The organism is Exiguobacterium sp. RM11, assembly GCF_059821525.1.
Genome location: NZ_CM187558.1, coordinates 1,009,507 through 1,124,849 on the forward strand (window position 1 = coordinate 1,009,507; position 115,343 = coordinate 1,124,849).

The following is a 115,343-nucleotide window of genomic DNA, read 5'->3' on the forward strand; positions in this document are numbered from 1 at the left end:
ACCGTGAACGGACCGGGATTGAAGAAGCGGTCGTTTGCGGAAAAGCGACGATTGATGGACTACCACTCGTCGTTTGCGTGATGGATGCTCGATTCCGAATGGGGTCGATGGGTGCTTACGTAGGGGAAGCGATTGCCTCTGCTGTTCGCCAAGCGACGTCACGTCGTCTTCCGGTCGTCTTATTCACAGCGTCAGGTGGCGCACGCATGCAAGAAGGGATGGTCAGCTTGATGCAGATGGCGAACACGTCCATCGCTTTAAAAGAACATGATGAAGCGGGCCTTCTCTACATCGCCTATTTGACACATCCGACGACAGGTGGGGTTTCAGCAAGTTTTGCGATGCTTGGCGACTTAAACGTCGCAGAGCCCGGTGCGCTTATTGGATTTGCGGGAAGACGAATCATCGAACAGACGATTCGGGAAAAACTTCCAGAAAACTTCCAGACGGCAGAGTTCTTACTCGAGTCTGGACAATTGGACGCGGTCATCCATCGTGAACAGATGCGTTCGTTCTTGAAGAAAATGATCGGATTACACGATGGGGGTGTTCGACATGTTTGACCCAATCAAAGAAGTGACCGAACAGTTAAACAAATTGCGTGAGACAGCCGAAACGAAAGGGATTGACCTATCACGTGAGATTCGTCACCTGGAGTTGAAGCTCGACCGATTAGAAAAAGATATTTATGGGAATATGAAACCGTGGGACCGCGTACAATTAGCGCGAAACCCGAAACGCCCGACAACACTCGATTACATCCATCACATGTTCCCTGATTTCATGGAACTCCATGGCGATCGTCACGGGTATGATGATGCGGCAATCGTATCGGGACTTGCGACATTCGAAGGTGTTCCGGTAACCATCATCGGGCATCAGCGTGGTCGGAATACGAAAGAAAACATGAAGCGGAATTTTGGGATGCCACACCCTGAGGGATACCGAAAAGCACTACGTTTCATGAAGCAAGCCGAGAAGTTCAACCGTCCGATTTTGACATTCATTGACACGAAAGGGGCTTATCCAGGGAAAGCCGCTGAAGAGAGAGGTCAAAGTGAGGCGATTGCTCGAAACTTGTTTGAAATGGCGACGTTGAAAGTACCGATCGTTTCCGTCGTTATCGGAGAAGGCGGTTCTGGTGGTGCGCTTGGGATTGGTGTTTGCGACCGATTGTTGATGCTTGAGAATAGTACGTACTCGGTCATCTCGCCAGAAGGTGCAGCGGCACTTTTGTGGAAAGATGCCAAACAAGCAGAGCGTGCAGCAGAAACGATGAAAATTACAGCACAAGATTTGTTCAACCTAGGGATCGTGGATGAAGTTGTAGGTGAAGTGTATGGAGGCGCGCATGTCGATGTGTCATTACAGTCATCACTCTTGAAACCTGTATTATTACAGCACATGAACGAGTTGCTCGATCTGTCGACTTCTCAGCTTATTCAAGGACGTGCGACCAAATATCATCAAATTGGCACAATTAGTGAGTGAAAACGGTAACAATGGCTTTGAATATAGAGTTATTCATTCATCAAGTGACTGCTTTGTAACATACCCTATGCATTTTTTTCACATACTTGTGTTGTAAAACAAAGGTCAGACATGGTATTTTATTTTCAGATTTCGTTAAAACACATAAGAGGTGAGTGACGTGAATTTAAAACGTATTGCGGTATTAACGAGCGGAGGAGACGCTCCTGGAATGAACGCTGCTGTCCGTGCCGTGACCCGAAAAGCGATTTTCGAAGGTCTTGAAGTGTACGGTGTGTATAACGGCTACCAAGGATTAATCGAAGGTGATTTAGTCGAATTAAACCTTGGATCAGTCGGCGACATCATTCAACGTGGAGGTACGTTCCTTCGCTCTGCACGCTGTCCTGAATTCAGAACTGAAGAAGGACGTGCAAAAGCAGTAGAACAGTTGAAGAAGTTCAATATCGATGCCCTCGTGGTCATCGGTGGAGACGGCTCTTATCGCGGAGCTCAAAAATTGACGGAACTCGGATTCCCAACAATCGGCCTTCCTGGTACGATTGATAACGACATTCCGGGAACGGATGCGACAATCGGTTTCGATACAGCGCTCAACACAGCGCTTGACGCAATCGACAAAATTCGCGACACAGCTTCATCTCATGAACGTACGTATGTGATTGAAGTAATGGGTCGCGATGCTGGTGATATCGCACTTTATTCTGGTCTCGCTGGTGGCGCGGAGTCGATTCTTGTCCCAGAACGTCCAGAAGAGTTGAATGCAATCGTGGAACGGATCAATCACGGGATTGCCCGCGGTAAGAAGCACTCGATCGTCATCGTTGCTGAAGGTGCCGGAAGTGCTGAAGAAATCGGCAAGTTGATTGCTGAGAAAACGAACTCAGAGACACGTGTTACGATTCTCGGACACATTCAACGTGGTGGTTCCCCAACTGCTGCAGACCGTGTACTTGCAAGTCGTATGGGTGCATACGCTGTTGAGATTCTTCTTGAAGGGAAAGCGGGCCGCGTCGTCGGGATTCGCAATAACCAGATGATGGATCTTGATATCGATGAGGCGCTCGACCACAACAAGCACACAATCGATATGCAATTGATTGACCTCGTCAACCAATTGTCAATCTAAACGATTTTAGAAGTTGCAGAGACGGGATCAGGTCTATGGCCCCCCGTTTTCTGTATGTAAGTTGCACTATATCCCCTAGGAGGTTTTTATATTATGCGTAGAACGAAAATTGTATGTACGATTGGACCGGCTTCTGAGAAGCGTCTTCCTGAAATGATTGAAGCTGGAATGAACGTTGCCCGTCTCAACTTCTCACACGGTGACTATGAAGAGCACGGCGCTCGTATCCGTGACATCCGTGAAGCGGCGAAAGCAGCTGGGAAAGTGGTCACAGTCCTTCTTGACACGAAAGGTCCAGAAATCCGTACACATACGTTTGAAGATGGAAAAGCTCTTCTTGAAAAAGGGAAAGAAGTCACAATCGTTTCAAGTGAAGAAATCGTCGGAACGAAAGATCGTTTCTCTGTAACGTATGAAGGTCTTTACGATGATGTAGAAGTCGGTTCACACATCATGCTCGACGACGGTCTCATCGGACTCCGTGTCGTTGAAAAACTTCCGAACCGCGACCTCCGTTGTGTAATCGAAAACGAAGGAATCATCAAGACGAAGAAAGGTGTTAACTTGCCAAACGTCAAGGTAAACCTTCCTGCCCTCACAGACAAAGATATCTCGGACATCGAGTTCGGTATCTCACAAGACATCGACGTCATCGCAGCATCGTTCGTACGTCGTGCGTCTGACGTGGTAGAAATTCGTCAACTTCTTGAAAAACACAACGCGTCACACATCAAGATTTACCCGAAAATCGAGAACCAAGAAGGTGTGGATAACATCGAAGAAATCTTGGCAATCTCTGACGGCTTGATGGTTGCTCGTGGTGACCTCGGTATCGAGATCCCGACAGAAGAAGTAACACCTGTTCAAAAAGAACTCATCAAGAAGTGTAACGACCTCGGTAAGCCGGTCATCACTGCAACGCAAATGCTCGACTCGATGCAACGTAACCCACGTCCGACACGTGCGGAAGCATCTGACGTAGCAAACGCGATCTTGGATGGAACAGATGCAGTCATGCTTTCTGGTGAAACAGCTGCAGGGGACTACCCAATCGAGTCAGTTCAAATGCAAGCTGCAATCGCAGAGCGCACTGAGCGCATGCTCGACTACAAAAACTTGTTGAAAGATCGTCAGAAGCGCAGTGAGCATACGGTAACGGATGCGATCTCACAAGCGGTTGCTCACACAGCAATCAACTTGAACGCCAAAGCGATCTTGACGCCAACACAATCAGGATACACGGCTGCTCGTACGGCGAAATACCGTCCAGAAGCGAACATCATCGCAGTCACTGAATCAGAGCGCGTTGCTCGTCAATTGAACCTCGTTTGGGGCGTATACCCGATCGTTGCTGAGACGATGCCAAACAACACGGATGAAATGTTGGTTCAAGCATCAGAAGCAGCACGTCACGCTGGATTCGTCACTGACGGTGACCTCGTTGTCATCTCAGCTGGTATTCCTGCAGCGACAGCTGGTACGACGAACATGATGAAAGTTCACATCGTCGGTCATGCTCTCGCAGACGGACGTGGAATCGGTGAGCGCGGTGTCGTTGGAGAAGTCGTTGTCGCAAAAAATGCGGAAGAAGCAAACGCGAAAGCAAAAGACGGCATGATTCTCGTCGCGCCATTCACAGATAAAGAAATGATGCCTGCCATCGAAAAAGCGGCTGGAATTATCACGGAAGACGGCGGATTGACGAGCCACGCTGGTATCGTTGGACCATCACTCCGTAAGCCAGTCATCGTAGGTGTGGATACTGCCACAACTTCACTTCGTGACGGTCAGATGATTTCAATCGACCCACTCACAGGTAAAATCTATAACGCATAATTGAACGACAATCGAACCGGCCTTCTACAAAGGTCGGTTCTTTTTCCGTTCGAAGAAAGGAATACGTATGAGTGCATATTTATTTTTAATTCTATTGGTGCTAATTGGTGTCATTGCACAAAACCAGTCAATTATTATCGCGAGCAGTGCGTTACTCATCATCAAAGCATTAGGGTTTGGTGATCAATTATTTCCGACACTTGCATCGAAAGGAATCAATTGGGGTGTGACGATTATTACCATTGCCGTACTCGTCCCGATTGCAACCGGAGATATCGGTTTTAAAGAATTGTGGAATAGTATTCGTGGTCCAGTTGGAATCGTTGCATTTGGTTCAGGAATATTTGTAGCCTTAGCAGCGGCGCAAGGCGTGCAATTGATGCGCGTCGACCCGGTCGTCACGACGGCCCTTCTCGCAGGCACGATTCTAGCGGTCGGATTCATGAAAGGCGTACCTGTTGGACCGTTGATTGGAGCTGGAATTGCAGCCTTGATTCTAGGTGGATATCAAGTCATTGAAAAATGGTTTTGATATTTTCTGACAACTGAAGCCGCTTACATTTCTTTTTTGCAATAAATTGTTTATACTATATAAAGGACAGGGTAAACGGAGACTGGGTGAAAGCAGGGGAGAAGCCCGTCCCGTATCCTTATTCCCTATACAAAGACTGTTTTTACGGTCGACCACTTTCAAACAAGACTGAGGGGGAGTTATGAATGTCAACGACAAAAGGGTTAGAAGGTATTGTGGCAGCAGCCTCAAAAGTCAGCTCAATTATTGACGGTCAATTGACTTATGGAGGATATACCATTGATGATTTAGCGGACCATGCCACATTTGAAGAAGTTGTATTTTTATTGTGGAATGATCGCTTACCAAATGCAGAAGAACTAAAGTCACTTTCGGAGGCACTCGTGAAAGAAGCGACGTTGCCAGAAGAAGTGATTGATACGTTAGCTCGTGCACCGAAATCAGCCAATGCAATGGCGACGATTCGTACGGCGCTCTCACAACTTGCTCTATATGATGAAGAATCTGAAGACATGAGTGACGAGGCAAACATGCGTAAAGCGATTCGTCTTCAAGCTCAAGTCGCTACAATCGTGACGGCATTCGCACGTCTACGTAAAGGCGAGCAACCTGTCGCTCCAAAAGAAGGTCTATCCTATGCAGCAAACTTCTTATACATGTTGAATGGAGAAGAACCAAGTGAAGTTGCAGAGAAGACAATCGACAAAGCACTTATCCTTCATGCAGACCATGAACTGAACGCTTCGACGTTCACGGCACGTGTCTGTGTGGCGACGCTTTCTGATATGTATTCTGGTGTGACGGCGGCGATGGGAGCACTCAAAGGGCCGCTTCACGGTGGTGCAAACGAAGCGGTTATGAAAATGCTTCATGAAATTGACTCGGTCGACCGTGTTGAAGAATATGTACGTGGTAAATTCGAGCGCAAAGAAAAAATTATGGGCTTCGGTCACCGTGTCTACAAGGACGGCGACCCGCGTGCGAAGCACTTGAAAGAAATGAGCCGCCAGTTGACTGCTCAAATCGGCGAGCCGAAGTGGTATGAGATGTCTGAAAAAATCGATCATCTCGTTGAAACAGAAAAAGGATTGAAACCAAACGTCGACTTCTACTCGGCATCAACGTATTATGCGCTCGGTCTTGAAGAAGACTTATTCACGCCAATCTTCGCCGTATCACGGATGTCAGGTTGGATCGCGCACATTCTCGAGCAATATGCGGATAACCGCTTGATTCGTCCACGTGCGGAATATGTCGGTGAAACAAGCCGTAAATATGTTCCTGTGAACGAACGTTAATTCGAGACACATTTTAGACAAAAGTTTGGTAAACTAACAAGTGACGTAGGTCGGCGTACGCGTCGACCTACAGTAATGTACTTAGGGGGATTCATTATGTTGACACAAGGACAAAAAATTACAGTTGAAAACGGTGTATTGAACGTACCAAACGTTCCGACAGTACCATTCATTATCGGTGACGGAACAGGTCCTGATATTTGGAACGCGGCTGTTCGTGTATTCGATGCTGCAGTTGAAAAAGCATACGGCGGCGACAAGAAAATCGAATGGATGGAAGTATACGCTGGGGAGAAAGCTTATAACGAAAAAGGTGAGTGGCTCCCAACAGAAACACTCGATCAAATTCGCGAGTACTTGATTGCAATCAAAGGACCACTTACGACACCGGTCGGTGGTGGAATTCGTTCATTGAACGTTGCCCTTCGTCAAGAGCTCGACTTATACACGTGCCTTCGTCCAGTTCGTTACTTCACAGGTGTTCCTTCACCAGTAAAACGTCCTGAAGATACAGACATGGTCATCTTCCGTGAAAATACAGAAGATATCTACGCAGGAATCGAGTACGCGTCAGGAAGCGACGAAGTGAAAAAACTCATTAAATTCTTGCAAGATGAAATGAACGTGAATAAGATCCGTTTCCCAGAGACATCAGGAATCGGCATCAAGCCTGTTTCTTCTGAAGGGACAGAACGTCTCGTCCGTGCTGCGATTGAATATGCGATTGCGAACGATCGTAAATCTGTCACGCTCGTACACAAAGGGAACATCATGAAGTTCACAGAAGGCGCATTCAAAAACTGGGGTTATGCACTCGCTGAAGCTGAATACGGTGACAAAGTGTTCACATGGGCACAGTATGACCGCATTAAAGAAGAGTCTGGCGAAGCAGCTGCGAACGAAGCTCAGTCGAAAGCAGAAGCTGAAGGAAAAATTATCGTTAAAGATTCGATCGCTGATATCTTCCTCCAACAAATCTTGACACGCCCACGTGAGTTCGATGTCGTCGCGACAATGAACTTGAACGGTGACTACATCTCAGACGCACTTGCTGCGCAAGTAGGTGGAATTGGGATTGCACCTGGTGCAAACATCAACTACATCACAGGACATGCAATCTTCGAAGCGACACACGGTACAGCTCCGAAATACGCGGGTCTCGATAAAGTAAACCCATCTTCAGTCATCCTTTCAGGTGAGATGATGCTCCGCCACATGAACTGGAACGAAGCGGCTGACCTCATCATCAACTCAATGGAGAAAACAATCGCTTCGAAAGTTGTCACATATGACTTCGCACGTCTCATGGACGGCGCGACAGAAGTGAAGTGTTCTGAATTTGCGGATGAATTGATCAAAAACATGTAATTCAAACGAATAAGTCGCCAATTGAGGGGGAGAGCTCATGATTCGTCGTAACAAAATTTCTGTAATTGGAAGTGGCTTCACCGGTGCAACCACTGCACTATACCTGGCTCAACGTGAGCTAGGGGATGTCGTCCTACTCGATATGGAAGAAAAAGTTGGACCGACGAAAGGGAAAGCGCTCGACATGCAAGAAACGGCTCCGATTCAAGGGTTTGACGCTTGGGTCACAGGAACATCGGATTACGCCGATACGGCTGATTCGGACATCGTCGTGATCACGGCGGGCATCGCGCGTAAGCCAGGGATGAGTCGAGACGATCTCGTTGCAACCAATGCAAACGTCATGCGATCTGTCGTCAAAGAGATTGCTCGCTATTCTCCGGAAGCGATTTTAATCGTCTTGACCAACCCGGTGGATGCGATGACCTATGCGGCATTTAAAGAATCAGGGTTCCCAAAAGAACGCGTCATCGGACAATCTGGTGTGCTGGATACGGCTCGTTTCCGGACGTTTGTCGCTCAAGAACTGAACGTTTCTGTCAAAGATGTATCCGGGTTTGTTCTTGGAGGACATGGTGACGATATGGTGCCTCTCGTGCGTTACTCGTACGCCGGGGGAATCCCGCTTGAAAAACTCATACCACATGAGCGGATTGAGCAAATCGTCGAACGGACACGTAAAGGTGGCGGTGAAATTGTTCAACTGCTAGGTGACGGCTCGGCGTATTATGCGCCAGCTGCCGCAATCGTAGAGATGGTCGAGGCGATTTTAAAAGATCAGCGTCGCATCTTACCTGCTATTGCTTATCTAGAAGGCGAGTACGGATTTAGCGATTTGTATCTTGGCGTCCCGACGATTCTTGGGAAACATGGCATCGAGCAAGTACTTGAGCTCGACTTGACGGATGAGGAGAAAGCAGCACTTTCACGTTCTGCCGACTCGGTCCGCTCCGTATTAGGCGTCTTATAAGTCAAAAGTGCTTCCTGCAATTTTGTGGGAAGCACTTTTTTGCGGTTTCCATCATGTGGGGCATGCTACACTAAAAGTGGATTTGTTTTGTTTTTGTAAAGATTTGCTTTGAGGTTGGTCGTTGCAAGCTTTGATTTGTAAAATAGAGAGTGACATTTGATGGATTAAGAGGAGGAAGTAGTGTGGCTGATAAAGTAATTGTTGTCGACGACGAAGTATCGATTGCGACGTTATTAAAATTCAATTTAGAACAAGCTGGTTTCGAGGTGGAAACCGCACATGATGGAAAGACAGGATTGGAACTGGCTGAAAAGAAAGATGCCGTCTTAATCGTGCTCGATTTAATGCTTCCGGAAATGGACGGACTTGAAGTGTGTAAGCGACTCCGTCAACAAAAAGTCAACACACCGATTTTGATGCTCACGGCGAAAGATGATGAGTTTGATAAAGTTCTCGGACTCGAGCTCGGTGCAGATGACTATTTGACGAAACCGTTCAGTCCGCGCGAAGTCGTGGCACGTGTCAAAGCGATTCTAAGACGCTCGGCGCCACAAGAAACCGCGGTAGAGGAGGATGTCATTCAAATCGGTGACGTAAAAATTGTCGCGTCGAACTACGAAGTGTTCAAACAAGGCGAACGTCTCGAATTGACTCCGAAAGAATTTGAACTGTTAGCATACTTGGCTAAAAATAAAGGACGTGTGCTGACACGAGACCAATTGCTATCCGCTATTTGGAATTACGATTTCGTCGGTGACACGCGAATCGTCGATGTTCATATCAGTCATCTCCGTGAAAAAATCGAACCGGTCACGAAGAAGCCGACATATATTAAAACGATTCGTGGACTCGGTTATAAAATGGAGGAGCCGACTTCGGAATGAAGACGTATCGCTCTAGATTCATGACCACGCTCATTCTTCTCGTCACAGGCGTGCTTTTGACGCTTGGCATCGTGCTTGGCCAACTGTTCAAAGATTTTTATTTGGATTCTGAACGTGACCGCTTGAAAGAGGATGCTCAGCTCGCCGCTTTGTACCTTGAAGGAGGAGAGCTAGACGAAATTCGAGGATATGTCGGTCAAATCGATGACGGGAGTAGCTTTGACATACTGCTTCTCAATAGCAGGAATGAAGTCATCGCCGGGACGCCGTTTCGTGTCGGGTCAATCGATTATAAGATTGAACCGAGTCTGGTGCCTGAAGACGGAACGTTTGGTGAAGCAGACGAAGATGAACTGATTCAGTTCACAAAACCGATTGAACTTGCGACAGGGGAGACGGTCTATTTAACGTTCATCCGTTACGTGTCAGACCTTGAAGGTGTGTATGATCGAATTTGGTTAACGATTGCGCTCGCGCTGTTCTTTTCATTTTTCATCATCTTATTCGTCCTTCAGCATCTGACGAACCAATTCATACGACCAATCGATGAAGCGACCATCGTCTTACGGGAACTCGCCGATGGTAATTATCGGGCTCGCGTTTACGAACTGCGAAATGACGAGGAAACCGGAAGTCTCGCTGGATCAATCAACGTCCTCGCCCGAAATTTGGAGTCAATTTCACTCGGAGAATCGGTTCAGCGAGCACGACTCGAATCACTCATCGAATATATGGGGGCAGGGCTCCTTCTCGTGGACGAGCGAGGCATCGTCACATTAGTCAACCGTTCGTATCGCGAGATGTTCCAATACGATGATTTGTCGATTGGACAATTTTATCATGGAATGTTACCGAGTCCTGATGTCGAGACTCTGATCGAAGACGTCTATTTGACGGAAGAAGTTCATCGTCGTCAGTTATCGATCCGGACCGGTTTCAATCAGAAGACATATATGGTGTCTGCCGCACCGATTTTCAGTGATACGGGAATGCTTCGTGGAACGACACTACTATTCAACGACATCACGGAGCTGAAGCGACTCGAGAAGATGCGGAAAGACTTTGTCGCGAACGTCAGTCATGAACTCAAGACCCCGCTCACCTCGATTCGTGGATTTAGTGAGACATTACTCGACGGGGCGAAAGAAGTGCCTGAACTCCGCGACCAGTTCTTAGACATCATTCAAAAAGAGGCGACGCGGATGCAGATGCTTGTTGAAGATTTGCTTGAGCTGTCGAGATTAGAACGTGATGATTTCCAGATGGAACTGGTATCCGTCGACTTGAACCAGCTCGTCGATGAGGTATGTCTCTTGCTCAGTCAGAAAGCGGACAAAAAGTCGATTCATCTAGAGGCGAAGCATCATGGGACGGCCGTCTTACAGGCCGATTTGAATCGGATGAAGCAAGTCATCATGAACCTCGTCGCAAACGCCATCAACTATTCTCCGGAAGGAAGTCGTGTCGAAATTTCTGTCGAGGCGAATGAGGATGCCTACAAGTTACGCGTCAAGGACAATGGAATCGGGATTGCTGAAAAAGAAGTCAGTCGAATCTTTGAGCGCTTCTATCGTGTCGACAAAGCAAGAAGCCGAAATTCAGGTGGCACGGGTCTAGGTCTTGCTATCGTGAAACACATCATCGATCTCCATCATGCTACAATCGATGTCGATAGCGTCGAGGGCAAAGGGACGACGTTCACCATCACGTTCCCAACAGTTTGAAATCCTTTACCTCACGTGTGATCAATCATTTTACAAAACCTTGCCATTCCATTCATATTTGCTTTACAAAACCTTGCTATTCTTATGAATGAGACCTCTTCATCATCTCGTGACTCGATCGGTGCTCATCTCCACACGGTCGAGAATTTGGCCCTTTTCTATTCGTAGAAAAGGGTCTTTTTTTTCGAACGCATGTACCCGTATGGTATGATAAATGAAGAGAAGAATGGAGGTCGATTGAATGAATAAACTACTAGTCCTAGATGGGAACTCCTTAACATATCGTGCGTTTTTTGCACTGCCTCCGATGTCGGACGCGTCAGGTCGAAATACGAACGCGGTGTACGGCTTTACGATGATGTTGTTGAAATTGATGGAAGATGAGCAACCGACGCACTTCGCCGTTGCGTTCGATGCGTCGAAGAAGACGTTCCGTCACGATACGTTTGCTGACTATAAAGGAGGGCGTCAAAAGACTCCTGGGGAATTACGCGAACAGTTCCCGCTCGTGCGAGACGTCTGTCGTGCGTTTGGTATCGCTGTCTTAGAACTTGATCAATATGAGGCGGATGATATCATCGGCACGCTCTCCAAGGATACATCATATGATCAAGTGACGATTGTGACGGGAGATAAAGATTTACTCCAACTGATCGATGATCGCGTGACCGTCTACTTGACGAAGCGAGGCATCACAGATGTCGAGACAATGGACCAAACGGCGTTCCAGGAACGTTATGAGGGACTACAACCGATTCAGATGATCGACTTAAAAGGGTTGATGGGGGATAAATCGGATAACATTCCAGGTATCCCGGGTGTCGGGGAAAAGACGGCGCTCAAGTTGATTTCAACATATGGAACCGTCGAGTCCCTTTACGAACATACGGATGAACTAAAGGGGAAACAGAAAGAAAAAGTGGAAGCCAACGAGCGAGAGGCGAAGATGTCAAAACAGTTGGCGACGATTTATACGGACGTGCCACTTAATGTGACCGTTGATGATCTCGTTTTTAAACCTTATGACGCTTCGGTCGTGAAGCCTTTGTTCATGGAACTTCAATTCAAGTCGTTGATCGGTAAATTAGCGGACAGCTTTACAGAAGAAACGGTCGAAAAAGAAGTACGGCCAACAATCGACCTTTCTGAACAAGATTTGTCTCGAGCTGTCCTATTCCTTGAGCAACTACACGATGACTATTTCGAAGAAGACATCGTTGGGGTTGCAATCGCATCAGACCGTGGCGTGACCGTCGGTGACGTGACACTGTTACAAGATGCACGAGTCAAGGAATGGATTGAAGACGAATCGAAGACGACGATTTGTCTCGATGCTAAACAAACAATCATTCAGTTGAAACGTCATCAGTTATTCCTTCGTGGTTACGAAGACTTACTCGTTTCTGGATATTTGTTGAATTTATCTGGTGGAACGTCACTCAGCTCGATTGCTTCTCATTTCACATACCCTCTTGAAGAAGATGAAGCAGTTTATGGGAAAGGCGCAAAAATAAAAGTCCCTGATGAGGAAGTATTCCATTCCCATCTTGCGGAGAAAGCACATGCGATTTTGACGTTGTTCGAACGTGTCGCTTCAGAGTTGAAAGACAGCGAACAGACGGAATTATATGAGGCGCTTGAAAAACCGCTCGTCTCGGTGTTAGCCGAGATGGAATGGGCAGGCATTCATGTAAACGTGGAAACACTTCAACACATGGAGACAGATCTTCGTGAGCGCCTGTCTGCGCTTGAAGTAACGATTCATGAATTGGCCGGCGAACCGTTCAACATCAACTCGCCGAAACAGCTAGGGGTCGTCCTATTTGAGAAACTAGCGCTTCCCCCTGTGAAAAAGACAAAGACGGGTTACTCGACTGCGGCGGATGTCCTTGAGAAGTTGGCGCCGCTTCATCCGATCATCGAGAAAATCATGCATTATCGTGAACTCGGGAAACTACAGTCGACCTATGTAGAAGGATTGCAGAAAGTTGTGAAGGAAGATGGCAAGATTCACACCCGTTACACGCAGACGTTAACGCAAACGGGACGACTCTCGTCAGTCAACCCGAACTTACAAAACATTCCGATCCGATTAGAGGAAGGACGTCGAATTCGTAAGGCGTTCACCGCAAGTGAGCCGGGCTGGGTACTCTATGCGGTCGATTACTCACAGATCGAACTTCGAATCATGGCGCATATGTCACAAGATGAGAAAATGATGGCGGCCTTTTTGCATGATGAGGATATCCACACGTCGACGGCGGCGAACGTGTTCAAAGTCGCAAATGAGGAAGTCACTTCACTCATGCGTCGTCAGGCGAAAGCCGTCAACTTCGGAATCATCTATGGAATCAGTGATTATGGGCTCTCGCAAAACCTAGGTATCACACGAAAAGAAGCACAAACGTTTATCGATACGTACTTTGAACAATTCCCGGGAGTGAAGACGTTCATGGATGCTGCGATTGAACGGGCTCGTGAACATGGGTTCGTCGAGACGATGTTAAAACGACGTCGTAATATCCCGGACATTCACTCTCGTAATTTCAACTTGCGTGGATTCGCTGAACGTACGGCCATCAACACACCGATTCAAGGAACGGCAGCCGACATCATCAAAAAAGCGATGATTGACGTCGACCACGCGCTTCAATCGTCGCAACTTCAATCCAAGTTATTGTTACAAGTACATGATGAATTGATTTTTGAAGGTCCGGCTGAAGAGATGGAAGCATTAGAAAAATTGGTGACGGAAGCGATGGAACATACGGTGACACTCGATGTTCCGTTACGTGCGGATGGAGCCGTTGGAACGACGTGGTTCGATACGAAATAAGAAGATAGAAAGGAAATCAGTATGCCAGAATTACCAGAAGTCGAAACGGTTTGTCGCAGATTACGACCTGCCGTTTCCGGAAAGACGATTCAGTCTGTCGATGTGCTTGACCCTAAAATCATTCGGGGACTCGAGCCAGAAGAATGGGTCCATCATTTGGTCGGAGAGACCATTACAGATGTGGAACGTCGAGGGAAATTTATTTTATTTAAATTAACGAATGGATATCTCGTCTCCCATCTTCGGATGGAAGGGAAGTTCTTCCCATATGAGACAATCACAGCACCGGCTAAACATACGCATGTCGTCATCAACTTCACGGACCAATCGACCCTACATTATAATGATGTGCGGAAGTTTGGAACGATGGAGTTGCGGACGAATGAGGCGGTTCATACGACACCACCACTGTCACTGCTCGCATATGAACCGTTTGACGAGCGTGTGACAACTGATGCATTGCATAAGCGACTAGAGCGGATGAAGACACGCGCTATCAAGACGGCGCTTCTCGATCAGTCCATCTTCGTTGGATTAGGGAATATTTATGTAGATGAAACATTGTTTCGTGCTGGTGTGCATCCGACACGACCAGCTGCTAGTTTGACGCACGAAGAAGTGGAGCGTGTACGCATTGAAGCGGTAGCCGTGCTAAATGAGGCCATTGAACGTGGAGGAAGTACGATTCGGAGTTATACGAATCCAGACGGAGCCGCGGGAACGTTCCAAGAACGACTTTATGTATACGGACAAGCCGGTGAACCATGTCGCCGTTGCGGACAAGAAATTGAAAAGATGAAACTAGTCGGTCGTGGCACGCATTATTGTCCACGCTGTCAACAACGTTAAGGAGTGGGCGTTATGTTGAAAATTGGATTGACGGGTGGGATTGCAACCGGGAAGTCCACGGTGTCTCGACTTTTTCGGAAAAAGGGGATTCCGATCATCGATGCCGATTTGATTGCGAGGACGGTCGTCGAACCTGGAGGGAAGGCGATTGAGGGCGTCAAAGCGGCATTTCCAAAATGTTTTGACGGCGATGTCTTAAACCGTCCCGCGCTAGGGCGTGAAATCTTTCATGATGAGACGAAACGACAACACCTCAATCAACTGATGCATCCAGCGATTCGTGAAGAGATGAAGGAACAGATGCGTGATTATGAAGCATCCGGCGAGTCTGTCGTTATTTTTGATATTCCTCTCCTATTTGAGGGGACAATGCTCGACCTCGTCGATTATTCTGTCGTCGTCTATTGTCGCGAAGAGATTCAACTGATGCGTCTCATGGAGCGGAATGGATTGACGAAAGAAGAGGCACTCGCTCGCATTCATTCTCAAATCCCGATTGAAGAGAAAAAGCATCAGGCCGATTTTCTCGTCAATAACAACGGTTCACTCGGTGACTTACCACCGCAAATTGACCGTTTGGTCGAACAATTTAAGACGATTGAAAAAGAAGGCGAATGATGATTCGCCTTCTTTTCGTTTGGTTAGTTTAATGGATCGGATTCGGGTGATCCTTTCTTCCACGTATCATAAATGGCACGTCCATCACTTGGGTGACCGTTCGAATAATAGATGGGATACAGTGAAAAGAAAATATAGTAAAACGAAAAGTAGGCGAACTGATACGTATACAACGTCGGTTCAATCTCTCGTCTCAAAATAAACGCATTGACAATTAAGATACTCGCCAGATTAAAAATGGCTCCACCGCCATATACAAACGTGCGGGTGACCTTGTTGCTCCATTTTAAATCTGTAAACTGGCACCACGCATCATAAAAATAGACGCGGTTCACTTGAAGACGTCCTACTTTAAATAGTTTTTTTCCTGTGCCGATTTGCATGTCGAGCGAGCCTCCAAACAACTTTGCGAAAAAGAAGTGTCCGAACTCATGAATCAACGTCACAATCGGTAAGATGATGAAAAACGAAATGAAGAACTTATCGATATCTCCCCAATCAAACATGGTGACGCCTCCTTTCTGTTGTGCTTCACGACAAGAAATTTCCCTCATTTTCAAAAAATAAACAGAGAAAAATGAAAAAAATGTGACGAATCATAGTGAAAACGCTTACAGCTATCCGTTATAATGAAACCGTAATGTAGAAAAAGGGGGATTTAGCATGGGGACAAAAGTTGCGATTAACGGATTCGGTCGAATCGGGAGAATGGTATTCCGAAAATTGATGCTTGAGGGACGTCATGAAGTCGTGGCAATCAATGCGAGTTATCCAGCGGAAACGCTCGCACATCTCATCAAACATGATTCCATTCACGGTCCATTCGGATTGACGGTTCGAGCGCAAGGGGATGCGCTTGAAGTCGATGGAAAGCGAATCGAACTCATTTCAGAACGTGATCCATCACGTTTACCGTGGGCAGACCTTGGCATCGACATCGTGGTTGAGGCGACAGGGAAGTTTAACTCGGATATCGGGGCGAAACTTCATCTAGATGCAGGCGCAAAAAAAGTAATTTTAACTGCGCCAGGGAAAGGGGATTTACGCACGATTGTGATGGGGGTCAACGATCGAGACTATCGCCCGGAAGAAGACCATATCATTTCAAATGCATCGTGTACGACAAACTGTCTAGGACCGGTCGTGAAGGTGTTACACTCGACATTCGGTATTGAAACTGGTTTAGTGACGACTGTTCATGCGTACACAAACGACCAAAATAACATTGATAACCCGCATAAGGACTTACGCCGGGCGCGTGCTTGTGGCAGTTCAATTATTCCGACTTCAACAGGAGCGGCTAAAGCGATCGGGCTTGTCATGCCAGAGCTTCAAGGAAAATTAAACGGAATGGCACTCCGCGTCCCGACACCGAACGTATCACTCGTCGACTTAGTTGTTGAACTTCATCGTGACGTAACGGTTGATGAAGTGAATGAAGCGTTTGAACGTGCGGCGTTTGGAGAGATGACGGGCGTGTTAGGTGTCTCCCATGAACCGCTCGTATCGATTGACTTCAATGGAGACGACCGTTCGTCGATTATCGATATGGATTCGACGATGGTACTTGGCGGAAATCATGTAAAAGTACTCGCATGGTACGATAATGAATGGGGTTATTCGTGCCGTGTCGTCGACTTGTTAGACATGGTGGCGAGTTACCTTCAAATCGGGCAACAAGAAACACACGCCTAAAAAAATATTACGGTCTAAAAAATATTTTTGATTTTTTTAAACAAATCTCTTGTAACGACGTCCCAAACACGTTACACTCAGTTTCGTGAACTTCAATTGGTCTGACAAACGCAACTTAAAGGGTTAGGACCTCTTAGGACTAACTTGCCCCCGTGGTTGTGGGCGATTCAGGCACAAAGTGAGTGATCATCAACTACTTTGAGACCATTGATGTAAAGGGGGATCCACTAATATGGATACTATGGGACGTCACATTATTACAGAACTTTGGGAGTGCAATCCCGACAAATTAAATGATATCGACTACATCGAGCGTTTGTTCGTCGATGCTGCTCTTCGTTCGGGCGCTGAAGTCCGCGAAGTCGCTTTCCACAAATTCGCGCCACACGGTGTGAGTGGAGTCGTCATCATTTCAGAATCGCACTTAACGATTCACAGTTTCCCAGAGCATGGCTACGCGTCGGTTGACGTGTTCACATGTGGAGATCGAATCGATCCAGCTACGGCATCGCAATACATCGCCGAAGGATTGGATGCGAAAGTACGTGAAGATGTGAAACTTGAACGTGGAATGGGACCAATTCGTGTTCCGGAAGCACAAGTTGCACTAACTAAATAATTCTGAAGAACCTTTTGAGGCTGGCCGTTTAACGGTCAGCCCTTTTAATTGTTTTGTTGTTGCCTTAATTTTGATATGCTTAACGTATATAACTCAGGCGTTGAGGTGGATTATGGGACTGTTAGATAAGTTACAAACACATATTGAAACGAAAGATACACATAAAAATGAATCGCTTCGGACACGTTACTATGCGGCATCTCCGAATGCAATCTTACAATGGTTAGAAAGTCAGATTCAGTCAAATGGTCAGACGGTCCGTCGAATCGACTCGAACCGTGGCGAACTCTCATTCATTGGTGAAGGATGGGACGGACTCATTACGATTGTGCAAGTGGACGGTGGTCGTACGGCGGTCGATTTTACACTGAACCGCGAACAGCGACTCGGAACTGACCTTGGACAAATCATTACTCACTATTACGAGGCGCTCACACAACAATTCCCGCTTCGTGCTATCGGAAATAAATCTGTCGAACGATAAGGAGGCTTGAGCATGCGTTGTCCGAAATGTGATCATAATGGAACGAGAGTGCTCGATTCCCGACCGGTGCAAGACCATTATTCGATTCGACGTCGTCGTGAATGTGAAAAATGTGGGTATCGGTTCACAACGTTTGAGACGGTGGAACAGACACCTCTCATCATTGTGAAGAAAGATGGAAACCGTGAAGAGTTTAGCCGCGAAAAAGTGCTTCGTGGAATCATTCGCGCGTGTGAAAAACGACCAGTCACGCTTGAACAGCTTGAAGGGGTCGTGACAAAAGTCGAACAACAACTTCGCGCCCTCGCACAATCGGAAATACCGAGTGAGCAGGTTGGTGAGTTGGTGATGAATGAACTCGCACGTGTCGATGAAGTCGCATACGTCCGCTTTGCATCGGTTTATCGCCAATTCAAAGATATCACTGTGTTCTTTAAAGAACTTGAAGATTTAATGAAGCAAGAAAATTCGACCAACTAAAGGGCGGCCTGCTGGTCGCCCTTTTTCAGGGGAGAGAGCTATGGAGAAAGAACGTACAATCTTTGGGACGGACGAACTGCTCATTATGAGTACAGGTCTTGTTGACCGCGAATCGTATCAGTCCCTTTACCACTTATATCAGCCTGTCATCGGCGTCAAAGCGCTCGCGCTATATCAGACGCTATGGAGTGAATTGAAACCAGGCAAAATGAAATCGAACTATATGTCACATAGTGCCTTGTGTGAGATGTTGGAGTACTCCATCAATGAATTGACGGATAATCTATTTCGCCTCGAAGCCATCGGATTGGTACGAACGTACAAAACGAAAGATGCCCGATTGACGCAATACGTCTATCAGTTGCGTGTGCCGCTCGCACCGCATACGTTTTTAAACGATGGGCTGTTATCGAGCTTTCTCTTCTATAAAGTAGGGGAAGTGCGATTTAAACAACTTCAGGGGCGTTTCACGATCGACCCTTTACCAGCGGGAATCGTCGAGGTGACGAAAGATTTTAACGAAGTATTTGATGTGAAAGGCGTCAACCATCGAGCGTTTACACAAAAGAACTACGAAAAACCGGACCGTGCGAAGATTGAAATCAACTATTCGTTCGATATGGACATTGTGAAGAAACTGACGAATTTCCCAGTCGGGTTTTTCACAAAAAAATTAGACGAAACCATCACAAAATTGGCCTATGTGTCTCAACTCGACGAAGAGACGATGGCGGAGATGTTGAAAGAATATTTTGTTCACGAAGCCTATCTTCCGCTCAGTGAGCAGGAGAAGCGAGACGGATGTCGTCAGATGGTACTTCAGTTGAAGAAAAAGCAGACACGGCATCGAAAAGAGAAGACGGTGGAGCTCGAAGAGACCAAACTAGGAGATTTACATGATCCAGCGGTAATGGAAGCAGCCCACCCCCATCAGTACGTATCGACACTTCGGAAGACGCCTCAGCTGTCGAAGAGTGATGAACAGTTGGTTATCGAACTCGTCGATACGCTCGGTCTCGCACCGGGCGTGATCAACGCACTCTTCTATTATTGTATTGAAGTGAAGAAACAGACTCGTCTGAACGAGAATTATGTCCTTCGCATCGCGACGAGTTGGAAGACGGCTGGTTATACGAACGCGAAAGAGGCGTTAGAGCAAGAAGCGTCACAAGATGCGCTCATTGAGAAGAAGCAACAAAAACGTGAAAATGTACAGCGGACGACTGTCGGTTCACGTCGGAAACCCCAACAAGGCGAGATGCCGAAATGGCTCGAAGATGAAGCGAAACAACAGCGATCGTATGATCAAGCGAGGAAGAAAGAATTGGAATCTTCCGTTCCAGATGATGCGGAACTTGTAAAACTATTAAATGAATTGAAAGAGAAGGGGTGAGGGGATGGAACGAATCAACCAGTCGTTATCGCAGTTGATGAATCGAAAAGAAGTCCGCGAAGCGTATGAGTCGATTCGCAGACGAACGCTCAATCATCCGGGAGTGATCGCCTTTTTGAACGCTCATCCTGAGTTAGAAGAGAAAGCGATTGAAATTGGATTCACTAAGCTGAGTGAGTATGCCGAGCAGATGGATGGGAAGACGTTCATCGAAGAACAAGCCGTCATCCCGGGTCATCAACCGGTGCTCTATGTCGATCTTGGGCAGATCGCCATTCGCTATGAAGAGACGGTCGCTCATCGACAAGCTAGACGCCAAAAAGAGATGGACCGTAAGTTTAAGAGCTTGTTCTTACCGGAAGAAGTCCGTGAGGCGAGCTTTGAGTCATTTGATTGGGCGGACGATGCACGCAAGATCGCACTTCGGGAAGCGATGCGTTTCGTAACGGGGATGAAGTCCAAACAAAAAGTAAACGGACTCTATTTACACGGGAGTTTCGGTGTCGGGAAAACGTATTTGCTCGCCGCCATTGCCAATGAATTGAAAGTGGCGGATATCGAGACGATTTTAGTTCATGCCCCTGGATTCGTATCGGAGGCAAAACGCAAAATTCGCACCGAATCGTTTGATTCATTTTTGACGTCGTTTCAACATGTGCCTGTCTTGTTGATTGATGACATTGGTGCTGAGGCAATCAGCCCGTGGGTGCGCGACGAACTGTTCGGCATCATTCTCCAATATCGGATGATGCATCGATTGCCGACGCTATATAGTTCGAACTTTAGCGGAGAAGAGCTCGAGACTCACTTTTCAATCGATGGGTCCGCGCAAAATAAAATGAAAGCGCAGCGTCTCATGCAACGAATTTCAACGACGACGACACAAATCGAACTGAAGGGTGAAAATCGCCGTCGGTAAAGGATTGTTTTTCTCGGATGAGTTGACTATACTAATAACCATATAAGTGATGCATAGAAGAGGATATGAATCATCGAGACGAGTTTTAGCGAGGGAAGGGCGGTGGAAGCTTCCTAACGACGACGATGCATTTACTCCCTCAGAGCACCGTACGGGTCAATCGTGCGGCGATTCACACTCGTTATCGTGTGTTCGAGCCAAGCGTGATGCTTGGGAACGAGGGTGGTACCACGAGAATCAAAGCTCGTCCCTTTTTGAGGGATGGGCTTTTTTTATATTCATTTTTTGAGAGGGGACAGATGTACATGATTCAATTGACATTTCCAGATGGCGCGGTAAAAGAATTTGATGCCGGCGTCACGGCAGAAGACGTCGCAGGCTCAATCAGCCCGGGACTTCGCAAAAAAGCAATCGCAGCAAAACTAGACGGAGAACTTATCGACTACCGTCGTCCGATTGAACAGGACGGCAAAATCGAGCTCGTCATGCCAGATTCAGAGGACGGACTCGATCTGATGCGTCACTCGTCAGCGCACTTGATGGCACAGGCAATCAAGCGTCTATATGGAGAAGAAAATAACATCTATCTCGGGATTGGACCAACAATCGAGAACGGATTCTATTACGACATCGAAATGGACCGCCGAATCAATGAGGAAGACCTTCCTGAGATTGAGAAAATGATGAAACGTATCGTCGATGAAAACTTAGAAATCACTCGTGAAGTCGTTTCACGTGACGAAGCGCTCGCCCGTTATAAAGAGCTGGGAGACCCGCTCAAAATCGAGTTGATTGAAGACATTCCTGCCGATCAGACACTTACAATCTATCATCAAGGGGAATTCTTCGACCTTTGCCGCGGACCGCACGTTCCATCGACTTCGAAGTTGAAAATCTTTAAATTGATGAGCGTGGCTGGAGCATACTGGCGTGGTGACTCTGACAACAAGATGTTACAGCGTATTTACGGGACGGCTTGGGCGACGAAAGAACAACTCGCCGAGCACTTGCGACTTCTTGAAGAAGCGAAAGAACGCGATCATCGTAAACTCGGAAAAGAACTCGACCTCTTCTTCGTCTCACAAGAAGTTGGTCAAGGACTTCCGATGTGGCTGCCTAAAGGTGCATCGATTCGTCGTACGGTCGAACGATACATCGTCGATAAAGAGCTCGAACTCGGATATCAACACGTATATACACCGGTGCTTGGGTCGGTCGACTTGTATAAGACATCTGGACACTGGGACCACTATCAAGATGACATGTTCCCGAAAATGGAGATGGACAATGAGGAACTCGTCCTTCGTCCGATGAACTGTCCGCACCATATGACAATCTACAAACATGAGCCACGCTCATACCGTGAGCTTCCACTCCGAATCGCTGAGCTTGGTGGGATGCACCGCTACGAGATGTCAGGCGCGCTCACAGGACTTCAACGTGTCCGCTACATGGTCTTGAACGACGGGCATACGTTCGTGACACCTGAACAGATGAAACAAGAGTTCAAAGACATCGTTCACTTGATTCAAGAAGTGTATGCTGACTTTGGCATCAAAGATTATCGTTTCCGTCTCTCGTATCGCGATCCTGCCGATAAAGAGAAGTACTTCGATAATGATGCAATTTGGGAAATGGCACAGAGCCAGTTGAAAGAAACGATGGACGAGCTCGAACTTCCATACTTTGAAGCAGAAGGAGAAGCGGCATTCTACGGACCGAAACTCGACGTGCAAGTACGCACGGCGCTCGGGAAAGAAGAGACGCTCTCGACTGTTCAACTTGACTTCTTACTCCCAGAACGTTTCGATTTGACGTACACAGGACCAGACGGGAAAGATCATCGTCCAATCGTCTTGCACCGTGGTGTCGTTTCGACGATGGAACGATTTGTTGCGTATTTGATCGAAGAATACAAAGGCGCATTCCCAACATGGCTCGCACCGGTACAAGTGAAATTGATTCCGGTATCACATGTCCATGATGAGTATGTCGCTGAAGTCAAAGCGGAACTCGTCAAGCGTGGGGTTCGCGTCGAAACGGACCTTCGTGACGAGAAACTCGGCTATAAGATTCGTGAAGCGCAAATGAAGAAGATTCCAATGACGCTCGTACTTGGGGACAAGGAACGTGATGAGCGTGCGGTCAACATTCGCCGTTACGGTCAACAAGAACAAGTATCAGCATCACTTGACGAATTCATCGCATCACTCACAGAAGAGATCGCGAACCGTTCACGCTAAGCAAGGAGCCACCTTTCCATCTAGAAAGGTGGCTTTTTTCGGTCTAAAGACGGATGTGTATTTTGTCGTCTGCACGTATCGTAAACAATAAGGAGTGATGATTCATGAATTATATGAAGCCAGTATTGGCACTTACTATTGGAGCAGTCGCATTTACAGGAGCACTTCCGAAAGTCGGGGCAGAGGCAATCGTCAATGACACGATTGTGACGCTCGGGGAATCGCTCTCTTCAGAACAACAAAAATGGGTACTTGAACGGATGGACGCGCCAGAAGGAATCGAACCGATTATCACGACGGCAGCGGATGAAGAAAAATATTTAGGAGATTCTGTCCCACAGGCGCAACGTGGGGGAGGTATGTATTCGTCCGCACGAATCAAATTGACGGACGGGACAGGTCTTGATATTCAAACTGAAAATGTGACATGGGTCACGAAAGATATGTATGCGAACGCATTGGTCACAGCAGGTGTGACGGATGCGGACATCTATATCACGTCACCAATCAACGTGACGGGTACGTCTGCTTTGACAGGGATTATGAAAGCGTATGACCAAACGGCGGCCGAAACCGGGATTGAACTTTCGGATGAACGAAAAGAACTTGCACAGGAAGAGTTGGCAGTGACGTCTGAAATCGGAAAGACGGTCGGTCAAGAGGATGTAGCCGATCTCATGAATGAAATTAAAGCGGAAATCGCGAATCAAATGCCGGAGACGAATATTGAGATTCGCGATATCGTCATTCAAGTGTTGAATCAAAACAACGTCCAGCTGTCTGAAGGACAACTCGACCAATTGACGACACTATTTGAAAACATGCAACAAGCAAATCTGGATTGGTCTGCGATCAGTAACGGATTAAAAGATGCAGGACAAGACGTACAGGCTTTCCTTGAACAAGAGGAAGTCCAAGGATTTTTCGCAAGATTGTTTGAAGCAATCAGTAACTTCTTCAAGTCGCTCACGAATTAATTGTGTGTCATTGTGAAAAGAAGGAAAACAGGGTAAAAAAAATCGTCTCACGAAGTAAATAACTTTCATCCATTATCTTAATCTTAGGGAGGAATCGTTATGCTCGGTGGTGTTCCGCTACATCCATTGCTCGTGCACGCTCCGATTGGTCTTCTACTGTTTGGGACGCTTTTGATTTTGATTAGCTTCAAATGGACAAGTTTTCGACTGTTTGCACTCGTCACGCTCGTTGCTGGATTAATATCGGGCGGAGTGGCATTTCTATCGGGTGACAGTGCCGAGGAGTATGCGGAAGCAAACCTTCCTTCGGTCACAGAGGCGATGATTGAAAACCATGAACATTTTGCCTTGTACAGCTTGATCGCGTTTGGCATCACTGTTGTCTTGCTTGCCATTGGATATCGTGCGAAAGGGAAGCTATGGATCACACTTAGTTTTGTGATTGCGCTCGTGGGAGCGGGACTTCTTGCATACGCCGGGCACCTCGGGGGACAGATGGTTTACGCACAGTAAACATGAATAAACGTCCAATTCCATTGATGTGGAACTGGACGTTTTTACATGGTACATAAGAAAGACAGAATTCCTCACTATTTAGTACCATCGTTTATGAATATAGTTTTGAGCCGACTCGTGATCATCGACAATCTTTAATGTGATACGATTCATCTCTTCTAATAAGTCCGTTAATACTGCCTGCAACTTTTCATCTTCTAAGCCATGCGCCTGCATCGTTTTACTGACGATCTGCTGAACCTGGTCGTGATAGTCATGTTCGCGCGAGACGTCTTTTCGCCAGTTCATGTAAATCCCTCCTTTGATAATTCATTATTCCCTTTGAAAAGGTATTGCGAAACGAGAGAATGACTGGTATCATCATAAAAGTGTGAGCTACCAATTATTCATGCGCGATATCTTGACATCTTTTCCTGCTAGTGCTAAGATGACATAGTGATTAAAAACAACAAAGCAGAAGCACCCGCTTTTCACCTCGTCTGAGAGTCATCAGGCAGGTCCATCAAGTTCTTGGTTCAATCGGCATCGTCTGCCGTTTTATGACCTCAACTGATGTGTGGGTGGGAAACTGCCGACGCTTTTTTTATTGCCATGTTGTCTTGTCAATCTAAATCTCGTGCAATCGCACGATGGAGGTGCTAACCATTAGCAAAGAGCTCTTTATCAACGAAAACATTCGTGCCCGTGAAGTACGTCTCATTGGCGCAGACGGCGCACAACTCGGTGTGAAATCGCGTAACGATGCGTTACGTTTAGCTGAAGAAGCGGAACTAGACTTAGTCTTAGTCGCGGACAAAGCGAATCCACCGGTCGCTAAAATTATGGATTATGGGAAGTACCGTTTCGAACTCCAGAAGAAGGAGAAAGAAGCGCGTAAAAACCAAAAAGTCATCCAAATGAAAGAAGTACGTCTCAGTCCAACAATCGAGGACAACGATTTCCAAACAAAATTGCGTAACGCACGCAAGTTCCTTGAAAAAGGAAACAAGGTGAAGGCTTCGATTCGTTTCCGCGGACGTGCCATCACACACTCGGAAATCGGGAAACGTGTTTTGGACAAAATGGCAGCGGAATGTGCCGATTTGGCAACAGTTGAACAAAAGCCGAAGATGGAAGGACGCAGCATGTTCTTAGTGCTGGCTCCGAACAAAGAAGATTAATCATCGATTCTCAGTGGGGAGGAAATACTCATGCCGAAAATGAAATCGCACCGCGGTGCTTCAAAACGTTTCAAACGTACAGCATCAGGTAAACTCAAGCGTTCACACGCTTACACAAGTCACTTGTTCGCAAACAAATCGACTAAAGCGAAACGTAAGCTCCGTAAAGGCGCTATCGTATCAGCTGGAGACTTCAAACGCATTCGCAACATGATCGCGAAGTAATACAGAAACAATTAGGAGGGAATCCATATGCCACGCGTAAAAGGCGGTTATACGACTCGTCAACGTCGTAAAAAGCAAATTAAACTTGCCAAAGGATACTTTGGTTCGAAACACATTCTATTTAAAGTAGCAAAACAACAGGTCATGAAGTCACTCATGTACGCTTACCGTGACCGTCGTCAGAAGAAACGTGATTTCCGTCGTCTTTGGATCACACGTATCAATGCGGCAGCACGTACAAACGGTCTCTCATACAGCCGTATGATGCACGGCCTCAAGCTTGCAGGAATCGACATCAACCGTAAGATGCTTGCTGAGCTTGCTGTGACAGATGCACAGGCATTCGCGTCACTCGCTGAAACAGCTAAATCAAAATTGAACGCGTAATCGTTCAATCGACAGCGCCGAGACACTCTCTCGGCGCTTTCTTTTTTCTTCAGAATTTCTTAGAATTAAGAGAAGGAGGAAAGCGTATGAATCAATCAGTTGTCGCTATCGTTGCCCTTGCGCTGATCGTCTTGAACGTATATACCTATATCCAGGCAAAACGTTATACGCATGGCCAAGGTGATTTCAACGTGCTATACGCCTATGCAGGAGGAGCCATCGGTGCCTTGTTCGGTCTCCATTTGACGCGCAAAAAGACCGTTCATGCCCCAAAACTGCTCCAATTACAAGTATTGATTTTAGCGGTAGGCTGGTCTTTAATGATTTTAGTACTGCTATAAGTGGAGATAGAGGAGGAACATCCGGTGAACTGGACAACATTGTTTGATCGGCAGCGCGAATTAGACGAGCGGATCAAAGAACAACATGGATTATCCGGCAATCAATTCGATGAACGGTTACTGGCGCTGCTTGTCGAACTCGGTGAACTGGCTAACGAAACACGTAGCTTTAAGTTTTGGTCGAAGAAAGGACCGTCGCCTCAAGATGTGATCTTAGAAGAATATGTAGACGGCATTCATTTCTTACTGTCACTCGGCCTTGCACTTGGGTATGAACGAGACGCGTTTCCTGCGGGGAGCTCATATCTTGATGCGACTGATGCTTTTTTAGATATTTATCGAAAAGTGACGAACTTTGGTCTTTCGAAAACAGAAGCGATGTACGAGACGCTGATGGCAGCGTATCTTGAACTTGGCTATACGCTTGGGTTCAATGAACAACTCATTTTCATGGCGTATATGAACAAAAATGAAGTGAACCATGAGCGACAACAATTAGGCTATTAAGGAAAAGGAGCGGATTGGTATGAATGAATCGTTACATATGTTAAAACGTCTGACAGACGCAACTGGCGTCCCAGGAAATGAAGGGGAAGTCCGTCAGTTAATGCGTGAATACCTTGAACCACATGTCGAATCATTTGAACAAGACGGTCTCGGAAGTTTATTTGGTCGAGTGACTGGAAATGCAGAAGGTCCTCGTGTCATGATTGCAGGTCACATGGATGAGGTCGGCTTTATGGTCACGCGTGTGGAAGAAGGTGGTTTCCTACGTTTCCAAGCGCTTGGTGGATGGTGGAACCAAGTCTTATTGGCACAACGGATGGATGTAGTGACGCGTTCTGGTGAAAAGATTCCGGGAGTGATTGGTGCGAAACCACCTCATGTCCTTCCCCTTGAAGCACGTAAAAAGCCAGTTGAAATCAAAGACATGTTCTTAGATATCGGTGCGACATCAAAAGACGAAGTGGCCGAATGGGGAATTCGTCCGGGCGATACGGTCGTCCCGCATTGTGAATTCACAGTCATGAAAAATGAGAACTTCTTGATGGCGAAAGCTTGGGATAACCGAATCGGTTGTGCCATTGCCATTGAAGCTGCAAAACGCCTGAAAGATGAAGTATTCCCAGGTGTCATCTATACAGGTGCGACGGTACAAGAAGAAGTTGGTTTACGTGGAGCGGTTACAGCAGCTAACTTGGTTCAACCAGATGTGGCGATTGCTGTCGATACAGGAATTCCAAGTGATACGCCAGGAATGACACCAGCAGAAGGGTTGTCAAAACTTGGTGATGGCGTTCAAGTCATCTTCTTTGATGCAACAACCGTGACGAATCCACGTCTCGTCGACCTCATTGTTGAGGTAGCAAAAGAAAACGACATCAAATATCAGCTTGATTTGACACCAGGTGGCGGAACAGACGCAGGACGATTCCATTTGTCTGGGATTGGAATGCCGGCGATTGCGTTGACAGTACCAGTTCGTTATTTACACACGAACGTGTCAATCATTCATAAAGACGACTACGAAGCAGCAATTGAACTCGTTGTCGCATTAACGAAACGCTTAGACCACGAGACGGTCCAATGGTTGAAAGAGGGATAATATGACGAAGATTACGTCTACGAAGAGCGAGACGATTAAACGATTAAAACGATTGATGACGAAAAAAGGACGCCAAGAAACCGGGCAATTCCTTGTAGAGGGAGAGCATTTGGTGGATGAGGCAATCCGAGCAGGTCGTCTCGTACAACTCATCATGGCAGAGTCGTATGTACCGAAAAAGACGTGGCGCATCGAGGACATGCCGGTGCTCGAGTTATCTGATCATGTCGCTGATCTGTTATCTGAGACAGAAAAGACACAAGGTGTGTTTGCTGTCGTGAAGATGACACCGGTAGAGCGTAAGATGAAGAAAGTTCTCGTGTTAGACCGGGTACAGGACCCAGGTAACCTAGGTACGATGATTCGGACGGCAGATGCAGCCGGATTTGATACGGTGCTCCTCGGGAAAGGGACGGTCGATCCGTTCAATGCCAAAGTCGTTCGTGCGACTCAAGGTTCCCTGTTTCACGTGAACGTGACTTCGGTTGACTTGCTTGAAAAACTACCTGAACTGAAAGAAGATGGTTTCCATGTGTATGGAACAGCCCTTTCGAAAGCGACATCGTATGAGCAGGTGGCATTTGAAGACAAAGTAGCTTTGGTCATCGGAAATGAAGCACAAGGTGTACATGCCGATGTGTTGGCACTGTGCGACACACGTGTCCATATTCCAGTACTCGGTGAGGCAGAATCGCTCAATGCGGCGGTCGCTGCTGGTATTTTAATGTATCGGATCGCTTTACAATAATCTTGTCAGCACGTGAAAAACGTGATAGGTTAAACACATCGATGAATATGATATGACGTTGAAAGAACATAGTAAGCGAATGACCGATTCCGTTCAGGGAGCATGGGCCGTGACTGAGAGCCTAAGCCGGAATCGTCGCTGAATTCACTCTGGAGTCGTGTTGGAGACAACACCGGTTTGGCATCTCGATAACGATGCTCTCAAGTGGGCCAACTATTGGCCAAGTAGGGTGGTACCGCGATGATTCGTCCCTTCAGTCAACGACTGAAGGGACTTTTTTATGTAGAGGAGGAAGTGAACAGATGAAAGAGCAATTAGAACAGTTACAAATGGAAGCACTTGAAGAAATCAAAGAAGCATCCACACAAAAATCATTAAATGACGTCCGCATCAAATATTTAGGGAAAAAAGGTCCGATGACCGAGGTACTTCGTGGGATGGGTAAGTTATCCGCAGAGGAACGTCCAGTCATTGGTGAATTGGCGAACACGGTCCGAACGTCGATTCAAACGACGCTCGACGCTCGAATCGAAGAAGTGAAGGCAATCGAGCTGGAAGAGAAGTTAAAAGCGGAAACGCTTGACGTGACGCTCCCGGGACGTACATCGGCTCCAGGGCACAGTCATCTCTTGCAACAGATCATCGACGAGATGGAAGATTTATTCGTCGGACTTGGTTACACGATTGCAGAAGGTCCTGAAGTCGAAACGGACTTGTACAACTTTGAGATGCTCAACTTGCCAAAAGACCATCCAGCACGTGATATGCAAGACTCGTTCTATGTTACCGAGGAAACGTTGCTCCGTACACATACGTCACCTGTACAAGCACGGACGATGTTAGAGGCGAACGGGAAACCGATTCGCATCATTTGCCCAGGAAAAGTATATCGTCGTGATGAAGATGACGCGACGCACTCGCATCAATTCATGCAAATCGAAGGGTTAGTCGTCGATGAGTCGATTTCGATGGCAGACTTAAAAGGGACGCTTGAAGTGTTCGTGAAGCAATTATTCGGTGAGGCACGTGAAATTCGTCTTCGCCCAAGCTTCTTCCCATTCACGGAACCGTCAGTTGAAGTTGATATTTCATGCTTCAAGTGTGGAGGAAAAGGTTGTAACGTCTGTAAGGGAACCGGCTGGATTGAAATTCTCGGAGGCGGGATGGTACATCCACATGTGTTAGAGATGGCAGGCTATGACTCGTCAAAAGTGTCAGGATTCGCATTCGGAATCGGTGTTGAGCGTATGGCGATGCTCAAACACGGTGTCGATGACATCCGCCACTTCTACACAAACGACTTACGCTTCATCGAGCAATTCTAAGGAGGAAGACAGATGTTACTATCAAAAAAATGGTTGAATCAATATATTGATGTGTCAGATTTGAGCGGAGAAACACTTGGCGACTTGATCACAAAAAACGGGATTGAAGTGGAAAGTGTCACAAACCGTGCAGAAGGACTTTCCGGGATTGCCGTCGGTCGTGTGCTTTCATGTGAGAAGCATCCAGAGGCGGATAAATTGAACGTGACAAAAGTAGACATCGGCGAATGTGATCCCGTTCAAATCGTCTGTGGCGCACCGAACGTACGCGAAGGTCAACACGTCATCGTGGCGAAAGTTGGCGCACGTTTACCGGGATTAAAAATTAAAAAGGCGAAACTTCGCGGTGTCGAATCTCAAGGAATGATCTGTTCGCTCGAGGAACTCGGATTCGAGAAGAAGCAAATTCGAGAAGATGAGCAAGACGGAATTCACACATTCCGTGAAGATGTCCAAGTTGGAGCGGACGTACTCGACTTACTCGACTTAAATGATGAGGTCATCGAGCTTGGCCTGACGCCGAACCGTTCGGACTGTTTGAGCCTTTATGGAATCATTCATGAAGTGGCGGCCATTCTAGAACGTCCGTACACGTTACCAGAAGCAGATGTCACGTCCTCTTCTGCGTCTGAAGTGTCGATTGAACTCGCTACACCGAACTGCCCGTACTATGCGGCGCGTGAAGTACGAGGAGTCACAATCGCAGAATCTCCACAATGGCTTAAAAACATCTTGATTGCAGAGGGCGTTCGCCCAATCAATAACATTGTTGATGTGACGAACTACGTGATGCTTGAGATTGGTCAACCGCTCCACGCATTCGATGCGAAAAAACTCGGTCAATCGATTGTGGTCCGCCAGGCTGAGAATGGGGAAGAGATGGTTACACTGGATGATGTGACACGTACGCTCGACGCTTCGATGATGGTCATCACAGATGGTCAGACACCGGTCGCAATCGCAGGTGTCATGGGTGGTGCGAACACTGAAGTGGACGCCTCTACGACACATATCGTCTTGGAGTCAGCATACTTTGATCCGGCTTCAGTTCGTAAGACGAGCCGTACGCTCGGTCTTCGTTCTGACTCAAGCGCTCGTTTTGAAAAAGGTGTGGACCCGGAACGTGTCATGCTTGCGCTCGACCGTGCCGCTCAATTGATTGTGGAGCTCGGTGGAGGCGAGATTCGGGAAGCGACTGTTTCTGGTGAAAAGGAGTCACGCGCTCGTCAAATCGAAGTCTCGATCGATTACATCAATAAACGTTTAGGGATGACACTCGATCGTCAAACGATTGAACGTATTCTAGAACGTCTCGGTCTAGCTACAGAAGGCGATGATGTATTGAGTGTCCATATCCCTTCTCGTCGTCCGGACTTAGAGCTGCCAGCTGACATCACGGAAGAAGTTGCGCGTCTATACGGATATGACAGCCTCCCGTCGACGTTACCTGCATCTCAGTCGAAAGGCTATTTACCAGCAATCAACGTGTTGCGCAGAAAGACACGCCGCATGTTACAAGGTGTCGGACTATCACAAGCGATCACCTATTCATTAACGAGTGAGGCACATGCGACACGTTTTGGTGGTCAAGCCGATCAACTCGTCCGTCTAGCGATGCCGATGAGTGAAGAGCGCTCTGTACTTCGTACATCACTCATCCCTGGGTTGTTAGAGGCGGCACGTTATAACACGGCGCGTCAACAATCAAACGTCGCACTCTACGAAACAGGGCGTGTCTATACAGAGCAAGGTGATACGTTACCACGTGAAAAAGAACGGGTGGCGGGAGTTGTCACAGGTCTTTGGATGGATCATCGTTCACAAGGCACTCGGATTCCGGTCGACTACTTTGTTGCGAAAGGGATTGTCGACACGTTGGTTCAAACACTTCGTCTTGACGTCACGTATGAAGCGGTATCGATGCCGGATATGCATCCAGGTCGCACGGCGAACATTTTGATGAACGGTGACGTCATCGGTTATGTTGGACAAGTGCATCCAGGAACGTCAAAAGAAGTCTACGGGATGAAAGAAGTGTATGTGTTTGAACTCGACCTATTGGCACTTAATGGGGAAGAGATGCTTCTATATCAAGACGTGCCACGTTATCCATCGATTTCACGAGATTTGGCACTCGTCTTGCCACGTTCGATTCCGGCTGGCACAGTGGAGCAAACAATCCGTGAAGCGGCAGGTCCACTCTTGATCGACCTCGTCTTGTTTGACGTATATACAGGGGAGAATGTTGGACCAGAAGAGAAGTCGATTGCCTTCTCACTCAAGTTCCAAGACCCGTCACGAACGTTACAAGATGAAGAAGTAACAGCAGCATATGAAACAATCGTCGAAGCGGTCCGTGCAGCACACGGCGCTGAAGTACGAGCGTAAAAATAAGGAGCGTTGTCCGATTTGGACAGCGCTCCTTATTTCATTGAATTTCAAGGGCAAGGTCACCGAACTTCGTCCAACCGACGAGACTAGTGACACGATAAAGTGCCCAGGTAATGAGTGCAGGAAGAACAACACCCGTCATCGTGAAGATGAGAAACGCGTCCATTCCTTGTACTGCTAAAATTTGAAGCGGGGCAATGAGAGAGTTGAGTCCGAGACCGGCGATTTCATACGGCACTTGTAATGAGAACATTAACGTGGCAATCGGTGCTGAGATCATCGCTGCAATGAATGGTGGAACGACGATTCGCGGATTTTTGATGATGTTCGGGAACTGAACTTTCGGCGTGACAAAGAAGGAAGCGACCAAACCACCTGGATCCGTTTGACGATACGCCATCAATGTAAATCCGACAAACTGAGCAGAACAACCAATCAATGCGGCAGCACTGGCGACAGGGTCTAATTGAAGAGCGATGGCGAGTGCGGCCGATGAAGCAGGTGACATGAGCATGACACTGAAGACAAGGGCGATGACGAGAGATGTCGCGATTGGTGACGTTTCAACGGACGCTGTGATTCCTTGACTGATGGAGTTGATGAGAGGAGTCGTGACTGCCGCTGCGGCAACACCGACGATTCCACCTCCGAGAACGGCTGTTACGGGTACGACCATCATGTCGAACTTTGTTTTTCCGAGAACGCGTTTACCGAGCCATACTGCTGCTGCAGCTGCAATCAATGCACTAATCGGTTGACCTGGAACGAGGACGAGCCCACTTTCGGTCGCTTTTAAAGCAGCACCGCCAATCGTTGCGGCAATCATGGCGCTAAACAAGATGAGTGTGTTCCCACCGAGTTGAAAGGCAACACCGGCTCCTAGTGCTGGTGCCAACAAAGATTTCGCAATTTGCCCGATTTGAACGAGCATCGCGACCCCGGTCAAATTACCGATCGTCTCAATCAATAGACCAACACCGAGCGTGACGAGAACGGCGTTTGCCATCCCTGCTGAAATTTTTACCATTCGATCCATCATATACTGCTTCACTTCCATCATCTCCTCTTTGTCTATGTGCCAATAAAAAAACCTATCCAATTAGGATAGGCGCGGGTTACATGTGCAGGCGCCTGTCCGATTACCACGGGAACAAGGGCCTGAAAAGTCGTTTTTCAAAAACAAAACGATTTCAGTCCCTCAGTCGAATAATAATCAGCAGGCTGTTCATATGTACGGGTTTGAACATCTCAAGCATCTCCTCTTTGTTGGATTTGCTAAAGAATACCATCTATTTTTGTAATAATCAATATTTTCTGAAAATAAACTGAAAAAAATTCAGGATGTATGGTGGCATCCTGAATCAGCTCATTTGTAGAGAGCGTGCTTGAATTTGATCATCGATGAATTTCATCGACAACGAATTGAATTGCTCGGGTTGGTCCACATTCACGACGTGACCAGAGTCTGCAACGATTTCGACATTGGCAGTCGGTTGGTGTTTTGCGGTCCGTTCCACAGCTTCGAGGAACATATAATCTTCATCGCCCATGATATATAAAATCGGGACGTTCGTTTGAATCGAAGTGATTTGATTTAATAATGGATTGATGTTCTCAGTCATCTTAAACCAGCGAATAAATTCGCGTTGACACAAATTCGCAGCGTCACGAACAAACATCATCCGTGATTTTTTATGCCGTTTTTTCGGCAGTAAAATCCAAGCGAACAATTTGTATAACCACATATAGGGTACGAAATTTTGAACGAGGCTACCGAGTCGAATGAGCAGTGTCGAACGAACGTTGAATTTGACGATGGCGCCTCCAAGGACGACCGACGCAATCCGGTCCGGATAATGTTCAAACATCGCCTGAATCACAATCGTACCTAAAGAAAGTCCGACCATATGACCTTTTTCGATACCTAAGTGATCCATGACCTCGATGACGTCTTTTGCGACGACATCGAACGTATAGGCGTTCAACGGTTGTTTGAGCGATTGTTCGGCATCGTATGAACCGCCGTGTCCACGTAAATCGACGAGCAACACATTATATTTCTTACGGAATGGGCGAAGTTGACGATACCAATGCGACAAACTTCCACCGGCTCCGTGAATGAAGGCGACCCAAGGATGGTCATCGCTGATTGTATAGGTTTTATAATGCAACATGAACGCTATCCTCCAAAAATTTTAAGTTCATTTAACCATAAAATGAGTATATCATATTTGAAATCGAACCTCTACAGACGACGTTCGTTTAAGTTTATTGCTTTTTTTGTGTTGGCAAAATGGACTTTAGCAATCTTTTGTAAATATTCCTGTCCATGACGTCGGATGATCTGAGCGGCCACTTGGTCGACTTTTGCCCCTGCCCCTTTCGGAAGGGTCAATCCGGCTTGTTTACTTAGTTTGTCCATCTCTTTTAAGAAAAAGGCGCGGGCTAAGATGGAAGCGGCGGCGACTGCGACATGTAGTCCTTCCGCTTTTGTTGAAAAGTAGACGTCATCACGGACGACATCGCGCTCTGCCCGTAGATGTTGATAGTAGACCGACTTTTCGGCAAATTGATCAATCAGGATGGCGTCAGGTTTCTGTTCCAGTTTTTCAAGCAAGGCATGAAGTGCAGCGTTATGTGCGATGGCGGTCATTTTGCCTTGTGTCATCGTGCGTTGCATCTTATTATACGTCGGGTTGTGTAGTGTCGCCTTTTGATATGGAATGGCTGCATGTAAATCTCTAGCGATTCGGATGATTTCAGGATCAGATAGCTGTTTTGAGTCTTTGACACCGAGCTCTTTGACGAGTGCAATCTGGTCGCGTGATACAAAAGCAGACACGACGACGAGTGGTCCGAAATAATCCCCTTTTCCGACTTCATCGCTCCCGATGACAGACCAATTCGAAAAGCCTTCAGGTAATGTCGTCTTCGGTGGAGACGCTTGTTTTTTCTTGGCAGGGGTTCCCCATTTCACTGCCTCGGAATCTGCATCTTTACCTTGGAACATCACTTTACCCGATTGATAAATCGTGACGACAAATCCAGGGGTTTTTGCACTGAAAGTCGCGTAAGGAGGCGGGGTGACTGCATACTTGTGATACATGGTTTTTAGTTTTTCTTGATCAGCAGTTGATAGCTTGATGACTTGGTTGCCCAAAATGAGCACTTCCTTTCTGTCTGGCAAATTCATTTTACATTTTTTTATGATTTTTTGAAACCGATGATGAGGTTTTATCGTATATGAAAGTGATTAGAGTAAAGTGAGGTGAGATGGACGTGTGGTGGCGCGATGACACGAATCAAGATGAGGTAGAGGAATTGTACAAGCACATTCTCGAACTCGAAGCGAGAATTGCCAAATTAGTGGCTCATCAAGTGAGAGTGCGTCGGCTGCTGATGCAAGATTCTTCTGAGGACGTAACGGATCAAGTGGTTCAGGTTCAAAAAGAAGTTGAATATTTTTTAAACCGGATGCGACTCGAACGTCAAGAACTCGTCGATGTATATAATCGACGGCGCATTGAACAATCGATTGGTCGAGTTCGGGAAGCGAACGATCTATCTACGTCGTCCCTATCCGAATGGGATAAGATTGAGGATCAGCTCGCCCTTGAAGTCGAGCAACTTCGACGTATGTTATTTATGGAACAGCAACGTCGACAGGAGGGGTGGTAATGGAGGCAATCGATCAACTGTACTGGTGGGTGTTGATCATCGCTGGTTTTGGAACCTTCATCTATATGATGTTCTCTGATGCTTTTGACATGTTTGAAGGCTGGTTTAACCCTGCAGTTATTTTATCGTTTTTAGCACTCGGTGCTGGAATCGGACTCATTTTAAACGCATTGGCGCACGTGTCACCGGTGATTGGACTTGCTGTCGCATTGGTCGGGTCGCTCGCTCTGACAACACTTCTCTATTTGTTCGTGTTGTTACCATTATCCAATGCTGAAGAGTCAATCGGATTGACAGATGAAGCGTTGGTAGGACAAATCGGACGGTTGACAGTACCGATCCCAGAAGGCGGATACGGTGAAGTTATGATTGAGACAGTGACCGGGTCCCTTTTGAAGACAGCTCAAAGTTTAGATGGGACATCGATTTCCACGGACCATCGCGTCATTATTATTGAAGTGAAAAGTAATATCGCCATCGTCATGACATATGACGAACCTACGATTCGAGAGGAGAAATAACTTATGAATACGGCTATTTTAGTCAGCATCATCGTCGGGGTCATCATCCTCGCACTCGTGTTTGTATTCGTTTTGAAATACCGTACGGTCGGACCTGACGAAGCGTTGATTGTAACAGGTAGTTATTTAGGCAAGAAAAATGTACATAGCGACACCTCGGGTAACCGTGTCAAAATCATTCGTGGTGGAGGAACGTTCGTCCTCCCAGTGTTCCAACAAGCAGAACCACTCAGTTTACTCTCTAGCAAGCTAGAGGTCACAACGCCTGAAGTGTATACCGAACAAGGTGTACCGGTCATGGCGGACGGAACGGCCATCATTAAAATCGGCGGGTCAATCAGTGAAATTGCGACAGCCGCAGAACAGTTCCTCGGAAAACCGAAAGTTGAACGAGAAAACGAGGCGAAAGAAGTATTAGAGGGTCATTTGCGATCTATTCTTGGTTCGATGACGGTTGAAGAAATTTACAAAAACCGAGACAAGTTTTCTCAAGAAGTCCAACGCGTCGCCTCTCAAGACTTAGCGAAGATGGGACTTGTCATCGTCTCCTTCACAATCAAAGATGTTCGAGATAAAAATGGTTATTTAGAATCACTCGGTAAACCTCGTATCGCGCAAGTGAAGCGTGATGCCGATATCGCCACAGCGGAAGCGGATAAAGAAACGCGCATCAAACAGGCGGAAGCGATGAAAGATGCGAAAAAAGCAGAGTTAGAACGAGCATCAGAAATCGCAGAAGCAGAGAAAGAGAATCAGCTCCGGATTGCGGCATACCGTCGCGAGCAAGACGTTGCCAAAGCCCGGGCCGACCAAGCGTACGAGCTCGAAGAAGCACGTGCGAAACAAGAAGTTACAGAACAACAAATGCAAGTTCAAATCATCGAGCGTCAAAAGCAAATCGAGCTCGAAGAGAAAGAAATCATGCGTCGTGAGAAACAGTATGATTCAGAAGTGAAGAAAAAAGCCGATGCGGACCGTTACTCAATCGAACAATCGGCCGCTGCGGATAAAGCACGTCAAATCGCAAGCGCAGATGCCGAGAAATATCGCATCGAAGCACAAGCGAAAGCGGATGCGGAACGAGTTCGTTTGGCTGGTCTTGCTGAAGCCGATTCTGAACGCGCGAAAGGTGAAGCGGAAGCTGAAATCATTCGCTTGACGGGTCTCGCGGAAGCGGAAGCGAAAGAGAAAATCGCCGAGGCGTTCGCTCAATATGGGCAGGCAGCGATTCTCGATATGGTCGTCAAAATGCTTCCGGATTATGCGAAGGAAATTGCGGCACCACTTGGCAACATCGATCAAATCACGGTCGTCGACACAGGCGGTGGTCAAAACGGTGGAGCAGGGAAGGTGACGGGATATGCAACGGACCTTATGGCTTCATTGCAACAAACGTTGAAAGCCTCTTCGGGTATCGATATGAAAGACTTGCTCGAGAACTTTGCCGGTAAAGGGAATGTCGCGAAGGCACCTGCACCGGAGCGAGAGTTAGCGGATACGACGGTCGCTGCATCAAAAGAATAATTGACACGAGCCATAGACATCGTCTATGGCTCTGATTTTTGTACATGATTGACTAGTATGAAATGACTTCAAATGCTTTTAGGACGGAAATAAAATAATACAATGTCGGCACGAACGTGATGAATAGACCGAACCATTTCGTTCGTGGTCTGAACTGTAAGATCAAACCGACCGTCCATAGTACAAACCAAAGCATGAAATACCAACGATATTGTGGGGTGTCTGTCTCTGCTATACCAGGACCACTCAACCAAAGTGACAACAAGAGAACAAATAATCCAGATATGACGTTCCAACTATGTCGAATGATCTTTTCTATCATTTCCTTTATCATCCCTTCGGATTTGTCATCAAAGTCATTCATATGTGTATTCAACAATTAGAAAAAATTCCCTTTTGAAACATCTGACATTCTCAGATGTCCCGATATTTTATTCCCACAACTTTTAAAAATAACGATGGAGAATCGTGTCTTCTCTGTCGATAAAAGAGTTGTCAGACCAATAGAGAGAGGGAGTATGGAATACATGAAGAAAAGCATAATCATCAGTACAATCACTGCTTGTTCACTGTGGTTGTCCGGTTGTCAGTCGGTCATCGATGACCCGACTGCCGCTGTTGAAGAACGTCAGACGATGGGCGTCGTCCTATCGGATGTTGGTCTCGGGGACCAATCGTTCAGTGATGCGGCGATGCGTGGCATGGGGGAGTTACGTGAGACGGGCGAATGGTTCGTCGACTATCGTGAGTTATCCGAGACAGAAACATATCAGGCAGGGTTTGAAGAGTTGGTCAAAGAGGGACATGATGTGATTGTCGGTCTCGGTTTTGCGTGTCAGGAAGATCTTGAGACGGTGGCGGCAGAACATCCGAATCAACAATTTGCCCTCATTGATGGCGTGTCAGCGTTACCGAACGTTTTAAATGTCACGTTTGAAGAAGGAGAAGGCAGTGCGCTCGCGGGTGCGGTAGCTGGTCTTGAGACAGAGACGGATAAAATCGGTTTTATCGGTGGGATGGATATTGAACTCATTCAGAAATTCGAGGCAGGATTTGAGCGTGGAGCAAAATCCGTAAACGAGGATGTCGAGATGCTCGTTGATTTCTCGAACGACTTTGCCTCACCCGAGCTTGGACGCGAACTAGCTGAGAAACAAATCAAAGAGGGCGCAGACGTTCTCTATGCGGCAGCTGGCCTAACGGGAGTCGGGGTATTGGAGACTGCTGAAAAGTATGGGATTAAGGCAATCGGAGTCGATAGCGATCAATCGATGATTGCACCTGATGCGGTCGTGACTTCGATGTTGAAACAAGTCGATTTGGCGATCGTTGAAATCGCAGGTCGTGTGACGACACAGCCGTTCAACGATCATGTCATCCTTGGTATTGAAGAAGGAGGCGTCGGCTTAGCGCCACTTCGTCGCATTCAATGGGATGAGAATGAGACAACTCAGTATGAATCGGTCGAACGTCAACTGAAAGAGGGGACACTAAAATGAGTTTACGTAAACGGTTTATCTTCTCAACGGTGTTCACCGTCGTCTTGATCGTTCTCATGATGAGTTATGTCTTGTCGACCTTGAACCGTCTGCAGACTTACAATGAACAGTACGGGAGTCAGATGATTGAAATGTCTCAGCTTGAGACGTCACTCTTACAAGAACAGTCGCTCTGGACGTCGCTTGGCGAACAATCGAATCAATCAACACTCGTCCAACTTGAGCGAATCCGTGTATCGAATGCGAAAACGTTTGATGAATTAAAACAGTCTTACTTGATTCCAGAGTTTTCGAATCATCTAGAACGTGCCACGACGAAGTATGAACAAGTGAACGACGATGTCGAGTCTGCATTAGAAGGTGGGATTGGAGCGCGGATACAAGCTGCCAAGCTCGAAGGGTTGTTAAATGATATCAACACACTGATTGCTAAGAACGGTTCGTTCTACGAGGCACTTCAAGTAGAGGCGGCAAATGAAACAGAGCGTCTATTATTCATCTCAATCTTGTTAACGATTCTCGTTGTCTTAGCGCTAGGCATTTACAACTTCTTCTTCGCGCGTTCTATCACACGTCCGCTCGAGCGCAACGTGAAAGTCGCAGAAGCCATCGCTTCAGGACGTCTTGTCACATTGCCAGAATCGAATCGCAATGACGAAATCGGACGACTTGAACGCGCGATGCGCGAGATGACAGCATCTCTGCAAACGGTTATCGGTTCGATTCGTGTGACATCGATGAAGGTGAATGGGATGACGGAAACGGCAGCGGCTGAAAATGAAGCGGTTGTCAGCACGACGTCAAACATCACGAACGCAGTGGATGAAATGGCGCATGGTGCGCAGTCCATCGCCAATGAATTGCAAGAGACGCTCAGCTCGGTCCATACGATGGCGACGTCATTCGAGACGAGCTTGAATCAAACGAAACAGACGACAGAAGAAACGACTGAGATGACACGAGAAGTGGCGGCCGGGATTGAGACGTTGACGGATCAGGAACACATCCTTGATCGCTCGAGCGAACGAAATGAAGTGCTTGTCACGAGGATGGATCATTTTGCTAGACAGACGGCGGAGATCGAATCGATGGCGAAGCTCGTGGAAGACGTGGCGGCCCAGACGAATTTACTCGCCTTGAACGCAGCGATTGAAGCGGCACGTGCCGGTGAAGCAGGACGTGGATTCGCGGTCGTGGCGAGCGAGGTTAAAAAGTTGGCCGAAGAGAGCAATAAGGCAACCCGCTCGATTTTCCATGTCGTGGAGACGATTCAACAAGAAGTCGTACGATTGACAGAAACGGTGAACGAATCAAAACGCGAACAAGAAGCACAGTTTGAAGCATTCGGTTTGACGAAGGAAGCGTTCAACCGCATCCATGAACGTACAGACCATGTCGCCTCGTTCGTCCGTACAATTGAGCAAGAGATGCGCACATCTAGTAGTGAAGTGAACAACGTGTTGCGTCGTGTCGAGGAAGTATCGGGCGTGACAGAAGAATTGGCAGCTGGAAATGAAGAAGTGGCGGCCTCGATGAAAGAACAACAAGCAAGCTTTGATCAAATCTTTACGTTGATGCAAGAACTAGAAGGACAGGCTGCGGCACTCGCTGACCAAGTTCAGCATTTCGAGGAAGAGTAATGATCCTCATGCAGAAGGACCGAAGACCACCCATTGGTTTTCGGTTTTTTTGCTGTTTCGAATGTTGGGCCCCTTCTTCTATTGTCGCAAGAAAATGAGCGATTATCTTTCAGATTGTATGAAGGTCAAGTACGTTGCAGGCAAGCAAACGACTCCGTTGAGAATGGATTAAGACCTGGAACGGGACAAGTGCAGTCACGCTGGATTCGGCATACTAGATACAATAGTCGAAACAGGGGGAGAATCGTCTTGGAAAAGTGGAAGCAGGTCATCATCGGTGTTGTCGTCGTCCTGTTTTTAGGTGTTGGTTATTTATTTTATAGTAAAGAGCCAGATGAACGTGTCGTCGATGAATTCATCGTAGAATCAGAAGAAGTAGTTCCGGCTGAGACAGTAGAACGATTAGAAATCGTCGTCTATGTCACAGGCGCAGTCGAGTCTCCGAACGTCTATACCGTACCAGAAGGTGCCAGAGTCGGCGATGTTCTCTCATTGGCCGTATTAACTGATGAAGCCGACCCGGAACAATTGAACTTGGCACAACTACTCGTGGACGGTGTAAAAATCATCGTACCGAAAAAAGGAGAAGCGCCGATTGCACAAGAGGTACCTAGCACAGAGTTAGAAGCAAATGGGGTACACGTGAATAGTGCCACGAAAGACGAGTTGATGTCGGTCCCTGGTATTGGTCCTGCAAAAGCAGACGCGATTTTGAACCACCTGAAAGAGAATGGTCCCTTTAAAACATACGAGGACTTAGGTGATGTGAAAGGATTTGGGGAGAAAACATTAGAAAGTATGAAACCTTACTTATTGGTACCATGAGATGCCGTTATTTCCATTATTTGCGATAGTGATGGTGACCGGATTAACTGAAGGAATCTACCTCGTCACAATCGTTTCCGGTGTGTTATATGTCGCGTCTCGAGGTGGACAACATCTATATGCGAAACTCGGTGTCATTTTCCTCATCCTGATTGCATGGCTACATGCCGATTCGGCAGAATGGACACCGACAGACACAATCGTGTTCTCGATTGAGAGTCGTAAAGAGAATGGGAAGACGACCCGATTATATGGGAACGTGGGGACTCATCAAGGTGTGTTGCGAGGGAGAGAGCTCTCGATTGGTAGACCTGGTGAGACGTGTCTCGTAGAAATGGAACAAGAAGCGTTTCAGCCGTTACGGAACATCGGGGGATTTGGCGAACAGAAATGGGCGGCTAGCGCGGACTTATCCTTTAAAGGAAAGATCAAGAGAATCGACGAGTGCCGTCCGACAGCGGGGATGGACGGTTGGATGTTGAGGTGGAAAGAAAGACGTCTCCAACAGATTGAACAACAATATCGCGCCGATGTCGCGCTATACATAGAGGCCTTACTGTTCGGTGAGAGCCGGATGCTCGACGAACAGACTTCTTTCTCATATCGAGTGACGGGTCTCCTGCATCTTCTCGTCATCTCAGGTTCGCATATCGCCATGCTGATTGTCTCGCTTCGAGCAATGTTTCGGCCAATCCCGATTCGACGAGAGACGAAGACGGTATTGATTCTATTGACGATTACGGCGTTCGGATGGCTGACTGGTTTTTCACCACCGGTCGCACGAGCTGTCCTCGTGGCAGATGTGTTGCTCATCCTTTCTTTATTTGGTGTATCGGTAAGGGACCCGATTCGTCTCTTAAGTTGGTGCGCAGCTGCCATGCTTGCCTTTCAACCACACCTTCTCTCAAACTTAGGGTTTCAGTTAACGGTCGGGATGACGTTCTTCTTGTTGGTCACGAGACAACTGTGGACCGGGTTGTTGGAGTTGTCCGTGTTTGCCCAACTATTTGGATTATTTGTCCTTTGGCAAGTTCAACCGATTCTATCCGTCGCTGCACCTCTTTTCAATATCATCATGGCGTTTTGCATTTCATGGGTGATGATGCCGCTCGCACTGATTGTTTGGGTCGTTCCAGAAATTGCACCGATATTCATGGTGATCCTAGACGCCATCAACGGAATATTTTCCATGCATGATATGAATCGACCATGGCTACCGTTGCATGAATTGACATTTCCGCAGCAAGTCGCTTTATGGATTGGGATTTGGGGAAGTTTACTTCTTGTCCAACGGAAGCGATGGTTCGGATGGTGTATGGCCATGTTGACGTGTATCCTCGTTGCCGGTTGGGCCGAATGGGCAGAGTCTCCACGGGTGACATTTTTAGATGTCGGTCAAGGCGATGCGATTGTTGTAGAGTCAGGAGACACAATCGGTGTGATTGATGTCGGCGGCGTCTTTCAGGATCCCAACGAGCAAAAACGGACAGTGTATGACCCGGGAGCAGACGTTGTGGCTCCATATATATGGAAGCGTGGGGAGCGTGCACTTGATTTTGTTCTCTTGACGCATGCGGACCATGACCACATCGGTGGTTTAGAAGGATTGTTGAAGCTCGTGCATGTAAAGGAGATTTGGTTATCGAAAGAAGTGGCGAATGCGGAGAAGCGTGAGGAGATTCTTCAGTTGGCGACGAATTACGGGGCATCCATTCGCTATCTCGAGGCAGGAAATCGACCGATGTCTTGGATATGGATTGTCTCACCGACTAAAGTGCATGAAGATGAAAATGATCATTCGATCAGCCTCTATATGAACGTAGGTGGCATGCGGTACTTATTGACAGGGGATTTGCCTATAGAAGAAGAGACTAACTTACCGACGGTGGATGTCGACGTGTTTAAGTTAGGGCATCATGGATCGAATACGTCGTCAGGGGAAGAGCTACTCGAGCGAATCGATCCGGAATGGGTGATTGCGAGCGTCGGAGCGAACAATCGTTATGGCCACCCACATCAGGAGACGTTAGACCGGATTTTCGGACGTCGCTTGTTGCGAACGGATCTCGATGGGATGATCATCTGTGAAAAAAGAATGTGTCGGGGGATCATCGACTAGCACGTGAATAAATATGATACACTAAAAAACGATTGCTCCCCCGGGGCAATCGTTTGAAAACTTATAGGCTTAAGAACTTGATGATGACACCGATGAAGAAAATCGTGAAGAAAAAGCCAAATGGGACGATGAAGCCGATCGCAGAGTCGATCGCGTCATTACGTTTGCATTGAACGTCATTTTCAAACGGGTTTTCACTCGGTGGGCGTACAGAGTTGATTTGCATATTAGGTCCCTCCTTATCATACTTCCTTTATAAGTATAGCGAATCATGCGAAGATAATCTATGTTTAGATGAGAATAAATTGTGAAAGTGGTGTGTGTTTTGAATGAACCGTGGTTACATAATGGTAAACTAGCGAGCGTCTATGTTCTCCATGGAACTGAAAAGTATTTATTAGAGAATTGGGAACGTGGAATCGTGAAGGCGGCCAACCCATCCGGTGATCAATTTGATGTCATGCAACTCGATCTCCAAGAGACGTCATTAGATACTGCGCTCGATGAAGCGGAAACGGTCCCTTTTTTCAGTGAATTTCGGACAGTCATCGTCAAGAATGCCCAATTTTTGACGGGAGCGAAAGAAAAGCAAAAGCATAACGTCGACCGTCTCGCCGAATATGTCGTTCAGCCTGCGACTTACTCGGTCCTCGTCCTCATTGTCGAGTCAGAAAAACTCGATGAACGTAAAAAAATCGTAAAACGATTGAAAGAACGGGCCATCGTACTCGAAGCGAAAAAGCCGAGCCAAGCAGAATTGATGCGTTATGTGAATGATACGCTTAGTCAGGAACAACAAAAAATGGAACGTGCGACCATGGAGCGACTGTTGTTCTTATGTCAGGATGACTGGGGAAAATTAGTCCGAGAATTAGAAAAGCTACAGTTATATGCTGGAACAGGAGCGATGATTCCGATTGACATCGTGAATGATTTGGTACCACGTACGCTAGAAGATAATGTGTTTCAGCTGTCCGAGCTCCTCGTCAAACGACGCGCAGATACGGCGCTTCGGTTAGTACGTGACTTAGAGAAGCAAGGACAAGAACTGATTGGACTTCTCGGGTTGTTAGCAAGGCAATACCGAAACATGTATCTATCAAAGCAGTTGACAGAAGCGGGGTACGGAGAAAAACAAATCGCTTCAAAAATTGGTGCTCATCCATATACCGTCAAACTAGCAACACAAGCGAGTCGTAATTTTTCAGAAGCGCAGCTCGCGCAAGCGTTGACGTTGATTGCAGATGCAGATGAAGCGATGAAAACAGGTCGTGGTGATAAACAAATCGTATTCGATACACTCGTTTGTCAACTGGCTTTATTGTGAGGTGAGAATATGGGATTGAAACAAGTATTACTACAAGATGTGATTCCACTTCGACATATTGTACTCAGACCAGGTAAAGGGATTGAGACTTGTTATTTTGAAGGGGACGAGTCGTCGACGACACGTCATTTTGCTTGGGTCGAAAGAGAGCACGTGCAATCGGTCGCGACTGTCATGTTGTCATCAAGAGAAATCGAAGGCGAGTCGGTGCCGTATCAACTTCGGGGAATGGCGACGGATCCGGATCTAGCCGGACAAGGAATCGGGTCGCATTTCTTACAGGCGTTACATGAAGAGTTAGATAGCTCGTGGTGGTGTAACGCCCGAGAAGTGGCCGTTCGCTTCTACGAACGGAATGGTCTCGAACGAATTGGTGAACCGTTCGATATTCCTGGAATTGGTCCTCACTATGTCATGGTATACAAAAAAACAGCCGGCTCCGAGTAGGAGGCGGCTGTTTCGTTTGGTCTCTAATTAGAGAGCAGCGATACGAGCTGCGAGGCGTGATTTATCACGACCTGCTTTGTTTTTGTGGATAAGGCCTTTTGATGCAGCCTTGTCGAGCTTCTTCGTAGCGAGGACGAAAGCTTCTTGAGCAGCTTCTTTGTTTCCTTCGAGTACGAGAGCATCAACACGTTTTACTGCTGTACGCATTGCCGCTTTCTCTTGAGAGTTCGCAACACGACGTTTTTCAGAAGTTTTTGCACGTTTGATTGCTGATTTGATGTTTGCCATTGTTTGTCACCTCCTGAAACAAGAAAGTGTATGTTCTTATTACTTCAAGTAATCATTCAACAGAACAAGCACAATTGTAGCAAACGGTTATATGAAAAGCAACCACTTGATGATTATTCTGAAAACTATATGTGGTATTGTTGTAGTAGGTCGTACACATTACTTTAGGATTTTGATATAATGACACGGTATGCATGAGAAGGATAGGTGAACCCATATATGAATAAACAAGAATTAGAGAATCGTCAGAAGAAGATTCGTAACTTTTCGATTATCGCTCACATCGATCATGGAAAGTCGACACTCGCTGACCGGATTCTTGAGAAAACTGGTGCACTCACGGCTCGTGAGATGAAAGAGCAGACGCTTGACGCGATGGATTTAGAGCGTGAGCGTGGAATTACAATTAAATTGAACGCTGTTAAATTGAACTATACGGCAAAAGACGGAGAAGAGTATATTCTTCACTTGATTGACACGCCAGGACACGTCGACTTCACGTATGAAGTGTCGCGTTCGCTTGCGGCATGTGAAGGTGCAATTCTCGTCGTCGACGCGGCACAAGGAATTGAAGCGCAGACTCTTGCGAACGTTTACTTAGCACTCGATAACGACCTCGAAATTATTCCGGTCATCAATAAAATCGACTTGCCGTCAGCGGATGTCGATCGCGTCCGTCAAGAGATTGAAGACGTCATCGGTCTCGACGCAAGCGATGCGGTCCCGACTTCTGCCAAGGCAGGGATTGGAATCGAAGAGATTCTCGAGCAAATCGTCGAACTCGTACCACCTCCGACAGGTGATCCGTCAGAACCGTTACAAGCTTTGATCTTCGACTCATACTATGATGCCTACCGCGGTGTCGTCGCATCGATTCGAATCGTCAACGGTTCGGTCAAAGTAGGAGATAAAGTTCAAATGATGGCGACAGGGAAGACGTTCGAAGTAACGGACCTCGGTGTATCGACACCGAAACCTGTCTCGGTCAAAGAATTGAACGTCGGTGATGTAGGAACACTTTCTGCATCAATCAAAACAGTCGGAGATGTTCGTGTCGGGGATACGATCACACTTGCGAAAAATCCTGCCACGAGTCAGCTTCCGGGTTACCGTAAAATGAACCCGATGGTGTACTGTGGATTGTATCCGATCGATGCAGCCAACTACAACGACCTTCGTGAGGCACTCGAAAAGCTTCAACTTTCTGATGCCGCGCTCGAGTTTGAACCTGAGACGTCACAGGCACTCGGATTCGGTTTCCGTTGTGGATTCCTAGGGATGCTTCACATGGAAATCATCCAAGAACGGATTGAGCGTGAGTTCGGGATCGACTTGATCACGACGGCACCATCGGTTATCTATCACGTGACGACAACTTCAGGAGAAGTCGTCCACGTTGATAACCCATCGAAGATGCCGGAACAACAAAAAGTGGAATCGATTGAAGAACCTTACGTCAAAGCGGCCGTCATGACACCGAACGATTATGTCGGGGCCATCATGGAACTTTGCCAGAAGAAACGTGGGACGTTCATCGATATGCAGTATATCGACACGACACGCGTCAAAATCACGTATGAGATCCCACTGAGTGAAATCGTCTATGACTTCTTCGATCAATTGAAGTCGAGCACGAAAGGGTATGCGTCTCTCGATTATGAGTTGATCGGCTATCGTCAATCACGTCTCGTGAAGATGGACATCTTGCTCAACAACGAAGTGGTCGATGCCCTCAGCTTCATCGTTCACCGTGACTTTGCGTATGAGCGCGGAAAAGTGATCGTCGAGAAGTTGAAAGCACTCATCCCGCGGATGCAGTTCGAAGTCCCGGTACAAGCTGCCGTCGGAACAAAAATTGTCGCACGTTCGACAATCAAAGCACTTCGTAAAAACGTTTTGGCTAAATGTTATGGGGGAGACATCTCGCGTAAGCGAAAACTCCTTGAGAAACAAAAAGAAGGTAAGAAGCGCATGAAGATGGTCGGGTCTGTCGAAGTCCCGCAAGAAGCGTTCATGTCCGTTCTATCGATGGACGAAGAATAATTGGATTGAATCACCCTGATGTTCGAATCGGGGTGATTTTTTTGTTTAGGCAGGAAATGGCACTTCTTTTAAGGAAGAGTACACCCTTAGACAGACAAAAGAGGAGGAAACACCGTGTCGACGTATACATACTCTGCGGGTCCCGGCATGCTACCAAAAGAAGTGATGCAAGAGATTCAACAACATCTCCTGACGTTCGAATATGAAGGGGTCTCGATTATCGAAACGAGTCATCGTTCAGAGTCATTCCAACAAGTGGTCGACTCGCTCGAGGCAAGACTCAGAAGACTCATGCATATTCCTGAGAACTATGCCGTTCTTTGGTTGCAAGGTGGGGCGACACTGCAGTTTTCCATGATCCCGATGAATTTACGGAATCGAAATCGATTCGCCTATGTCGATACAGGGATTTGGTCTAAAAAAGCGATGGAAGATGCTAGGCACTTCGGGCAGGTCGACGTCATCCATCCACTCATAGATGAGGCGGGTGGGATGTCATTTGAACCGAGACTCGCTCAAGATGTCGACTATCTACATGTGACATTAAACAATACGATTGAAGGAACCCGATTCACGACTATACCCGAAACGGATGTCCCACTCATTGCGGATGCTTCTTCGAACATTCTTGCCGAGCACATCGACGTTGAGCGCTTCGGGATGATCTATGCTGGTGCCCAGAAAAATATTGGTCCAGCAGGACTGACGGTCGTCATCATACACCGCGACTTGATTCAGTCGATCGAGCTACCAAGTTATCTTCATTACGCGTCTCATGTCGATACGTTATTCAATACGCCGTCGACGTTCAGTATGTATGCGGCAGAACGTGTCCTCAAGTGGGTCGAAGATCAAGGAGGTGTCGAGGCGATGGAGCAACTGAATCGTGAAAAAAGCGATACGGTCTATTCGTTCCTTGAACAATCGAATGTATTTTCTTCTCTCGTATCGGGAGAACGCCGCTCCTTAACGAACATCCCGTTCACGACGGGTGACCGTAATCGAGACATGGGCTTTGAACAATTTGCCCTTGAACGCGGATTACTCGAACTCGGCGGTCATCGTTCCGTCGGTGGTCTGAGGGCGAGTCTTTATAACGCGATGCCAAAAGAAGGTGCTGTGCGCCTTGTCGACGTCATGAGAGCATTTGAGGAGGAGAACAATGTATCACATCAAAACATTTAACCAAATCGCTACAGCGGGTCTGAAACGATTTGAGCCGAATGAATATATCATCAATGCTTCAGAACAGGCCGATGCTTGGGTACTCAGAAGTCATAACGTGCACGATGAAGCAATTCCGCCCCATCTGCTCGCCATTGCAAGGGCAGGTGCCGGAGTCAATAATCTCCCGCTTGATCAACTGGCGAAACAAGGAGTCGTGGCGTTTCATACTCCTGGTGCGAATGCGAATGCGGTGAAAGAACTCGTCTTGGCCAGCATGATTCTCTCGGTCAGACCGATCGTCAAAGGTTTCAACTGGGTAAATGAACAGGCGGTCGAGTCACAATCTCAGTTGGAAGAAGCGATGGAGCAACAGAAACGGCAGTTCCTCGGGGCCGAGTTACGGGGGAAGAAAGTAGGGATCATCGGGCTTGGGGCCATTGGGGCTTCACTTGCCAATGACCTTCTCCAACTTGGGGTCGATGTCATCGGATATGATCCCCATCTCTCGGTTGATGCCGCTTGGAATATTTCAAAACACGTCACACGCGCCAAGCATTTGAGTGAGGTTCTAGGGTCTGTTGATCTCTTGTCGATTCATATGCCGCTGACGAAAGAGACGCGCTTCAGTATCGACCGGAGTTGGTTCGAGCGGATGAAGCCAGGGATGACCGTTTTGAATTTCGCACGTGGAGAGCTCGTGAAGGATGCTGATTTAGTTGAAGCATTCCATCATCACGTCGGGCTATACATCACCGACTTCCCTAGACACTCGCTCATCGGACATCCTCAAGTGATGGCATTGCCTCATCTCGGTGCCTCGACAAAGGAATCAGAAGTCAACTGTGCCATTCAAGCCGTCGAGACGCTGAAGTTATATCTGGAGACCGGTAACATCCGTTCGTCCGCCAACTTCCCAAATGCGGAACTTCCGTATACCGGCAAACGTCGCCTCGCGATTTTGCATCAAAATGTGCCGAACATGGTCGGACAAATTACGGGAGAACTCGCCTCACATGGATTGAACATCGATAACATGATCAACCGTAGCCGAGGCGAGATGGCCTATACATTGATTGATTTAGACAACAACGAACATGAACCGTTATCGATTCATGCACTGTATGACATCAAGGGCGTCATTCGCGTCCGAGAATTTTAAGGAGGATTCTATGGTCGTATTTAAACCGTTCAGCCCATACATGCCCGTACACGCTAAAGAAGTTGCCGCAGATCCGTATGACGTCGTTTCTGTAGAAGAAGCGAAGGCGGTCATCGCTGAGCAACCGAACTCATTTTTGAAGGTAGATAAGCCAGAAGCTCTTCAAGTAAACCTCTCACTCGAAGACTGGGGAAAGCGTGCTCGTCAGGAGCTAGAACGTCTATACGAAGACGAGCTGACGGTTCGTCCGAGTGGATTTTACGTATACAGATTGACCCGGAACGAGCGTCAGCAAACGGGCTTAGTCGCCACATTCTCTGTCGCAGACTATGAAGCCGGGCGAATCAAGATTCACGAACATACCCGTGAAACGAAGGAACGGGAACGTGTCGAACATGTCCGAGCGACGGGGGCGCATACCGGTCCGATTTTACTTAGCCACCCGCCACATGCGAGTCTGAAACAGATTTTAACGAGTGCGACGGAAGAAGAGCCGCTGTTCTCGTTTACGGATGATCGTGGCGTGTTACACGAAGGATTCATGATTCCGAGCCGAGAACTCGCGCGCGTCATGATGATCGGTGCGACGATCCCGTCTATCTATATCGCAGATGGTCATCATCGCGCGAAAGCGGCAGCGGTCGTTTCTGAAATGGGTGGGGAATATTCTCAAAAGAATGAACGAACACACTTTTTAGGTGTCCTCTTCCCGAGCGACGAGTTGACGATTTTGCCATATCATCGCCTGTTGACAACGATCGCACCTGAAGAAGTAGAACATATGTTGGAAGGACTTTCGTTCTCGTATGAAGTGACAGAAGAAGATGAACTCGTCTTACCTGAAAGTCATGGCGTGTTCGGCGCTGCGTATCGAGGGAATTATTACAAGTTATCGAAACGAAAAGATGAAACGGATCTCGATGTCGCCGTCTTACAGCGTGATATCCTTGCTCCGTACTTCAACGTCGAAGATATTCGTACGGATGCCAGAGTTGATTTTGTTGGAGGGAACCGGTCAATCGAAGAATTGCAACAACTCGCGCAAGTACCTGACCAATTACTGTTTACGTGCCATGAAACGACGATGCCGCAGTTGATGCGAGTGGCTGATGGGGGTGGGCAAATGCCACCAAAATCGACATGGTTCGAACCAAAATTAAAGAGCGGTCTGTTTATTCATCGGTTCGATTGATGGCGCAGGCTGGAAAGAACGGACGAAAAGCGTTATAAATGGAATGAGAAGAAAGGGGTGGCCGAAATTGGCTAAAGCCGTATATCTTCACATTCCATTTTGTGAACATATTTGTTATTACTGTGATTTCAACAAGGTGTTTTTAAAAAACCAACCTGTTGATGAATATTTAGATGCATTAGAACGAGAGATGGTATTGACGCTCGAAGCGTTTCCGACAGAACGGATTGAGACCATCTTTATTGGAGGGGGCACACCGACGGCGCTCAATGAAGCGCAGATGGGTCGCCTGATGGATATGGTCCGTCGACACCTCCTCCCGCTCGCTTCAGACGACCTAGAGTATTCTGTCGAAGCGAACCCGAACTTTGTAAGTACGGAAAAACTCGACACGATGAAAGCTGGTGGTGTCAATCGACTCAGCTTCGGTGTCCAAACGTTCGACGATGGTGGGCTCGAACGGATCGGAAGAACGCATCGCGCTGACGACGTGTTTGAAACGGTGAATGAAGCGGCGAAACGCTTTGATAATATCTCGATTGACCTCATGTTCGGGCTACCAGAGCAGACGCTCGAGCAGATTGACCGAGACTTAGAACTAGCGCTACAGCTTCCGATTCAACACGTCTCATCCTATTCCTTAATTCTTGAGCCGCATACCGTGTTTGCGATTCAAGACCGAAAAGGTAAGCTCCGTCTACCGGGAGAGGATGTTGAGGTCGAGATGTATCTCAAAGTGATGGAGACACTTGAACGGAATGGACTGAATCAATACGAAATCTCGAACTATGGGTTGCCGGGTCGAGAAAGTCGTCACAACCAAGTGTACTGGCGGAACGAAGAGTATTATGGATTCGGGGCAGGTGCGCACAGCTATTTAAATGGCACACGTCGTGCCAATATCGCACCGATTCCTCACTATATTAAAGCGGAAGGCATCCCGGTGAAACGGGTGACTGAGCTCGAAGAAGTAGAAAAAATGGAAGAAGAGCTGTTCCTCGGATTACGCATGCGTTCAGGGGTCTCTCTTCAGACATTTGAACAGAAGTATGGCGTGGCACTCGATCATGTGTTCGGTCACGTCATCGACGATTTGGTGAAGAAGTCGTTGATTGAGCGGACAGACTCCCATATCCGATTGACGGCGTCTGGTCTACCACTCGCGAATGAAGCGTTTGCGGCATTTATCGGAGAAGCAAAACTCGAGCATACCGAGTCATGAAAAATGGACAAGTCCCTTATTTGGGATTTGTCCATTTTTTAGCATTATAAGACGAGATCACGATAGAGCGGCGTGAGCCTAGCGAACGTGTCTTCGACCAAAGCGAGAAAAGCGTCTTCGTTTTGAAGAATCGATGCATCGGCAGGCAGTTGTCGTCCGATTAAGAAATCAGCTTTTTTGACAGTGCCGAAGCGCTCGAGCAACGCCTGGATGTTTTCGTTTGATGTCTCTTCAATTAGGAACGCATCTTTTTTCATATGGTCGCCCGCAATATGGAAATCAGTAAACGTTGATTTAAAATCAATTTGTTGCAAATGTTTCGCGATTACATCTTTATTCGGCATCTCATAGATGAATGCGAGCCAGATGAAAACGCGGTCGTCGAAAAGCCCGACTTGTAAGTGTGGATGTTTTTTATACCCGCGCTTATCGTGACAGATGGCCATCCATGTGTCTTTCGGAGGGTTTACCGTGCGACGTGCATGTTTTGCGACATGCAGGTAGAGGGGGATTCCGACATCTGCCTCGAGTTGTGGTCCGACCTCGTCATAAATCCGATGGAAGAGCGGTTGAATATCCGAACGGATGCCAGACATGCGTTCGTCGAGTCCGTCCTGTTTGAATACGTTAAATTGTTTTGTTGTAAACATTTCATCACCTCACGTTCTATCATAACGAAACACTGTTTCTTTTTCAGGTTTGCCGTCTGTAAAAAAGGTGAAAAAATCCGAGTGTATGAATTGACAAATAGTGAGAACATGATAATATTTGAAGTGTGATTAGCACTCGTTAAATATGAGTGCTAATAAAGCGAGGTAACTTTTTCAGAGAGGAGTGATGTTGTGCTGACAGATCGACAATTGCTCATTCTTCGAGCCATCATTGACGATTATATTCAGACGGCTCAACCGGTCGGTTCGCGTACGTTATCGAAACGAGACGATTTGACGTTTAGTTCGGCAACGATTCGGAACGATATGGCCGATTTGGAAGACATGGGGTTGATTGAAAAACCACATACTTCCGCGGGTCGAATCCCGTCAGAGGTCGGATACCGATATTACGTGGACCACCTCGTCGAGAAGCAAATCATCGACGAGCGGGAAACGGGTCGCTTAGAAGAGCGTTTAAAGCAATCTTCAAAAGAGTCTGAGATCCTGATTCGCCAAGCTGCAGATCTCCTTTCTGATTTGACCAATTATACGACGGTCGCCCTCGGTCCCAATAGCCAATCCGAAAGATTGGCACGTGTGGACTTTATGCCATTAGATGAGCGACGGGGTGTCGTTCTCATCGTCACGGATCAAGGTCATGTCGAGCATCGTACGGTCATGTTCGAATCTCGTGTAGCTCCTGAAGTCATCGAGGAGACGATTCGACTGTTAAACGATCGTCTCGTCGGAACAGCGATCGGACAACTAAAAGTCCGAATCGGAGAAGAGGTTGCAAAATTGCAACTCGCGCAGCGACAGCAATATGAAAATATGATGCAACTGATTCAATCGACGGTTGGAATTCAAACGCCGTCTTCGCTTTATCTCGGAGGCAAGAAGAATATCTTCAACCAACCTGAGTTTCAGACGTTAGACACGCTCAGACCATTCCTAGAATGGATTGATGAGCAAGAACGATTGACGCACTGGCTCGAATCGTTGCCAAATCGCGAGATTTATGTGAGCATTGGGAGCGAGAACGGAATTGTCGCCCTTCAAAATTGTAGTGTCATCACCTCGGATTATACACTAGATGGAAAAACATTCGGAACGATTGCCATGATTGGCCCGACTCGAATGAATTACCGTCACGGTGTCCAAATGATGGGACAAATTATTGAAGCGTTGCGACGAACGAAACTAGATGAGTGACGGAAAGGAGTTTTACTATGACAGCAGATCATCAAAACGGGCACGAACAAGAAGACGTGCTTGAAGAAAAATCTGTAGACTCGGCACAGACAGAAGAGAACGAGTCAACTGAATCAAATGAAGATGAGGTTTTAAATGCTGAGATTGTGGAAGAAAGTTCTGAGGGGACGGACTTACAAAAAGAAATCGAAGCGTTGAAAGCGAGCGAACTTCGCATTCGTGCCGACTTTGACAACTTCCGTCGTCGGACGAATGAAGAGAATGCAAAACGCGTCAAGTTTGCTTCACAGTCTGTCATTGAAAAATTGATTCCGCTCATTGATAACTTTGAGCGTGCACTTCAAGTGCAAGCAACTTCAGAGGATGCCAAGCAAATTCAATCAGGCGTCGACATGATTCATCGTCAACTTCTTGACGTATTGAATGCTGAGCAAGTCGAAGTGATTGAAGCAGTCGGACAGCCGTTCGACCCGAATTTCCATCAAGCAGTCATGCAAGAACCGAGCGACGAGTTCGAGTCGGGCATCGTGACGATGGAGCTTCAAAAAGGATATACGATGCATGGTCGAGTCATTCGTCCAAGCATGGTAAAAGTTGCAGAATAATACTACTTAACGAGACGGAGGAATAAACGATGGGTAAAATTATCGGTATTGACTTAGGGACTACAAACTCATGTGTGGCAGTAATGGAAGGTGGCGAAGCAGTCGTCATCTCAAACGCAGAAGGTAACCGTACGACTCCTTCGGTTGTTGCATTCAAAGGGGAAGAGCGTCAAGTCGGTGAGGTCGCAAAACGTCAGGCCATCACGAACCCGAACACGATCCAATCAATCAAACGTCACATGGGTACGTCGCATACAGTTGACGTAGATGGCAAGAAATTCACACCACAAGAAATCTCGGCAATCATTTTGCAGAAGTTGAAGAAAGATGCTGAAGACTACCTCGGTGAAACAGTCACGGAAGCAGTCATCACAGTTCCTGCATACTTCAACGACGCTGAGCGTCAAGCGACAAAAGATGCTGGTAAAATCGCTGGTCTTGATGTCAAACGAATCATCAACGAGCCAACAGCTGCGGCACTCGCTTACGGATTAGATAAAGGTGAAGACCACACGATTTTGATCTATGACCTCGGTGGTGGTACGTTCGACGTTTCAATCCTTGAGCTTGGTGATGGCGTATTCGAAGTTGTCGCTACAGCTGGTGACAACCGTCTCGGTGGAGATGACTTTGACCAAAAAGTCATCGACTACCTCGTTGCAGAATTCAAAAAAGAGAACGGCATCGACCTCGGGAAAGACAAGATGGCACTTCAACGTTTGAAAGATGCAGCTGAAAAAGCGAAGAAAGACCTTTCAGGCGTCACAAGCGCACACATCAGCCTTCCGTTCATCACAGCAGGTGAAGCAGGTCCACTCCACTTGGAGATGACACTCACGCGTGCGAAGTTTGAAGAATTGACGGCTGACCTTGTCGAACGCACAATGGAACCAACTCGTCGTGCCTTGAAAGATGCAGGACTTACACCATCTGACCTCGATAAAATCATTCTCGTCGGTGGTTCGACACGTATCCCTGCCGTTCAAAAAGCAATCCACGACTTCACGAAGAAAGAGCCATTCAAAGGGGTAAACCCGGATGAAGTTGTTGCACTCGGTGCAGCAATCCAAGGTGGAGTTCTCGCTGGAGACGTAAAAGACGTCGTCCTTCTCGACGTTACTCCACTCTCACTCGGTATCGAGACAATGGGTGGCGTGATGACGAAATTGATCGATCGCAACACGACAATCCCGACATCGAAATCACAAGTGTTCTCAACTGCTGCAGATAACCAGCCTGCTGTTGACATCCACGTCCTTCAAGGGGAACGCCCGATGGCACCAGACAACAAGACACTTGGTCGCTTCCAATTGACTGACATTCCGCCAGCACCACGTGGTGTGCCACAAATCGAAGTTAAATTCGATATCGATGCAAACGGAATTGTTCACGTATCAGCGAAAGATCTCGGTACGAACAAAGAACAATCGATCACAATCCAATCTTCTTCAGGTATCGATGAGGCAGAAATCGAGCGTATGGTAAAAGAAGCTGAAGCGAACGCTGACGCAGATAACAAACGTAAAGAAGAAGCGGAACTTCGCAACGAAACAGACCAACTCGTCTTCGCGACAGACAAGGCAATCAAAGACCTTGGTGAGCAAGTAGAAGAGGCGGACAAAGAAAAAGCAGAAGCTGCGAAAGAAAAAGCGAAAACTGCTCTCGAAGGTTCAGACCTTGAGGCGATCCGTACAGCCAAAGACGAATTGTCAGCTGTCGTTCAAGAGTTGACGCAAAAAGTATATGCTAAAATGGCTGAACAGCAAGGTGCTGAAGGCGCAGAACCACAAACAGAAGCGAAACAGGACGATGATGTCGTGGACGCAGAGTTTGAGGATCTCGACGACCGTAAATAAACAGCCGTTGTAAAGGAGAGCGCCAAAGCAGGTTTCTGCTTTGGCTCTTTCCATGTTAAGGTAGAATCGGTAAAATCGATACGTAGATTGTAAGGATAGGAGCGAGAATAGTGGCGAAACGAGATTATTATGAAGTGCTCGGGCTCGACAAGTCGGCCTCTGCACAAGAAATCAAGCGGGCATACCGGAAATTGGCCCGTCAATATCACCCGGACATCAACCAAGAGGCAGATGCGGCGGATAAGTTTAAAGAGATTGGTGAAGCCTACGAAGTGCTTTCTGACGAACAAAAACGTGCGCAGTATGACCGATTCGGTTTTGAAGGGGCGAACCAGTTCGGTGGCGGCGGTGACTTCCAAGGTGGATTCGGGGATATCTTTGACATGTTCTTCGGAGGCGGCGGACGCCGTCAAGACCCGAACGCACCGCGTCGCGGAGAAGATTATCAATACGTTGTTGACCTCGATTTCATGGAGAGTGTGACAGGCAAGACGGAAACAATCGAGCTCGAAATCGAAGTCGAATGTGACACGTGCATGGGTAACGGTGCGAAACCTGGAACGAAACCAGAAACGTGTAACCAGTGTGGCGGCAGTGGCGTCGAGACGGTTGAGCAAAACACAATTCTCGGTCGTATGGTCAATCAACGTCCTTGTAGCAAGTGTCACGGTAGTGGTAAGACAATCAAAGAAAAATGTCCAACTTGTCACGGATCAGGTCATGTGAAGAAGAAACAGACCGTCGAGGTGAAAATCCCAGCCGGTATCGATAACGGGCAACAGATCCGTCTATCTGGAAAAGGCGGTCCTGGCGTGAACGGAGGACCAGCGGGAGACTTATACGTCGTCGTCCGCGTGAAAGCTCATGAGATTTTTGAACGTGTCGACCAACACATTGCGATGGAAATGCCGGTCACGTTCGCACAAGCGGCACTCGGTGCAGAAATCGAAGTTCCGACGGTTCACGGGAACGTGAGTTTGAAAGTGCCAGCCGGAACACAAACTGGCTCGAAGTTCCGTTTACGCGGAAAAGGGATGCCAAGTGTGCGTGGTGGCGCGAATGGCGACCAGTACGTGAGCGTCATTGTCATGACACCGAAAAATATGACGGACCGCCAAAAAGAATTGCTTCGTGAATTCGAAGAAATCAGTGGCGAATCGGGTGTCGAAGAGGAACACGGCATGTTCCAAAAAATGAAAAAGTTCTTTAGTCACTAAAAGGAGTGTGTACAAACGATGAAATGGTCTGAAATTTGTGTCCACACGACACAGCTTGCGGTGGAAGCCGTATCGAACTTATTACACGAAGTGGGGGCACAAGGTGTCGTCATCGAGGACGTCGAAGACTTCGACCGAATGATGGCGGAAGACCATTTCGGAGAGATTTGGGACGTTTCGGATCGTGAAACGTATCCGACTTCTGGAGTACACGTCAAAGCGTACGTGCCGGCTTCAGGTGATTTCCAAGATGTGCTCGCAAACTTGAAAAAAGAAATCGAGCGACTCCGGAACATGCTTGATATCGGATCAGGTGAGGTCACGGTCGCAGAGATTGATGAGGAAGATTGGGCGCATTCTTGGAAGCAGTATTACAAGCCGGTCAAAATCTCACAACAGCTGACGATTGTCCCTTTGTGGGAAGAGTACACACCACAACCGGAAGAGAATGTCATCTTGCTTGACCCGGGTATGGCGTTCGGTACAGGGACACACCCGACGACGATGCTCTGTATTCAAGCGATTGAGAACTACATCCGGGAAGGTGACCGCGTCATTGATGTCGGTACAGGATCAGGCGTATTGTCGATCGCCGCTGCGAAACTTGGAGCGACGAGCGTAAAAGCGCTAGACTTGGATTCGGTTGCCGTTGAATCGGCTCGTCAAAACGTGGAGACGAACGGTGTCGAATCACTCGTTCAAGTCGACACGGGAGATTTATTAAAAGGTGTGGACGGAGAATATGACTTGGTCGTGGCAAACATCCTTGCCGATGTCATTCTTCTCTTCATCGAAGATGCGTATGCTCGTACGAAAAGGGGAGGTCGCTTCATCACATCCGGCATCATTGGAGAGAAACGAGCGGAAGTCACGAACGCTCTGATGGCTGCAGGGTTTGAAATTGAAGAGACACGCGTGATGGAAGACTGGGTCGCGATCATCGCCAAGAAGGGATAAGCTATGCAACGTTATTTTCTGACACCAGAAGCTTTCACAGGCGATGTTGTGACACTTCCTTCAGATGTCGCTCATCATATCGGAACGGTCCTGCGACAAGGGGCGGGTTACGAAATGGTTCTTCTCGACGGGACGGGCAATGAGTACGCATGTGTCGTGACGTCGCTTGAGAAGAAAAGTGGAGTGGCTAAAGTATTGTCGACTCGCCAATCAGAGACCGAACTGCCGATTGACGTGACGCTCGCTTATGCGTTGCCAAAAGGAGACAAGGTCGAACTTGTCGCGCAAAAAGCGACCGAGCTCGGCGTTCATCAACTTCTATTGTTCGAATCTTCCCGATCAGTCGCCAAATGGGACTCAAAAAAAGTGCCGAAAAAAGTAGAACGTATTCAAAAAATCATGCAAGAGGCGGCTGAGCAATCGTATAGGGCCGTCGTCCCGTCATGTACGTTCCTCACTTCGAAACAGCTTTCGAAGCAATTTGAACAGTATGACGAAGTCATCATCGCATATGAAGAATCGGCGAAAGAAGGCGAGCAGTCGGCACTTGCCAATACATTGAATCGTCTTCAATCAAAACAACGTCTCCTCGTCATCACGGGACCGGAAGGCGGATTTGACACAGCGGAAGTCACGCAATGGATAGAGGCGGGGGCGATCGCTTGCGCGTTCGGACCTCGTATCCTTCGTTCGGAGACGGCTCCTCTTTATGCACTGTCTGCTATCTCGTACGCGCTTGAATTGGCGAAAGGATAAGAAAACGGCTGACCCACGTGGGCAGCCGTTTTTTCGTGAATCCATTATTTTTTATTGATCGTGATGACTTTCTTCGTCACGTTGCCACCGAGGTCAGTCACTTCAAATGTGAATGTGTTTTGACCTTTCTTCACAGGAAGTGAGATGGTATCGGTACGTGAGAACGCACGCATCGAATAAGGTTCTTTCAACGTATGACTCCATTTCAAATCACCGTTGACACGAAGTTTAATATCGTCAAAGTTATCCTTCACGTGAACTTTCACGTTCACAGTGTCTTGCTTCGCCGAGACGTTTTTCGGCACGTTGCTGATTGAGATTGCCGCCTCCGTAGAGTCGACAAAGATTGGACGGACGAAGTTCGTCACGTTACCAGACGTGTCTTCCGCGATGAAACGAATCTTGTGGAATCCATCTTCATACGAACGTGTCGTATTGAACGTGTATTGTTTTGCAGCTGCGTCATACGTGAGTGGTACGTCCACATCGTCGACAGTGAACGATACAACGTCAGAGGCATCTTTGATTTGACCGATGATTGGCACAATTGATGAACCGTAAGGAGACAGGGCGAGTGGTGCATCGACAAAGACTCCTGGTTTATCTGCGTCATTTTCTGTAGATACGTCGCGTGTGATCACGTTACCCGCATTATCTGAAACGCGAACCGATAGTTGGTCCGTTGATTCAAGTGGTGCATCGAGTGTGAAGTTTGCTGTATCTTTTGCTTCTTTCGCAACAACTTTCCCATTAAGAAGGAATTCGATACCGTTGATTCCTGCAAAGTCGTCGGATGCTTTGACACTAGCCACACCTTCGTTCCAACGAATCGTGAAACGAGGATCCGTGTAATCCACTTTCACTGGGATCCGAAGCGTCTGGGCTTGTTTTTTCATGTAGTCGATGCTCGCTTCAATTTCGTAGTAGTACGTTCCTTTCGGCGCCATCTCTCCGTTCAGTTTTCCGTCCCAAGCGTTATCTGACGTGTAGTAGTATGGGTCACCACTTCCGCCATCAAAGTAGTTCTTTCTCAATTCTTCTTCGATTTTAAGGGTACGAAGGACGTTTCCTTTTTCATCGACGATCCGATACTTGACGTCTTTCGCATTTCGTAAGAGCGAGTAGACCGGGGTAGCCGTGTCTTTTGAACCGTCTCCGTCAGGCGAAATCGCTACCGCTTCTTCATCTACAGACTCATCAAGTTTCTCTCCTAAATAGTTCCCGGCCGCATCGACCAATCCAGAGATTCCATAGAATGAACCATCTTCATAAATCGTTTCGTCAAAGATTGGTGCTTTGCCCCAATCGCCTTCGAATCCGACGAACGGGACAACGAGTGACGGATTGCCGTCTGTCCCACGTGGGTCAGTCAAGCGTAGGAATCCATCGACGAAATAACCATTCTCAAAGACTGATTTTGCAGATACCGTTCCTTCTAACGTCTCTGGATTAAGTACTTGTGCCTTCGAGACGTCAATCGATACGGTGATTTCTTTCTTTTGTTTTGCCTTCAACGTGACTTTACTTGTGTTTTTGCCATTGATCTTAATGATTGCTTGTTGAAGCGCCTGAGCTTCCATCGCATTCTGAATGACGCCATCCTTGTTAGTAACGGCAAGGTCTGTCTGGAGGGAAGCGGCCACATCGTATGTGAGTGATTCGTCAGACATGTTTTCAACGACAATCGTGAACTTCGCCTTACTCTTCGACAATTCTTTTAAAGCGACTTTCGCTTCTTTCGTCTTCTTCTCATACGCGACTGCCGGAGATGTGACGGCCGCATGGAGTTGCATGAGACCAGCTCCTGCCCGACGTGGTGAATATGGAAGAGACTGCTTCAATTCTTGGTTATACGGTCCGATGTCTGTGACGGGCTTCGACGTATTGAGTAGCAAGTTCTTTGCCATCGTCACACGAGCCGCTCCGCTCAAGTCGAAATCGCGATCGACGCGTTCAAGAACAAGAGCTGCACCGCCGGCAACGTGAGGTGCGGCCATCGATGTTCCGCTCATCAAACCGTATTGGTTGTCGTTGAACGTTGAGAAGATTTGACCGCCTGGGGCTGAAAGCTCCGGCTTGAAGTCAAGGTTCGGTGTGACACCCCAAGATGTGAAATCAGACATTGCGCCTGCCGAACGGTTGTTGACGCTGATTCGGTCACCAGCAAACGTGAGTTGGAGCGGTCCATCCGCTAATTTCTCTTTTAATTCGTTCCCGTCTTGGATGCTGAGTGATGCCATCGGGATGAGTGGTTGATCGAGAGCCATAGACACATAGTCTCCGTGTGAGACAGCGCCTCGTACGATGACACCGGCTGCCCCTTGTGCCTCAGCCGTTTTTTGAATCTTCGAGTAGAAGTATCCTCCATCGCGAACGGCGAGGACGAGCTTTCCTTTCACGTCTTTACCAGCATAGTTTTCTGGTTGCCCATCTTCGACGTAAACGACGTCATATGTACCTTCCGAGAATGCAGGTCCATCTTGTTTCTTCCATCCGATTTTTTCGTCACCGACGCGGAAAGCGTCCAATTGAATTTGATCGTTCTCGAGTGAAGCGACCGATGTCGATGCTTGGCTTACGCTTGGCGCCCCGACAACACCCGTATCAGGGTTTGAAGCCGTTGGTAAGTCAAAGCCATGTCCGAAGTATGCTGAGTTCCCAGCAGAGATGGACATGAAGACACCGTTGTCTACAGCGCGTTGAACGGCTTGTTGTTCAGGAGAGTCGGCATCGACAAAACCTGCTGTTGAACCAAGACTCATGTTGATGACGTCTGCTCCTAGCTTGATCGCATCGTCAATCGCTTTAATATAAATATCTCCGTATGTAGATGCGTAGTTCGGGTCGTTACTGAATACTTTAAGACCAAGGATTTGAGCTTCAGGTGCGACCCCTTTAATCCCGCCATTTTCGAGATCACCGTTTGCAGCGACCGTCCCTGAGACGTGCTGACCGTGCATGGAAGCGCCAGGTGAGTCATCTTTAATATCATCATTTTCGTCGTAGTAATTATAGGCGTATGGGACTTTCTCATTCACATATTCACCAGGTAGACCGAACGAAGTGATGGCCTGATCGACTTCTGATTTCGTCAATTCTGCCGTTTTCGAATCTGTGATTCGGTAATCTCGGTGGTCGGCATCAATTCCCGAGTCGATGACAGCGACGACGGTGCCTTCCCCGGCAAATCCGTAATCTCCCCATGTTTGTTCGGCTTGTACCATTCCGTTACTTGTAACCATATCTGGTTTCACTTCAGGACGTTCATACTCGTTGACGACATGGACAGTCGCTACTTCAGGTAGAGCTTCAACTTTAGCGATTTCACTTGTTGAGAGGAAAGTGGAGAAGCCGTTAAAAACGGTCGTGAACTCTTCAATCGGTGTAGCAGTCACGCCTTGTTTTTTCAAAGCGGATTTTGCGCGTTTTTGTTCAGACTGTACAGATTGTTGTGCCTTGTTTTGTTCTGATTTCGTCAACTCATTAAATTTTTTCCCTTTTTGCGCTGCTTCTGCGATTGCAGGTGCACCGACGAGTTCGACGACGACCCGGACTTTTTTCTGTTTCTTTTCGAGCTCAATTTTTGGTTTGATGGAAGCTTCTGCTGAAACAGATGACGTACCCGCTTGAATCAACACAGGTGTTAAAGCAATACATGTAGCAAGTGAAGCGTTTAAGTAGACTTTTCTTCTTGACAACGTGTTTACCCCCTAATATTTGTTATTACCTGTAAAAAACAAAGATTTCCTCTTGCATTGTGAACTATCATATCGTTGTTCAGGGGAAAAAGAGTGGATTTTTTTGTAAAGTAGGGGAGTGTTTTTGCACAAATTTAAATGTTCAGACAATTACTAAAGACCTGAATCATAAGACCTATATCAAATTTTGGTGATCGTCAGAATCATGCGAATGACTTGAAATGTCCAAAAAAACCTGTTAATGTAACGTTAATGTTAAATACCAATAAAACATATCAATTTAGTCAGAATTAAGGATGGGGTGGCGCTATGAATTTACCATTCATGGATATCTTCAAGGATTGGGCGAAAGATTACGATACGGCAGTCGGGGGGCATGACGAACAATATCATGAAGTATTTGTCGGATATGATCAAATGCTTGATGACGTTGCGTTACACGTTGAAGGAACGGTCTTGGAATTTGGTGTCGGCACAGGCAACTTGAGTGCCCGAATTTTAAAGGGACATCCTTTAATTGCAATCGAACCTTCTCCAGAAATGAGGCAGATTGCAATTGAGAAGTTGGGCATATCGGTCGAACATGGAGATTTTCTCCGTTATCCAACGTTCTCACATGTTGATACGATCGTTTCCTCGTACGCTTTCCATCACTTGACGGATTCTGAGAAGGAAACAGCGATCGGTCAATACGTTCGTGATTGGGGACATCCGAAATTCGTATTGCTTGATACGATGTTCGAATCTCCACACGCACGTCAAGAAATTATTGACTGGGCTACGGAACAAGGCTATTCAGACTTGGTTGAGGATTTAAATCGTGAATATTATCCATATACGACAACCATTCGTACGATGCTAGAGGCGAATGGATACAATGTGACAATGACACAGAAAAATAAATTTGTTTGGCTTGTCGTCGCTACAAAATAATTAGGAGGAATTACTCATGAAAACATATAACGTTGAAAGCTTTAACTTGGATCATACGAAAGTTCAGGCTCCATTTGTCCGTCTCGCCGGTGTGAAAGAAGGAACGGCTGATACGATTTACAAGTATGATATTCGCTTCATCCAACCGAACGAAGGCCTCATGCCGATGCGTGCTGTTCACTCTCTCGAGCATTTGATCGCCGAAAACAGTCGTAATCATTCAGAAGACATCGTGGACATTTCGCCGATGGGATGCCAAACAGGTTTCTATTGGACGATGTTGAATGATGGGGACTATGAGCGCATGCTCGACCTCGTAGAAGCGACATTGCGCGATGCGATGAACGCGGAAGAATTGCCAGCGCAAAACCCGGTACAGTGCGGGAATGCGAACCATCATGATTTTGAGGGAGCCAAAAAATTAGCAGCTGACATGCTTGCGAAACGTGACGAGTGGCATATCGTCTTCAAGGACGAAGCGTAAGATGATTGTCCGTGACGTCTATGAACTCATCGGGGACACACCGCTCATCGAGCTCCGTTCATTACCTGTTCCAGCTACGGTAAAAGTGTACGGGAAGATGGAGATGATGAATCCGGGAGGAAGTGTCAAAGACCGACTCGGCATGAATTTGATTGAGCGGGCGATGAAACGTGGAGATGTGGCACCAGGTGGTACGGTGATCGAGCCGACAGCCGGGAATACGGGAATCGGACTCGCGCTCGCTTGTCAGCGATACGACATTCGTCTGATTACCGTGACCCCTGAAAAGTTTAGTCAAGAGAAACAAGCATTGATGCGTCTCCTTGGAGCGACCGTCGTCAACACGCCAACCGAGCTTGGAATGAAAGGCGCAATCAGTCACGCGCTTGAGTTGGCTGAAGAACATGACGCATACGTGCCGGAACAGTTTTCAAATCCGGACAACCCGGACGCCTATGTCGACATCCTTTCGCAAGAGTTGTTGAAGGACGTGCCACAAATCGACGTATTTGTAGCGGGGGCGGGTTCAGGAGGTACGTTCACTGGTGTCGCCAAAACGTTAAAACCACATGGGACGAAAACTGTTGTCGTGGAGCCGGTCGGTTCGATTTTGAACGGCGGTGAGCCAGGTCCACATAAAACAGAAGGAATTGGCGTCGAAAAATGGCCGCCATTTTTGGAAAAGTCTTATGTCGATGCGATTCATACCATCACAGATGAGGAAGCCTTCTATTACGTGGCGCATCTTGCGAAACAGGAAGGATTGCTCATCGGAAGTTCTTCTGGTGCTGCCATCGCAGCATGTGTAAAGGAAGCAAATCAAATGTCAGAAGGCACGATTGTGACGATCTTGCCAGACAGTGCAGAACGATATTTAAGTCAAGGAATTGTCAAGGAGGCAGAACATGCGTACAAAGACAGCACTCATTCACGGCGGTAAAACGACCGACCCATTAACAGGGGCGGTCACACCACCGATTTATCAAACGAGCACATATAAGCAAGACGGAATCGGTAACTTACGGGAAGGATATGAGTATTCTCGATCTGCGAACCCGACACGTACCGCACTCGAGACACTCATAGCGGATATCGAAGGTGGTGTGCAAGGTTTTGCATTTGGTTCTGGGATGGCTGCCATCTCGACCGTACTCATGTTGTTGAAATCTGGAGACCACGTCATTGTCGGGTCTGATGTATATGGAGGAACGTATCGTGTATTCAATCGAGTATTTCAGTCACGAGGCTTGGAGGCAACTTTTGTCGATACATCCAATGAAACGGCGGTTCGTGATGCGCTACAAGCGAACACGAAAATGATTTATGTGGAGACACCGACTAATCCACTCTTGAACGTGACGGATATCCGAGCGATGCGCACAATTGCGGATGAGGCAGATGTCTTGCTCGTCGTAGACAACACGTTCATGACACCTTACTTCCAAAATCCGATCGACCTTGGTGCCGACTATGTCTTACACAGCGCCACAAAATATTTAGGCGGTCATAGTGACGTCGTGGCAGGTTTAGTCGTCGCACGTACGGAAGAACAAGGAGAAGCGTTGGCATTCCTCCAAAATTCAGTCGGTGCAGTCCTCGGACCTCAAGACAGCTTCCTCGTCGTCCGTGGGATTAAGACGCTTGCCGTTCGAATGGAAGAGATTGAATCGAACGCACGGGCGTTGGTTGAATTCTTACAATCGAATGAGAACGTGTCACGTGTCCTTCACCCGAGTGTCTCTAGTGAAGAAGCGAAACGCGTGCACTTATCGCAAGCGCGTGGGTTCGGTGGCATGATTGCGTTTGACGTCGGTTCGGCCGAAGCGGCTGAAATGATGGTCGCGAAGACGAAGTATTTCACGCTCGCAGAGAGTCTCGGTGCAGTTGAAAGCTTGATCAGTGTCCCGGCTCGTATGACGCATGCGTCGATTCCAGCTGAGCGACGTGCAGAACTCGGGATCACGGACGGACTTGTTCGAATCTCAGTTGGATTAGAAGATATCGATGATTTAGTTGAAGATTTAGCACAAGCTCTATCCGCCATCGAACAGGTAAAGCAATAAACAGTAAGGGACGCGATTTTGCGTCCTTTTTTCATGAAACAAAAGCCTTGTATCGGAAGTCATTCATCGACTAAACTATTTTTATCTTGAAAGAGAGCGGGTGAACGTGTGAACAAGGGAGTATGGACGACAATCGGGGCCTACGTGATGTGGGGCGTCCTCCCAATCTATTGGAAGTTTTTGCAAGAAGTGCCGAGCGGGCAAATTTTGGCACATCGTATCGTTTGGTCCTTTTTATTTATTTTACTCGTATTAAGATGGACGAATCAGTGGAAAGAGTTCGGTTACGCTCTTCGCCACCCTGCCACACGAAACGCGTTCATGTTGAACGGATTCATCGTCAGTGCAAACTGGTTCGTGTACATATGGGCTGTCAATCACGGTTATATCATCGAGGCATCCCTCGGCTATTATATTAATCCGCTTGTCAGTATGGTGTTAGGGGTGCTCGTCTTTCGGGAATCATTAAACCGAGTCCAATGGATGGCAGTCGGGATCGCGTCAATCGGCGTCCTCGTCTTGACGCTTGGATATGGCTCGTTTCCGTGGATTTCGTTCGTATTAGCGAGTACGTTTGGTTTTTATGGAATGGTGAAGAAGCGGCGACCTCTCGCTTCAACAGTCAGTCTTGGGATTGAGACGTTAGCAGTCGTTCCTGTCGCGCTCATCTTTCTCAGCAATCAGGTCGTCACGGACCAGATTGCCTTCGACATGTCACCGATGATTTGGGTCGCATTGCTAGGAACAGGTGTGGTGACGGCGCTTCCGCTTCTTTTGTTTGGTTACGGGGCACAACATATCCCGTTCACACTCGTCGGATTCCTTCAATTTATCGCACCGACACTTAGTCTGATTATCGGAGTCGTCATGTATCATGAACCGTTCACAGCATATCATGTCTTCGCATTCACATGTATTTGGCTGGCCATCTTCTTTTTCAGTTGGAACAGTTGGGTCGTCGCTCGTAAACGTCGTCAACTCATTTAAATTTGGAAGCTGTTACATCTCGAAAAAACATGGTAATATGTTAGATGTCAGACTTATTTGTCAGAGGAGGAAATGAATAATGGAATTAGCCCGTTATATCGACCACACAGCTTTAAAAGCTGAAACAACAAAAGATCAAGTTACAAAACTTTGTGCAGAGGCGCTCGAATATAAGTTCGCAAGTGTCTGTGTCAACCCGACATGGGTCAAATATGCTGCGGAGCAACTTAAGGCGGATGACGACGTCAAAGTATGTACAGTCATCGGATTCCCACTCGGAGCGAACACGCCTGAAGTGAAAGCGTTCGAAACAAAAGACGCGATCGCAAACGGTGCGGATGAAGTCGATATGGTGATCAATATCGCAGCACTCAAAGACGGCGACTACGACCTCGTAGAGCGTGACATTCGTGCGGTTGTCGAAGCGGCAAACGGTACACTCGTCAAAGTCATCTTTGAAACGTGCATGCTTACAAAAGAAGAAATCAAGAAAGCTGCTGAACTTTCAGTGAAAGCTGGAGCAGATTTCGTCAAAACATCAACTGGTTTCTCTACTGGTGGCGCAACGGTCGAAGACATTCGTCTCATGCGTGAAACAGTTGGACCAGACCTCGGCGTAAAAGCTTCAGGCGGTGTTCGTGACTTCGAAGGAGCGAAAGCGATGATCGATGCTGGTGCGACACGCATCGGTGCTTCAGCTGGTATCGCAATCGTCACAGGCGGACGTTCAGACAGCGACTATTAATAAGTGGTTGACCACACGACTTAATTTCACTATAATATGATATGACGTGTGAAACACGTTTCCTTAGTCGTGTAATTCGGAGGGAGGGAAAACTAGTGGAAACTCGTGTCCGTAAAAACGAATCGCTTGAAGACGCTCTTCGTCGTTTCAAACGCGGTGTTTCGAAAGATGGCACACTTGCCGAAGTTCGTAAACGTCGTCACTACGAAAAGCCAAGCGTAAAACGTAAATTGAAATCAGAAGCTGCGCGTAAGCGTAAGAAATTCTGATTCCAGTTTCATTGTGTAGAGAGGGTGTTGGCTCATGAGTCTTCAAGAACGCTTGACGGACGACATGAAGCAAGCCATGCGCGCTAAACAAAAAGATCGTCTCACGACGATCCGGATGGTAAAAGCGTCGCTCCAAAATGAGGCTATCAAACTAGGTCGTCAAGATCTTACCGAGGAAGAGGAACTCACGGTGCTCAACCGAGAGATGAAACAGCGCAGAGACTCCCTCCGAGAATTCGAAAGCGCTGGTCGTGAAGACCTTGCTTCCAAAGTAGCAGAAGAGATTGTCGTCCTAGAAGCCTATATGCCTGAACAACTTTCAGAAGATGAAGTGACTGCGATCGTCCAAGCAGCAATTGCTCAAACGAACGCATCCGCTCCATCTGATATGGGTAAGGTGATGGGCGTCGTCATGCCGCAAGTCAAAGGCAAGGCAGACGGTGGTCTTGTGAACCGAATCGTCAAACAACAATTGACGAATTGATGAAAAAGCAGAACTTTTCGGGAAACCGAAAGTTTCTGCTTTTTTTTGCGTATTCTGAAACCACATTCATTCTTGTTTCGTATACACTAGAGATAGGAGATAGCTTTGAATTTGGAAGGGGGTAGTAAGACGATGACATTTGGTCTCGGAGTGATTCTGACAGTCTTTTTTGTCGGAGTCGTCCTTCTTGGAATTGAAGTGTTCGTTGCAGGGTTTGGATTGTTCGGTTTGCTTGGGATCGGAGCGGTCGTTGCCAGCTTGATCATGGCGGGTGCGACAATCGGTCAGCTATGGCTCTCCATCGGTTTGGCGGCAGCGGTGCTCACTGGACTTGGGTTCTGGGCATATCGCCGATTAAGTACGAATCGTCCGCTCATTTATAAAGGGTTGATTTTGACGGATTCGACATCGACCGAAAAAGGTTACTTGTCCCATGATGACCGTAAACAACTTCTCGGGAAAGTCGGTGTGACGTTAACACCACTTCGCCCGGCCGGTACTGCCGAAATCGACGGAGAACGTATTGACGTCGTAACAGAAGGTGGCTATCTCGATCAGCAGACAAAAATTCAGGTATATAAAGTGGATTCAGGGCGGATTGTCGTTCGGACCTTTATAGAACCGAAGGAGGATGTAACAGAATGACACCAGAACTATTGACGACGTTACTCATCACAGGTGGAGGATTGATTGCGCTTGCCGTCTTCTTCACGTTTGTGCCAATCGGATTATGGATCAGCTCATTCGCAGCAGGTGTACACGTCTCGATTTTCACATTGGTCGGGATGCGCCTTCGCCGCGTCGTACCATCAAAAATTGTTAACCCATTGATTAAAGCAGTCAAGGCGGGTCTCGGTTTAAACACGAACCAACTTGAAAGTCACTTCTTAGCGGGTGGTAATGTTGACCGTGTCGTAAACGCATTGATTGCGGCACACCGCGCAAACATCGAGTTATCGTTCGAGCGTGCCGCTGCCATTGACTTGGCAGGACGTAACGTACTTGAAGCCGTACAAATGTCGGTTAACCCGAAAGTCATTGAGACACCATTTATCGCCGGTGTGGCAATGGACGGGATTGAAGTGAAGGCGAAAGCGCGTATTACGGTGCGTGCCAATATCGATCGTCTCGTCGGTGGTGCGGGGGAAGAAACGATTATCGCCCGTGTCGGGGAAGGTGTCGTATCGACTATCGGATCGCAAAACAATCATAAGCACGTACTTGAGAACCCAGATATGATTTCACGTACCGTACTCACAAAAGGTTTGGATTCAGGTACGGCGTTTGAAATTCTCTCGATTGATATTGCAGATATCGATATCGGTAAGAACATCGGGGCGGTCCTGCAGACTGACCAAGCCGAAGCAGATAAAAAGATTGCCCAAGCGAAGGCGGAAGAACGTCGTGCGATGGCGATTGCTCGCGAACAGGAAATGAAGTCTTCTGTAGAGGAAATGCGTGCGAAAGTTGTCGGCGCCGAAGCGGAAGTCCCACTCGCAATGGCCGAGGCGTTGCGTAACGGTAAACTCGGCGTCATGGATTACGTGAATTACTTGAACGTTCAAGCAGATACGGAAATGCGTAAAGCGATCGGGTCACCTATCGATTCTGAATCAGATAGTGAGTGATAAATATGGATGGACTATGGGTACTTTTGTTAGCAGCCTTCGGAATCGCCTCGGCGGTGATGAAGCGGCTTGAAAAGTCATCGTCTTCAGGCGACCGTCCTCAGAGCAGTGAACTGAAACGCTACTTGGATTCGGTCGGAGACGTGATGAAAGAAATTGAATCGGCGTTTGACGACTCCGAATCAGAACAAAAGCCAGCACCACAAAAGGTGAGACGTCGGATAGCGCGTACCGAAGAGCGACCAGCTCCTCGGGAACGTCAAGTCGAGATGCCGAAAGTGAGTGCGCAGTTTGAACAAGCGGTGAAAATCCCTCCAATTCAGGAGGAAATTAAACCGCGACAACTGAAAGTTTCGAAAAAACAAATGCGGGAAGCTGTCATTTGGAGCGAGGTATTACAACCTCCGGTCTCGAAACGAAAGAAGTAAGGCAAAGGCAGTAACCTCGCGTTACTGCCTTTTGCATGGGGAAAATACACGGTCTTTCTTTCACGATAGGCGTGATAGTGCTAAAGTAAAAGAGGAATAACCGATATTTAGAGGGGGCAACGTATCCATTGATTATGACTGATAAAATACCTTTCGTCATGGAACATGCGAATGAAGCACAAGCTTTACTCGGACCGAAAGATGAAGTGTTCCAAGCGATTGAGACAGAATTGAAAGTGGCACTTATTCCAAGAGGCGAGGAATTGATTATCCAAGCCGATACTGGAGAAGCACTAGAATTGACAAAACAAGTCATCCTCACGTTACAGACGTTAGTGAAAAAAGGTGCACGTCTTAACGAAAGTGACGCCATCAGTGTCATTCAACATATCCAAGTTGGAAAGGGAGACGAACTGCTCGAACATTATGAGCGTGTCGTCTTCACGACAAACAAGGGAAAACCGATTCGTGCTAAAACAGTTGGGCAGAGTCGCTATGTTCGTGCAATCGAACGACGAGACCTCGTCTTTGGAATCGGACCGGCTGGAACGGGTAAAACGTATTTAGCAGTCGTGCTAGCGGCGCGCGCACTAAAAGAAGGTCAGGTGAAACGGATTATCTTGACACGACCTGCCGTAGAAGCAGGCGAGAATCTTGGGTTTTTACCAGGTGATCTGAAAGAAAAGGTAGATCCGTATCTTCGGCCGTTATATGATGCCTTATTCGACGTCTACGGCGTCGAACAGACGAATCGCTTATTAGAACGAGGGACAATCGAAGTGGCCCCTCTCGCCTATATGCGTGGACGTACGTTAGAAGATGCGTTTGTCATATTAGATGAGGCACAAAACACGACGAAAGAACAAATGAAGATGTTTTTGACGCGACTCGGTTTCGGATCGAAGATGGTGGTCACAGGGGATTTGACACAAGTCGATTTACCGAAAGGCAAGGCGTCAGGTTTACAAGAGGCGTTACGCTTATTAGAGGGCGTGGATGGGATTCACTTTGAACACTTCAGCGCGTCTGACGTCGTCCGCCATCCACTCGTTAAGAAAATTATCAACGCCTATAGTACAGACCTCACATAAGGACGATAGTGAGGTAAACGATCGTGAAAGGGGGGCACACGAATGCAGCAAGCCAAACATTGGACAGTCGCGACGATTTCGCTGATTTTCTTTCTCTTACTAGGTGCCATTCTATACTTCACCGTGCGCCCATCCATTATTAGTGTGGAACCGTTAGGGATTGCCGAACAGGACATCCGGTCTCCGATTACGGTTGAGGACCGAGTGGCGACTGAACGGTTGAAACAAGAAGTAACGAACGGTGTCGGCAGTCAGTTTTCGCTCCGTCGGGAATTTGCCGACCAACAGATTGCTAAAGTCGAGCAATTGTTCGCAGCGTTCGACCAGACCGATGAAGAGACGGAACTGGCAGATATTAAGAGCCGTCTGAACTCGACGGAAGCGAGCGGGGTACTCGCGGACGAAGAGCTGAACTCACTCCTCGAGGCGACGGAAGATACGCGCCAAACCGTTGAAGACGTGACGGTAACGGCTTTGCAACAAGTGATGGATGATCGAATTGAAACGAGTAATGAAGCGGTCGCAGCGGCCAGAGACCGCGCGGCTGCAATCGTTGATCAATCACCACTTTCGTTTGAATTCCGTGCGATTGCAAAAACATTAAGCGATGAACTCATCGTTCCGAACTATGTGTTTGACTCTGAGGCGACTCGTCAAAAAGAACAAGAAGCCGTCGATGCAGTCGATCCTGTCATCATCCAAGAAGGGCAACTTCTTGTCAGTCAAGGGGAAGTCGTCACGCGTGAGATTTATCGGAAGCTAGAACTCACTGGAGCGATCGATCCGAACCGGTCACTCGCTCCACTGTTCGGATCATTCTTATTGAGCGGATTATTGACGGGCGGGTTCTTATTCATGCTTATCCGCTCAAAAATCAAAGATCTATTACTAAGCCCGAAAATATTAGTGACCGTCTATGGGTTGCTTCTGTTACAACTCGGTATCTTCTTTGGCGTCGGATACATCGGCGTTGACTACACGACGTATGCTTATCTTTTGGCACCGACCGCCTTCGTCGTATTATTACTACGTATCTTGATTGACGAGCGTGTCGCCCTCGCATCGGCGTTCATTACCATGATTGCGGGGAGTATCGTCGTCACATTCGGACAAAGCACGAACTTCATGACGTTGGTATATGTCGCGACCGGAAGTTTCTTAGCCGTCTTTTTAGTCGAACCAAAAATTCAGCGGAAACGCTTGTTCTTGTCGGGCGTCTTACTCGGCATCGTGAATATCATCATGGTCATCGCGTTGCTCTTATTGCGAAACGTTCAAGTGACTTGGGAAATGGCGATGTACCTATCTGGGTTCGCCGTCATCAGCGCCTTGCTATCGATCGTGTTGACATTTGGATTCTTGCCCTTCCTAGAGCCATGGTTTGGCGTCTTGTCGTCTGGTCGACTCGTCGAATTGATGAGTCCGACACATCCATTGCTCCGAAAGCTCTTGATGGAAGCGCCTGGCACGTATCACCATAGTATGATGGTGGCAAACTTGGCGGAATCGGCATGTGAAGCCATTGGGGCGGACGGTTTACTCGCGAGAGTGGCGAGCTATTACCATGACCTTGGGAAAACGGAACGTCCTCTTCACTTCATTGAAAATCAGCAAGGTGGAGGGAATCCGCACGATCGTCTGACACCAGAAGAGTCCGCTGACATCATTATGGCTCACCCTTATGACGGGGCCGATCTATTGAGACGCTATAAACTACCAAAGGAAATCATCGATATTGCTGAGCAACATCATGGGACATCTTTATTGAAATACTTCTTTGTCAAAGCGAAAGAAGATCAGGAGAAAGATGTGGTGGAGTCCCGATATCGTTATCCTGGTCCAAAGCCTCAAACGCGTGAAGCGGCGGTCGTCATGATTGTCGACTCAATCGAAGCGGCCGTTCGTTCGCAAAAGCAACCGACACCCGAGAAAATCCGGATGCTCGTTCGTGCCATCATTCGAGACAAGTTAGCAGATGGGCAGTTTGAAGACTGCGACTTGACGACAAAAGAAATTTGGCGCGTCGGTGAGAGTGCATGCGAGACGTTAACAGGCTTGTTCCACGAGCGAATTGAATATCCAGAACTAAAGAAAGAGGGAGAACTACATGCAAATCATCTCGAACGATGAACATGAATTGTTGACGGTGTCTCAAATCGAGCTTGTCGAGTCGATTCTAAAACATGCCGCACAATTAGAAGAGGTTGAAGAGCCGAGTGAGTTGTCGGTCACGTATTTAACGAATGAAGAAATCCATGAGGTAAATCGGGAGTGGAGAGGCAAAGATGCCCCGACCGATGTGATCAGCTTTGCCTTTGATGAGATGGGCGAAGACGAAATGGACTTCACACTCGATGAGGACGAACCGCATCTCCTCGGAGATTTGGTCATCTCGGTGGAACGATGCCGCGAACAAGCGGCGGACTACGGTCATTCCTTTGAGCGAGAACTCGGTTTCTTGGCCATCCATGGATTCCTTCATCTGTTAGGATATGACCATATGACACCAGAGGAAGAGGCGGAAATGACCGCAAGACAAGAGGAAGTTCTCACTCATTTCGAGTTGAAGCGAGGCAACGTGTGAGACCGTTTCGTGTGGCATGTGAGGGAATCTTCCATGCCATTCGGACAGAACGGAATATGCGTGTCCATCTCATATCCGCCTTACTCGTATTTGCTGTCGCGATTTGGCTACAAACGACAAGGATGGAAAACCTTATCCTGCTCGGATGGGTGACGCTAGTCCTGAGTTTAGAGCTCATGAACACGGCCATCGAACGGGCGGTCGACCTTGTCACAAAAGATGTCCATCCACTCGCGAAGCAGGCGAAAGACGTGGCCGCGGGTGCCGTCCTCGTCGCTTCAATCGGAGCGGCTGTGACAGCACTCATTATATTCGGTCCAAGGCTATGGAACGTGCTATACTAAGAGTTCTGAAATTGAGAAAGCAGGTGCATTATGTATCAAGAAGATTTTAAATCTGGTTTCGTGTCGATCATTGGTCGACCGAACGTCGGAAAGTCAACATTCCTCAACCGCGTGATCGGTCAAAAGATTGCCATCATGTCGGATAAACCACAAACGACACGAAATAAAGTACAAGGTGTATATACGACGGATGATTCTCAAATCATTTTCATCGATACACCGGGAATCCATAAACCAAAACACCGCCTCGGCGACTTTATGATGAAAGTGGCGACGAACGCCCTTCGCGAAGTCGATGCAATTCTTTTCATGGTGAACGTGACGGAACCTCGTGGTGCTGGCGATGACTTCATCATTGAAAAATTGAAAGGACTCGACACACCTATCATTTTGGTAATGAATAAAATCGACTTGATTCACCCGGATGAACTGCCGAAAGTGATCGAGCAATATACAAATGAATTGGACTTTGCAGCGTACGTCCCAATCTCGGCTTTACAAGGCAATAACGTCGAACCGCTCTTAGGAGAAATCAAGAAATTGTTACCTGAAGGACCGATGTACTACCCGGCCGATCAAGTGACAGACCACCCGGAACGATTTATCATCTCAGAGATGATTCGCGAAAAAGTGTTGCATAAGACGCGAGACGAAGTCCCGCATTCGATCGCTGTGGCAATCGAATCGATTAAGAAACGTGATAACTCGGAAATGATCGATGTCGAAGCCGTCATCATGGTGGAACGTGATTCGCAAAAAGGAATCATCATCGGGAAAAAAGGTTCGATGCTCCGTGAAATCGGGACAGATGCCCGTCAAGACATCGAGGCACTTCTCGGCACGAAAGTGTACTTGAACCTTTGGGTCAAAGTCCAGAAAGACTGGCGTAACAAGATGGGTCAGCTTCGTGACCTCGGTTTCCGCGACGACGAGTATTAAGCCATGTTACAAAAAGTCACGGGAATCGTCATTCGTACCGTCAATTATGGTGAATCGAATAAAGTCGTGACATTGTTTTCAGAAGAGCTTGGCAAAGTTGCGATTATGGCACGAGGCGCAAAAAAACCGGGGAGCCGGTTTCATGCCTCGAGCCAACCTTTTGTAGAAGGTGTGTATATTTTCCCCTCTAGCCGTGGGCTCGCTCAGTTAAAATCATCCGATGTCATAACGTCCTATCCGGAAATCCGGAAAGATGTCGACCGGATGGCGTACGCCATGTATTGGTTGGAGCTCGTCGACCGGTCTGTCGAGGATCGGGTACAAAATCGTCCACTCTTTCGGATTTTACAGGATGCGCTTCAAGCATTGAATGCGGGCATGGACGCAGATGTGATCACCCATCATCTCGAACTGCGTATCTTGCATCTTCTAGGTGTTTCTCCTGTGCTGACAGGGTGTGTCCGCTGTGGGGACGTGACGGACCCGATGTATTTCTCGGTCGCCTCAGGCGGTTTTTTATGTGGGCGGCATCGAGAAGAGGGGGCGGTTCGATTATCAGAACGTCTTGCCAAATTGCTTTACTTGATGAGCAAACATGAGCTGTCGGAATTTCGGAACGTATCGTTATCGAACGAGTCTAGACTCCTCTTGCGTCAACTCTTTGATGCATACATGGAGTCGTATAGCGGACTACGATTGAAGACGAAACGAGTGCTCGACCAAATGATCCGCCTTCATCTGAATGAGGATTGACTTTTTAAACCGAATTCGATACGATGAGTTACGATTAGACAAATGAAATAGCGTGCGCGATGAAGGAAAAAAGTAACTCTTCCTGTCATGAATGAAGCGAGTTCGGGGTGGTGTGAGCCGAGCGTCATGAGAAGAGTGAATGGCGATTCCAGAGCGCCCACATCTTTTTAAGAGTGGCCCCGTTGTTGGGGCAAGTAGGGTGGAACCGCGGGAATCAATCCCGTCCCTATGTGCTAGGCACATAGGGGCGTTTTTTGTCGTTTCAATACTATTGGAGGTGTCATTTATGAAGCATATGACTATGCAAGAAATCATTCTCACGCTACAAAAGTTTTGGGCATCGAAAGGTTGTTTGACGATGCAAGCGTACGATGTAGAAAAAGGGGCGGGTACGTTAAACCCAATGACTACATTGAGAACGTTAGGACCAGAGCCTTGGAACGTTTGTTACACGGAACCGTCACGCCGCCCGGCTGACGGACGTTATGGGGAAAACCCGAACCGCCTGTATCAACACCATCAGTTCCAGGTGATCATGAAACCGTCGCCGAGCAACATCCAAGAGTTGTACTTAGAAAGTCTCGAGTTGATTGGAATCAACCCGCTCGAACATGACATCCGCTTCGTCGAAGATAACTGGGAAAACCCGACATTCGGAGCAGCCGGTCTCGGTTGGGAAGTATGGCTGAACGGGATGGAAATTACGCAATTCACGTATTTCCAACAAGTTGGAGGAATCGAGTGTGACCCGATTGCAGTTGAAATCACATACGGTCTTGAGCGCCTCGCTTCGTACATTCAGGAAGTCGAGAGCGTATTCGACCTCGTTTGGACGGATGGATTCAAGTATGGAGACATCTTCTATCAACCAGAGTTCGAACACTCAAAATATACGTTCGAGTTATCAGACGTCGATATGCTCTTCACGCTATTTGACACATATGAGAAAGAAGCAAAACGTGCTCTCGAAGAAAATCTCGTCTTCCCTGCGTACGATTACATTTTGAAATGTTCACATACGTTTAACTTGTTAGACGCAAAAGGTGCGATTTCCGTGACAGAGCGTACTGGATTTATCCAACGCGTCCGTAATATGTCACGCGCGTGTGCCGCTAAATTTATTGAAGAACGGGAGCGCCTCGGTTTCCCACTTTTGAAACAAGAGAAAGCAGGTGACTTGAATGCGTGACCTTTTATTAGAGATTGGATTAGAAGAACTACCGGCTCAATACGTCTTGCGCTCAGAGAAGCAATTGGCAGAGCGCATCGATGCGTTCTTGAAAGAAGCGCGTGTTGAATTTGGTTCAATCGATGTGTATTCTACACCTCGTCGTTTAGCTGTAATCGTTCGCGATGTGGCAGAGACACAACAAGATTTGACGGAAACTCTTCGTGGGCCTGCGAAAAAGATTGCTCAAGACGCAGAAGGGAATTGGTCGAAAGCAGCACAAGGTTTTGCTCGTGGTCGTGGATTAACAGTAGAAGATTTATACTTTGCCGAAGAAAAAGGTGTCGAATACGTCTTCGCAGAACGTCATGAGGCGGGTCAGGATACGATGTCGTTATTAAATGGCCTTGAAGATGTCGTTCGGGGCTTGACGTTCCCGAAAAACATGAAGTGGGGAACGAGCAGTTTACGCTACATGCGTCCGATTCGTTGGTTGATCGCCCTCTTCGGTCAAGATATCATCGACTTTACGATTGAAGGCGTGAAAACAGGGAATGTGACTCGAGGTCACCGTTTCCTCAGCAAGGGAGATGTCGTCGTCGAGTCACCTGCTGAATATGTGAAAGCGCTAGAGGCTGCATTTGTTATGGCAAGCTACGAGACACGTAAAGCCGAAATCGAACGTCAAATTCAAGCGCTCGCGACAAATCAAGGGTGGACGATTCCGCTTGATGCCGATTTGTTAGAGGAAGTCACGAACTTAGTCGAGTGGCCGACTGCTCTCTTTGGTGAATTTGATGAGGCGTATCTTGACTTACCAGAAGAAGTTCTCATTACAACGATGAAAGAGCACCAGCGCTATTTCCCGGTATATGTTGATGGAACGTTGAAAAACTATTTCGTGACCGTTCGAAACGGGAATGCCGATCATCTTGAAAACGTCGCACGCGGGAACGAAAAGGTCATCCGTGCGCGCCTTGCGGATGCGGTCTTCTTCTATGAAGAAGACAAGAAGACAAAAATCGATGACCAGCTTGCACGTCTCGACCGAATCGTTTTCCACGAAAAATTAGGAACGACTGGAGAGAAAGCACGACGTGTGACCGAAATCGCACAAGCCCTTGCTCCTTTGTTTGATGCAGATCTTGAAAAAGTAAATCGTGCTGGTGCGATTCATAAGTTTGATCTTGTCAGCCAGATGGTTTACGAGTTTACTGAACTCCAAGGAATCATGGGTGAGAAGTATGCCCTACAACAAGGTGAGGACAAGGAAGTAGCTGCGGCGATTCGTGAGCACTACATGCCACGTTTCGCAGGAGATGCATCTCCTGAGACAGCGACAGGTGCGGTGCTTGCTCTCGCAGATAAGCTCGATTCGATTGCTGCGTTCTTTGGTATCGGCATGATCCCGAGTGGTTCACAAGATCCGTTCGCACTTCGTCGCCAAGCACAAGGAGTCGTACAAATCCTTGGGGATTGGAAAATCGACCTCTCAATCGACAAACTACTTTCGAAAGTTGTCGAATTACAACTGGAGGCAGGACTCTATGAAGCCGATAAAGAACAAGTCAAGGCACAGCTCGTGGAGTTCTTTACACTTCGCTTGAAATATCGCTTGCAAGAGCAGCAAGTTCGCTATGACGTGATTGATGCCGTGTTGACGACTACGCTTACAGTTGACCGTCTGGATGCTCGTGCACATGCGATTCAACAATTCGTCTCGACGGACGCGAAATCATTGATCGAGCAATTGTCACGTGTTGTCAATATCTCGAAAAAAGGTGAGTCAGGAGACGTCGATCCGTCATTGTTTGAAAACGACCAAGAGGTTGCATTACATGAAGCAATTGAACAGACTGCTCCTGAAGTGATGACTGCCGTTCAAACAGGAGATTACAACAAAGCGCTTCAACTTCTTCAGACGCTTGAATCACCAATTATGATGTATTTTGAACATACAATGGTCATGAGTGATAACGAGGCGGTACGCCAAAACCGACTCCACGAAATGAACCGACTTGCTACGACGATTAAGAGTGTCGCAGACTTCAACGCGCTCGTACTCTAACAAACTAGAGGGGGTTGGCTATGCAACTGAATGAACGCCAACAAAAAATCGTCGAGATTGTAAAAGAAAATGGACCGATTACAGGGGAGCAAATCGCGCAGGAATTATCGCTGACGCGTGCGACCTTGCGTCCAGATCTTGCGATTTTGACGATGACAGGAATACTTGAAGCAAGACCTCGCGTCGGCTACACGTTCGTTGGCAAACGGAATTCGTCGATGCTCCGCGAAAAGCTAGATTCCTTAACGGTCGGAGATTTTATGTCCTCTGCGAAAGTCGTTCGGGATGAGATGACGGTATATGATGCGATTGTCACGCTCTTCTTAGAAGATGTGGGGTCACTGTTCGTTGTCGGACGAGACAGAGAACTCGTAGGGGTACTGTCACGTAAAGACCTCCTCCGCGCAGCAATTGGGAATCAAGATTTGGATCAATTGCCGGTCAATGTCATCATGACACGCATGCCCAATATCACGGTTTGCGAGAAAAGCGAGACATTGATTCGTGCGGGAATGAAATTGATTGAGAAACAAATCGATGCCATGCCTGTCGTTGAAGAGAAGGATGGCAAATTGATTGTTCTCGGTCGGATGACGAAAACGAACATGACGAAGGTGCTCATTGCTTTAGCGAACGATGAGTCGATTTGAGGAGGAAACCGATTTGACTACGAAACAACTCGTTTTTGTGGTAAGTGACTCGGTCGGGGAGACGTGTGAGCTCGTCGTCCGAGCAGCGAGTATCCAATTCCATGAGAATGCGATCGAAACGCTCCGCATCCCCTTCGTTGAGGATGAGCAGACGATTATCGATGTGGTCACTCAAGCGAAGGCGCAACACGCAATCATTGCATTCACGCTCGTCAATGAAGAGCATCGCGCGCTTCTCATGAAACTCGGAGAAGAACACCAGGTCAAGACGGTTGACTTGCTCGGTGATTTGCTCGATGTATTAGCGGGACAGCTGAAAGAAGCCCCACGTGAAAAACCGGGACTCATTTATCGCTTGGACGATGATTACTTCCGTAAAATCGAAGCGATGGAATTTGCCGTCAAATATGACGATGGTCGAGACCCACGTGGTCTGAAAAAAGCCGACATCGTACTCGTCGGCGTCTCGCGAACATCGAAGACACCATTGTCTCAGTATTTGGCATTGAAGCGATATAAAGTCGCGAACGTCCCGCTCGTTCCAGAGTCACGACCTCCGGAGGAGTTATTCGACTTACCGGCAGAACGGTGTGTCGGGTTAATCATCTCTCCAGAGAAGTTGATTTCGATCCGAATGGAGCGCCTCAAATCCCTCGGTTTGAAGCCGGAAGCGGACTATGCACAACTTGAACGAATCAATCGAGAGCTCGAATATGCTCGGGGGATTTATGAACGAATCGGTTGTGATGTGATCGATGTGACGAACAAGGCGGTCGAAGAGACGGCGGGTATTATCTTACGTCATCTCGAGCAATCAAAAGACGACTAATGTGCATAAGTGTTTCGATTAGTAATCGTTGCTTTGAGAGGGTATAATAGAGTATTGACAGTACAGTGAAACGGAACGTGATGAGCGTTCCGTTTCGTTGCGAGATTGGAAACAGGGAGTGGTCAAGATGCCACGGATACCAGATGAAGTCATCGCAGAAGTGAAGCAAGCGACCGATATCGTCGAATTGATCGGCGAGCGTGTCGAATTAAAGAAACAAGGGCATCGGCTTGTCGGGTTATGTCCATTTCATTCCGAAAACTCACCGTCTTTTTCCGTTTCACCTGAAAAAGGGATGTATCACTGTTTCGGCTGTGGTGCCGGAGGGAACGTATTCACGTTCGTGATGGAGACGGAAGGATTATCTTTTCCTGAGACAGTCGAGCGTTTAGCAACACGCGCGAATATTTCAGTAGAGGGTATACAAGGGGACGAAGAACTCACACGTGAACAAGTATGGCGCAAACAAATGCGTGATGCGCATCGACTCGTTGCGGACTTGTACCATGAAGTCTTGATGAAAACGGAAGCTGGCGAAGTGGGATTGTCGTATTTGCGAAACCGTGATTTAACGGAAGAAACGATTGCGCAATACAAGATTGGATTTGCCCCAGACCAACGACGCTTTACTGTCGAGTTGTTGGAGCGGCGAGGGTTCGATTTAGAAGTGATGGTTGAGGCAGGTTTAATTTCGAAGTCCAAATCCGGTGAATATTTTGACCGATTTGAAGGACGGGTCGTCTTTCCGATTGCGGATCGAGACGGCACCATCGTTGGCTTCAGCGGACGTGCGATTGATGACCGTCAACCAAAATACGTGAATACGGCTGAAACACCGCTATTCAACAAGAGTGAATTGCTATTCGGCTTCTCTCAAGCCCGGGCATTGATGCGTAAGAAGAAACGAGTCCTCCTCGTAGAAGGGAACGTAGATGTCTTACAAGTCGCGCAAGCGGGTACACAAGAAGTTGTGGCATCACTTGGGACTGCATTCTCTCCACAACATGCAAGAGCATTGTCTCGAATCGTGGAGGAAGTCATCATCTGTTATGACGGAGACCATGCGGGACAAGAGGCGACTCAAAAAGTCATTCGCTTATTGGAGTCATCCCCGCTCGATGTACAAGTTTTACCTTTACCCGAAAAGACAGACCCGGATGATTATATTCGTCAACACGGGGCGTCGCATTGGCAACAGTTTGTCGAGACGGAACAATTGAGTGTGCTTGATTTTATGAATCGTATGCTCAGACGAGGAAAAAACTTGAACCGAGAAGGAGAACGGATTCGCTTTATTGAATCTATGCTTGAAGAGATCGGTAAGACGAGTGATTCGATTCGAAGAGATTTATATGTGAAAAAGCTGTCGGATGAGTTTGAGATTCCGCTCGAGACGCTTCGTTCGAGAATTCCTCGTCCGACGTCAAGCGAATCGACACCCGTCCGTACGATGGAGCCTGTGGAACCCGTTCGAAAACGTTCGAGTAAAACGGGCGAACCACGCTGGATGAAAGCAGAGAAGTATTTGTTACGTGCCATGTTGACTGGACCGGAACAAGTCCGCTTTGTACGCGATCGTCTAGGGCTACGTTATCAGGATGAGACACATCGTATGCTAGGCTCGGCATTGTATGAAATTGTCTCTGAGACGATGACACAAGATGAGTTCGATCAAGTGACGTTGCCGTTTATGGAGCGTTACTGCGACCAACGTCCCGATTATGCGATGCGTTTTGCGGAGATCCGACTGATGGCTGGACCGGATGAACTGTCTGAAGAGGTTTTAGACGAATACATTCGGGTCATAAACAGTTATGAGGAGCAACGTCAAATCGAGCGTGCAAAAAGGGAAATCGCTCAAGACGCCGAAAGTATTGTTGACCAGGCGTCCAAGCTACAAGAATTGATTGCCCGTAGTCGTCGTCTACGAGAACGATGAACGTGGATGAAGTTTGGAAGGAGTTGAACTGCTAAATGGCAGAGAAGAAGAAAGAGGATTTATTTAACGCCATAGAAGAGCTCGAAAAGTTAGGAAAGAAAAAAGGCGTTGTCTCAATGCAAGCAATTCAAGACCGCCTCAGTCATTTTGAGGTGGACTCGGATTTCATTGATAACTTCATCGAAGATTTAGAAGCGAAAGATATCCGTGTCACAGAGGACGCAGCTGACGCAGAAGAAACACCTGCGAAAAAAGAAGATGAAGAAGTCGATTTAAACGACTTATCGGTACCACCTGGAATTAAAATCAACGACCCGGTCCGAATGTATTTGAAAGAAATCGGTCGTGTCGACCTTCTCAGTGCGAAAGATGAGACGGAGCTTGCGAAACGAATCGAGCAAGGAGACGAAGAAGCGAAAAAACGTCTTGCGGAAGCGAACCTTCGTCTCGTCGTGTCGATTGCGAAACGTTACGTCGGTCGTGGGATGCTCTTCCTAGATTTGATTCAAGAAGGGAACATGGGCCTCATCAAAGCAGTCGAAAAATTCGACTACATGAAAGGGTTCAAATTCTCGACTTATGCGACATGGTGGATTCGTCAGGCCATCACTCGTGCGATTGCTGACCAAGCGCGTACAATCCGGATTCCCGTTCACATGGTCGAAACGATTAACAAATTGATTCGCGTTCAACGTCAATTGCTCCAAGACCTCGGTCGTGAACCTTCTCCAGAAGAGATTGCGAAAGAAATGGAACTCACACCTGAAAAAGTACGTGAGATTCTAAAAATCGCGCAAGAACCGGTGTCACTTGAAACACCGATTGGTGAAGAGGACGATTCACATCTCGGTGACTTCATTGAAGACCAAGATGCGATGGCCCCACAAGATGCGGCAGCCTATGAATTGTTAAAAGAACAGTTAGAAGACGTGCTTGATACGTTGACGGACCGTGAAGAAAACGTTCTTCGTCTTCGTTTCGGTTTAGACGATGGTCGTACACGTACACTTGAAGAAGTCGGAAAAGTGTTCGGCGTCACGCGTGAGCGGATTCGTCAAATCGAGGCGAAAGCTCTTCGTAAATTACGTCACCCAAGTCGTTCTAAACGCTTGAAAGACTTCCTCGATTAAGTTCATATTTGAATAAAGTGTGAAGTTTTAGAAGAAAGGAAGGAAAATGAGTGATTTTCCTTCCTTCTTTATTATTTTTTGAGTAAAATAGTGTTGGATAGAAATTTGGAATGAACATGAGGGGGAACTACAATGCGTAATCCATTGTTACCGTTTGCGGCAATCGCAATCGTCGCAATTATTGCCATGGTATCATTATCGTATTTTGGTGTGAATCAGGCGCAACAAGCGGCTGAAGGTCCAGCAGTCACTGAAATGAACCCAGAAGAGTTATATGCAGCGAAGGGTTGCACAGGTTGCCACGGCGGAAACCTTGAAGGTGGCGTTGGGCCAGCACTTACTGGTGTTGGCGATCGTCTTTCACCAGAAGAAATCGCAAACATCATTGTCAACGGACAAGGTGCGATGCCTGCAGGTCTAGCATCAGCTGAAGAAGCAGAAGTGCTTGCGAACTGGTTGATTGAACAATAAGAAGTGGCGCACTCCGTAGCGGGGTGCGTTTTTTGTTGTCGAAGTGTAAAGAATTCGATACGCTAGGGAAGAAGTAGAACAAAGGAGTTGTCTTACATGCAAGAACGTGTCATCTTAGATCGTCGCTTGAAGCAAGTTGTCGATTATATCCCGAAAGGAAGCGTGCTCGCTGATATTGGGTCGGATCACGCATATGTGCCATGCTATGCCCTTCAACAAGGAATCATTTCAAAGGGGATTGCTGGCGAAGTAAATGTTGGTCCGATGGAGGCCGCAAAAGCGCAAGTGGACTTGATTGGAGCGCGAGAAGTCATCGATGTGCGTCTCGGTGATGGTCTGGCTGTACTACATGAAGACGAAGCGACATGTATCTCGATTTGTGGGATGGGAGGCAGTTTGATTCGTTCTATTCTAGAATCCGGGAAAGAGAAGCTCGGTGCAGTCGAGCGTCTGATTCTTCAACCGAATGTCGACGGACAACACGTTCGGAGTTGGCTACTTGAGAACGGATATGTTCTCGTTGAAGAAGCGATTGTCGAAGAAAATGATAAAGTATATGAGATTCTCGTCGGTGAAAAAGGGTCTGAGACGATTTATAGTGACGATCTCACAGAACGGACTTGGCAACTATTATTCGGTCCATATTTGATTCAGGAACGCCCTGAGGCGTTCAAACTGAAATGGAGTCGTGAAGCGGATAAGCTCGAATACGTACTCGGTCAAATGGCAGATGGCATTCAGTCAGAGGCGTTGGTTCAAAAACAAATCGAATTCAAACGGATGCGTGACAAAATGAGAGAGGTGAGTCAGTAATGGCGAACGGCAATCAAGTGATTCAGTTGTTTGAAGAGTTTGCGCCAAAGCATTTAGCTGTCGAAGGCGATAAAATCGGCTTGCAAATCGGATCGCTCAATAAAGATGTCAAACGGGTCATGGTGACACTCGATGTGCTAGAATCTGTCGTGGATGAAGCGATTGAGAAAAAGGTGGATTTGATCATTGCCCATCATCCGCCCATCTTTAGTCCGTTATCTCAAGTCAATGATCGTTCTACGGCAGGGAAAATCACGATGAAATGTATTCAGCATGACATCGCGGTCTACGTGGCACATACAAATTTAGATGTTTGTGTTGGCGGTGTGAACGATTGGATGAGTGAAGCGATCGGGTTGCACGACACAAAAGTACTCGTACCAACGTATGAGGAGCCAGTCTATAAATTAACGGTGTTCGTTCCGGAATCACACGCAGAAGACGTGTCACGTGCATTAGGCAAAGCAGGTGCCGGACATATCGGAGACTATGCGGATTGTCAGTTCCGTGTTTCTGGAAAAGGACAATTCACTCCGCTCGAAGGAACAACTCCATTCATTGGTAGAGTTCACGAGACAGAACAAGTCGATGAGATTCGAATCGAGACGGTCGTTCGCGAAAGTCAGAAAAAGCGAGTCTTGAAAGCGATGAAAGATGCTCATCCTTATGAAGAAGTGGCATACGACATGATTCGAGATGAGATTGAAGGGCACGTATATGGCTTAGGACGTATCGGTAAACTTGAACAGGCATTAACACTTGAAGCGTTCGCTGACCATGTGAAAACAAGCTTTGGAGTGGAAGGTGTCCGTTTCGTCGGAGACCCGAAACGATTGATTGAGAAAGTGGCTGTACTTGGAGGGGACGGAAACAAATATGTTTCCGCTGCACATTTCAAAGGAGCAGATGCTTACGTAACGGGTGATTTATACTTCCACGTGGCGCATGATGCGATGGCGTTAGGACTCGCGGTCGTCGACCCAGGACACCATGTCGAAAGTGTCATGAAGCATGGCGTGGTCGGGATTCTCACAGAGAAGTTTCAGAAAGCGAAAATTGATGTCGAGTTGATGATTTCCGAAGCGAACACGAACCCGTTCCAATTCAGATGACAAAAAAATCCCCCATTTTCTCGTTGAGAATGGGGGATTCGTTCACTTACGCAATGCCTTTACTTTCGGTAAGATACTGCGAAGTTCGAGATATGGTGTTTTATCATGTGTACTCAAATCTTCTGGATCGTACTGTGACAAGAAATCGATGACCTTTTTCGTGATCGGTGTCGGTGTAGATGCGCCAGACGTCACGGCGACGGTCTCGACACCCTCGAGCCAGTTTAAATCAAGTTCGCTCAAATCGCCGATGCGATATGCATTTGTGCCGGCAATCTCTTTAGAGACTTGCGCCAAACGATTCGAGTTATTTGATTTTGGATCGCCGACGACGATTAATAATTCGCAGTCTCCGGCTTGTTCGGCCACGGCTTCTTGACGAACTTGAGTCGCATTACAAATTTCGTTATGCACTTCAACGTGTGGATAGCGGGACTGAATCGTCTCAATCAGTGCAGAGACATCCCATTGACTCATCGTCGTCTGGTTCGTCACGAGAATTTTCCGGTCGAATAACCGACTCGGTAACTGATCGATTTCATGTTCATATTGAATCAAATGAACATGGTTCGGTGCGACTCCAATCGCGCCCTCTGGTTCTGGGTGGCCATGTTTCCCGATATAGATGACATCATATCCTTCGGCCGTTTTTTCCCGGATCAAGTCGTGTGTGACAAGGACGTCAGGACAAGAGGCATCGACAATCGTCAATCCCTTTTCAATGGCACGTTTACGGACGAGTGGGGAAATCCCGTGCGCCGTGAAGACGACCGTTCCGCGGTCGATGGTTTCAAGCGCCTGCATCCGGTCCTCACCGTCAACGGTTTTGACACCGAGATCCTCGAACGCCTGTGTGACATGACGGTTATGGACAATCATTCCGAGTATATGAATCGGGCGTGGCAAATCTGGATTTGCAACTGCCTCATTTGCGAGTTTCATGGCATCAACGACACCATAGCAATATCCGCGTGGACTAATTTTTTTAACTTTCATATGAAGACGAAGGCTCCTTTCGAAGTGCTTTCATACGTATTAGTCTAACATTGTTTCGAAAATACGAAAAGATTTGCGTGTATTCATGCTATAATTTTTAGGTTAGAAAGGAGGACATCGTGAATCGAATGAAACAGTTGCGTGAACTTAAAAAATCATACTTTTTCCAAATTACGTTTATCATCATCATTATTTTAGCACTTGTTATCTCGTCGCTTGCATTCTCTGCTGATCGCGTCACGGTGTCTCGTGCAGAAGAGCTGGCGAAAGAGCAATTTGACTATGCGATTGACGATAGCATTGAAAATGTCGAGTCCCGACTCGGTAAATTGTATGAGGATCTGGTTTATCTTGGAGCTTATGTCGGGAACGAACCGTGGATTGAAGAGCGGATCCGGACAGGGTATTTAAATCAACGAACGAGTTTTACATCGATTTTTTATTATGATGTCAGCAAGAATTCGTTTAAATGGTATTCTGAGCGTCAAGTTTCCTCTTCTGTGATCAAACGTGACCCCAAGTTCGCAGAAGTATTGACTGCGAGTGGAAAAGAACTATATATGAGTGACCCTATCATGATTAGTGGGGACATGGGAACGTTCTTATATGTTCCTGTCATTGAAGACAATCGGCCAATCGGTATTTTTGGTGGAAGCATCAGCGTGCTCAACTCCGATTTGTACCGTCGGTCGCTCGAGTCAGCGAATGATGACATGATTCTTTACCTGTTAGATGAACAAGGAGAAGTGTTGACGACTTCATTCAACTTGGTCACAGATGCAGAACGTCGCGTATCACGTGAAGTCATTGACGACGTACTAGGAAGGAGTACACGTACGATTTTAAGTACGGAAGAAGACACGATGATGTACGAACCGGATGCACGAGTCAGTGGCTGGAGCATACTTGCAAAACATCAGAACGACTCTGTATATGAGACGGTCTACGATACGCGTTGGCAGTATTTGATGATTGCACTTGTGACGTTCTTCTTGAGCATCCTTGTCGGATTGTTGCTCTCGCGAACGTTGACGAACCCGCTGGTCGAACTTGTCAATCAGATCAAGAAGCAACAGTCACTCGGTGCCATCACGCTTGAGAGGACCGGTTCAAAAGAAGTTGAGACGTTACTGGATACGTATAACGATTACGCCCAGCGGATGGAAACATCAAGGCGTGAACAGTTGAGCCAGCAACAATTGATTTTGCATCAAGAAAAGCTAGCGTCACTTGGACAATTGGCAGCCGGGATTGCCCATGAGATTCGAAACCCGCTCACACCGGTGCATATCACCTTACAGTTGGCACGAGAAGGACAAAGCAATAAAGACATGGTAGACGTCGCCATCAAAGAGTTGGAGCGGGCGAATGATTTAATCTCGACGATGCTGACACTCGCCAAACCTGATCAGGCAGGAAGAGACGAAGAATGGATTGATATGTTAGACTTTGCGAAGCGACTCGAATTCTTGATGGATGCTGAATGTTACAAGCGTCCGACCAAATGGGAATTACTCGTTCCGAATGATATGCCTCCTTTCTATGCCTCGTTCGATATGCTCGTTCAAATCATCTATAACCTGTTCAAAAACGCGGTCGAGGCTGTCGAGTCGAAAGCCGCAGAGGGAAGTGTTGTCGTGACCGTCCTCTTTACGGAGCAGGAATATCGGTTCTTAATTGAAGATAACGGGATTGGCATGACGGAAGAACAACTCAAGACAGTCGGTTCGGCATTCAACACGACGAAGGACAACGGAAACGGTCTTGGGATTTATATGATTCATGAATACTTGAAGAGTGTGAACGGATCGATGGAGATTGATAGCGTCGTCGACAAAGGAACGGCGATGTTGATCAAAATTCCAAGGAGAGATCCATCATGAAAACCCTCAAACACTATTGGCTTTGGTTACCAATCGTTTGGGCCATGACGATCCTACTGATCACATCGATTCAATTACCGGAGCAAAAAACAGATGAAAAAGAAGTCGGATTCGTGTTCGTCAGCGATAAACATGAGCATGCGAACAAGCTGTTAGACTCGTTCGTTCATACGGCCAACCAAAAAGGATTTATTCCGATTCCTACGACGAGTGAAGATTCGCGCGTGTTAGAAAAAGAAAAATTGGACTCCTTGATTGACCGGGGTGTCGAGGCCATCTTCTTGACGACGCTCGATGACACGTTCATCCAACCGTCGTTAGAACGTGCAAAACGAGAAAATATTCCGATTATTGCGATTGACCGGATGATTGATCATCCGAGTGTCTTGACATCGGTCGTCTCTGACAATGTCGATATCGGTCGGATGGCAGCGGAACAAATTGCCGCGAAATATAGCGACCTGGATCGACCGATTCGTGTCGTCGAAGTGAGAGGTACGCCGCAGGTACGCTCCACGATGGACCGCAGTCTTGGGATTCGGGAATATGAAAAAGCGAATGCCGACCAATTCGAGATCATTGCCTCCATCACGGGGAACTATGATACGTTCCAAGCAGAGATTGAGATGTCACGTTGGTTAGAAGAAGAAATTCCGTTTGATGCTGTCTTTTCGCACAATGACGATAATACGTTCGGCGTCGTTCGAGCTTTAGAAAGTCATGACTTAACGGACAAGACGATCGTATCGGTAGACGGCATTTCTGATATTTATCCACTCATTCAAAATGGGAAAGTCAATGCGACTGTCGTACAGTCGCCAAACGAGATGATGGAAGTCGGCTTCAAAGCGCTCGAACAACATTTAAATGGAAAGAAAATTGCCAAGCATTATTATTCATCGAGTTATTTATATGAAGGCGTGGCAAAAGATTGATTGACAAATGATTTGATTCCGCTATGCTAGGAAAAGTGGAAAGAAACAGGAGGTGTATCGATTGAACAGCTTCCAACAGTTCAAATTGCTACCGTTTATGATCGATGCGTTAACAGAAAAACGCATCACGAAACCGACCGATATACAAGCACGGATTATTCCGGCTGCACTAAATGGTCGAGATATTATTGGGAAATCACAAACAGGAACGGGGAAAACACTTGCGTTCCTATTACCGATTGTAGAAGCAATCAACCCAGAAGAAGAATCTGTCCAAGCAATCGTTGTCGCACCGACACGTGAACTCGCATGGCAGATCCATGAAGAATTAAAGTCAATTCTCATTAAGAATCCGGATTACATCAAATCAAGTTTGATTGTCGGAGGAACAGACCGCGAACGTCAAATCGATAAGATGAAAAATCCACCACAACTCATTATCGGGACACCGGGACGAATTCTTGACTTGATGAAAGCACAAGCATTGTTCCCACATAAAGTGACGCATTTCGTTGTCGATGAAGCGGACCAAATGCTCGATATGGGATTCTTGCCGGAAGTTGACCGCATCGCGCAATCACTTCCAGAAAAACTTCAAACGATGGTCTTCTCAGCGACAATCCCTGAGAAGCTCGAGCCGTTCTTGAAGCGTTACTTGCACGACCCGCGCTTTGCTGAAGCGAGCCCGGAACATCGTGTCGCACCAAAAATCAAGCACCACGTCATTCCGGTACGTCACCGTGACCGTAAGGAATTGACCGTCGAAATTGCAAAAGCAATCAATCCGTTCGTCTGTCTCGTATTCACTAATACGAAACAAGAAGCGGATGAATTGGAGACATCATTCCGTGAAGCGGGACTGAATGTTGGTACGTTACACGGGGACATGCAGGCACGTCGCCGTAAACAAGCCATCAAGGACATTAATGACGCGAAGTATCAATACGTGATTGCTACAGACTTGGCAGCTCGAGGAATCGACATCTCAGGCGTTTCTCACGTCATCAACCATGGGATTCCGAAAGACCTTGACTTCTACACGCACCGTGTCGGTCGTACAGGTCGTGCGGGCGCATCTGGTGAGGCATACACATTGTATGAGGACCATGAAAATGGACCAATCAACCGACTCGAAGAACGAGGGTTCGAATTCACACACGTGGACTTGCGCAATGGTTCGATTCAGCCAATCAAAACACGTCGTCGTCGCCAAACGGACCGGAAGATGAAAGTCTCACATACGGCACATAGTCGTATGGCCGGTGAAATCAAGAAGGCGAAGAAGAAAGTCAAACCTGGCTATAAGAAGAAATTTAAGTATAAGTTAAAAGAGACGGCTTCACGCGAGCACATGCAACAGCAACGCTCGGATCGTCGTGCTGCTCGTAAGAAAAACAAGCGTTAATCGTTTGAAGAATCGACTTCTTGGAGTCGGTTCTTCTTTTTGTGTAAACTGAAGATAGAAGCTTATGAAGGGAAGATGATGATGTTAAAAATAGGTTCACACGTTTCGGTATCAGGTAAAAAAATGCTACTTGCAGGTAGTGAAGAGGCTGTTTCATATGGGGCGAATACGATGATGGTGTATACGGGAGCTCCTCAAAATACACGTCGAAAGCCGATTGAGGATTTAAATATCGAGGCTGCACTCACACATATGGCTGCTCACGATATCGAAGAGATTGTCGTCCATGCACCTTATATCATTAACCTCGGAAATACGACAAAACCTGAGACGTTCGAATTGGCCGTTTCATTTTTGACACAAGAGTTGAAGCGTGCTGAAGCACTCCAAGTTGCTCGCCATGTCGTTCTTCACCCAGGGGCTCATGTTGGTGCCGGGGAAGACATTGGTCTTGCCCGGATCATTGAAGGACTGAATGAAGTGTTGACTGGTGACGAACAGGTTAAGATTGCGCTTGAGACGATGGCAGGGAAGGGAAGCGAGCTCGGAAAGACGTTTGAAGAATTGGCAACAATCATAGACGGCGTCACACACAATGACCGTCTCTCTGTCTGTTTCGATACGTGTCATGTACATGATGCAGGCTACGACTTAGTCGGTGATTTGGACGGAGTGATTGAAGAATTCGATCGAATCGTCGGTCTCGACCGTCTTGGTGTGATTCATGTGAATGATTCAAAAAACGTGCGCGGTGCGAGAAAAGACCGGCACGAAAATATCGGGTATGGTGAGATTGGATTCGATACATTAAATCGAATCATTCATCATGAGGCATTTGCACATCTGCCAAAAATTTTAGAGACACCATACATCCCTGTTAGTGAAAAAACGAAAGTGGCACCTTATAAACAAGAAATCGAGATGTTCCGTGCGAATCAATTTGATCCAGAATGGCGTGAACGCTTCACGCTTTCTCATCAATAAGCGATGGCGATCCTTCAGGTCGATCCGAATCGATATGATGTGTGGCACGCATTCCCGACCTATTTTCTTGAACAGAGTCCCGTTTATGTGAAAGGGTCCGTGACGACCCCGACAGCGTTCATCGAAGTGATGGGACATGGGATTGTGGCAGAGGCAGAAGTATTGTTAGTGGAAATGATTGAACAACCTGACGATCCGTACTGGCTTGGCGCTGAGAAGGAAGAAGTGGCGACGTATAGCTTGGTCGATTTAATCCAACTTCATTTCCATCATCCACTTTTGAAAATAGGGATGTATGAGGCGGACGAGCCGTACGAGTCGATTCATCAGAAATGGATGGATGGGTACCATGTCCCCTCATCGAAATGGACAAAAGAGGATTATGAAGCGCATTTGTTTCGGGAGAACCTTGTCGCTCCCTATGCTCCGGTGACAACGTGCTCGGTTTGTGAGATCAATCTTTTCGAACGATATGGAAACGGTGCATCGAAACTGATGGAATATCATCTGCAAGATGACGCCGGGATTTGGGTGTGTCCTACCTGCCATAAAGCAATTCATACGTTAGACTAAAAAAACGATGCCAAGGGCATCGTTTTTTTAGAATGGCCAGTTCGCCACGGCAAACTGATATACTTTCATCCCGAGGAAGACCCCGAAGATTCCGACGACACCAGGCAACACCGGTGGAGCCGGTAATGGCAATTTGAGTGCCGTGAAGATGGCACCACAGATTAAGCCAGCGAGTAGTGAAAGCAGAATTTCTTGCATGTATGATTCCTCCGTCTCTTCTAATGAAAGCGCTTTATAATAGCTGAACCGCATTCATTATACAATGACTTTTCCCTTTTGAGAAGTCTAACATCAGTCATCCGTCATTTTCTCATTTTCAGCTCGGAGTCGTAAAACTTCGCGCTCAGCCCAGTTTGAAGGTTCTCGCTCGAACACGCTAGGGATGTTGTTCCAGCGTCCTCCCGTATATTGGTGAATGATGATTTGAGATTGAATCTCTTCTTCATTGTTCTCCCGTTTCACATATACATAACGTCCGTCGGAACGTTGCCTTCTCGCCTTCACGTTATCGACAAGTTGCAGTGCCATCATATCTTTGATGTATGTTTTATGTGATGCATTGAGAATCGGGAAGAGAATCTCGATTCGCTTCTTCATATTGCGCGTCATCCAGTCTGCAGAAGAACAATACAAGTCTTCTTTACCATTTTGATAAAAATAAAAGATACGTGAATGTTCGAGATAGCGATCAATGATGGAGATGACTCGAATGTTTTCAGAGACACCTTTAATTCCGGGGCGTAAACAACAGATTCCTCGAACAATCAAGTCGATTTTTACACCTGCAGACGAAGCATCATATAATTTTGTGATGATGGCCCGGTCTGTAATCGAATTCATCTTCGCAACGATTCTACCATTCCCATACTTCTCGTGTAGTTTGATTTCATCTTCAATTTTGTTGAGGAAGAAGTCTTTCATATCATCAGGTGACGTCTCGAATTGGTGCCAAGATGGTCGCTCTCCATAACCGGAGAGCCAGTTGAAGAAGTTCGTGGCATCCTCGGCAAGTTCCTCGTTTGTCGTCAAGAGCCCAATATCTGTGTACAGTTTTGCTGTAGAGTCATTATAGTTGCCCGTTCCGAGGTGAATGAATCGTTGCAACACACCACCTTCTAAAATACGTACGACGAGTGTGATTTTTGAATGCGTCTTAAGTTCTTTGTAACCGTAAATGACGTGGGCGCCTGCTTTTTCAAGTTGTTTGGCCCATTGAATATTTTTCTCTTCGTCAAATCGTGCTTTCAATTCGACGAGGACGGTCACTTGTTTACCGCTCTCGGCCGCATCGGTCAAGGCCTTGATAATCGGAGAGTCACCGGAGACCCGATACAGCGTTTGTTTAATCGCCAGTACGTTCGGATCTTTAGCGGCTTGGACGATGAATCGTACGATTGGATCGAACGAGTGGTACGGGTGGTGAAGAAGATAATCTTGTTTGGCGATACTTTGGAATAAATCTTTTCCGGATTCGAGACCTTCCGGGATAAATGGGATCAACGTCTCATTGATCATGTCGTCATATTCTATCCCGATTTGACTATATATACCGAACAGGAAGGTCAAATCAATCGGACCATCCACAATGAAAATGTCACGGTCGTGCAAATCAAGCACATCTTGAAGCATGAATAACAGTTCTTTTCGTAATGAGCGTTGCTGCACTTCGAGCCGGATGGCGACCCCATAGCGACGTTTTTTCAGCTCTTTTTCAATTTGTTTCAACACATCGCGACTCCCTTCCTCATGGAAAGGCATATCCGCGTTACGGGTGATCCGGAACGGCATCGTCGATTCGACGACAAACCCTTTAAATAGGGAATCGATAAATTGAATGATCAAATCTTCGAGCAAAATCAAATCGGTATGTTCCTCGTCATCTGTAGGCAGTTCAAGATAACGGGGTAGGACAGAAGGTACTTGAACGAGGGCGAGTCGCTTTTTCCCTTCGTCATTCGAAGCGATTTCAACGGCAATATTTAATGATTTTGATAACAGCATCGGGAAAGGACGATAGGCATCCACCGCAATTGGGGTGAGGACAGGAAATACATGCGTCCGGAAATACTCTTTCACAAAGTCTTGTTGCGTCTTGTTCAAATGTTTCGTCCGCAAAAAGCGCACGTTTTGATTGGATAATTGTTTCGTGATTTTCTTATACGTCGCATATTGTGTCTCGACAAGTTCTTGAGCATGCATCGAGATGGCTTTAATCTGTTGCTTCGGAGTGAGTCCGGTCTTGTCTTCCGGACGATTAAACCCCGCGAGCACCTCATCTTTTAAACCTCCGACACGAACCATATAAAACTCATCTAAGTTTGAACTGAAAATTGCTAGAAACTTCAGTCGTTCCATGAGCGGATTTCGATCGTCCACCGCTTCTTCGAGGACACGCTCGTTGAAGTCGAGCCAGCTAAGTTCCCGATTGTTGAAATGTTCGTACGTGTAGTCGGGCATGTTTATTCCTCCTCGTTCAAGACAATCTCAATCGATTGGTCGATTGCGCGTTCTAAGTGCTTTTTGTGTCGGGTGCTTCGTTGCAACTCAAAGCGGGCAGATCCGTTCGTATCAAGTGAGAGTATAAGACCATCTTTTGAGCTAGAGACGTGGATGTCCGTGACGATTTGACGCTCGGTCAAATCGAGCGCGTCGACAAGTTTGACAATCGAACCGAGCAATTCGAGGCTCTTTAACAACTTGTGGTCAAACCACTTCGGAAAAGCCTCGATATGTTGTTCTAACACGCGTTTTGATTTAAATGAAGTAACGAGCGCGAGTGCGAGCCGGTCTTCATTATTCAACCCTTTAAAATCATTCGTCGTGATCAAATGGAACGTGTGATCGCTCTTATTGTTATGGTCGATATATTCGCCGACATAGGCGAGACGACAAGCACCCTCGAGTAGACCAGGCTCGAACGGTTTCGGTTTGATGGCCTTCTCTTCAATCAGTCCGGTATACAGCTGACGAGCCAATCGAATCAAGTGTTGGTGGCGGGTCGGGTTCACATCATATTGTTTTTCAAAATGTCGAAAGCTTTCTTCTTTCACATCAGCAAACCGCACTTTATCATGCTCATGTAAATAGTTCTCATAAAACAATCCTTCTCGAAGTCCGTTATTGCTCATCGTGAATTCCGGAACTTTCAAATATTTCGCAAGCTCACCGATTGCTGTCACAGCCGGGGCGATGATGTCGACCCGATCTTTTGACAGTCCATCCATTCGCCCGAGTTGCTTGCTCGACATGCCGACGAGCTCATCCACGACTTCTTCGAGTTGATCGGATGAAATCGTATATTGATGGATTCCTTCAAGTGGGAAATTCGACATGGTCTGTTCGACGCGAACTAAGTTACGTGCTGTCCCTCCGACGCCGACAAGTGGGACACCATGAGGTTCTAACCATTCGATTTCCTTAAATGCTTTCTTTAAGTATGAGGTCAACGCTTTGCGTTCGTCTTTTGTCATCGTATCGTCTTTCATGAACTCTTTCGTCAAGGTGACAGCACCAAACGGGAAGCTATGATAAAAGACAAGCTCACGATTCTGGAAATAGGTGACCTCCATTGATCCCCCACCGATATCGACAGAGTAACCGTCTTCAACATACGTCGAATTGACAATGGCAGAGTACCCATAGAATGCTTCTTCATAATCACTTAGCAAGCGAATCGTCATACCCGTAGCGTTTTTCACTTGCTGTAAGATATCATCCGAATTGTTTGCATTTCGGATAGCCGCTGTCGCGACAGGAAGCACATCTGTAACGATATGATAATCGTTCAATTCTTTAAAATGGCGTAGCGTATCAATCAAAGCAGCGATTCCGTCCTCCGTCATTTCATTCGAGTCACTAATGTGACTAGATAAACGAGCTACTTCTTTCACGTTTAAGCGCTCGAAATATTGTCCTTCCTCATTGACTTCAAAGATGACATTCCGAATCGAGTTGGATCCGATATCAATGACTGCCAGTTTCTTTACCATAAAACCATCCCCTTCATATTCTTAGTGTAATCGACAAGGTTTTGGACGAACATATGATTTACGTGAATTTTAAACAATTAGATTGGCGAAAAAGGTCTCGCTTGAAGGCGTGTCGGATATTCTGTATAATACAAACGCCTAGAAAGTAGAAATGATTACGATTTATCAAATGAGAGAAGGGATTAGATGACAGCATCCGTCGTCAAATTAAATGATGTGTCTTATTACTATGATGGGACACCGGCCTTACAACAAGTTTCGATTGATATTCGACAAGGGGACTTCGTCGCCATCGTTGGAGAAAACGGTTCTGGGAAGTCGACATTGATTCGAACGATTCTTGGTTTACTACAACCACAACAAGGGTCTGTTGAACTGTTCGGCAAGCCAATTTCGCAGTTTAAAGACAAGTCTCGTATCAGTTACGTTTCCCAAAAAGCGGCTTCATTTAACTCGGGATTCCCGGTTACCGTTGAAGAAGTTGTGGCGATGGGGAGATATGGCCGCCTCGGTTTATTCAAACGTCTAAAAATGGAAGATCAGGCAGCGATTCAAAATGCGCTTGAGACGGTCAACATGTGGCAGTTCCGCCATCGTAAAATCGGGGACTTGTCAGGAGGGCAACAACAGCGTGTCTTTATCGCGCGGGCGATGGTCAATCAGCCTGACTTATTGATTTTAGACGAGCCTACGGTTGGTGTGGACCAGAAACACTTACAAGACTTTTATGAAGTGCTGCATATGCTCAGGGAACATACAACGTGTACGTTCGTTCTCGTCACCCACGATTTAAACGTCGTGACAGACCTCGTCACGAAAGTCGTCCATCTCGACCGTGGGCGTTTGGCATGTAATTGTGGTCTTCGAGAATATAGCGAGCTCGGTGAACTGGCGTCATCCATTAAACCATATCCTGTGAAAGTGCTTGTCCATGAGGGTACGACATGATTGCAGACCTTTGGACATACAGTTTTTTACGTTATGCGTTCATTGCAGCGCTCGTCATTGGTTTCACAGCACCGCTCATCGGTTCGTTTATCGTCGTTAGACGAATGAGTTTGATTGCCGATGCCCTGTCACATATGACGCTTGCCGGTATTTCATTCAGCTTATTTCTCGGGCAATACATCGCCTTATTCGCTGATCTCAATCCTCTCTATATGGGAACGTTGATTTCGGTATTAGCGGCGCTCGGACTCAACTGGTTACGAAGTAAATATGTTCACTTTCAAGAATTATCGATTCCCATCATGATGTCAGCTGGGATGGGACTGAGCGCTATTTTCATCTCGCTCTCAAGAGGATTCTCCGTTGATTTGTCGACGTTATTATTCGGATCAATCTCCGCAGTGAGTCAGTCAGATATCACCTTGATTGTCAGTGTGGCGATCTTAACGGTCCTTGTGATCTTTATCTTCTATAAACAGTTACTGTTCTTGTCATTTGATGAAGAACAAGCGAAAGTCTCGGGACTTCCGAGCACAATGCTCCATATGTTATTCATGTTCATTGTGGCACTTGTCATCGCTGTCAGTATGCGAATCGTCGGCACGCTTCTCGTATCAAGTTTGATTACGCTACCTGTCGCAGCGGCGTTACGTTTCACCTCAAGTTTCAAACAGACAATCCTTTGGTCCATCATCTTTGGTGAAGTTGCGACAATCGGTGGACTCGTCCTTGCTTACGACCTTGATGTCGCACCAGGTGGGGTCATCGTGTTGATCGCGGTCGGTATCTTGGCGGGTGTCATGATTCTTGAGAAAGTGATGAGTTTCAGGAAAAAGGAGGTACAACATGAATGAGACTGAACAATTGAATCGTCTTCGTGCATCTTCTTTAAAAGTTACGCCGAAACGTCTTGAGATGTACGCCTTTCTCTCTGAAGAAGATCGCTACGTCAGTGCTAAAGACGTACTGGAATATATGCGGGATAAGCATCCGACGATGAGTTTTGATACGGTTTATCGAAACCTCAAATCTTTCGCTGAGGAAGGGCTACTCGAAGCGACAGAGCTTGAAGGCGAAAAGTCGTTTCGCGTCACATGTAGCGCTTCGCACCATCATCACCATTTGATTTGTCGAAGTTGCGGAAAGACAAAGCTACTCGATTTGTGTCCGATGCGTTTTGTAGAGACAGTGGATCCTGAATTTGAAGTGGTCGATCATAAATTTGAGATATACGGGTATTGTAAAGAATGTAAGCAAAAGGGATTGAATTGATTCAATCCCTTTTTTGTATCGAAAGGGGGAAGTCAGATGATTTACACAGCGAAAGAAATCAAACAGATCGATCAAACCGCCAGTCAAAACGGGATGCCCGATACAGTATTGATGGAACGAGCGGCTTCGGCAATCGTGCCGAAGATGCAGATAGATTCCTCTTCAACAATTCTAGTGATTTGTGGAAAAGGCAATAACGGCGGAGATGGATGGGTTGTCGCGAGGGAACTTGCGGTGAAAGGTCACAACGTGAGCGTTTGGTCACCACTCGGTGAAAGTAAATCGGAGGCGGCATCGACGCACGCGACTTATGCGGCATCATTCGTTCAAATTATTGAGCAACCGATTACTACGGACATCATCATCGATGCGTTGTTCGGTGTCGGACTCTCAGGACCCGTTTCAGGAAAAGCGAGAGATGTCATTGAATGGATCAATGAACAATCGGCAGAGGTGTTGTCGATTGACATTCCTTCCGGTATGCCGAGTGACCACGCTCGTGAGTTTGATGGCCTGGCTGTTCAGGCGACCTATACTTATTCTTTACATGGCTATAAGCGGACAGCTTTTTTAAACCGCACTGCACCTTATTTTGGACAGCTCGAACGAATCGATATCGGGCTCCCGCATACATCGGACTGGAACGTATTGACCGAATCTGATTTTGATCAATCGCTTTTAGAGAGAGAGCGATTCAGTCATAAAACGGATTATGGGCACGGCATATTGATTGGGGGAAGTCGTCATCTCCTCGGAGCCCCATTTATGGCGGGCCGCGCAGCACTTCGCTCCGGGATTGGCTTGTTAAACCTCTCGATCCCAAGGGAGGCGAGTCCTCTCATTTCGACGTTACCTGAAGCGATGTACGACCAGCATACGGATCTCTTGGAAAAAACATACGACGCGATTGCAATCGGTCCTGGAATGGTGGAAGGTGAGGGTTTGGACTTGATTTGGCAACAAGTGACTCGGCAATCGTGCCCCGTCATCGTTGACGCGGGTGCACTATCGACGAAGCGACTTGAAGCACGAGGACCGCTCATCCTCACGCCGCACCCTGGTGAATTTTCTAAATTGACAGGTCGATCAGTTGAAGAGATTGAAAGTGACCGTTTCACCATTGCTGCCGAATTTGCAATAGAGCACCGTGTCCACCTGATTTTAAAAGGGACGTATACCCTTATCGTGGCACCCGATGGAACAGGCGCGGTCAATACAGTGGAAGCCTCTGCCTTAGCCAAAGGAGGGAGCGGCGACGTGTTGACAGGAATTTTGCTCGCATTATGGGCGAGAGAAGGTGGGTCATGGTCACCAAATGAACAAGCAGTCCTTTGGCATGCGCTCGCAGCTGAATCGATCAGTCAAACGATTCATCCAGCAAGTGTACTCGCAAGTGACGTGATTGAAGAACTCGGCCGCATCTAATTAAAAAAGGCAATCCCGTTAGCTGAACGGGATTGCCTTTTAGCGTTGGTTAAGAACCATTTGTTTTTCGATATGCGCAATCTGGTGATGTGCCTCACGCCATGTTGAGATGCGTGTCACACCTTTAGGCAGTGCTTTCCGATTGTAAGGTGCATCGAACAATAGGACGGGGATAGACGTTTCTTCGTGGATGGATACCGCATTCTCATAACGGTCCTCCATGAATAATTCGAGTGACAAGTCTTTGACGACATTGATTTTATCGTGTGATCCGGTCATCACGAGCGAATCGAGTGGAAGTCGGTGACTCGTAATCCATTCTTCTGTAACAGGACGAACCGCTTCGCTCCTTGCAGTGACGTAGTGAAGGTGATGTTGTTGTTTCAACTCCCACAATACGTCCAATACATCGGAATGGGGAAGGGAACGACGATAGATTGCTTCCTCATGTCCTTCTTCAATCATAAACTTCCAAAACTCATGCTGTTCCATCGTGGTGTACGTATGCAGTTCATACTCTGTCGCACGATGATAGTCAATGGAGTAACCAAGTGATTCATTCATATATATAAAGCAACTTCTAGGGTCTGTTACGGTTCCATCTAAATCAATACCGATTCGCATCTCATCACTCCTCCTCACATGCCCTCTATTCTATCAAAAACCCGCACGGTTGCAACCGTGCGGGTAAGGTGATTCATTAATTTGATTGATTAGCAAGCTCTTGTTCTTCACGCTCGCGCTCAGCCATCTTCTCAGCAGCAATGGCGTCGATTTCTTTTTTCAATTCCTCAACCATCGTGGCTTCAGGAACTTTACGGATAATCTTACCATGGCGGAAAAGAAGACCTTCATTGCGGGCACCAGCGATACCGATGTCAGCCTCACGGGCTTCACCAGGACCGTTTACCGCGCAACCGAGAACAGCAACTTTAATGTTGACGTTAATGTTTTGAATATATTCTTCTACTTCTTTCGCGATCGAGATCAAATCGATTTCGATTCGACCACACGTCGGACAAGAGATTAATGTTGCGGCATTTGCTGCAAGACCAAATGACTTGAGCACTTCTTTCGCAACTTTTACCTCTTCGACTGGGTCATCTGAAAGAGAGACACGAACCGTTGAACCGATTCCGAGTGAGAGGATCGCGCCAAGCCCAGCTGCTGATTTCAATGAACCAGAGAAAAGTGGACCTGATTCTGTGATCCCGACATGGAGCGGGTAATCAAACGTCTTCGCAGCGAGCGTATACGCTTCAAGCGCCAAGTTCACGTCAGAAGCTTTGAGTGAAATGATCGTGTTGTAGAATCCGAGGTCTTCGAGAATTTTCACGTGGTGCATCGCACTCTCGACCATTCCTTGAGCAGTCGGGTAACCATACTTTTCAAGGAATTGTTTCTCGAGTGACCCGGCATTGACACCGATTCGAATCGGAATTCCTTTTGCCTTCGCGGCGTTTACGACCGCTTCTACTTTTTCGCGGCGACCGATGTTACCTGGGTTGATTCGAATTTTATCGACGCCACTTTCGATGGCTTTTAGGGCAAGCTTGTAGTCGAAGTGAATATCGACAACGAGCGGGATGTTAATACGGCTCTTGATTTCAGCGAGTGCGTCAGCTGCACGTTCGTCTGGACATGCCACGCGAACAACTTGACACCCAGCCTCTTCTAGACGCTTAATCTCGGCGACTGTCGCCTCGACGTCGTGAGTTTTTGTTGTAGTCATAGATTGAATGACGACTTCGTTCGATCCTCCGATAATCAAATTACCGACGCGAATCGGACGAGTTAATGAACGATGCAAAATTTCTGACATATACGTAATCTCCTTCTTTTGGAAAGATTCCAATCGATTTAAGAAAATAAGGTTTCTTCATTATCATAACGAAAAGAATGTGAAAAAGCATCTAGGATGCGTAACAGATGTGTGCTCTTTACAAACTCTAACGTTATCTTAACATCTACTTCATAATTTTCCACCGTCTCAAGACCGATATAAAGGCGAGAATAGAAAAAGAGGTGGCAACATATGAAATGGGGCTTCAAACGGAATCAAATGAAGGAAGCGAGAGAAAACAATCGACCGAATCGACATTATAAAATGGCACACCGCCTCCAATGGACGCTCATGCCGATTATTTTACTAGTTTTTATCATGACGTTTGGTTGGTTCGCATTAAAGTCTGAACAACTATTGTCCGCAGAAATCGAGCAACGTCTCGTGCGGGAAGTCACGGTCATGCGAGAATCGGTGAAGACGTCCTACAGTGCATACGTTGCAAACGAGAAGCAACTAAATCGTTCATTAAAATCTACATATATGCAACAAGCTTCTATTCTATCAGGAGATGAATTCGAAGCCGCACAATTTTTAGTGCGTGGACAGTCTATTGAGCAATTGAGTGGACCAAAAGGGATGGAGAGAACAGACACCTTGGAGAAAGTCGCATCAAAGACGAAACCGGAAGTGACAGAAACGGAGCGATACTTAATGGCATCTATCTCCATTCCTGAGTTGAAAGCGGATTATGTTCTCGTCGTAACGAAAGAATCGACACTTGGTCCGATGAATGAGCTACGACGATTGATCATTTATATCTTATTGATTTCGATGATCGGGATGGCAATCCTATTTACACGATTGATTCAGCGCGAAGTCAGACCGTTGAGTATACTTGCCAATTCATTGCGTCATGCCGTAGAATCGCGCCGATTCGATGATGTGTCGCTCGGAGCAAAATCAAAGGAGATTCATATTCTCGAAACTGAGTTCAATATATTCATTCATTTATGGAATCAATCTATGGAAATGATGGGGAAGACGGCAAATGCCTTCCATCAAAGTCTTCCTGTCTTTAAACGGGAATTGATGAATAGTCATCATCAAGTGGAACAGTTCCAAGAAGTCGCAACCACTGTAGAACATACGAGTGATTCGTATCAGATGGTAACGAGCGACTCTACATCAAAAATGAAGGAAGTGACCAAACAAATCGAAATGCTTGGACGTCAAATGGACAGTGTCGATGAGCGAGGGAATCGCTTGAAATCCATTTTACATGATGAACTTGAAACATTTTCTTCTGTCAAAAACGCAAGTGAGTATGTTGAACACCAAGTGGGGAATATTCAGCAAAAACTAATCGAAAGCGAAGCCAACTCGTCAAAAGCCGATGAAGCGCTGAAGAGTATCCTCTCGGTTTCGGCAGCCACAAAGATGCTATCGCTAAACGCATCAATCGAAGCGGCAAGAGCGGGCGAGCATGGGAAAGGATTTGCTGTTGTTGCCAGTGAGGTGGGGAACTTAGCGAAAATGACAAATGAAGCGACACTTCTCGCGGTACATGCAATCGAAGCGCTGAACGAGGAGCGAAAGGACTTATTAGGGGAAGTCAATGACTTTATCAATCAAGTACATGGATTAAAAGATGCTGTTTCACGAGTAGAGAGTGGAATTGGAACGATCGATCACGAAATCAAAGTGCAGTTAGGTGAGTTTCAAACCATTACAGATCATACCTCACACACAGGTAGACAGCTTTTACACTTAATCGAATCAAATGAGCAACTACGAGAAATCAGTTCGTTACTTGAACAAAAATTAGGAGAGCTGAGCGAGGGAGTCAATCGGTGGTCACACGTTCAATCTGCCTTACGATCTGCAGGCGCAGATTTAGAAGGCCAAAGCGAGGCGTTAAATCGAACGCTTGAGGATCTTTCACCAAAATAAAAAACAACGACGAGCGTTCACGAAGACGCTCGTCGTTGTTTTTTTTGAGGTACTTTTGTTAATGGATAGGTGATATATCCAAGTCCAATCACAAAGCCAATCGATATCAATGAAGGGTTCATGTGATACAAAATCACTAATAAAATCGTTGGAACGAGTGTCATCGACACTGCGTATGGCCAAGCTTGGCGGTAAGCCCACATGTTTTTAGAATAGACTCTTGTAAATAATTGAACATATAAAGCCATGAAGGCGACCCAAATTAAATAGGAAAAGAAGATGGCGAACCCGTGTAAGAAGAGCCACATCGGAATGAAAAAGTCAGGGCGGATCACAATAAAGTCCAAGATGGTAATGAGTAGCGTCAATACAAAAGTGGCTCCCATATAGGCGTGAAGCGGAGCGAGGCGGAGGCGAAGGGCTCGTTTTGATGGCACTACGCTCGTTCGAATAAACGTGAAAATGGTAGACAACATGCTAAAAACTCCAATCTGTTATATTACAACATCCGTAAAAACGATAAAATTAGTACAGTGTTTTAATAAAACTTTTACATAAAACGTGTTTACATGAAGATGCCGATGAAGGCATAATGAGTAGGGCATTAAAAACCAAGCAAATCCAACCAATTCTTAATTAAAAGGAGTACAAAAATCGTGGAATACAATTTGCAAGAAATGTTATTCATGTTTTTTGGAGGTCTAGGGATCTTCCTCTTCGGGATCAAATCGATGGGAGACGGACTCCAAAAGTCTGCAGGGAATCGCCTGCGCGACATCCTTGATAAGTATACAACGAATCCATTCCTCGGTGTACTCGCCGGGATTATCGTTACTGTATTGATTCAATCATCTTCAGGTACAACCGTCATTACGGTCGGACTTGTTAGCGCCGGGTTCATGACACTCCGTCAAGCAATCGGGGTCATCATGGGGGCGAACATCGGGACGACGGTGACGGCGTTCATCATCGGATTCGATGTTGGTGCATATGCGCTTCCAATCATTGCAATCGGTGCAGTATTGTTGTTCTTCTTTAAAAAAGAAAAATTACAACACCTCGGTCAAATCTTCTTTGGCTTCGGGATGTTGTTCTATGGACTTGAATTGATGGGAAGTGGGATGAAACCACTTCGTTCAAGCGAATATTTCATCGACTTGACGCAATCAATGAGTGACAACCCGTTCCTTGGTGTCATCGTCGGTACTGTATTTACAGTCATCGTCCAGTCATCTTCTGCAACAATCGGAATTTTGCAAGAACTCTATGCAGGTGGTTCAATCGACTTGGATGCCGCTCTTCCCGTATTGTTTGGTGACAACATCGGTACGACAATCACTGCCATTTTGGCATCGATCGGTGCATCAGTTGCCGCACGTCGCGCAGCTGCAGCACACGTTATCTTTAACTTAATCGGAACGACGATCTTCATGATTTTGTTGATTCCGTTCACAAACTATATTTATTGGATTACAGACTTCTTGGCAATCGAAGACAAGATGCAAATTGCATTTGCTCACGGTACGTTTAACGTCGTCAACACATTGATCCAGTTCTGGTTCATCGGAACGATTGCTTGGATTGTGACGAAATTGGTCCCAGGTGAAGACTCAATCGTCGATACGAAAGCACAACATTTAGACCCGATCTTCATTCAACAGTCACCTTCGATTGCAGTCGAGCAAGCGAAATACGAAGTCATCCGCATGGGAGATTTCGCAAAACTTGGTCTCGACGAAGCGCGTAACTATTTGACAACAGGAGATAAGAAACACTCTGAAAAGTCTGCGCATATCGAAGAAGCGTTAAACTCGTTGAACGCGAAAATCACAGATTACCTCGTTAAATTGGCTGCGGTTGATTTGACTGAGCAAGAATCACAAGAGCACAAGACGCTCATGCATGCAATCAACGATATCGAACGAATCGGTGACCACGTTGAAAACATCATTGAGTTGATTGATTATAAGACTGCTACAAAAGTGACACTTTCAGCAGATGCTCAAAAAGAATTGACTGAAATGTACGACCTCACACGCGAAACGTTAGAGAAATCACTTCAGACGTTAGCAAGTGGTGACATGGTCGAAGCACGTAAAGTCATCGAAATGGAAGCGAAACTCGATATGCTCGAGCGACAATTCCGTAAAAACCACGTTGTTCGTTTGAACACGGGTGCTTGTGATGGACAAGCAGGTATGTTCTTCGTCGACATGCTCTCAAACCTTGAGCGCATCGGTGACCATGCCATGAACATCACGGAAATCACACTCGAAGATGCGAACGAAGTGATGGTATAAAGATGAGGCACTCCAACTACGTATTGGAGTGCTTTTCTTTTCAATGGAAAGGAATTTCCCTTGACAGTATGGAGCATATTCAGTATATTATTACTGTATAACAACATGGCGGTGTAGCTCAGCTGGCTAGAGCGTACGGTTCATACCCGTGAGGTCGTGGGTTCGACTCCCTCCGCCGCTACTTATAAGGACCCTTAGCTCAGCTGGTTAGAGCAGACGGCTCATAACCGTCCGGTCGTAGGTTCAAGTCCTACAGGGTCCATTTGAAACAACTTTCATTTTGTGAAAGTTGTTTTTTGTTTTCAATCTAAAATTCGTGGGTAAATACTCGTTAGCATTTTGTTTTTTGAAAAATATGAAATGAGGCGGACAAAATGGAACGAAATCATACCATGATGCAGTTTTTTGAATGGCATGTCGAAGCGGATCAAAAACATTGGAAGCGGTTAAAAGAGAGAGCGGAAGATTTAAATAAAGCTGGGATTACGGCGCTTTGGTTACCGCCTGTCACGAAAGGGCAAAGCGATCAAGATACCGGATACGGAATCTATGACTTATATGACTTAGGTGAGTTCGATCAAAAAGGATCGATTGCCACGAAATACGGAACAAAAAAAGAGCTTCTTGAAGCGACAACCTATTGTCAGCAAGAGCTAGGGATGCAAATTTATATGGACGTCGTCATGAACCATAAAGCAGGCGCGGATGCCACCGAGAAGTTTGACGTGCTCGAAGTGGATCAAAATGATCGCACGAAAGTGCTGTCTGACGAGCCTTTTGAAATCGAAGGATGGACGAAGTTTGATTATGAAGCTCGTGATGGGAAGTATTCTACATTTAAATGGGACTTCACACATTTTAACGGCACCGACTATGATGCAGCGACAGACCGTTCTGGCATCTTCTTTATCGTTGGAGAGAATAAAAGATGGAACGACAATGTCGATGACGAATTCGGTGTCTATGACTATTTGATGTTCGCAAACATCGATTATCATCATCCTGAAGTTCGGGAAGAAGTGTTGAGCTGGGGTAAATGGTTCATTGAGGAAACGAAATGTGACGGATTCCGATTGGATGCAATCAAACACATCAACTATGACTTCGTGAAAGAGTTCAGTCAAACGATGCGTGAAGAGAAAGGCGATCAATTCTATTTCGTCGGAGAGTTCTGGAAGTCTGATCTTGACGCATGCCGTGAATTTCTTGATAACATCGATTACCATGTCGATCTATTCGATGTTCCGCTCCACTATAAATTACATCAGGCGTCAGAGGAAGGGGCCGCATTCGATATGCGCACCATTTTTGATGATACGCTCGTCCAGTCACACCCACTTCATTCAGTGACGTTTGTAGACAATCACGATTCACAACCTGAAGAGGCACTCGAGTCATGGGTAAAAGATTGGTTCAAGCAAATCGCATACGGTCTCGTTTTGCTACGTAAAGATGGCTATCCATGTGTCTTCTATGGGGATTACTACGGCATCGACGGCCCTCACCCGACTGATGGGATGAAACTTGCCATTGATACACTTCTTTATGCCCGTCGGGAAAAAGCTTACGGGGAACAGGATGATTACTTCGATGATGCAAACGTCATCGGCTGGGTACGCAAAGGTGTAGAGGAGATCGAGCGTTCAGGATGTGCCGTTCTCATCTCAACTTCGGACGAGGCTGAAAAGCGAATGTTCGTCGGGGAAGAGCGAGCTGGCGAAACATGGGTCGACTTGACGAATACTCGAGAAGATAAAATTGAGATTGATGAGGAAGGATTTGGGGTATTTAAAGTGGCGGCGGGATCTATTTCGGTCTGGGCGTTACCAGAAGAAGATGTAGAGTGAGGCATTACAATTGAGTCGACCGTCACAAATCTGTTACATTTATAACGAACGTTGTTCAAAACACTTTTAAGGGGGATTTTAGTAATGGCTAAATTTGAATTACCACAACTTGATTACGCATATGATGCACTCGAACCACACATTGACGCACGCACGATGGAAATCCACCACACGAAACACCACAACACTTACGTCACAAACGTAAACAATGCACTCGAAGGAAAAGACGTGGAGTACTCTTCACTAGAAGACTTGCTTCAAAAAATCGATTCGCTTCCTGCTGACATTCAAACTGCTGTCCGTAACAATGGTGGCGGTCACTGGAACCACTCGTTCTTCTGGAAACTCTTGAAGAAAAACGAGAACGGGACACCTTCTGGCGATCTCGCTGCTGCAATCGACGAGTCATTCGGTAGCTTTGATGCATTCAAAGACGAGTTCACAAAAGCTGCAACTACTCGTTTCGGTTCAGGATGGGCATGGCTCGTCGTGAAGAACGGCAAACTTGAAGTGACGTCTACACCAAACCAAGATTCACCGATCATGGAAGGTGTTACGCCAATCCTCGGACTTGACGTTTGGGAGCACGCTTACTACTTGAACTACCAAAACCGTCGTCCTGACTATATCAATGCATTCTTCCACGTCATCGACTGGGATTATGTTGCGAAATTGTACGCTGACGCAAAATAAGTCGTTTGTCCCGAGATTCTTCATAGAGTCTCGGGTTTTTTTGTGTCTTTCATTAATTTGTAAACAAATTATGATATAGTGAAAAACGGACAAAATAGTAGATGACCGTGTACGCTATACTATAGAAGGAATCGATTGTGGAAGGAGATAACGGACTTGGCAAAAAATCGTGTAAAAGTGCCGAAGAAACGGCGAAACCACTTACCGTTACGTTTAAATTTGTTATTTTTCATCGTCTTCGTTCTATTTGCAACGCTAATCTTTCGATTAGGCGTCGTTCAAATTGTGAATGGGGAATTGATTGCACGTGAAGTTCAAAAAACTGAGTCGAGTAAGATTAAATACGAGGTACCACGAGGGAAGATTTATGACCGTAACGGTCAAGTGCTTGCGGATACGATTTCAAACTACTCGATCATGTACCGTCGTTCGCAAGTGACGAAAGCGGATGAACGCTTAGATGTCGCCAAAAAGTTGTCGGAAATCGTCGATATTCCGAAAGAAGATCGCAAAATGACGGAACGTGACCGCAAGGATTACTGGATTGCAACGAATCCAGAACTCGCTCAAGAACGTACGCAAGCATTGTTAGAGGAGTTACCGGAAGACGAGCGGGCTGCATTGTCCAACCAAGACGTAGACCGGCTCTTACTCGACTCCATCACAGAAGAAGAGATCACGTTCGATGATGCGACAGAAGAAATCATCGCGATCAAACATAATATGGAGAGCGGCTATGCCCTCGACCCACAAGTCATCAAAATCGGCGCAAGCCCAAAAGAGATGGCGGTCATTGAAGAAAACTTAGAAATGTTACCAGGCGTGAGCGTCGAGCCATACTATCAACGGGACTATCCGTTCGATGAGACGTTCAGAAGCTTCTTAGGAAGCTATCGTCAAATCCCGGCCGAACAACGAGCTTCTTATCAGGCGAAAGGATATGGACTGAACGACCGTGTCGGGACGTCCTACTTAGAGCAACAATATGAAGACGTCCTTCGCGGGACGCCTGCATACGATGTGTTCACAACGTATAAAGGTGAACCGGTCGGGGAACCAACTCGCGTGAGCGGGAACCCGGGTAAAGATATCGTTTTGTCGACTGATATCGAATTCCAAAAAGAAGTCGACGAGATATTGAAGAAGGCTATTCGGGCCGGGCGTTCGGGAAGTCCTCATTTCGACCGCGCGTTCGCTGTCGTCATGAACCCGCAAACGGGTGAACTACTCGCTTTGTCAGGGCAAGAGCTTGATTTAGAGACGAATGAGTTCAAAGATGTCTCGACAGGGACCGTACTCCGTGCCAGCCAAATCGGGTCAACCATCAAAGGGGCGACGGTCGCTTATGGATTTGAAGAAGGCGTCGTTGAGCCGGGAGAATATATTTATGACGCGCCGATTAAAATCGGATCGTCGACCAAAGCTTCTTACCGTAACATGGGGAACATAAACGATTTAGATGCACTTGCGATGTCGTCAAACATTTATATGTTCCAAATCGCATTACGTTTGGCTGACTATTATTCGACCGGACAAATTGTCGGGGAAAACGTCACACAGGCATTTGAAACGATGGAACATTACTATAAACAGTTCGGACTCGGAATCGAGACGGGAATTGATTTACCATTCGAGTCGACTGGATTCCGTAGCGTTCCCGACCGTGTCACGCTTCTCATGGATATGTCGATCGGACAGTATATCTCGTACACGCCAATCCAATTGGCACAATATACGTCTACGTTAGCAAATGGTGGTTATCGCATTCAGCCACATTTACTGAAAGAAATCATTGAGCCGGGTTCGCTCGATGAAAACAATAAACAAGTCGTCAGCACGTTCCAACCGAACGCGTTGAATAAAGTCGATATTCAAGACGAGTATATCGAACGTGTTCGTGAAGGATATCGTCAAGGGGTTGAATCTGCATCGGGTTCATCTCGGATTTTGCAACAGACAGGGATGACTGCGGCCGGGAAGACAGGAACGGCAGAGGCCATCGCTGAAAACGAAGATGGCCGAGCGAAACGAGACGCAAGCGGGAAGCCGATTGAGACGTTTAACTCGAACCATGTTGGCTGGGCACCGTATGATGACCCCGAAATCGCATGGGCGATCATCATGCCTGGACTTATGGCGGAAGGAATCAACACGCGGGTCGCGCACGATATTATGAAAGCTTACTTTAACTTAGAAGATGTGAATGCAATGCTTCAATGAAAGGAGTCACTTCGGTGACTTCTTTTTTTGTCTTTACAATTCTTTTACGTTCCGTTTATTTCTCGTTAATAGAAGTTCATTAGGATATTAATTGTAGGACAGAACAACAGATCCACAACAAAAATCAAAGCAAACTCAAGGAGGACGTCACAAATGTCTTGGATGAAAAAATCAGCTTTACTCGCTTCAATCACTTCGGTCGCACTCGTAGGTGCAGCCTGTGGGAACAATGAAGAAGGAAGTGGCGCTGCTGAAGGCGATGCGCTATCAGGAAAAGTCGTCATGGACGGATCATCAACTGTATTCCCAATCATGGAAGCAGTCGCAGAAGAATATTCAGCTGAACAACCAGAAGTTGAAGTGACGGTCGGTGTCTCTGGTACGGGTGGTGGCTTCAAACGCTTCGTGACGGGAGAGACAGACTTCTCGAACGCATCACGTGAAATCAAAGAAGAAGAAGCAGCTGAAGCGGAGAAAAATGGTGTGGAATTCACACAACTCTCAGTCGCACTTGATGGTCTTTCACTCGTTGTGAACCCGGCGAACGATTGGGCTCAAGATATCACGATTGAAGAATTAAATAAAATGTGGACAGATACAAGCGTGAAAACGTGGAAAGACGTTCGTTCAGACTGGCCAGATGAAGAAATCTCATTCTTCGCACCAGGTAAAGACTCAGGTACATTCGACTTCTTCAATGAGGCTGTTCTTGACGATACAGACATTCGTGAAGACGCGCAATTGTCAGAAGACGACAACGTCCTCGTCACAGGTGTAGCAGGAACGGAAGGCGCAATCGGATTCTTCGGATACGCATACTACATTGAAAACCAAGACACATTACGTGCCATGGCAGTCGAAGGTGTAGAGCCAACTCCAGAAACAATCAATGACCTTTCTTACCCGCTCTCACGTGAAATCTTCACGTATGTCAACAACGCTTCATTGAAAGATAAAGAGCAAGTAGCCGATTTCGCACGCTTCATGAATGAAAATGCTGGTGCACTTGCTGAAGAAGTTGGATATGTCGGTATGGAACAAGCGCGTTACGATGAAAACGCGAAGATGATCGACGAAATCGCTGGAGAATAAAATGATACGTGGCAGAAGGTGAGAGTAACTCTCACCTTCTCGCCATGCTTTCTAGTATGAAGAGGTAGGGAGCGATACACGAGATGAATGAACCAAACAAAGAGCTCTCGATTCGAGAGATGATTCAACAAAATAAACAAAAGAAATATAGTACGACGAACGTGTTTGATAGAATCATGCCGTTCTTATTATTCTTGAGCGCATTCGTATCGGTCGTCACGACAATTGGTATTGCGTTCACACTTGGCTTTGAGCTATTCAAGTTCTTTGAACGAGTGCCTGTCGCTGAATTTTTAGGGTCGACAGAATGGTACCCGCTTAGTGCAGATCAGCGCTTCGGGGTATGGGCACTTGTGATGGGAACACTCCAAATTACTGTAATTGCGATGATCGTTGCCGTACCGCTTGGACTGGCGTCTGCGATTTATTTGAGTGAGTACGCTTCGGAGCGAGCGCGTCGTGTATTAAAGCCAATCTTAGAAGT

110 protein-coding genes and 2 tRNA genes (2 of these 112 only partly in view) are annotated in these 115,343 nt (G+C 46.9%); 95 read left to right on the forward strand and 17 right to left on the reverse strand.

Translation table 11 applies throughout. The features are described 5' to 3' along the window. The 13 genes from accD to coaE all read left to right on the forward strand — a co-directional run. A protein-coding gene (accD, locus tag AC5LIL_RS05280; protein ID WP_074033936.1) for an acetyl-CoA carboxylase, carboxyltransferase subunit beta crosses the window boundary here: on the forward strand, positions 1–563 show its 3' portion. Its footprint begins 292 nt before the window's first position; the window shows 563 of its 855 coding nt (coding positions 293–855); its start codon lies off the left edge, out of view; it ends in the stop codon at positions 561–563. Then, positions 541–1,491: an acetyl-CoA carboxylase carboxyltransferase subunit alpha gene (locus AC5LIL_RS05285; RefSeq protein WP_214693239.1), complete on the forward strand. Its 951-nt coding sequence runs from the start codon at positions 541–543 to the stop codon at positions 1,489–1,491. The genes accD and AC5LIL_RS05285 overlap by 23 nt, the downstream gene beginning before the upstream one ends. A 160-nt stretch (positions 1,492–1,651) precedes the next feature. Next, the gene (pfkA, locus tag AC5LIL_RS05290; RefSeq protein ID WP_214693237.1) at positions 1,652–2,620 is read left to right on the forward strand and encodes a 6-phosphofructokinase; all 969 of its coding nucleotides are present in this window, start codon (positions 1,652–1,654) and stop codon (positions 2,618–2,620) included. Between the two features lie 93 nt (positions 2,621–2,713). Beyond that, complete coding sequence (gene pyk / locus AC5LIL_RS05295; RefSeq protein WP_074033426.1) at positions 2,714–4,456, forward strand: pyruvate kinase; 1,743 nt, start codon at positions 2,714–2,716, stop codon at positions 4,454–4,456. 67 nt (positions 4,457–4,523) lie between these two features. Further along, positions 4,524–4,988 carry a DUF441 domain-containing protein gene (locus tag AC5LIL_RS05300; RefSeq protein WP_074033425.1) on the forward strand — a complete coding sequence of 155 codons (465 nt, stop codon included), beginning with the start codon at positions 4,524–4,526 and terminating at the stop codon, positions 4,986–4,988. Between the two features lie 185 nt (positions 4,989–5,173). After that, entirely contained in the window at positions 5,174–6,286 is a 1,113-nt protein-coding gene (gene citZ / locus AC5LIL_RS05305; protein WP_271304548.1) for a citrate synthase, read from the forward strand. Positions 6,287–6,385: 99 nt separating this feature from the next. Next, positions 6,386–7,654 carry an NADP-dependent isocitrate dehydrogenase gene (gene icd, locus AC5LIL_RS05310; RefSeq protein WP_083600123.1) on the forward strand — a complete coding sequence of 423 codons (1,269 nt, stop codon included), beginning with the start codon at positions 6,386–6,388 and terminating at the stop codon, positions 7,652–7,654. Positions 7,655–7,691: 37 nt separating this feature from the next. Then, complete coding sequence (gene mdh / locus AC5LIL_RS05315; protein WP_074033422.1) at positions 7,692–8,624, forward strand: malate dehydrogenase; 933 nt, start codon at positions 7,692–7,694, stop codon at positions 8,622–8,624. 182 nt (positions 8,625–8,806) lie between these two features. Continuing rightward, positions 8,807–9,508, forward strand: a complete 702-nt coding sequence (locus AC5LIL_RS05320; protein WP_074033421.1) for a response regulator transcription factor — start codon at positions 8,807–8,809, stop codon at positions 9,506–9,508. Then, on the forward strand, positions 9,505–11,232 hold the full coding sequence (gene pnpS / locus AC5LIL_RS05325; protein WP_214782205.1) for a two-component system histidine kinase PnpS: 1,728 nt from the start codon (positions 9,505–9,507) through the stop codon (positions 11,230–11,232). Before AC5LIL_RS05320 ends, pnpS begins: the two co-directional genes overlap by 4 nt. Positions 11,233–11,473: 241 nt before the next feature. Then, positions 11,474–14,068, forward strand: coding sequence for a DNA polymerase I (polA, locus tag AC5LIL_RS05330; protein ID WP_499825155.1), 2,595 nt, complete (start codon positions 11,474–11,476; stop codon positions 14,066–14,068). Between the two features lie 21 nt (positions 14,069–14,089). Next, positions 14,090–14,917: a DNA-formamidopyrimidine glycosylase gene (gene mutM, locus AC5LIL_RS05335; RefSeq protein ID WP_499825157.1), complete on the forward strand. Its 828-nt coding sequence runs from the start codon at positions 14,090–14,092 to the stop codon at positions 14,915–14,917. A gap of 12 nt (positions 14,918–14,929) precedes the next feature. Then, the gene (gene coaE / locus AC5LIL_RS05340; protein ID WP_214693225.1) at positions 14,930–15,535 is read left to right on the forward strand and encodes a dephospho-CoA kinase; all 606 of its coding nucleotides are present in this window, start codon (positions 14,930–14,932) and stop codon (positions 15,533–15,535) included. A 23-nt stretch (positions 15,536–15,558) separates the two neighbouring features. On the opposite strand, the gene AC5LIL_RS05345 is transcribed toward coaE, so the two are convergent. Further along, entirely contained in the window at positions 15,559–16,041 is a 483-nt protein-coding gene (locus AC5LIL_RS05345; RefSeq protein ID WP_499825160.1) for a site-2 protease family protein, read from the reverse strand. Positions 16,042–16,198: 157 nt separating this feature from the next. On the opposite strand from AC5LIL_RS05345, the gene AC5LIL_RS05350 reads away from it, so the two are divergent. The 9 genes from AC5LIL_RS05350 (at position 16,199) to AC5LIL_RS05390 (ending at position 24,858) form a co-directional block, all read left to right on the forward strand. Continuing rightward, the gene (locus AC5LIL_RS05350) at positions 16,199–17,230 is read left to right on the forward strand and encodes a glyceraldehyde-3-phosphate dehydrogenase (protein WP_214760153.1); all 1,032 of its coding nucleotides are present in this window, start codon (positions 16,199–16,201) and stop codon (positions 17,228–17,230) included. A 232-nt stretch (positions 17,231–17,462) separates the two neighbouring features. Continuing rightward, positions 17,463–17,849, forward strand: a complete 387-nt coding sequence (gene speD, locus AC5LIL_RS05355) for an adenosylmethionine decarboxylase (protein ID WP_026825618.1) — start codon at positions 17,463–17,465, stop codon at positions 17,847–17,849. Positions 17,850–17,961: 112 nt separating this feature from the next. After that, complete coding sequence (locus tag AC5LIL_RS05360; protein ID WP_499825161.1) at positions 17,962–18,333, forward strand: hypothetical protein; 372 nt, start codon at positions 17,962–17,964, stop codon at positions 18,331–18,333. A gap of 12 nt (positions 18,334–18,345) precedes the next feature. Further along, complete coding sequence (nrdR, locus tag AC5LIL_RS05365) at positions 18,346–18,813, forward strand: transcriptional regulator NrdR (protein ID WP_012726705.1); 468 nt, start codon at positions 18,346–18,348, stop codon at positions 18,811–18,813. Positions 18,814–18,853: 40 nt separating this feature from the next. Beyond that, complete coding sequence (locus tag AC5LIL_RS05370; protein WP_214693215.1) at positions 18,854–20,206, forward strand: DnaD domain protein; 1,353 nt, start codon at positions 18,854–18,856, stop codon at positions 20,204–20,206. 4 nt (positions 20,207–20,210) lie between these two features. Further along, the gene (dnaI, locus tag AC5LIL_RS05375; RefSeq protein WP_074033411.1) at positions 20,211–21,125 is read left to right on the forward strand and encodes a primosomal protein DnaI; all 915 of its coding nucleotides are present in this window, start codon (positions 20,211–20,213) and stop codon (positions 21,123–21,125) included. A 299-nt stretch (positions 21,126–21,424) separates the two neighbouring features. Then, the gene (gene thrS / locus AC5LIL_RS05380) at positions 21,425–23,368 is read left to right on the forward strand and encodes a threonine--tRNA ligase (RefSeq protein ID WP_214782220.1); all 1,944 of its coding nucleotides are present in this window, start codon (positions 21,425–21,427) and stop codon (positions 23,366–23,368) included. Between the two features lie 104 nt (positions 23,369–23,472). Beyond that, entirely contained in the window at positions 23,473–24,345 is an 873-nt protein-coding gene (locus AC5LIL_RS05385) for a DUF1002 domain-containing protein (protein WP_499825163.1), read from the forward strand. A gap of 99 nt (positions 24,346–24,444) precedes the next feature. Further along, the gene (locus AC5LIL_RS05390) at positions 24,445–24,858 is read left to right on the forward strand and encodes a DUF2231 domain-containing protein (protein WP_214749313.1); all 414 of its coding nucleotides are present in this window, start codon (positions 24,445–24,447) and stop codon (positions 24,856–24,858) included. Between the two features lie 81 nt (positions 24,859–24,939). Here AC5LIL_RS05390 and AC5LIL_RS05395 read toward each other — a convergent pair whose 3' ends face one another. Continuing rightward, positions 24,940–25,149, reverse strand: a complete 210-nt coding sequence (locus AC5LIL_RS05395; protein ID WP_012726699.1) for a hypothetical protein — start codon at positions 25,147–25,149, stop codon at positions 24,940–24,942. Positions 25,150–25,490: 341 nt separating this feature from the next. On the opposite strand from AC5LIL_RS05395, the gene infC reads away from it, so the two are divergent. The 9 genes from infC (at position 25,491) to pheT (ending at position 33,041) form a co-directional block, all read left to right on the forward strand. Next, positions 25,491–26,021, forward strand: coding sequence for a translation initiation factor IF-3 (infC, locus tag AC5LIL_RS05400; RefSeq protein ID WP_074033409.1), 531 nt, complete (start codon positions 25,491–25,493; stop codon positions 26,019–26,021). Between the two features lie 30 nt (positions 26,022–26,051). Continuing rightward, complete coding sequence (rpmI, locus tag AC5LIL_RS05405; RefSeq protein WP_012726697.1) at positions 26,052–26,246, forward strand: 50S ribosomal protein L35; 195 nt, start codon at positions 26,052–26,054, stop codon at positions 26,244–26,246. A 27-nt stretch (positions 26,247–26,273) separates the two neighbouring features. Next, entirely contained in the window at positions 26,274–26,633 is a 360-nt protein-coding gene (gene rplT / locus AC5LIL_RS05410) for a 50S ribosomal protein L20 (RefSeq protein WP_012726696.1), read from the forward strand. 86 nt (positions 26,634–26,719) lie between these two features. Then, positions 26,720–26,974 carry a hypothetical protein gene (locus AC5LIL_RS05415; protein WP_214693206.1) on the forward strand — a complete coding sequence of 85 codons (255 nt, stop codon included), beginning with the start codon at positions 26,720–26,722 and terminating at the stop codon, positions 26,972–26,974. Positions 26,975–26,998: 24 nt separating this feature from the next. Then, positions 26,999–27,481, forward strand: coding sequence for a dUTP diphosphatase (locus AC5LIL_RS05420; protein ID WP_214749310.1), 483 nt, complete (start codon positions 26,999–27,001; stop codon positions 27,479–27,481). A gap of 19 nt (positions 27,482–27,500) precedes the next feature. Continuing rightward, positions 27,501–28,580, forward strand: coding sequence for a M42 family metallopeptidase (locus AC5LIL_RS05425; RefSeq protein ID WP_499825167.1), 1,080 nt, complete (start codon positions 27,501–27,503; stop codon positions 28,578–28,580). Position 28,581: 1 nt separating this feature from the next. Then, the gene (locus tag AC5LIL_RS05430; RefSeq protein ID WP_074033405.1) at positions 28,582–29,328 is read left to right on the forward strand and encodes a TrmH family RNA methyltransferase; all 747 of its coding nucleotides are present in this window, start codon (positions 28,582–28,584) and stop codon (positions 29,326–29,328) included. 302 nt (positions 29,329–29,630) lie between these two features. After that, the gene (gene pheS, locus AC5LIL_RS05435) at positions 29,631–30,653 is read left to right on the forward strand and encodes a phenylalanine--tRNA ligase subunit alpha (protein WP_214782229.1); all 1,023 of its coding nucleotides are present in this window, start codon (positions 29,631–29,633) and stop codon (positions 30,651–30,653) included. Positions 30,654–30,665: 12 nt separating this feature from the next. Next, a complete protein-coding gene (pheT, locus tag AC5LIL_RS05440; protein WP_499825170.1) occupies positions 30,666–33,041 on the forward strand; it encodes a phenylalanine--tRNA ligase subunit beta in 2,376 nt (791 codons plus the stop codon). A 40-nt stretch (positions 33,042–33,081) separates the two neighbouring features. Here pheT and AC5LIL_RS05445 read toward each other — a convergent pair whose 3' ends face one another. From AC5LIL_RS05445 to rnhC, 3 genes are all read right to left on the reverse strand, one after another. Further along, positions 33,082–34,104, reverse strand: coding sequence for a PTS sugar transporter subunit IIC (locus AC5LIL_RS05445; RefSeq protein ID WP_499825171.1), 1,023 nt, complete (start codon positions 34,102–34,104; stop codon positions 33,082–33,084). Positions 34,105–34,405: 301 nt separating this feature from the next. Next, positions 34,406–35,218 carry an alpha/beta fold hydrolase gene (locus AC5LIL_RS05450; protein WP_499825173.1) on the reverse strand — a complete coding sequence of 271 codons (813 nt, stop codon included), beginning with the start codon at positions 35,216–35,218 and terminating at the stop codon, positions 34,406–34,408. 71 nt (positions 35,219–35,289) lie between these two features. Beyond that, on the reverse strand, positions 35,290–36,204 hold the full coding sequence (gene rnhC / locus AC5LIL_RS05455) for a ribonuclease HIII (RefSeq protein WP_481804548.1): 915 nt from the start codon (positions 36,202–36,204) through the stop codon (positions 35,290–35,292). Between the two features lie 113 nt (positions 36,205–36,317). Here rnhC and AC5LIL_RS05460 point away from each other — a divergent pair, with 113 nt between their 5' ends. From AC5LIL_RS05460 to floT, 3 genes are read left to right on the forward strand one after another with little or no spacing between them, the layout of a single operon-like run. Beyond that, on the forward strand, positions 36,318–36,722 hold the full coding sequence (locus AC5LIL_RS05460; RefSeq protein ID WP_251125544.1) for a hypothetical protein: 405 nt from the start codon (positions 36,318–36,320) through the stop codon (positions 36,720–36,722). Then, positions 36,722–37,243 (forward strand): NfeD family protein, encoded by a 522-nt coding sequence (locus AC5LIL_RS05465; RefSeq protein ID WP_214749289.1) that lies wholly within the window; start codon positions 36,722–36,724, stop codon positions 37,241–37,243. The genes AC5LIL_RS05460 and AC5LIL_RS05465 overlap by 1 nt, the downstream gene beginning before the upstream one ends. A gap of 3 nt (positions 37,244–37,246) precedes the next feature. Next, a complete protein-coding gene (gene floT, locus AC5LIL_RS05470) occupies positions 37,247–38,767 on the forward strand; it encodes a flotillin lipid rafts scaffold protein FloT (protein WP_214693180.1) in 1,521 nt (506 codons plus the stop codon). Positions 38,768–38,819: 52 nt separating this feature from the next. On the opposite strand, the gene AC5LIL_RS05475 is transcribed toward floT, so the two are convergent. Further along, the gene (locus AC5LIL_RS05475) at positions 38,820–39,089 is read right to left on the reverse strand and encodes a hypothetical protein (protein ID WP_224861514.1); all 270 of its coding nucleotides are present in this window, start codon (positions 39,087–39,089) and stop codon (positions 38,820–38,822) included. Between the two features lie 205 nt (positions 39,090–39,294). On the opposite strand from AC5LIL_RS05475, the gene AC5LIL_RS05480 reads away from it, so the two are divergent. From AC5LIL_RS05480 to AC5LIL_RS05495, 4 genes are all read left to right on the forward strand, one after another. Beyond that, positions 39,295–40,266 (forward strand): BMP family lipoprotein, encoded by a 972-nt coding sequence (locus AC5LIL_RS05480; protein WP_224861511.1) that lies wholly within the window; start codon positions 39,295–39,297, stop codon positions 40,264–40,266. Continuing rightward, a complete protein-coding gene (locus AC5LIL_RS05485) occupies positions 40,263–41,906 on the forward strand; it encodes a methyl-accepting chemotaxis protein (protein ID WP_499825177.1) in 1,644 nt (547 codons plus the stop codon). The genes AC5LIL_RS05480 and AC5LIL_RS05485 overlap by 4 nt, the downstream gene beginning before the upstream one ends. A gap of 249 nt (positions 41,907–42,155) precedes the next feature. Then, on the forward strand, positions 42,156–42,731 hold the full coding sequence (locus AC5LIL_RS05490; RefSeq protein ID WP_214782250.1) for a helix-hairpin-helix domain-containing protein: 576 nt from the start codon (positions 42,156–42,158) through the stop codon (positions 42,729–42,731). 1 nt (position 42,732) lies between these two features. Beyond that, the gene (locus AC5LIL_RS05495; RefSeq protein WP_499825178.1) at positions 42,733–44,850 is read left to right on the forward strand and encodes a DNA internalization-related competence protein ComEC/Rec2; all 2,118 of its coding nucleotides are present in this window, start codon (positions 42,733–42,735) and stop codon (positions 44,848–44,850) included. A 61-nt stretch (positions 44,851–44,911) separates the two neighbouring features. Here the strand turns inward: AC5LIL_RS05495 and AC5LIL_RS05500 are convergent, their stop codons facing one another. After that, positions 44,912–45,076, reverse strand: coding sequence for a YqzM family protein (locus tag AC5LIL_RS05500; RefSeq protein ID WP_012726678.1), 165 nt, complete (start codon positions 45,074–45,076; stop codon positions 44,912–44,914). A gap of 90 nt (positions 45,077–45,166) precedes the next feature. Between AC5LIL_RS05500 and holA the strand changes: the two genes are divergently transcribed. Then, the gene (gene holA, locus AC5LIL_RS05505; protein WP_353047509.1) at positions 45,167–46,177 is read left to right on the forward strand and encodes a DNA polymerase III subunit delta; all 1,011 of its coding nucleotides are present in this window, start codon (positions 45,167–45,169) and stop codon (positions 46,175–46,177) included. A gap of 9 nt (positions 46,178–46,186) precedes the next feature. After that, positions 46,187–46,624 (forward strand): GNAT family N-acetyltransferase, encoded by a 438-nt coding sequence (locus AC5LIL_RS05510; RefSeq protein WP_214782259.1) that lies wholly within the window; start codon positions 46,187–46,189, stop codon positions 46,622–46,624. A 27-nt stretch (positions 46,625–46,651) separates the two neighbouring features. Here AC5LIL_RS05510 and rpsT read toward each other — a convergent pair whose 3' ends face one another. Then, entirely contained in the window at positions 46,652–46,912 is a 261-nt protein-coding gene (rpsT, locus tag AC5LIL_RS05515; RefSeq protein ID WP_012726675.1) for a 30S ribosomal protein S20, read from the reverse strand. Between the two features lie 219 nt (positions 46,913–47,131). On the opposite strand from rpsT, the gene lepA reads away from it, so the two are divergent. The 5 genes from lepA to hemW all read left to right on the forward strand — a co-directional run bounded on the left by lepA (position 47,132) and on the right by hemW (position 53,695). Next, on the forward strand, positions 47,132–48,955 hold the full coding sequence (gene lepA, locus AC5LIL_RS05520; protein ID WP_214693159.1) for a translation elongation factor 4: 1,824 nt from the start codon (positions 47,132–47,134) through the stop codon (positions 48,953–48,955). 114 nt (positions 48,956–49,069) lie between these two features. After that, the gene (gene serC / locus AC5LIL_RS05525; protein ID WP_499825179.1) at positions 49,070–50,140 is read left to right on the forward strand and encodes a 3-phosphoserine/phosphohydroxythreonine transaminase; all 1,071 of its coding nucleotides are present in this window, start codon (positions 49,070–49,072) and stop codon (positions 50,138–50,140) included. After that, complete coding sequence (locus AC5LIL_RS05530; protein ID WP_214782265.1) at positions 50,118–51,281, forward strand: phosphoglycerate dehydrogenase; 1,164 nt, start codon at positions 50,118–50,120, stop codon at positions 51,279–51,281. Before serC ends, AC5LIL_RS05530 begins: the two co-directional genes overlap by 23 nt. 10 nt (positions 51,282–51,291) lie before the next feature. Next, complete coding sequence (locus AC5LIL_RS05535; RefSeq protein WP_499825180.1) at positions 51,292–52,473, forward strand: DUF1015 domain-containing protein; 1,182 nt, start codon at positions 51,292–51,294, stop codon at positions 52,471–52,473. A 43-nt stretch (positions 52,474–52,516) separates the two neighbouring features. After that, on the forward strand, positions 52,517–53,695 hold the full coding sequence (gene hemW, locus AC5LIL_RS05540) for a radical SAM family heme chaperone HemW (RefSeq protein WP_251125546.1): 1,179 nt from the start codon (positions 52,517–52,519) through the stop codon (positions 53,693–53,695). A 44-nt stretch (positions 53,696–53,739) separates the two neighbouring features. On the opposite strand, the gene AC5LIL_RS05545 is transcribed toward hemW, so the two are convergent. Beyond that, complete coding sequence (locus AC5LIL_RS05545) at positions 53,740–54,345, reverse strand: DUF1054 domain-containing protein (RefSeq protein WP_214782274.1); 606 nt, start codon at positions 54,343–54,345, stop codon at positions 53,740–53,742. A 192-nt stretch (positions 54,346–54,537) separates the two neighbouring features. Between AC5LIL_RS05545 and hrcA the strand changes: the two genes are divergently transcribed. From hrcA to AC5LIL_RS05575, 6 genes are all read left to right on the forward strand, one after another. Then, on the forward strand, positions 54,538–55,560 hold the full coding sequence (gene hrcA / locus AC5LIL_RS05550; RefSeq protein WP_074033386.1) for a heat-inducible transcriptional repressor HrcA: 1,023 nt from the start codon (positions 54,538–54,540) through the stop codon (positions 55,558–55,560). A 17-nt stretch (positions 55,561–55,577) separates the two neighbouring features. Next, complete coding sequence (grpE, locus tag AC5LIL_RS05555) at positions 55,578–56,165, forward strand: nucleotide exchange factor GrpE (RefSeq protein WP_074033385.1); 588 nt, start codon at positions 55,578–55,580, stop codon at positions 56,163–56,165. 29 nt (positions 56,166–56,194) lie between these two features. Then, complete coding sequence (gene dnaK, locus AC5LIL_RS05560) at positions 56,195–58,021, forward strand: molecular chaperone DnaK (protein WP_214693135.1); 1,827 nt, start codon at positions 56,195–56,197, stop codon at positions 58,019–58,021. A 110-nt stretch (positions 58,022–58,131) separates the two neighbouring features. Further along, positions 58,132–59,238: a molecular chaperone DnaJ gene (gene dnaJ, locus AC5LIL_RS05565; protein ID WP_214693130.1), complete on the forward strand. Its 1,107-nt coding sequence runs from the start codon at positions 58,132–58,134 to the stop codon at positions 59,236–59,238. Positions 59,239–59,256: 18 nt separating this feature from the next. After that, a complete protein-coding gene (gene prmA / locus AC5LIL_RS05570) occupies positions 59,257–60,195 on the forward strand; it encodes a 50S ribosomal protein L11 methyltransferase (protein ID WP_214782277.1) in 939 nt (312 codons plus the stop codon). Between the two features lie 3 nt (positions 60,196–60,198). Beyond that, the gene (locus AC5LIL_RS05575) at positions 60,199–60,951 is read left to right on the forward strand and encodes a 16S rRNA (uracil(1498)-N(3))-methyltransferase (protein WP_214782280.1); all 753 of its coding nucleotides are present in this window, start codon (positions 60,199–60,201) and stop codon (positions 60,949–60,951) included. 44 nt (positions 60,952–60,995) lie between these two features. On the opposite strand, the gene AC5LIL_RS05580 is transcribed toward AC5LIL_RS05575, so the two are convergent. Continuing rightward, the gene (locus AC5LIL_RS05580) at positions 60,996–64,649 is read right to left on the reverse strand and encodes a S8 family serine peptidase (protein ID WP_499825181.1); all 3,654 of its coding nucleotides are present in this window, start codon (positions 64,647–64,649) and stop codon (positions 60,996–60,998) included. Positions 64,650–64,958: 309 nt separating this feature from the next. Between AC5LIL_RS05580 and AC5LIL_RS05585 the strand changes: the two genes are divergently transcribed. From AC5LIL_RS05585 to AC5LIL_RS05710, 26 genes are all read left to right on the forward strand, one after another. Continuing rightward, positions 64,959–65,582 carry a class I SAM-dependent methyltransferase gene (locus AC5LIL_RS05585; protein ID WP_499825182.1) on the forward strand — a complete coding sequence of 208 codons (624 nt, stop codon included), beginning with the start codon at positions 64,959–64,961 and terminating at the stop codon, positions 65,580–65,582. A 16-nt stretch (positions 65,583–65,598) separates the two neighbouring features. Continuing rightward, positions 65,599–66,066 carry an S-ribosylhomocysteine lyase gene (locus tag AC5LIL_RS05590; RefSeq protein WP_074033378.1) on the forward strand — a complete coding sequence of 156 codons (468 nt, stop codon included), beginning with the start codon at positions 65,599–65,601 and terminating at the stop codon, positions 66,064–66,066. A 1-nt stretch (position 66,067) separates the two neighbouring features. Then, entirely contained in the window at positions 66,068–67,006 is a 939-nt protein-coding gene (locus AC5LIL_RS05595) for a PLP-dependent cysteine synthase family protein (protein ID WP_214782291.1), read from the forward strand. Beyond that, positions 66,972–68,129: a bifunctional cystathionine gamma-lyase/homocysteine desulfhydrase gene (locus tag AC5LIL_RS05600; RefSeq protein WP_499825183.1), complete on the forward strand. Its 1,158-nt coding sequence runs from the start codon at positions 66,972–66,974 to the stop codon at positions 68,127–68,129. Before AC5LIL_RS05595 ends, AC5LIL_RS05600 begins: the two co-directional genes overlap by 35 nt. A gap of 108 nt (positions 68,130–68,237) precedes the next feature. Next, positions 68,238–69,116, forward strand: coding sequence for an EamA family transporter RarD (gene rarD, locus AC5LIL_RS05605; protein ID WP_214693116.1), 879 nt, complete (start codon positions 68,238–68,240; stop codon positions 69,114–69,116). A 79-nt stretch (positions 69,117–69,195) separates the two neighbouring features. Then, on the forward strand, positions 69,196–69,861 hold the full coding sequence (deoC, locus tag AC5LIL_RS05610; RefSeq protein ID WP_214760177.1) for a deoxyribose-phosphate aldolase: 666 nt from the start codon (positions 69,196–69,198) through the stop codon (positions 69,859–69,861). Positions 69,862–69,935: 74 nt separating this feature from the next. Further along, on the forward strand, positions 69,936–70,130 hold the full coding sequence (gene rpsU / locus AC5LIL_RS05615) for a 30S ribosomal protein S21 (protein WP_029334745.1): 195 nt from the start codon (positions 69,936–69,938) through the stop codon (positions 70,128–70,130). A 34-nt stretch (positions 70,131–70,164) separates the two neighbouring features. After that, a complete protein-coding gene (locus tag AC5LIL_RS05620; RefSeq protein WP_074033373.1) occupies positions 70,165–70,614 on the forward strand; it encodes a GatB/YqeY domain-containing protein in 450 nt (149 codons plus the stop codon). Positions 70,615–70,746: 132 nt separating this feature from the next. Beyond that, positions 70,747–71,259 carry an NfeD family protein gene (locus AC5LIL_RS05625; protein ID WP_074033372.1) on the forward strand — a complete coding sequence of 171 codons (513 nt, stop codon included), beginning with the start codon at positions 70,747–70,749 and terminating at the stop codon, positions 71,257–71,259. Then, positions 71,256–72,242, forward strand: a complete 987-nt coding sequence (gene floA / locus AC5LIL_RS05630) for a flotillin-like protein FloA (protein WP_074033371.1) — start codon at positions 71,256–71,258, stop codon at positions 72,240–72,242. The genes AC5LIL_RS05625 and floA overlap by 4 nt, the downstream gene beginning before the upstream one ends. 5 nt (positions 72,243–72,247) lie before the next feature. Beyond that, positions 72,248–72,670 carry a hypothetical protein gene (locus tag AC5LIL_RS05635; protein WP_214749229.1) on the forward strand — a complete coding sequence of 141 codons (423 nt, stop codon included), beginning with the start codon at positions 72,248–72,250 and terminating at the stop codon, positions 72,668–72,670. 134 nt (positions 72,671–72,804) lie between these two features. Continuing rightward, entirely contained in the window at positions 72,805–73,761 is a 957-nt protein-coding gene (locus tag AC5LIL_RS05640; protein WP_074033920.1) for a PhoH family protein, read from the forward strand. Between the two features lie 42 nt (positions 73,762–73,803). Beyond that, positions 73,804–75,891 carry an HD family phosphohydrolase gene (locus tag AC5LIL_RS05645; RefSeq protein WP_339962768.1) on the forward strand — a complete coding sequence of 696 codons (2,088 nt, stop codon included), beginning with the start codon at positions 73,804–73,806 and terminating at the stop codon, positions 75,889–75,891. Next, on the forward strand, positions 75,869–76,345 hold the full coding sequence (gene ybeY, locus AC5LIL_RS05650) for an rRNA maturation RNase YbeY (protein ID WP_214782295.1): 477 nt from the start codon (positions 75,869–75,871) through the stop codon (positions 76,343–76,345). Before AC5LIL_RS05645 ends, ybeY begins: the two co-directional genes overlap by 23 nt. Beyond that, on the forward strand, positions 76,342–76,689 hold the full coding sequence (locus AC5LIL_RS05655) for a diacylglycerol kinase family protein (protein ID WP_499825186.1): 348 nt from the start codon (positions 76,342–76,344) through the stop codon (positions 76,687–76,689). The genes ybeY and AC5LIL_RS05655 overlap by 4 nt, the downstream gene beginning before the upstream one ends. A gap of 30 nt (positions 76,690–76,719) precedes the next feature. After that, positions 76,720–77,628, forward strand: a complete 909-nt coding sequence (era, locus tag AC5LIL_RS05660; RefSeq protein WP_214693095.1) for a GTPase Era — start codon at positions 76,720–76,722, stop codon at positions 77,626–77,628. Between the two features lie 3 nt (positions 77,629–77,631). Next, positions 77,632–78,381 carry a DNA repair protein RecO gene (recO, locus tag AC5LIL_RS05665; RefSeq protein WP_499825188.1) on the forward strand — a complete coding sequence of 250 codons (750 nt, stop codon included), beginning with the start codon at positions 77,632–77,634 and terminating at the stop codon, positions 78,379–78,381. Between the two features lie 295 nt (positions 78,382–78,676). Continuing rightward, positions 78,677–79,570, forward strand: a complete 894-nt coding sequence (glyQ, locus tag AC5LIL_RS05670) for a glycine--tRNA ligase subunit alpha (RefSeq protein ID WP_198930010.1) — start codon at positions 78,677–78,679, stop codon at positions 79,568–79,570. Next, positions 79,563–81,617, forward strand: a complete 2,055-nt coding sequence (gene glyS, locus AC5LIL_RS05675) for a glycine--tRNA ligase subunit beta (protein ID WP_499825189.1) — start codon at positions 79,563–79,565, stop codon at positions 81,615–81,617. The genes glyQ and glyS overlap by 8 nt, the downstream gene beginning before the upstream one ends. A gap of 20 nt (positions 81,618–81,637) precedes the next feature. Continuing rightward, positions 81,638–82,267 carry a transcriptional regulator CcpN gene (ccpN, locus tag AC5LIL_RS05680; RefSeq protein ID WP_074033362.1) on the forward strand — a complete coding sequence of 210 codons (630 nt, stop codon included), beginning with the start codon at positions 81,638–81,640 and terminating at the stop codon, positions 82,265–82,267. Beyond that, positions 82,254–83,096, forward strand: coding sequence for a pyruvate, water dikinase regulatory protein (locus AC5LIL_RS05685; RefSeq protein ID WP_214749215.1), 843 nt, complete (start codon positions 82,254–82,256; stop codon positions 83,094–83,096). Before ccpN ends, AC5LIL_RS05685 begins: the two co-directional genes overlap by 14 nt. Before the next feature lie 127 nt (positions 83,097–83,223). Next, complete coding sequence (dnaG, locus tag AC5LIL_RS05690; RefSeq protein ID WP_499825190.1) at positions 83,224–85,035, forward strand: DNA primase; 1,812 nt, start codon at positions 83,224–83,226, stop codon at positions 85,033–85,035. 35 nt (positions 85,036–85,070) lie between these two features. Next, positions 85,071–86,165, forward strand: coding sequence for an RNA polymerase sigma factor RpoD (gene rpoD / locus AC5LIL_RS05695; protein WP_012726640.1), 1,095 nt, complete (start codon positions 85,071–85,073; stop codon positions 86,163–86,165). Positions 86,166–86,297: 132 nt separating this feature from the next. Continuing rightward, positions 86,298–86,636, forward strand: a complete 339-nt coding sequence (gene cccA, locus AC5LIL_RS05700; protein WP_012726639.1) for a cytochrome c550 — start codon at positions 86,298–86,300, stop codon at positions 86,634–86,636. A gap of 96 nt (positions 86,637–86,732) precedes the next feature. Continuing rightward, positions 86,733–87,449 carry a tRNA (adenine(22)-N(1))-methyltransferase gene (locus tag AC5LIL_RS05705; protein WP_499825191.1) on the forward strand — a complete coding sequence of 239 codons (717 nt, stop codon included), beginning with the start codon at positions 86,733–86,735 and terminating at the stop codon, positions 87,447–87,449. Continuing rightward, positions 87,449–88,561 carry a Nif3-like dinuclear metal center hexameric protein gene (locus AC5LIL_RS05710; RefSeq protein WP_224861473.1) on the forward strand — a complete coding sequence of 371 codons (1,113 nt, stop codon included), beginning with the start codon at positions 87,449–87,451 and terminating at the stop codon, positions 88,559–88,561. The genes AC5LIL_RS05705 and AC5LIL_RS05710 overlap by 1 nt, the downstream gene beginning before the upstream one ends. Positions 88,562–88,603: 42 nt before the next feature. Here AC5LIL_RS05710 and AC5LIL_RS05715 read toward each other — a convergent pair whose 3' ends face one another. Beyond that, a complete protein-coding gene (locus AC5LIL_RS05715; protein ID WP_214749202.1) occupies positions 88,604–89,557 on the reverse strand; it encodes a 4-hydroxy-3-methylbut-2-enyl diphosphate reductase in 954 nt (317 codons plus the stop codon). A gap of 128 nt (positions 89,558–89,685) precedes the next feature. Here AC5LIL_RS05715 and AC5LIL_RS05720 point away from each other — a divergent pair, with 128 nt between their 5' ends. The 5 genes from AC5LIL_RS05720 (at position 89,686) to AC5LIL_RS05740 (ending at position 95,337) form a co-directional block, all read left to right on the forward strand. Continuing rightward, positions 89,686–91,440, forward strand: coding sequence for a sensor histidine kinase (locus tag AC5LIL_RS05720; RefSeq protein ID WP_251125585.1), 1,755 nt, complete (start codon positions 89,686–89,688; stop codon positions 91,438–91,440). After that, the gene (locus AC5LIL_RS05725; protein WP_214782316.1) at positions 91,437–92,375 is read left to right on the forward strand and encodes a sugar ABC transporter substrate-binding protein; all 939 of its coding nucleotides are present in this window, start codon (positions 91,437–91,439) and stop codon (positions 92,373–92,375) included. The genes AC5LIL_RS05720 and AC5LIL_RS05725 overlap by 4 nt, the downstream gene beginning before the upstream one ends. Before the next feature lie 61 nt (positions 92,376–92,436). Then, positions 92,437–93,780, forward strand: coding sequence for a DEAD/DEAH box helicase (locus AC5LIL_RS05730; protein ID WP_214693072.1), 1,344 nt, complete (start codon positions 92,437–92,439; stop codon positions 93,778–93,780). An 81-nt stretch (positions 93,781–93,861) separates the two neighbouring features. Then, positions 93,862–94,764, forward strand: a complete 903-nt coding sequence (locus AC5LIL_RS05735; RefSeq protein WP_214749337.1) for a deoxyribonuclease IV — start codon at positions 93,862–93,864, stop codon at positions 94,762–94,764. A 3-nt stretch (positions 94,765–94,767) separates the two neighbouring features. Further along, positions 94,768–95,337: a hypothetical protein gene (locus AC5LIL_RS05740; protein WP_499825192.1), complete on the forward strand. Its 570-nt coding sequence runs from the start codon at positions 94,768–94,770 to the stop codon at positions 95,335–95,337. Positions 95,338–95,364: 27 nt separating this feature from the next. Here AC5LIL_RS05740 and AC5LIL_RS05745 read toward each other — a convergent pair whose 3' ends face one another. The 3 genes from AC5LIL_RS05745 to AC5LIL_RS05755 all read right to left on the reverse strand — a co-directional run bounded on the left by AC5LIL_RS05745 (position 95,365) and on the right by AC5LIL_RS05755 (position 99,326). Continuing rightward, a complete protein-coding gene (locus AC5LIL_RS05745) occupies positions 95,365–95,535 on the reverse strand; it encodes a DUF1427 family protein (protein ID WP_012726630.1) in 171 nt (56 codons plus the stop codon). A gap of 93 nt (positions 95,536–95,628) precedes the next feature. Next, the gene (locus AC5LIL_RS05750; protein ID WP_499825193.1) at positions 95,629–97,794 is read right to left on the reverse strand and encodes an RNA degradosome polyphosphate kinase; all 2,166 of its coding nucleotides are present in this window, start codon (positions 97,792–97,794) and stop codon (positions 95,629–95,631) included. A 2-nt stretch (positions 97,795–97,796) separates the two neighbouring features. Then, on the reverse strand, positions 97,797–99,326 hold the full coding sequence (locus AC5LIL_RS05755) for a Ppx/GppA phosphatase family protein (protein ID WP_499825194.1): 1,530 nt from the start codon (positions 99,324–99,326) through the stop codon (positions 97,797–97,799). Between the two features lie 186 nt (positions 99,327–99,512). On the opposite strand from AC5LIL_RS05755, the gene AC5LIL_RS05760 reads away from it, so the two are divergent. From AC5LIL_RS05760 to AC5LIL_RS05775, 4 genes are read left to right on the forward strand one after another with little or no spacing between them, the layout of a single operon-like run. Continuing rightward, a complete protein-coding gene (locus tag AC5LIL_RS05760; RefSeq protein ID WP_214693061.1) occupies positions 99,513–100,274 on the forward strand; it encodes a metal ABC transporter ATP-binding protein in 762 nt (253 codons plus the stop codon). Then, entirely contained in the window at positions 100,271–101,128 is an 858-nt protein-coding gene (locus tag AC5LIL_RS05765) for a metal ABC transporter permease (RefSeq protein WP_214782324.1), read from the forward strand. The genes AC5LIL_RS05760 and AC5LIL_RS05765 overlap by 4 nt, the downstream gene beginning before the upstream one ends. Beyond that, complete coding sequence (locus tag AC5LIL_RS05770; RefSeq protein ID WP_214747940.1) at positions 101,121–101,546, forward strand: Fur family transcriptional regulator; 426 nt, start codon at positions 101,121–101,123, stop codon at positions 101,544–101,546. The genes AC5LIL_RS05765 and AC5LIL_RS05770 overlap by 8 nt, the downstream gene beginning before the upstream one ends. 36 nt (positions 101,547–101,582) lie before the next feature. Continuing rightward, positions 101,583–102,971, forward strand: a complete 1,389-nt coding sequence (locus AC5LIL_RS05775; protein ID WP_499825195.1) for an NAD(P)H-hydrate dehydratase — start codon at positions 101,583–101,585, stop codon at positions 102,969–102,971. A 39-nt stretch (positions 102,972–103,010) separates the two neighbouring features. Here AC5LIL_RS05775 and AC5LIL_RS05780 read toward each other — a convergent pair whose 3' ends face one another. After that, entirely contained in the window at positions 103,011–103,595 is a 585-nt protein-coding gene (locus tag AC5LIL_RS05780) for a hypothetical protein (RefSeq protein ID WP_214782330.1), read from the reverse strand. A 76-nt stretch (positions 103,596–103,671) separates the two neighbouring features. Next, positions 103,672–104,793, reverse strand: a complete 1,122-nt coding sequence (ispG, locus tag AC5LIL_RS05785; RefSeq protein ID WP_074033343.1) for a flavodoxin-dependent (E)-4-hydroxy-3-methylbut-2-enyl-diphosphate synthase — start codon at positions 104,791–104,793, stop codon at positions 103,672–103,674. Positions 104,794–105,006: 213 nt separating this feature from the next. On the opposite strand from ispG, the gene AC5LIL_RS05790 reads away from it, so the two are divergent. After that, complete coding sequence (locus AC5LIL_RS05790) at positions 105,007–106,707, forward strand: methyl-accepting chemotaxis protein (RefSeq protein ID WP_499825196.1); 1,701 nt, start codon at positions 105,007–105,009, stop codon at positions 106,705–106,707. Between the two features lie 17 nt (positions 106,708–106,724). On the opposite strand, the gene AC5LIL_RS05795 is transcribed toward AC5LIL_RS05790, so the two are convergent. Further along, complete coding sequence (locus tag AC5LIL_RS05795; RefSeq protein WP_499825197.1) at positions 106,725–107,183, reverse strand: hypothetical protein; 459 nt, start codon at positions 107,181–107,183, stop codon at positions 106,725–106,727. Between the two features lie 180 nt (positions 107,184–107,363). Here AC5LIL_RS05795 and AC5LIL_RS05800 point away from each other — a divergent pair, with 180 nt between their 5' ends. The 8 genes from AC5LIL_RS05800 to pstC all read left to right on the forward strand — a co-directional run. Next, entirely contained in the window at positions 107,364–109,007 is a 1,644-nt protein-coding gene (locus AC5LIL_RS05800; protein WP_499825198.1) for a Na/Pi cotransporter family protein, read from the forward strand. A gap of 107 nt (positions 109,008–109,114) precedes the next feature. Beyond that, a tRNA-Met gene (locus AC5LIL_RS05805) sits at positions 109,115–109,188 on the forward strand. A gap of 7 nt (positions 109,189–109,195) precedes the next feature. Further along, positions 109,196–109,269: transfer RNA gene (locus AC5LIL_RS05810), tRNA-Ile, on the forward strand. Positions 109,270–109,381: 112 nt separating this feature from the next. Next, entirely contained in the window at positions 109,382–110,854 is a 1,473-nt protein-coding gene (locus tag AC5LIL_RS05815; protein ID WP_499825199.1) for an alpha-amylase, read from the forward strand. An 84-nt stretch (positions 110,855–110,938) separates the two neighbouring features. Continuing rightward, positions 110,939–111,547 carry a superoxide dismutase gene (locus AC5LIL_RS05820; RefSeq protein ID WP_074033338.1) on the forward strand — a complete coding sequence of 203 codons (609 nt, stop codon included), beginning with the start codon at positions 110,939–110,941 and terminating at the stop codon, positions 111,545–111,547. Positions 111,548–111,703: 156 nt separating this feature from the next. Beyond that, positions 111,704–113,767, forward strand: a complete 2,064-nt coding sequence (locus tag AC5LIL_RS05825) for a peptidoglycan D,D-transpeptidase FtsI family protein (protein WP_499825200.1) — start codon at positions 111,704–111,706, stop codon at positions 113,765–113,767. Positions 113,768–113,920: 153 nt separating this feature from the next. Beyond that, the gene (locus AC5LIL_RS05830; protein WP_074033336.1) at positions 113,921–114,859 is read left to right on the forward strand and encodes a PstS family phosphate ABC transporter substrate-binding protein; all 939 of its coding nucleotides are present in this window, start codon (positions 113,921–113,923) and stop codon (positions 114,857–114,859) included. Between the two features lie 83 nt (positions 114,860–114,942). After that, on the forward strand, positions 114,943–115,343 hold the beginning of the coding sequence (pstC, locus tag AC5LIL_RS05835; protein WP_214782345.1) for a phosphate ABC transporter permease subunit PstC. The gene runs 544 nt beyond the window's last position; 401 of the gene's 945 nt are visible here — the first part of the coding sequence; its start codon is at positions 114,943–114,945; its stop codon lies off the right edge, out of view.

Coding starts and splice junctions, on each gene's coding strand:
- AC5LIL_RS05285 (WP_214693239.1), top strand. CDS start 541: ATGGGGGTGTTCGACATGTTTGACCCAATCAAAGAAGTGACCGAACAG.
- pyk (WP_074033426.1), top strand. CDS start 2,714: ATGCGTAGAACGAAAATTGTATGTACGATTGGACCGGCTTCTGAGAAG.
- AC5LIL_RS05300 (WP_074033425.1), top strand. CDS start 4,524: ATGAGTGCATATTTATTTTTAATTCTATTGGTGCTAATTGGTGTCATT.
- citZ (WP_271304548.1), top strand. CDS start 5,174: ATGTCAACGACAAAAGGGTTAGAAGGTATTGTGGCAGCAGCCTCAAAA.
- mdh (WP_074033422.1), top strand. CDS start 7,692: ATGATTCGTCGTAACAAAATTTCTGTAATTGGAAGTGGCTTCACCGGT.
- pnpS (WP_214782205.1), top strand. CDS start 9,505: ATGAAGACGTATCGCTCTAGATTCATGACCACGCTCATTCTTCTCGTC.
- polA (WP_499825155.1), top strand. CDS start 11,474: ATGAATAAACTACTAGTCCTAGATGGGAACTCCTTAACATATCGTGCG.
- mutM (WP_499825157.1), top strand. CDS start 14,090: ATGCCAGAATTACCAGAAGTCGAAACGGTTTGTCGCAGATTACGACCT.
- coaE (WP_214693225.1), top strand. CDS start 14,930: ATGTTGAAAATTGGATTGACGGGTGGGATTGCAACCGGGAAGTCCACG.
- AC5LIL_RS05345 (WP_499825160.1), bottom strand. CDS start 16,041: ATGTTTGATTGGGGAGATATCGATAAGTTCTTCATTTCGTTTTTCATC.
- AC5LIL_RS05350 (WP_214760153.1), top strand. CDS start 16,199: ATGGGGACAAAAGTTGCGATTAACGGATTCGGTCGAATCGGGAGAATG.
- speD (WP_026825618.1), top strand. CDS start 17,463: ATGGATACTATGGGACGTCACATTATTACAGAACTTTGGGAGTGCAAT.
- AC5LIL_RS05360 (WP_499825161.1), top strand. CDS start 17,962: ATGGGACTGTTAGATAAGTTACAAACACATATTGAAACGAAAGATACA.
- nrdR (WP_012726705.1), top strand. CDS start 18,346: ATGCGTTGTCCGAAATGTGATCATAATGGAACGAGAGTGCTCGATTCC.
- AC5LIL_RS05370 (WP_214693215.1), top strand. CDS start 18,854: ATGGAGAAAGAACGTACAATCTTTGGGACGGACGAACTGCTCATTATG.
- dnaI (WP_074033411.1), top strand. CDS start 20,211: ATGGAACGAATCAACCAGTCGTTATCGCAGTTGATGAATCGAAAAGAA.
- thrS (WP_214782220.1), top strand. CDS start 21,425: ATGTACATGATTCAATTGACATTTCCAGATGGCGCGGTAAAAGAATTT.
- AC5LIL_RS05385 (WP_499825163.1), top strand. CDS start 23,473: ATGAATTATATGAAGCCAGTATTGGCACTTACTATTGGAGCAGTCGCA.
- AC5LIL_RS05390 (WP_214749313.1), top strand. CDS start 24,445: ATGCTCGGTGGTGTTCCGCTACATCCATTGCTCGTGCACGCTCCGATT.
- AC5LIL_RS05395 (WP_012726699.1), bottom strand. CDS start 25,149: ATGAACTGGCGAAAAGACGTCTCGCGCGAACATGACTATCACGACCAG.
- infC (WP_074033409.1), top strand. CDS start 25,491: ATGGAGGTGCTAACCATTAGCAAAGAGCTCTTTATCAACGAAAACATT.
- rpmI (WP_012726697.1), top strand. CDS start 26,052: ATGCCGAAAATGAAATCGCACCGCGGTGCTTCAAAACGTTTCAAACGT.
- rplT (WP_012726696.1), top strand. CDS start 26,274: ATGCCACGCGTAAAAGGCGGTTATACGACTCGTCAACGTCGTAAAAAG.
- AC5LIL_RS05415 (WP_214693206.1), top strand. CDS start 26,720: ATGAATCAATCAGTTGTCGCTATCGTTGCCCTTGCGCTGATCGTCTTG.
- AC5LIL_RS05425 (WP_499825167.1), top strand. CDS start 27,501: ATGAATGAATCGTTACATATGTTAAAACGTCTGACAGACGCAACTGGC.
- AC5LIL_RS05430 (WP_074033405.1), top strand. CDS start 28,582: ATGACGAAGATTACGTCTACGAAGAGCGAGACGATTAAACGATTAAAA.
- pheS (WP_214782229.1), top strand. CDS start 29,631: ATGAAAGAGCAATTAGAACAGTTACAAATGGAAGCACTTGAAGAAATC.
- pheT (WP_499825170.1), top strand. CDS start 30,666: ATGTTACTATCAAAAAAATGGTTGAATCAATATATTGATGTGTCAGAT.
- AC5LIL_RS05445 (WP_499825171.1), bottom strand. CDS start 34,104: ATGATGGAAGTGAAGCAGTATATGATGGATCGAATGGTAAAAATTTCA.
- AC5LIL_RS05450 (WP_499825173.1), bottom strand. CDS start 35,218: ATGTTGCATTATAAAACCTATACAATCAGCGATGACCATCCTTGGGTC.
- AC5LIL_RS05460 (WP_251125544.1), top strand. CDS start 36,318: ATGGACGTGTGGTGGCGCGATGACACGAATCAAGATGAGGTAGAGGAA.
- AC5LIL_RS05465 (WP_214749289.1), top strand. CDS start 36,722: ATGGAGGCAATCGATCAACTGTACTGGTGGGTGTTGATCATCGCTGGT.
- floT (WP_214693180.1), top strand. CDS start 37,247: ATGAATACGGCTATTTTAGTCAGCATCATCGTCGGGGTCATCATCCTC.
- AC5LIL_RS05475 (WP_224861514.1), bottom strand. CDS start 39,089: ATGATAGAAAAGATCATTCGACATAGTTGGAACGTCATATCTGGATTA.
- AC5LIL_RS05480 (WP_224861511.1), top strand. CDS start 39,295: ATGAAGAAAAGCATAATCATCAGTACAATCACTGCTTGTTCACTGTGG.
- AC5LIL_RS05485 (WP_499825177.1), top strand. CDS start 40,263: ATGAGTTTACGTAAACGGTTTATCTTCTCAACGGTGTTCACCGTCGTC.
- AC5LIL_RS05495 (WP_499825178.1), top strand. CDS start 42,733: ATGCCGTTATTTCCATTATTTGCGATAGTGATGGTGACCGGATTAACT.
- AC5LIL_RS05500 (WP_012726678.1), bottom strand. CDS start 45,076: ATGCAAATCAACTCTGTACGCCCACCGAGTGAAAACCCGTTTGAAAAT.
- AC5LIL_RS05510 (WP_214782259.1), top strand. CDS start 46,187: ATGGGATTGAAACAAGTATTACTACAAGATGTGATTCCACTTCGACAT.
- rpsT (WP_012726675.1), bottom strand. CDS start 46,912: ATGGCAAACATCAAATCAGCAATCAAACGTGCAAAAACTTCTGAAAAA.
- lepA (WP_214693159.1), top strand. CDS start 47,132: ATGAATAAACAAGAATTAGAGAATCGTCAGAAGAAGATTCGTAACTTT.
- AC5LIL_RS05530 (WP_214782265.1), top strand. CDS start 50,118: ATGTATCACATCAAAACATTTAACCAAATCGCTACAGCGGGTCTGAAA.
- AC5LIL_RS05535 (WP_499825180.1), top strand. CDS start 51,292: ATGGTCGTATTTAAACCGTTCAGCCCATACATGCCCGTACACGCTAAA.
- hemW (WP_251125546.1), top strand. CDS start 52,517: ATGAGAAGAAAGGGGTGGCCGAAATTGGCTAAAGCCGTATATCTTCAC.
- AC5LIL_RS05545 (WP_214782274.1), bottom strand. CDS start 54,345: ATGTTTACAACAAAACAATTTAACGTATTCAAACAGGACGGACTCGAC.
- grpE (WP_074033385.1), top strand. CDS start 55,578: ATGACAGCAGATCATCAAAACGGGCACGAACAAGAAGACGTGCTTGAA.
- dnaK (WP_214693135.1), top strand. CDS start 56,195: ATGGGTAAAATTATCGGTATTGACTTAGGGACTACAAACTCATGTGTG.
- prmA (WP_214782277.1), top strand. CDS start 59,257: ATGAAATGGTCTGAAATTTGTGTCCACACGACACAGCTTGCGGTGGAA.
- AC5LIL_RS05575 (WP_214782280.1), top strand. CDS start 60,199: ATGCAACGTTATTTTCTGACACCAGAAGCTTTCACAGGCGATGTTGTG.
- AC5LIL_RS05585 (WP_499825182.1), top strand. CDS start 64,959: ATGAATTTACCATTCATGGATATCTTCAAGGATTGGGCGAAAGATTAC.
- AC5LIL_RS05590 (WP_074033378.1), top strand. CDS start 65,599: ATGAAAACATATAACGTTGAAAGCTTTAACTTGGATCATACGAAAGTT.
- AC5LIL_RS05595 (WP_214782291.1), top strand. CDS start 66,068: ATGATTGTCCGTGACGTCTATGAACTCATCGGGGACACACCGCTCATC.
- AC5LIL_RS05600 (WP_499825183.1), top strand. CDS start 66,972: ATGCGTACAAAGACAGCACTCATTCACGGCGGTAAAACGACCGACCCA.
- deoC (WP_214760177.1), top strand. CDS start 69,196: ATGGAATTAGCCCGTTATATCGACCACACAGCTTTAAAAGCTGAAACA.
- AC5LIL_RS05620 (WP_074033373.1), top strand. CDS start 70,165: ATGAGTCTTCAAGAACGCTTGACGGACGACATGAAGCAAGCCATGCGC.
- AC5LIL_RS05625 (WP_074033372.1), top strand. CDS start 70,747: ATGACATTTGGTCTCGGAGTGATTCTGACAGTCTTTTTTGTCGGAGTC.
- floA (WP_074033371.1), top strand. CDS start 71,256: ATGACACCAGAACTATTGACGACGTTACTCATCACAGGTGGAGGATTG.
- AC5LIL_RS05635 (WP_214749229.1), top strand. CDS start 72,248: ATGGATGGACTATGGGTACTTTTGTTAGCAGCCTTCGGAATCGCCTCG.
- AC5LIL_RS05640 (WP_074033920.1), top strand. CDS start 72,805: ATGACTGATAAAATACCTTTCGTCATGGAACATGCGAATGAAGCACAA.
- AC5LIL_RS05645 (WP_339962768.1), top strand. CDS start 73,804: ATGCAGCAAGCCAAACATTGGACAGTCGCGACGATTTCGCTGATTTTC.
- ybeY (WP_214782295.1), top strand. CDS start 75,869: ATGCAAATCATCTCGAACGATGAACATGAATTGTTGACGGTGTCTCAA.
- era (WP_214693095.1), top strand. CDS start 76,720: ATGTATCAAGAAGATTTTAAATCTGGTTTCGTGTCGATCATTGGTCGA.
- recO (WP_499825188.1), top strand. CDS start 77,632: ATGTTACAAAAAGTCACGGGAATCGTCATTCGTACCGTCAATTATGGT.
- glyQ (WP_198930010.1), top strand. CDS start 78,677: ATGACTATGCAAGAAATCATTCTCACGCTACAAAAGTTTTGGGCATCG.
- glyS (WP_499825189.1), top strand. CDS start 79,563: ATGCGTGACCTTTTATTAGAGATTGGATTAGAAGAACTACCGGCTCAA.
- ccpN (WP_074033362.1), top strand. CDS start 81,638: ATGCAACTGAATGAACGCCAACAAAAAATCGTCGAGATTGTAAAAGAA.
- AC5LIL_RS05685 (WP_214749215.1), top strand. CDS start 82,254: ATGAGTCGATTTGAGGAGGAAACCGATTTGACTACGAAACAACTCGTT.
- dnaG (WP_499825190.1), top strand. CDS start 83,224: ATGCCACGGATACCAGATGAAGTCATCGCAGAAGTGAAGCAAGCGACC.
- rpoD (WP_012726640.1), top strand. CDS start 85,071: ATGGCAGAGAAGAAGAAAGAGGATTTATTTAACGCCATAGAAGAGCTC.
- cccA (WP_012726639.1), top strand. CDS start 86,298: ATGCGTAATCCATTGTTACCGTTTGCGGCAATCGCAATCGTCGCAATT.
- AC5LIL_RS05705 (WP_499825191.1), top strand. CDS start 86,733: ATGCAAGAACGTGTCATCTTAGATCGTCGCTTGAAGCAAGTTGTCGAT.
- AC5LIL_RS05710 (WP_224861473.1), top strand. CDS start 87,449: ATGGCGAACGGCAATCAAGTGATTCAGTTGTTTGAAGAGTTTGCGCCA.
- AC5LIL_RS05715 (WP_214749202.1), bottom strand. CDS start 89,557: ATGAAAGTTAAAAAAATTAGTCCACGCGGATATTGCTATGGTGTCGTT.
- AC5LIL_RS05720 (WP_251125585.1), top strand. CDS start 89,686: ATGAAACAGTTGCGTGAACTTAAAAAATCATACTTTTTCCAAATTACG.
- AC5LIL_RS05725 (WP_214782316.1), top strand. CDS start 91,437: ATGAAAACCCTCAAACACTATTGGCTTTGGTTACCAATCGTTTGGGCC.
- AC5LIL_RS05735 (WP_214749337.1), top strand. CDS start 93,862: ATGTTAAAAATAGGTTCACACGTTTCGGTATCAGGTAAAAAAATGCTA.
- AC5LIL_RS05740 (WP_499825192.1), top strand. CDS start 94,768: ATGGCGATCCTTCAGGTCGATCCGAATCGATATGATGTGTGGCACGCA.
- AC5LIL_RS05745 (WP_012726630.1), bottom strand. CDS start 95,535: ATGCAAGAAATTCTGCTTTCACTACTCGCTGGCTTAATCTGTGGTGCC.
- AC5LIL_RS05750 (WP_499825193.1), bottom strand. CDS start 97,794: ATGCCCGACTACACGTACGAACATTTCAACAATCGGGAACTTAGCTGG.
- AC5LIL_RS05755 (WP_499825194.1), bottom strand. CDS start 99,326: ATGGTAAAGAAACTGGCAGTCATTGATATCGGATCCAACTCGATTCGG.
- AC5LIL_RS05760 (WP_214693061.1), top strand. CDS start 99,513: ATGACAGCATCCGTCGTCAAATTAAATGATGTGTCTTATTACTATGAT.
- AC5LIL_RS05765 (WP_214782324.1), top strand. CDS start 100,271: ATGATTGCAGACCTTTGGACATACAGTTTTTTACGTTATGCGTTCATT.
- AC5LIL_RS05770 (WP_214747940.1), top strand. CDS start 101,121: ATGAATGAGACTGAACAATTGAATCGTCTTCGTGCATCTTCTTTAAAA.
- AC5LIL_RS05775 (WP_499825195.1), top strand. CDS start 101,583: ATGATTTACACAGCGAAAGAAATCAAACAGATCGATCAAACCGCCAGT.
- AC5LIL_RS05780 (WP_214782330.1), bottom strand. CDS start 103,595: ATGCGAATCGGTATTGATTTAGATGGAACCGTAACAGACCCTAGAAGT.
- ispG (WP_074033343.1), bottom strand. CDS start 104,793: ATGTCAGAAATTTTGCATCGTTCATTAACTCGTCCGATTCGCGTCGGT.
- AC5LIL_RS05790 (WP_499825196.1), top strand. CDS start 105,007: ATGAAATGGGGCTTCAAACGGAATCAAATGAAGGAAGCGAGAGAAAAC.
- AC5LIL_RS05795 (WP_499825197.1), bottom strand. CDS start 107,183: ATGTTGTCTACCATTTTCACGTTTATTCGAACGAGCGTAGTGCCATCA.
- AC5LIL_RS05815 (WP_499825199.1), top strand. CDS start 109,382: ATGGAACGAAATCATACCATGATGCAGTTTTTTGAATGGCATGTCGAA.
- AC5LIL_RS05820 (WP_074033338.1), top strand. CDS start 110,939: ATGGCTAAATTTGAATTACCACAACTTGATTACGCATATGATGCACTC.
- AC5LIL_RS05830 (WP_074033336.1), top strand. CDS start 113,921: ATGTCTTGGATGAAAAAATCAGCTTTACTCGCTTCAATCACTTCGGTC.